We start from the raw sequence: 115,343 nt of genomic DNA, 5'->3' as shown, positions 1-115,343 counted from the left end.
GGCGTAGAGCTCTGCGGCGCAGCACCTGACCATCGTCTATCCAGCTCATCCAAAGGCTTTGCGCTGGACCATTCCACCTCAGCACCTGTGCGTTCTGGCCTGTCATACGGCGTCTCCGTTTCGCACTTTGAACCCGTTTTGTTCACACAACCCAAGGACGCTAGGAATTTTTTCTTGTGATCTTCTTTTTGCGATTTTTTCGGAAAAGGATTACTTCAAAACATAATATCGCCACCAACACCATGTTTTCATTGCATTAAGCTATGTGAGTTTCATTATGCAGTTTAACATACGAACACCGCAGCACAACCAAATACACAACCTTAAATAGAGATTGACGAATTAGGCGATGACGCTGGGCATTGTAGGGACAGCAACGTAATCAGCAAAACGCGGATTACGAATGAGAGAAACAGGCAATGTATCCAGACCGGCCACCCCCGAATGAACCTTCGTTTTTGCAATTGTTCCACATCGCGGCCAAATGTGATTGCCTTTATCTTTTGGACTTTTATTGTCAGTTGCTTTTCTCACACAATCGAACAAGCCACCTGTCGGAAGAACAACAGGCCTTTCTGGCAAAAGCAGCCCATGATGATATTGTTGCCGTTGCTGCTGAGCAGAACAGGCTTTTGCCTCCAAGAGATCAATTGCTGTTGTGCGGCAATGAACCTTATTTCATCAAGCCAATGCCAATCGAAGCCGTCGAAAGTGGCCTGGCCGGCGATGAGGAAAAGTATCTTTTCAATCTCTGGCACGAGAACAAAGGCGTCATTCAAAACGATGACCGTCTGACGAAACTTTCCTCAAAGTTCATTCTCACCTTGCCTGAAGCCGATGCAGGCAAAGTCCCTGAATTGACCTTTGCCGGGCGCGACAGCACGTTCCGCAGGATGTTTCCAGCCGCGATCGCAAACAACCGTCCGGTGGTGGATGTATTGCCGGAAAAATACGTGGCGGCTGCAACGGATGCCTATCATATAGCAATTGCGGGAGAGCCGTCCTTCGACATTCAAAGAACAGGACCGCTCCTTGGACCGAAGGTCCCGAATATCACCCAGCAGCGCCTTGTGCTGAAATTCAAGTCCTCATCCGGATTTGAAAGGGTTTTCAGCCTGATCCGGGTCCTTCAGATTCATGAAACTTCAGACCGCGTGAAAAGTTCAGCTCCGAAGCTAGGAAACTAGCTACTGCGGGGCGCAAAACCGTCCGCCCTTTAGAACCTTCTCCTTAAGCGGCTTGCGGTTTCACCTGTAAATCCCGCAAGACGGCGCCCGCAATTTCAAAGGACCGGAGACGCGCCTTGTGATCATGGAGCATGCCGGTGACCATCAACTCATCTGGCTTATACCGATCCAGCAGATGCCGAATCTGAACATGGACCGTCTCCGGTGACCCCGTGGCAGAACAAGACAGCGCATGCTTCACCTGCGCAAGAACGGGCGCCGGAATTTCTGAAGACAAATCCTCGACCGGATACGGGAGTTTGCCTGGCCGCCCGCTCCTTAGGCGTGCAAATGCAAGATATTGCGAGGACCGCAGATACTGCGCCTCTTCATCGCTTGCCGCCGCACACACACCAGCAGCCATCACCGCATAAGGCTGATCCAGATATCGCGACGGCTGGAACTGGGCCCGGTAGATCGAAAGCGCGTCATCGAGCATGTCTGGTGCGAAGTGTGAGGCGAACGCATAAGGCAAACCATAGTGCGCTGCCAGCTGAGCCCCATAAAGGCTAGAGCCGAGGATCCAGACCGGAACATGAGTGCCCGCGCCTGGAATGGCTCGGACAGGTCCACTTTCAGCCTCATCTGCGAAATAGGCCATCAGTTCCTGAACGTCCTGGGGAAAGGTGTCGTCCGGCGCCATATGCCGCCGCAAGGCGCGCGCCGTTGCCATATCCGTGCCAGGCGCCCTCCCCAAGCCCAGATCTATCCGGCCCGGATAAAGGCTTGCCAGCGTGCCGAACTGTTCTGCAACGACCAGCGGCGCATGATTGGGCAGCATAATCCCACCGGCACCAACCCGGATGGTGCTGGTCGCCCCCGCCACATGCCCGACCACAACAGCGGTCGCCGCACTGGCGATCCCAGGCATGTTGTGGTGCTCGGCCAGCCAGAACCTGTGATACCCTTTGGCCTCCGCCAGCTGGGCGAGCTCAACCGAATTGCGGAGCGCATCAGCTGCCGTTTTACCCTCCGGGATGGGCGACAGATCGAGCAGAGAAAACTTATGCATGAGCGGCTCCTTTGTCTGGCAGCTGTTCACTCAAACACACCCATACAAGCCTCACGACCGCATTTTTAGCTGACACCAGCTGATTTCTGCCGCACATAAATCCTGACCCAGCATGCAAGAGCTGTCGCATTTAAGTAAGGCGATTTGCCGCAACCGGGCATCAAAAAAGCACGTGAAAATGCGGACGAACGGCAGAACCCCGCTGTGCTAGCGTTACATCATCGAGTGACAGCGATGGGGGCAACTATGAACTTTCTGATTGTCTATGCAAGCACCGAGGGGCAAACAAACAAGATTGCCAAATTCATGGCCGGAATACTGACCAATGCTGGTCACCAGGTCCGGTTCCACAATGTCAGCGATGTTTCTGACGGGCTCGCAATCACAGACTATGACCACGTGATCGTCGCAGGGTCTGTACACTCTGGAAAGCACCAACCAGATCTTCAGCTTTTCGTTTACGCAAACCGGGAACGGTTAAACAAACTGCCAAGTCTACTTGTGTCCGTGAGCCTTGCAGCAGCATTTCCAGACACCCAGAGCGAAGCCCAAGGATATGTCGACGCCTTCCTGGAGGCCACAGAATGGCAGCCGACGCATACGCTCCTGACCGCCGGCGCAATCAAACCGGGGATCTACGACTGGTTTCAAAAATCGGCCTTGCTGGAAGGGGATCTGGCGGCTCATGTTGATGAAGATCTTCAAGACACGCGCGAATTCACAGACTGGGATGCATTGAAGCAAAAAACAGCTGAACTCACCGCCACTTGACGCGACAACAGGTTGAACCAACGCAATCTGTTTCAGCCATTATAGAAGGAAATTGGTGGGTGAGTGGGGGCTCGAACCCCAGACCCGCTGATTAAGAGTCAGCTGCTCTACCAACTGAGCTACACACCCAACGCTGTGGCGATGCCCAAGGGCCTTCGCCGATTGCGGGGATATATAGTCGCCACCATCCGGCTGCAATGGCTCTGTGACACTTTTTTGTCACGCCGCTCAGCCGTTTCCACAGCTTCGGTTCAGCCACGCGATACCCCAACTGCGCGCTGGCCTGACCACTGGATGTTGGAAATTTTCAAAAACATTGCCGATCTTATGCGCAACAAATGAATTTTTGGCTTGACCCCTCCCCCCGGTCTCACTAGGGTGCGGCGCATCAAATCGGGCCGGAAGAGCCGGTTTGTGCGTTAGCTGAATGTAGCTCAACTCGTGGGAACGCCGCACCTTCTTCCAAACGGTCTTGTTATCAAAGACCTGCAGCATCAAAGGACCGGAACGACATGATGATGTCGCTCATTCTAGTAGTGGTGGAAAAGCGCGCCCTGGCGGGATAACCCCGACCGGCATATTGGCGCGCGACCAAGGCTCCCTCAGGGGCCTTTTTTTGTATCCGCCGCCTGAAACGCTTCTTCTTCCGGACTTTGATGCCGCAGCAACAGGGCCAAAACCAAACTTGAGAGCCAATAGCCTGACCCATCAGGCGAACATGCAAGGACGTGAGACGAATGACACGGGAAATGACCGGCGCTGAAATGGTTATCCAGGCGCTGAAGGACCAGGGAGTTGACACAATCTTCGGCTACCCGGGTGGTGCTGTGCTTCCCATCTATGACGAGATCATTCAGCAGGACGGCCTTGAGCACATTCTGGTGCGCCATGAACAAGGGGCTGGCCATGCTGCGGAAGGTTATGCGCGCTCGACCGGCAAACCCGGCGTTGCCCTGGTCACATCCGGCCCCGGCGCGACCAACATGGTCACCGCCCTTACGGACGCCATGCTGGACAGCATTCCGCTGGTCTGCATCTCCGGCCAGGTTCCGACCCACTTGATCGGCAACGACGCTTTCCAGGAGTGCGATACGGTCGGCATCACCCGCCCCTGCACCAAGCACAACTGGCTGGTCCGCAATGTCGACGACCTGCCACGCATCCTGCATGAGGCCTTTTATGTCGCAACCTCCGGCCGTCCTGGCCCGGTCGTTGTCGACATTCCGAAAGACGTCCAGTTCGCAACCGGCACCTATCAGGGGCCGACCCCGAACCCGGCTGCAGCCCACAAGAGTTACCGGCCGCAGGTCAAGGGCGACGCAGCGTCGATCCGGATGGCAGCCGAAATGATGGCAGCGGCCAAGCGGCCGATCCTTTACACGGGCGGCGGTGTCATCAACTCCGGCCCGCAAGCCACACAGCTGTTGCGCGAGCTTGTGTCCCTGACCGGCTTCCCGATCACCTCAACCCTGATGGGTCTCGGCGCCTATCCGGCTTCCGGTGACAACTGGCTGGGCATGCTCGGAATGCATGGAACCTACGAAGCCAACATGGCGATGCATGATTGCGATCTGATGATCAACATCGGTGCTCGTTTTGACGACCGGATCACCGGCCGGACCGACGCGTTCTCGCCGGGCTCCAAGAAAATCCATATCGACATCGACCCGTCTTCCATCAACAAGACCATCAACGCCGACCTGCCGATCATTGGCGACGTCGGCCATGTTCTGGAGGATCTGGTCCGGATCTGGCGGTCTTCATCCATGAAGGCAGATGCGGCAGCGATGAAAGACTGGTGGTCGCAGATCGATACCTGGCGTGCACGCAATTCTCTTGCCTACAAGCCAAACAGCGATGTCATCATGCCGCAATACGCCATTCAGCGGCTGTATGAGCTGACCAAGCACCGTAAGACCTTCGTCTCAACGGAAGTCGGTCAGCACCAGATGTGGGCGGCGCAGTTCTATGGCTTTGAAGAGCCGAACCGCTGGCTGACGTCGGGCGGCCTCGGAACCATGGGCTATGGCTTGCCAGCTGCGATCGGCGCGCAAGTCGCACACCGCGACGCCTTGTGTGTCGATATCGCAGGTGATGCATCGATCCTGATGAATATCCAGGAGATGTCTACGGCTGTTCAATACCGGTTGCCGGTAAAGGTGTTCATCCTGAATAACCAGTACATGGGCATGGTCCGCCAGTGGCAGCAGCTCCTGCATGGCAATCGCCTGTCTCATTCCTATACGGAAAGCCTGCCGGATTTCGTCAAGCTGGCCGAGGCCTATGGCGGGGTTGGTTTCCGGGTGGAAAAACCGGGTGATCTGGACGGTGCCATCGAGGAGATGATCGCAGTCGACAGACCGGTTCTGTTTGACTGCCGGGTTGCGGCACTCGCCAACTGCTTCCCGATGATCCCGTCGGGCAAAGCTCACAACGAAATGCTGCTTCCGGACGAGGCCAATGACGAGGCCGTTGCCAACGCGATTTCCGCTGAAGGCAAATCCCTCGTTTAAGGCCAGGTCACAAGGATTTTTGAGAAGATGAACGCACAAAACGTCAATGCACCTTCCGCCTATTTCCTGGCCGAAGTCAGCAATGAAATCGAAACCCATACCCTATCGCTGATCGTTGACAACGAACCGGGCGTGCTTGCCCGCGTGATCGGCCTGTTTTCCGGGCGCGGTTACAACATCGACAGCCTGACCGTGTCAGAAACAGAGCACGAGAAACACTTGTCCCGGATCACGATCGTGACGACCGGTACACCGATGATTATCGAGCAAATCCGCCATCAGCTTGACCGCCTTGTGCCTGTGCACCGTGTCACCGACCTGACCGTTCGGGCCCGCCGGCTCAACCAGGACAAACCGCTGGAGCGCGAACTCGCACTGATCAAGGTTGTCGGCGACGGAGACAAGCGCTTGGAAGCTCTGCGTTTGGCAGATGCATTCAAGGCAACGGTCATTGATGCAACGACCGAACATTTCGTTTTTGAAATCACCGGCCGGACATCCAAGATCGAGCAGTTCATCTCGATCATGAAACCGCTTGGACTGGTCGAGGTCTCCCGCACCGGTGTCGCTGCTGTTCAGCGGGGATCAGAGGGCCTCTAAAAAGAGTTCTTCGGAAAAAAACATTGGCCCCGGTGACTGCGCCGGGGCCTTTTTATTTGGCTGCGTCTCATCCAAATCCGTCAGGCTGGTTCAAAACGCCAAGTTTCTCAGAAACTATCTCGCGACCGGAAGACCTGTCATGACATCCGGATCGTCTCGCTGCGCCTCAAGGAGAGCGACCAAGTCGGAAAACGGCATTGGTTTCGCAAAATAGTAGCCCTGAAGACGATCGCAGCCGAGCTTGGAGAGAAGATCTGCCTCTTCCTTGGTCTCGACACCTTCAGCAGTGACGCCAAGCTCCAGTGCCTGCGCAATCTCGATGATCGAGCGCAGCAAACGCAATCCACCGCTTCCGGCTGTCACCAGGGGCGCCAAACGGCGGTCAATCTTGAGCCGGTCCGGGTTGATCCGCTGCAGCGCGACCACCGATGCCCGGCCACTGCCAAAATCATCGACTTCTATTGAAATCCCCATGTTGCGAAGCTCATCCAGCCGCTGCAAGAACGCATCATCCTGTTCTTCCAAAAAGATCGTCTCAAGCAGCTCAAAACTTATCTGCCCTGGATAGGCCTGAATTCGCCGTCGAAGATCCTCAAGGTCTGTCAGATTGACCCTGTCTTCACTGACATTGAACGACAACCCGATGGAGCCTAACGCTGCAACGGGCAAACTGCGGCATTGATCAATCGCCTTCTCAAACATCTGCTGATCGATTTCGCCCGCGACACTGAGGTCTGTGGCAATGGGTAGGAAATCTCCCGGCGCAAGAATTCCCTTCTCAGGATGACGCCACCGGGCCAGAACTTCAATTCCGACGATCTGGCCGGATTTTGCTTCCACTTGCGGCTGGTAGTAAGGCTCGAATTCCTTCTCCTCGATCGCACGCAGAATATCATCTGCAAGCGCTTTCGCCTGGCGGACGTCCTCCAGATCCGAGCGGTCATAAATCTCAATACGCCCACGGCCACGATGTTTCGCCTTGTAAAGCGCCACATCAGAGTTGGTGAGGAGATTTTCAACGTCAGAAAGCGGTGTCTCGGCGATCCCGATCGAAGCTCCGACCCGGCACTCCTTGTCGTGGGTGCGTACAGGTCGCGACAAAGCCTTCAAAAGCGTTTTGGCGAGATCGCCCGGCCGGTCCAAGTTATTTGACAATGGAGCCAAGACGACAAACTCGTCTCCGCCGATCCGGGCAACAGCCTCGCCAGGTTCCAAAACAAGCCGGATACGGTTCGCCGCCTCGACCAGCACATCGTCACCAGCCCGATGGCCCATCGTATCGTTGATCTGTTTGAACCGGTCCAGATCGATATGAAGCGCCGCGATTTCGCCGCCAACAAACTGACGCCGCTCTATGAATTCCTCCAGCGTTTTCGCCAGGTATCTGCGATTGCCCAGGCCGGTCAGATCATCGTGAAGCGCCATGTGGGTAATTTCGGCATTGGCCTTCTTCAGTTCTTCAGAATTCCTCTCGAGCGCCCGGCGCTGACGGACCAGCTCGGTCGTATCGATCCGCAAGATGACCAAGTCACCGTTTTCAACCCGTGACCGCAACAAGCGATGATGCACATCACCCGGCAATTCCAAGTCCTGCACCGGTTTATCCATTTCCTGGTCCTGGTGCTTGTCGGACATCCACTCCTCTTCCCGGCCTATTGCGTTGGCGATCTTGCCTGCGCGGATCGCGACCCGGGCAACTTCGGTGCGATGCATTCCGGCTTTCAGGTCCGCCGGGTCATTCGACATCGATGCCCGGTACGCATCATTGCATACCACAAGGCAATCATCCGCATCGTAGATAACAAACGGTGCCGGATAAGCATTCAGTGCGGCAATCAACCGGGCTTGCGCCTCTTCGGCAGCCCTTTTTTCACGAACAAGTTCTGTCGAGTTCAATCGGATAACGACGTAGTCGCCGTTTGGCGCGCGTGATCGCAAAAGGCGATGGTGAACATCCCCATCCAGCTCCACGTCCTGCGCCGGCATCTCCAGCGTATTTGGAGACAGGATTTCATTGATCCATTCATCTTCCCGGCCAACCGCAACTGGATATCGTCCATGCTGTATTGCAAGGCGCAGCACCTCTTTGAGATGCATTCCCTCAATTAGCTCGTCCGGTGTATCGGTTACAGAGGCTGCATAGCCGTTGTTGCGGTAGACAAGCTTCAAATTAGAATCGTAGATGACGATCGGATCCGGATAGGCATTGAGCGCGCTCAAGATCCGCTGATGTGCATCTTTAAGCGCCGCCAGATCTTCATCCGGACTATCAATCGCAGGGCTGCGCTCCGTCGCTTTGTCCGCAACCAATGCGCCAGAGATGTCCCTGTAAGTCACACAGCTGTAAAGCTCACCTGTGGCTTCATCTTGATACGTAAAACCAGAGGCACTCACACAAATCCGGGAGCCATCCTCGTTAGCCAGCTCCGCCGTTTCTTGGACTTTTTCGGATGGGCACTGGAGAAGCTGCCTATGAACGCCTGCAAATGGAAATGTGTTCTCGAAAGTCCTGTCTCTCCGGGCTCCGAACAACACATCAAATGCATGATTGGTGTAGACGACTTGCAAGACCTTGCCGTCCGGCCCTGATTGGCAGGCAGCAACAGCATCGGCTGTCAGATCAAGAAACGATTTTTTGAGTAATTCCAATCCAGCACTCGCCTTTGGAAGCATCTCTTTTGTTTTATGAAACACCCGTTAGTCAAGAATGAATGGAAGTAAACAAAAATCCAGATCTTTCCAGAAAAATATACTTAATATTGTAAAATATAACCATACCGCAGGTGCAAAAAATCATAACATCCAACGAACGGCAATGACCAGGATCTCTTCTACGGAAGGTGCCGATCAAATTGAGAGACTGATTCATCTTCAAAACGCACAGCTCGAAGAGCGCTTGAGGACCCATTTGTGCCATCGCGACCTAGACGCGACACGGATCTGCGCGTATACGACACCGGCGTTTTTGCGGCGCACCTGCCGCAGCTGATACACCTGTCAAGAATAGAGGCTCTAGGCCCATGATCCACGGTCTGTCCCGGCCGAAGAACCAGATCCGCTGGCTGCTGCTGGAAGGCATCTCGCCGACCGCGCACGCGATTTTGGAAAAAAACGGTTACACGAATGTGGAAGTCCTGTCCGGCGCGCTGGAAAAGGACGCCCTGATCGAGAAGATGCAGGACGTGCAGATGCTCGGCATCCGCTCCCGTACACAAGTAACTGAAGAGGTTCTGGAAGCGGCAAAGTCGCTGGTCGCCGTCGGCTGTTTTTCTGTTGGCACCAACCAGGTCGATCTCGGTGGCACCCTGACCCGAGGCATCCCGGTCTTCAACGCACCGTTTTCCAACACACGGTCCGTGGCTGAGCTGACAATTGCCGAAATCGTCATGTTGATGCGCGGTGTCTTCCCGAAATCGAGCGGCGCTCACGAAGGCCGCTGGATGAAGACGGCTGCTGGCTCTCATGAGGTGCGCGGCAAGACCCTCGGCATCATCGGCTACGGCAACATCGGCACGCAGCTGTCCAATCTCGCAGAAGCGATGGGCCTGCGGGTGATCTATTACGATACCATCGACAAGCTGCAGCACGGCAACGTCATGCCGGCCGACAGCATGGACGCGCTCCTCGCTGAATCCGACGTCGTCTCACTGCACGTGCCCGACACGCCGGGCACCCGGGACATGTTCGGCGCAGATCAGATCGCCAAGATGAAAAAGGGCGCGTTCCTGATCAACAATGCCCGCGGCAAGGTCGTCGACATTGATGCGCTTGCAGCAGCCCTGAAATCCGGACACTTGGCCGGCGCTGCGGTGGATGTCTTCCCGGTTGAGCCGAAGTCCAACAAGGACGAGTTCATCTCGCCTCTGCGCGGTCTCGACAACGTGATCCTGACCCCGCATGTCGGCGGCTCAACCGAAGAGGCTCAGGCTCGCATCGGTGAGGAAGTCTCCAAGCGCCTGGTGGAATACTCCGACGTTGGCTCTACGATCGGCGCAGTGTCCTTTCCGCAGGTTCAGCTGCCAAAGGGCACGGATGCGACCCGCTTCATTCAGGTGCACCACAATGCGCCCGGCGCGATGCGCACATTGAACGATCTCTTCACGCGGCACGACCTCAACATCCATGCCCAGTACATGCAGTCGCATCTGGACATTGGTTATGTGGTGCTCGATGTCGACAGCCCGGTTCAGGATCCGGTCAAGATCCTGGAAGAAATCCGGGCCTTGCCAAACACCATCCGGGCCCGCCTGCTCAACCGGGTTTGAGCCGAAAGAGCATCTCACGCAGACATTAGAAGCCCCGCACTTGCGGGGCTTTGCATTCAAGCAACGGGATCGATGACCAGCAGCAATCGCGGACCATCTTCCGGTGTGACCTCCGGCGAGCGGTGCAGGATGCCGGTGGCCTCATCAGTATTCCAGAGCGCGCCGCGAAACAAAGCAGCAGCACCGCGTTTCACCCGCCGGATGCGCTTGGGGTCCGCTTTAAAGCCCAAGGGAACATATTCGGTCCCCGCTCCGCGATAGGTGCACAGCAAACGTGCTGGCACCCGGTCGATGTGAAACTTCGGACACATCACCTCATCGGCGACATCCAACCGCAGCCGGACGTGATCAACGTCAAGGATCTTGGCCATCATGACCGCAAGGGCGCCAATATCGCTCGCCAGAACATCACGGTTTGGAACTGCGTCGAGACCTGATGTTTCACACGCGGTGATCACGGCCGCTTCGGCCAGATGAACCGGAACAACGGTTCGAAGGTCCGGCAACCGGTCCATATCAAGATCATCCATCCACGACTGGAAACCCGGCTCCGGTGTGCGCTGCCAAATCGCAGCCGCAACACCTGGCGATGCAATTTCGGTCAGGATATCCGCATCCCGCCCCATGAAGACGTCGGCTGCAACTGGACCTGCTGAAGTTTCAAGTGCAAGGCTCATTCGGCAGCCTCCCGGCGTTGAAAGGGCGGGAATGGGTCGGCAAGGGATGCAAAAGCCGACAAGTCGTTCCCGGCCTCCGGCGGGATCAGGCACGCATCCATCCGCTCCCTCAATGCGGGCCAGTCGATACCTGCGCCGATAATCACGATTTCCTGCCGGCGGTCACCGAATGGCTCAGACCAGTGGGACCGGGCATAGGCCTGAACGCGCTCGTCCTGCGGCCATTGCGACGGCGGAACAGAGGCCCACCAGGTACCAAGCGGGCTGATGCTGGACAGCGCGCCAGCGAGCGAAAACTCCAGTACGTAATCCGGGCGGCTTGCGATCCAGAAATGTCCCTTGGCGCGGATAACACCCGGCAAAGATCCGTTCAATAGCGCGTGGATTTTGGCAGGATCAAATGGCCGGCGGGCGCGGTAGACATAAGAGGCAACCCCATACTCCTCCGTTTCCGGAACATGGTCCGCAAATCCGTAAAGCTCCTTGGCCCACATCGGGTGCTCATGAGCCTTTTCGAAATCGAACAGCCCCGTGTTCAGGATTTCGGAAGGCTCCACAACGGAATAGTCGGTCTCAATGATGCGCGCGTCCGCATTGAGACTGCGAATAATCTTGCGGGCGGCGTCCACTTGGCCTGCATTCGCTGCGCTCACTTTGTTGAGCACCACGACATCGGCAAACTCGATCTGATCGGTGAGGAGATGCACGAGGGTCCGCTCGTCTTCTTCTCCCAGCGTCTCGCCCCGGTCACTCAGGAAATCATGGCTGGAGAAGTCCTTCAGAAGGTTCACCGCATCGACAACAGTGACCATCGTGTCGATCCGCGCAACGTCGGAGAGGCTCTCCCCCTCCTCATCCCGGAAATCAAAGGTTGCCGCCACTGGCAACGGCTCCGAAATGCCGGTCGATTCAATCAGCAGATAATCGAACCGGCGCTCTTCGGCGATCCGGCGCACTTCCTTCAAGAGGTCGTCACGAAGGGTGCAGCAGATGCAGCCATTCGACATTTCGACCAGTGTCTCATCAGTATGGCTGAGTTCCGCACCGCCGGACCGCACCAAATCCGCGTCGATGTTCACTTCGGACATGTCGTTCACGATGACGGCGACCTTCAGACCGTCGCGGTTGTTGAGAACGCGGTTCAGCAAGGTTGTTTTGCCGGCGCCCAGAAAGCCGGACAGAATCGTTACGGGCAAACGGATGGCAGACATGGGCTCTCCATTATGTATCGCCAATATGTAATGTTATTACGTTACATACCTCATAACGACACTTGATCATTTCTGGCAAGTCAAAACTCGCAGGGAGCTCGTACTTCCTCTGGATAGTTGGAAAAGAGTGGTAAGGTTTAAACCGGCTTGTTGATCTGGGCCGTGTGGACGATAAGCAGATGGGCTGTTGATGATCAGAAATGACCTCCCATCTTACGCAAGTGCGGTTAAACACAGGCAAGATTTCCTGAATGTCACAGCCAAAATACATTCAAAATTCGCACAATTTATCGGCGAGGTCCGATTATTTTCAGCTGAATTATTGTTTTCCGCCTAAGGGAAGATACAATCCTTGTTAGGCGTCAATTTATAAAAAAACGCTGGCCGCTTAGACATGTTCTGGGAAGGACGATGACCCGTGACCCTTACTTCAGACGAAATCACGAAAATCCGTGAAGTAATCAGCAACGCCGACAAGACGCTGGAAGAAACGGACTCCGGTTCCCACTACCAAAACACATACACATACTTTTACGTCCCAAAGGACTTCGGTTCTGCGGCTACCACAACCGATGACACGGGATTAGGCGCCGTACTGAGACTTGGTGGATATTCGGATTTGGAGGAACCGGAGAATGTAAATCTGGGCAAAAGTCAGGGATCTTTGCACGCTGTCCAGTCCGAGGTTTATCCAGCCCAGCATATCTCCGACGAATCCAGCGACAAAGCCCACCAGAATGCACCAGGCAAACAGACGAGTGGCGAAAACAATGAAGTCATAAAGCGGCAAGGGATTTTGCTAGCCTGCGATGGGCGAGTGCTTCTGCGGTCTGGCGAAAAGATATACGTGCATGCAGCTGATCAAATCCATGTCCAGAGTGACGAGAACATTGCCCTTGTCACCGTGAATGGCTCTATCGACAGCACATCCGGAGACAAGTTCACTGTAAAGGCCACAAAAAAGGTCAGTGTGCGCTCCGGTGTTGGAGACCCTGATACCTACACCGCCAGAGGGGTCAACAATTCAGGAGACAAAGGCATTGAGATCATCGCGAACGATGGAAACTCCGATGTCTATATTGAGGGCAACTCGCTCTTCCTGCAGGTCAACGGAACAAGCACAGCCGACATCACTCAAAACAACTCGACCATCATGCGGGCCGACAACTTCGAGGACATCTGGGGCCACAACACATCGATTTTTCGTGGCACGTTCTTTGAGCTGTATTTTGGCGCAGGCCTTTCTTACAGAGCTGCAGCGTCGCTCAATGTTGCAACAGCACTCGATGTGAACATAGGACTGTTCGACGTTGGAATTACTGGAATCGAAATCACAAAAACCATCCTCGAAGTCAAATCGTCGATGTTCAAGTCCAAAAATGTTGCGGTCGAAGCGGAGACCACTGCAACACGGGCACGCTCTGATGCCGTTTGTGTGGGCAGCACGGCGACCAAAGCAGAGTCGGAAGTCGTCACCGCAAGCATTGGAAACGTGAAATCACTGATAGCTTTCTGGGAAGCTAAAATCGCCTCCACGGCACAGATATAACCTCCCGGATCGCGTCTACGGCTTGAGCTACCTCCCGAAATTAGGACACTGACGTAAGCTACGATTTGTTGTCTGCTGGTCTTCGAGAACAAGGAGATCAGAGATGTCGAAACGCAAGCAGCACTCGCCGGAGTTCAAGGCGAAAGTCGCCCTGGCAGCGTTGAAGGGCGAAGAGACGGTATCGGAACTGGCGAGCCGCTTCGGGGTTCATCCGACCATGATCCATCAATGGAAGCGTGCCCTGCTGGAAGGCGCCTCGGACGTGTTTGAACGTGGCGGCAAACGAAAGCCGGAGATTGACGAGGACCAGGTGAAGGAGCTGCACGCCAAGATCGGGGAGCTGGCCGTCGCCAACGATTTTTTGTCCAGAAAGCTCAAGCCTTGGGGCGTGAAGTGAGGCGCGGCATGATCGAGCTGGGACATCCCGAACTGTCGGTCGGCAAGCAGTGTTCTCTGCTGTCGATCTCGCGCTCGTCTTTCTATTACACGCCGAAGGGCGAGAGCGAGATGAACCTCGCGCTGATGCGCGAGATCGACGAGCAGTTCCTTGAGACGCCGTTTTTCGGCGTCCGTCAGATGACCTGGCACTTGAAGAACGAAGGCCATCCGGTGAACGAAAAGCGGATCCGGCGGCTGATGCGGCTTATGGGTCTGATGCCGATCTACCAGAAGCCCAATACAAGCAGGCCGGCCAAGGGACACAAGATCTGGCCATATCTGTTGAAGGGATTGCGGGTGGAGCGGCCGAACCAGGTTTGGGCGTCTGACATCACGTATTTGCCGATGCGCCGTGGGTTCTTGTATCTCGTGGCAATCATGGACTGGTTCACCCGCAAGGTGCTGGCCTGGCGGATCTCCAATACGCTGGAGGCCGATTTCTGCGTCGAGGCGTTGAACGAGGCGGTCCACAAATTCGGTGCACCGGAAATCATGAATACGGACCAGGGATCGCAGTTCACCTCGTTTGCATGGACAGACCGGCTGCGGAGGATCGGCGTGCGCATCTCGATGGACGGCAAAGGACGGTTCCTCGACAATATCTTCGTCGAGCGGCTGTGGCGCACGCTCAAATACGAGTGTGTTTATCTGCACGCTTGGGAAACCGGCTCACAGGCCCGGGACAGTGTCCGAAAATGGATGAATTTTTACAACCAGAAGCGTCCGCACACCGCCCTTGGCGGCAAACCGCCTGCCGTGATCTACTGGCAGCGCATTGAACAAAACCAACTCCCTCTCGGTGATGTGAACATCACCTGTCGGGCAATGGATCAGCAGGTGCAGAGAGTAGCTTAAATTACGCCAGATCCTGTCCAACGGATGGGGAGTAGCTCAGCTATCGTTCGGGTGGGCAAACAGACAGATGATCCTTGCCGGATTTCTAAACTATGTTTAATTTGTAGATGACCCCGCCAATGCACACCTTTCCAGTCAGACGGAGACAGTTCCGTTAAACAGGATACGGGAGAGCGTTATGTCCCTGGCAATGGATTGGCCACAGACAGAAGTGCACGAAGGTTCAGCCAACTCTGCAACCATACTGCCTTTTGAGACGGACGACCTCTCCCCGCAAAATCCGGCACAGTCACTCACACGATATCAGTACTTCTTTGTTCCTTCGCAACAGAAGGAAGAAGATGATGCGGAATGTGTGACCAAACCGGGAGCGTTTCTGAGGCTCGGGTCCTATTCGGACATCGAGGAAGAAAGCGCACAGTCGCATAACGGAGTGGCGGCGTATTACCCATCCCGTCACATTGCGGGCGAGACCGGTGATCGCGTCTATAAAAATGCAGCCGGCCCAAGGGCGGCACAAAGCTGCGGCATCACGATGGCCTGCGATGGCCGGGTTTTGATCAAATCCGAAGAGAAGTTTTTTGTCGAAACAACCGATCTGGTGGACATCCATTGCGGGAAAGAGATTGTCATCACCGCAGATACAGGCCCGATCACCGCGGAAACCGGCGATCAATTTTCCGTCTCTGCAAATAAGAAGGTGAGCCTTCAGTCGGGCGCTTCTACCAGTGACAACTATGTCCCGTCCGACAAAAACACCTCGGGCGAAAAAGGCGTCGAAATCGTAGCGAACAAGGGCAACTCAAACGCTTTCTAGAGGCCAAAGACATTGTCACACACGCGCATGGTGCCAAAACAACCCATGTCGATGGAACGCAAACCAATATCGTTCTGTCTGACACGCTGAACGACACGTGGGGCAACGCCAGATCGATCTTTCGCGGCAGCAACCTATCCCTTTATTTCGCAGGTGGCCTCAGCTACTGCGCGAGCGCGTCCCTTAATGTTTCGACGTCGATCGACCTGGACATATTTATGACGCACATCAAATTCGCGCTCAGCAAATTTGAAATGGTGAAATGGAACATTGATATGAACGAGGTGGTCTTTAAGACCGCGTCAGTTAAAACACACTTGGACTATTTGATGTTGGAAAGACATCGCCTTTCTGTAGAGAGCTGGGATCTTAAATTTAACACTGAAGAACTCGCGGTAAAATCGAAAAAAATAGAGACTGAATTGGCCAACCTCAAAACCTCGATCTCGACCAACGTACAGCTCTGAAGGCGAAACTGCCGTCAAGAGCTTATGCAGCCTCGACCGCTCTGCCACGCGCGAGAATAAACAGTCCAGAAAAGACGATCACGGCACAGCCAACCAGGGTCTGAGCATCCAGATGCTCGCCGAAAAAGACCACACCGAGGCCAACGCCGAACAAGAGGCGGGAATAGCGGAAGGGCGTGACGATCGAAACGTCTCCGGTGCGCATGGCCAGCATCAAACTGCTATACGCAAAGACACCAGAGAAAACCGCAAGAGCCACATAAACGCCGCTCAGCATATCCGGCCAAACAAGCCCCTCACCTGACCAGATTGTGTAGCACACACCGGCAATGATCAGCGTGATGAAACCATAAAACCCAAGAAGCGCTGTGCTTAGTGACTTAGGCGCTGCCCGGCTTGCAAGGTCCCGGCCTGCAAACCCCAGCATGCCGATAAATGCTAGCATCGACAGTGGCGTGAAACTTTCGGCGCCCGGCCGCAACACAATCAAGACACCAATCAGACCGATGATGATCGCGGCCCAGCGGCGCCAGCCAACCCGTTCCCCAAAGAAGATCATGGCCCCAAGCACGACAAAGATCGGCGTGGCCTGCAAAATCACCGTCGTGGACGACAATGGGGTCAGGGCCAGCGCCAGGATGTAAAACAAGCGCCCGGTCAGCTCAAAGACGAAGCGCACCCCCATGACCGGTGTGAAGACATCGCCCGGGACCAATGCCTCACCGCGTTTCACGGCCAAACCGCCAAAAACAACGGCACCGCCGAATCCGAACAGTATCAGGATCTCACCAACCGGCAGAACCACCGATGCGGCTTTCAGGAACATGTCCTCAACGGCAAACAATGCCATTGCAAGGATCATGAACAGACTGCCGCGCAAGTTGGCCGACGTGGGTGCGGAAAGACTGTTTGCCGACACGATCTGAAACCTTTGAATCTATGAAGCAAAAAATACCGGTAGGGCTTTTTTTTCTATCGGCTTTTCCAAGGACAAGCCAGACTCGCAGAATAGTTAGCCTGCGACATATTCCCCGGCGCAAACATTGTCCCTAGTGACAATATCTTGTTTGACTTCAATGACTTTTGGAACAATCTTTCGCAAAAGTCATAACGTGTTGACTCAATCTGCCAACTACCTCAACCAGGTTATCGTCTCATGAGTGCCGTCTCACGCCTGTCCGTCAATGTCAACGCTGTTGCCATGCTGCGTAACCGCCGGGATCTGCCTTGGCCCAGCGTCACCGGTTTGGCGGCCATCGCGATGGAAGCTGGAGCAAAAGGCATCACCGTGCACCCGCGCCCGGACGAGCGCCATATCCGCAAGACGGACGTCTTCGATCTCGCCGAACTGATCGAAGAGCGTTTTCCGAACAAGGAGTTGTGCCTGGAAGGGTATCCATCACCTGATTTCATGAAGCTCGTGGAGGAAGCCCGGCCGGAGCAAGTGCTGTTCGTGCCGGACGACCCAGACCAGACCACCTCGGATCATGGTTGGGACTTTTCAAAGGACATCGGTCTCCTGGAAACAGCTATTGCTGCATCCAAGGAATGGGCAGTAACAGTGTCCCTCTTCTGCAATCCAGATCCGGCAGATCCGGAACATGCTGCCCGCATCGGCGCAGAACGGATCGAGATTTACACCGGTCCTTATGGCGCCTGTTATGACACACCAGACTTGGCCGCCAAGGAACTGGACAAGATTGCTGCGACCGCCGAAGCAGCCCAGGCTGCCGGTCTTAGTGTCAACGCGGGACACGACCTGACAGTCGAGAACATTCCGGCGTTGTTGCAGCGGGCACCGTTCATCCGCGAGATGTCGATCGGTCACGGGTTTACCGCAGACGCCCTCGTCTACGGCTTTGCGGAGAGCGTCAGACGGTTCCGCTCGGCCATGGGCGAGCTTTGATGTCTTCGGATGATTTGGGACGGCAAGTTGCGTTCCTTCTGGAAACCGACAAGCTGAAAGATGTCATCCGCCTCAACCTGGTGTCGGATGGCAGCCGGCGCGAAAAGACCGCTGAGCATTGCTGGCACGTCATTCTGCAAACCTTGACCCTTGCAGAACACGCGGAACCCGGGACCGACATTCATCATGTGCTGAAGCTCTTGGCGGTTCATGATCTGGTTGAGATTGACGCTGGCGATCATTGGGTGACGGAAGACAACCACCAGGCGATCGCCATTCAGGAACAGGCCGCCGCAGAAAAGATCTTCGCCTTGCTGCCAAACAAGCAGTCGGACGACTTCAAAGCGCTGTGGCACGAGTTTGAAGCAGGCGAGACCAAAGAAGCCCGTTTCGCCAATGCGATGGATGTGCTGCATCCGATGCTGCTTGTCTTCGCTTCAGAGCAGGACACGCCCGTTCATGAGCCGATGTCCGTTGACGACATCCGGAAGAAAAAGGAAGCCAAACTCGCTCCCTTTCCTGCCCTTTGGGCTTATGCCCAGTCCCTCCTCGACCGCGCCGTTCAGGCAGGTCACCTGACACCCTGAACCCGTTCGCGTTTGGGCCCTGCCTCGATTAAAGAAAGAGATTTCAGATGCCATTTGAACTGTGGCTTATGTTCGTTGCCGTTTCTCTTTTGCCGGCAATCAGCCCCGGCCCCGCCGTCATGCTGGCGATTTCCAACACCCTGCGCTTTGGCCGCAACGCCACGCTCGCATCGGCGACCGGGAACATGATGGGGCTGATCGTAATCGGCTACGCGGTTGCCTTTGGTTTTGGTGCGCTGATGGCGGCCTCTGCCGTTGCCTTCGCAGTTCTGAAAATCATTGGCGCAGTCTATCTGGTTTACATCGGCATCAAGATCCTGCAAGACGGGTCCAGCTTTCAGGTTCAGGACGGCGCTCTCACGCCGCGCAAAAGCCCGATGAAGCTCTTTCTTGAGGCGTTTTTTGTCTCCGTCACCAACCCCAAGGCAATTTTGGTGATCACAGCGCTGTTCCCTCAATTCATGTCCAAGGGCGGCTTCAATCTCGCCGAGATCACCATTTTGTCGGTCACCTATGCGGCTCTGTGTTTTGCCAATCACGCGGCCATTGCCTTCGCTGGAGGTCACATGCGCCAGTTTCTGACATCAACCCGGCGCGTGCGTTGGGTCCGCCGGATCACCGGCGGCTTGTTTGTCGGGTTCGGAGCAGCACTCGCAACCGCCAGCAGATAGGGCCGTTAGGAGCGGCCTCCCTCACCTTTCATCAACTGCATAGAGGCGCTGCGCTGGTTTCAAGGCGTTTCTGTGTGTGCGGTCTGTTTCAGCCAATTGACAACCACGCCCGCCGTTTCCGCATTCTTGGATCTACTGGAAAGAACGGCGTAATAGGCATCCGGTGGCCGGTAGGCTGGAAGGCTAGCCGGCACCAAAAGGCCCTTGGCCACCTGATCCCCGGTGATCGACCGCCAGCCGAGCATGATACCGTGACCGGAGAGCGCCGACTGCGTCGCCTGGACATAGTTTGAAAACCTCAATCCCTTCGCAGATCCATTAGCCTTCTGACCCGTCCGCGAGAAATATTGCGGCCAGGAAATCCAGCGTTTGTCGGCCACCTCGACATGGATCAGAAAGGCGGACGCCAGGCTGCCTGCCTCTTCGCTGATCCGTGCTGCAAGTCCTGGCGCGCAGACGGGTTCCACGTGCTCTTCAAAAAGGAGATGCACGGCTCCGTCACGCCAATTGCCATCTCCATAACGCATGGCAATGTCCGTACCCGTGCCGAGAGACGGCACTTCATGCGCGATCGTCTGAACGTTCACGACAATGTCCGGATGGTCGAGGTAAAAAGCTTCCAGCCTGGGCATCAGCCAATAGGTGGCAAACCCCATGGTGCAGGCAATCGTCACGGTATTGGCTGCTGTTTCGAGAGCGTCAATGTCGCTCAGCGCTTCCATCAATCTTTCCCGATTGTCCGTAACGGCCTTGAGAAGGATCTCGCCAGCTGCCGTCAATCTGGCCGGGCGGGTGCTGCGATCAAACAAGGACGTGCCGATGTGATGCTCAAGGTGGCGCAGCGCCTGACTGACGGCGGGCAGAGAGACATTGAGCTCCTGCGCAGCATGTTTGACACCGCCCATTCGATCAACGGTTTCAAACACACGGAGAAGACGGGGTGGCGGCAATCGATCCATTCGGCTTCAAGTTAATCCATCAGTTAACTCAAGTTCGTTTTTTATGATCTTTTCAAATCAGTTCCGCAAGCGCAATTTCAATCCAAGAAACTGGATTAAAACGGAAGTTTTGATCCCGCGACATGCAACCTCCAACGCAAAGCGCGATTAAGTTACAGGACAATCACATGCTCGGGACCGGTGAAGAAGGCGTACTCTTGCGCGAAAAGGGGCTGGATGTACCGTTGCCGGACGGACGCCTCGCTTATTTCAACTACTATTGGCTGAAGGACAATGAACCGGCGTCCTTCGATCCCGAAACGCGGGAACGGGTCAACGATATCTTCGCGCTTGCCGAAGAGCCGAAAGCACAGACCGCTGCCATTGCTGGCGATCACCTTGAAATCCAGTGGCAGGGCACAGAGCATCGCTCGGCGATCCCGATGGCGCAGCTGGTGCAATATGCCCAAGCCCAACAGCGCCCGGATCCAGCCAATCTGCCGAGGAAATCGTGGTTTGCCGATCACTATGTAAACATGGCCCGGTTTGATTACGGCTCAGTCGCATCTGACGCTGATGCGCGCAAGAATTGGGCTGGAGCGATGCTGACCGATGGCGTTTCGCTGATCACCGGCATGCCGAATACGGATGAGGGGCTGACTGATCTCGCCGGCCTGCTTGGATATGTGCGGCCCAGCTACTTCGGCCATACGTTCGAGGTGAAAACCCACATCAAACCGACAAATCTTGCCTTCACGTCCAAGGCCCTGCCGCTGCACACGGATCTTCCGTCCGAAGAATTCGCACCGGGCATCCAGTATCTGCACTGCCGCGCGAATTCGGTTGAGGGCGGTGACAGCATTTTTGTCGACGGTCTGGCGGTTGCCGAGGATTTTCGAATCACCTATCCGGGCGACTTCAAGTTGCTGGTGGAAACCGATATTCCCTATTACTGCGAGCACGACACGTTCGACATGCGCGCGCGCCAGCATGTGATTGAGCTCGACGACTATGGAAACATCTCGGGCGTCACGATCAGCCAGCACCACGAGGACATATTCGACTTGCCTCAAGAGGCGTTGGACTCCTATTACCCGGCCTTCTGCCGGTTTGGGCAGATGATGCGCAACGAGAAATACGTGATGCGGTTCCGTTTGAATGCCGGTGAATGTATCGTCTTTGACAATCACCGGATCGTTCACGGACGTGTTGCTTACTCGGCGACCAGCGGTGAGCGTCATTTGCGGGGGTGCTACACCGACCGGGGAGAGCTGCGGTCTACCTACAGGATCCTATCCGGAGAAGGACGGTTCAAATGAGCGTCGTGACACCGCTGACCCCAAGCGCCGATCAACAATCGGAACAAAGACTGCGGGAAGACCTGGCGGCGGCCTTCCGGCTGGCGGTTGAATTCGGCTGGCACGAAGGCGTCGGCAACCACTTCAGCGCCGCAGTCTCCGAAGACGGGGCGAGGTTCCTGATGAACCGCAAATGGCGGCACTTTTCCGAAGTGACAGCCAGCAATCTCCAGCTTCTGGATGCCAATGACGACAGCATCATGGACACGCCGGACGCACCGGACCCGAGCGCCTGGTGCATTCACGGGACAGTGCACCGGCTCAACCCGGCGGTGAAGGTGCTGTTTCATGTCCATCCACCCAACGCGACAGCGCTGGCGACGCTTCAAGATCCGACTTTGAAGCCGATCGATCTCAACACGGCCCGCTTTTTCGGCAAGGTTGCCGTCGATCTCGGTTTTGGCGGCATGGCGGATGAGGCTGAAGAAGGACGGCGGATTGCCGAGACGCTCGGCACCAAACCGATCCTTATCATGGGCAATCACGGTGTTTCGGTCGCTGCCGAAACGGTCGCGGAGGCCTTTGATCATCTCTATTACTTCGAGCGGGCAGCCGGAACCTTGCTAACAGCATATGCCACCGGCCAGCCGCTCGCGGTGATGTCGGACAATCTGGCCGCCAAGACGGCCGCCGAGTGGGAGCCCTACAAGGGCATGGGACACGCGCATTTTGACTATTTAAAGCGCCAGCTCGAAAAAAATCAGCCGGACTATCGCGATTAAAATCAAGTCTTTAGCAGGCCGGATCCTTGAAATCCGGCCTGTAGTAGTCGCCTAGTACCCGCTGCATCGCTTTGCAGGCTAGCCTTTGTCCATCCGCAATTCTTCAACGGGAGGACGAAGCATGAGCGCACAGAAAATCCTGATGATCACCGGTGATTTCACCGAAGACTATGAAACCATGGTGCCCTTCCAGGCGCTTTTGGCGATGGGCTATGAAGTGGACGCCGTTTGTCCGGGCAAAAAAGCTGGTGAGAGCGTTGCCACCTGCATCCATGATTTTGAGGGCGACCAAACCTACACGGAAAAACGCGGCCACAATTTCACGCTGAACGCGACTTTCGCGGACATCAATCCGGCCGACTACGACGCTCTTGTGATCCCGGGCGGTCGGGCACCAGAATATCTGCGGCTGGACGGTGCGGTCCTTGAGGCTGTATCTCATTTCATGGGTGAAGCCAAGCCGGTCGCCGCGATTTGTCATGGTGCCCAGATCCTTACAGCGGCGAAGGTCATCGAAGGTCGGACAGTGTCGGCCTACCCGGCCTGCCGCCCGGAAGTTGAGCTTGCTGGCGCGACTTATGCGGACATTGCTGTTGATGCAGCGGTCACCGACGGCAATCTCGTCACCGCGCCCGCCTGGCCAGCACATCCGGCTTGGATTGCGCAATTCCACAAGGTGTTGAGCACCACTCAGCAAGGCTCACTCGCAGCCTGATGATGAAAACAACCGGTCCGGGCCGCCCGGGCCGGTATCATGACCGAGCAGACCAAACAGTGGCGAAGGGCTCTTGAATTGACCTTCTGAGCGGGTAATTTGGCGGGATGGAGGAAACACCGAGATGTGCAAGCTGTTTATCGATGCCGATGTAAATCTCTGGCAAAGCACGACAAAATCACTGCGCATCGACGGCATGGTCACATCCGTGCGGTTGGAAATTTTCTTCTGGAACGTTCTTGATGAAATCGCAGCGCGCGACGGTATGAATGTTGTGCAGTTGATCACCAAACTGCATCACGAAAGCATTGATGCCGGTCACGACCTTGGCAACTTCACCTCTTTCCTCAGGGTTTGCTGTGGCCGTTACCTGGCGCTGCAGCTCGCCGGAGACGTGCCCACAGACACACGCGTTCCGATTGCAGGCCTTGACGCCGATGGCATTCTGGAGGCAGAGGAACGCCGGGTTCATTAAGGTCCAAGCGCAGTTTCGATTCAGGCAGTTGTCGTAATGCGTGACCGCTTGAAGGCTTGGACCACAGGATTTTAGGTCTGCGGCCATGGAACCGAAGACCCAAACCCACCAAAGCGGGCCACTTGCGTGTGTAGTATTCTGTTACTACCCGCAGCCCCTAATCCCCTGATAGGACAATGCATTCATTGTTGACGTTAGGTCTCCTACCGATTCTTGCCGGTGATGACGCCTGGCGGCAATTCAAGAACCTTGCCGATCCTGTCTTCCTTTCTTTACCCACCAAACAAGAAGTTGGCAGGTTTCCGGTTCCCTGCCCGGGGCAATTATTTCGAACCCGGGCAGGGTTTTCTTGGTCTGCAGTTGTCTGGGGGGACACATGTGCAAGTTGTTTGTCGAGGCGGCAACTGAGCTTTGGCAATGCCGTGCCCGGTCGCTCCGTATCGACGGAATGGTGACATCCGTTCGCCTTGAAAACTTCTTTTGGAAAGTTCTGGAGGAGCTGGCCGAGCGCGATGGCATGAACGTTGTGCAACTGATCACCCGGCTTCACAACGAAAGCATTGCGGCGGGCCACGACCTCGGCAATTTCACTTCTTTCCTGAGGGTCTGCTGCGGCCGGTATCTCGCCTTGCAGCTCTCCGGCGATGTCCCGACCGACAAGTCTCAGCCAATCGGCAGTCTGAACGTGGATGAAATCCTGAAATCCGAGGCCCGTCAGATACCGGATTGGAATTGACAGAATTACTGTCCGCCTAATCAGCCCCGACAAGACCTGCCACATGATCAGCAATCGCGAGTGCGGACGTGAGGCCCGGCGATTCAATCCCGTAGAGCGCCACAAGACCGGCTTGGCCGTGCACCGCAGGGCCGTCAATCCTGAAATCCGCAGCGGGCTCACCCGGCCCTACGATTTTGGGGCGGATGCCGGAATAGTCCGGCACGAGGGCACCGTCGGCCAAATCCGGCCAGTAACTCCGGATCGCGGCATAGAATTTATCCCCGCGGGCCGGGTCAACCGGGTAGTGGAAGTCGTCAACCCACTCCACATCCGGGCCGAAGCGCGCCTGGTGCTGAAGATCCAGCGTCAGATGAACACCAAGGCCACCGGGCTCCGGCACCGGATAAATCAGCTTCGAAAACGACGCCCTGCCCTGCAGTTTGAAATAGCTGCCCTTGGCGAGATAGGCCTTGGGCGGTTTCGTACCATCTAACCCGCCAGCCAGCGCCGGGGCCATATGACCGGCGGACAGGATCAACTCCTTGCAGGTGATCGCATAGGCTTCGCCGTCTTCGGTCGACACGTGAACTCCAAAGCCGCCTGCAAGCAACGGCTCTAAGCGGTCCACCTTGGTGTTCAGAACCACTTGGCCGCCATGGGCTTCCAAACCGCCCTGCAGCGCCAGCATGAAACCGTGACTATCAAGTATCCCAGTGGAGGGCGACCACAGCGCGCCCGCGGCATTAAGTGCCGGTTCCTTTCGGCGGAGCTCATCTTTGGACACGAACTCGAGATCGGTCACACCATTTGCGGCAGCCTTCGCCTTGATGGTGTCCAGTTCCTGAAGCTGCGGGTCATTGGTGGCGACGATCAGCTTGCCGATCTGCTCGTGTCCAACCCCGTTTTCCCGGCAAAACGCGTAAAGCTGCTTCTTGCCCTGGACGCAGAGCCGCGCTTTCAGACTGCCTTGCGGATAGTAGATACCGGCATGAATGACCTCCGAATTGCGGGCACTTGTTTCCGAGCCAATCAGATCATGCTGCTCCAAAACCATCACTTCGCGCCCGGACAGGGCCAAGGCGCGTGCGCAGGCAAGCCCCACGGCCCCGGCACCAATCACGATGGTTTCGATGTCATGCATGATTTAACTCAATCCTGCAGTTGTTTGCCCGATCACCAGCTAGTGCACGTTTTCCAGTGTGTGGCTTTCTAAAACTTCTCAAGTGTCGTCCCAGCGTCGGCTGGGACCCAGTATTACCTGTGGAGGCGTTTAGAAAACACGCCTTTCCGATGGTTACTAGGCCCCAGCCTTCGCTGGGGCGACAAAGTCCTGGAAAGGTATAAATTCTAAGACCCAGCAGAACTTTTTCCGTCCCGGCCTTGAGCCGGGACCATAAGGGCTGAAAAGCGGCCCCGGATCAGGTCCGGGGCGGCCTTAACAGGCGGCGGGTTTTAGCCCCACCACTTCTCCGGCTCGAAAGAGCCAGCGGCGTCTTCGATGACCTGACCGACCTGGAAGAGCGTCGACTCATCGAACGGTTTGCCGATCAGCTGTAGGCCAAGCGGCAGGCCTTCAGACGACAGACCAGCAGGTACAGAGATGCCCGGCAGACCGGCCATGTTCACGGTCACGGTGAAAATGTCGTTTAGGTACATTTTCACCGGATCGGAGTGAAGGTCCTGATCCGCCACACCAAAGGCCGCAGAAGGTGTTGCCGGGGTCAGGATGGCATCGACACCGTTTTGCCACGCCAGATCAAAGTCGCGCTTGATCAGCGTGCGGACCTTCTGGGCTTTCAGGTAATAGGCATCGTAGTAACCGGCGGACAGCACATAGGTGCCGATCAGGATCCGGCGCTTGACCTCATCACCAAAGCCCTCCGCACGGGTGTTTTCGTACATCTCCACGATGTCCTTGCCCGGAACACGCAGGCCGTAGCGAACGCCGTCATAACGAGCGAGGTTCGAAGAGGCTTCCGCAGGCGCAACGATGTAATAGGCCGGAAGGGCGTATTTGGTGTGCGGCATGGCTATGTCGACGATTTCCGCGCCCGCATCCTTCAGCCACGCAATGCCCTGTTGCCACAACTCATCGATTTCGCCCGGCATGCCGTCCAGCCGGTACTCGGCCGGAATGCCGATTTTCAGGCCCTTCACGGACTTGCCGATAGCCGCTTCATAATCCGGGACCTCGATGTCGACGGACGTGGTGTCTTTTGGGTCGACGGAGGCCATGGACTTCAAAAGGATCGCACTGTCGCGCACCGTGTGGGCAATCGGACCAGCCTGGTCGAGTGAAGAAGCGAAGGCAACAACGCCCCAACGCGAGCAGCGGCCGTAGGTCGGCTTGATACCGACTGTACCGGTGAAGGCAGCCGGCTGGCGGATGGAGCCGCCGGTGTCCGTAGCCGTCGCGCCCATGCACATGCGCGCGGCAACGGCGGCTGCAGACCCGCCGGACGAGCCGCCTGGAACGAGATCCTGGTTGGAGCCTTTTTTCCGCCAAGGGTTGATGACGTCGCCGTAGTAGGAGGTCTCGTTCGACGAGCCCATGGCGAACTCGTCCATGTTCAGCTTGCCGAGCATGACCGCACCATCGGCCCACAGATTGGCCGTCACAGTGGACTCATAGGCTGGCTTGAAACCGTCCAGAATGTGCGAGCAGGCCTGCGTGTGAACGCCTTCGGTGCCGAAAAGATCCTTGATACCGAGCGGAATACCTTCCAGCGCACCGCCCTTGCCCTTGGCGAGCTTTTCGTCAGAGGCCTTTGCCATCTGACGGGCCTTGTCGGCGGTAACGGCAACATAAGCATTCAGCGCGCCGTTGGCCTGTTCGATGTTGCCGAGAAACGCCTCGGTGAGTTCGGTGGACGTGTAGTCCTTGTTCTTCAAGCCTTCGCGGGCTTCGGCAATGGTCAGTTTAGTAAGTTCTGTCATGGGTCCAGGTCTTTCAGGCTGCCGTCAGGCGCCGGGAATAGAAAAGGGATTCAGGATGTTCGGGATAGTCCAGGATCGGGCCGCACACTTTGAAGCCGCTGGTCTCGTAAAGGCGCTTGGCCGCGTCATAATTGACACCGGTTTCCAATACGGCCTCGGAGAAGCCTTCCTCGATGGCGAGCGCCAGGATCCGGTCCAGCAGTTTGCGTCCAAGGCCGAGGCCCTGATGACCGGGACGGGTGTACATGCGTTTGACTTCGGCAATGCCGCCATCGTGACGGTAGAGCGATCCGCAGGCCGCCACTTTGCCATCGACGCGGGCGACGAAGACGGTGGTCCGCGCATCGGCCATCTGTTCAACCGTCAGATGGTGGCAGGCGTCTTCTGATGTCAGGCTCAACAACAGATCATTCAATTCACCGACCATCGCACGCATCTCATCACTGAGCGGCGTTTCAACGGCGATTGAAATGGCTGGCGCGGACGACATCCCGGTTACTCCTGCTTATTCGACGACTTTCGGCACCATGAAGAAGTTGTCTTCAGAGGCCGGAGCGTTCTTGGTGATGTCGGCAGCCTTGTTGCCGTCGGTCACGCCGTCTGCGCGCTTTTTCATGGTTGTTTCGACCACGGAGGTCATCGGCTCAACGCCGTCAATGTTCACTTCGTCGAGCTGTTCGACAAAACCGAGGATGGCATTCAGTTCGCCGGTCATGCGGGTGGCTTCGTCTTCGCTCACCTTGATGCGGGCAAGACGCGCAACGCGCTTTACCGTTGCAGTATCTACGGACATGTTTTTTCCTTCGACCGTTGGAAATCTGGTTTGGAGGTTGATTACCGCCCCAAGCACTCATTTTCCAATGAATGTCCTTGCTGAACGCATCAAGACATGAAATACGGTCCTGATGGGGACCGAATTATGAGTGATGGTTCAACACGCCGGGGGCGGAAAGACGACCCCAACCTGACCGGCCGGCTGCAATCCGCGATGGTAACGGCTCTGGCGCATCACGGGTACGAGCCTGTTCGTTTAGACGATCTCGCGAACAACGCGGGCACCAGCAAACAGGCAATCTATCGCCGATGGCCTGGCAAACAGGACTTTGCGCTTGCCGCGCTTCAAACTGCTCTGTTTCAGATCCCCGCACCCAGACCCGAGCGCACAAATACCGCGCGAGACCTCTACCGTTTGATCGCCGGCTATCGGGGAGCCTTGAACAGTGACCTTGGCAAGGCACTGCTGCAGGTGCGGGCTTTCCCAGAGTTCCGATCATTAATCTTCGAATTTGCGGATGAGATCCGGTTTCACATCCGCCAGTGTTTGATCGCGACACCGTTTGAGCAGGACCTTCAGGCGAAAACCACGCTAATCCTGGGACTCATTTGGCAAGACCTGTTTGATCTGCATTTCGGGCGCGGCGGGCTGGATGACACTGGATTGGAAAGCGCGATCTATTTGCTTTTGGGGCTGACTGCCCCCCGATCCTCTGCGGAACAGTCGCCGCTCCCCGGATTGTGAGCCACGGCAGAGTGCCAAGGCGTTCACGGATTCTGGCGGTGTGCTTTCGTCTCTGTGAACAAGGGTGATTGGTGTTTGGCAGCGGTCATGGCCATTCTCCAGACACCGGGCGCGAATATGTGCCTCAACTCAAAAACCTTCCGGAGTTCTCGATGCCGCTTTACACCTCGAAATCCGTGCTTCTTGGCCTCACAGCTCTTTTTTCCGTCACCGGCTTTGCCGTGTCGGCTGACGAAATCACCACCTTTACCAAGAACGGCGCCGCTATCGGCGGCACCGATCCGGTTGCCTACTTCACCCAAGGCAAGCCGGTCGCCGGTTCTGATGAGTACACGTTCCAATATGACGATGTGACCTGGAAGTTTTCGTCCGCTGAAAACCGGGATAAGTTCGCCGCCGATCCGGTGAAATACGCGCCGCAATACGGCGGTTTCTGCGCCTTCGGCCTGAGCAAGGGCTTCAAAGTGCCGGTCATCCCGGAGGCCTGGAAAATTGTCGATGGCAAGCTCTACCTCAACAACAGCGTTGCCGTTCAAGAGCGGTTTGAAGGCAACACCGCGGAATACATCAATGACGCTGACCTGAACTGGGACATCGTGAAAGACACGAAACCGGAAGACCTGAAAGAACCGATCATCCGGTAACTTCAAGTGCCATTCTCAAGATCGAGCCCGCCAATTCGGCGGGCTTATACATTATGAGGCCGGAGCATGGTTTGATGCTCCGGCCTCTTTGTCATTGAGGTATGGCCTTACCTTTATGACGGTGTGTGAAGTGGTTGAGCCCTTGCGGGCATGAACCTTGCGTTCGCAAAAAAGCAGAACCCTTCACACACTTGAGGCTTCGTCGAACCGTTGAGAGAGCTTCGCGCTCGCGTATAAGGGAGACCAAGCCATGCCTTATGCTAGCCGTTTTGTCGGCATCGACATATCAAAATCCACGTTTGACGTTTGCGTTCTGCCCGATGAGCAGCGTGCGAGTTTCACCAACACGGAGGAAGGGATCGATGCATTCCTGACCTTTCTCATGCGGTTCAACTCGATAGAACGGCTGATCCTGGAGCCGACCGGCGGCTATGAGCGTGCCGTTGAGGCTGCCCTTCTGGCGGTTGGCCGGCCAGTTGCCAAGGTGAACGCCAAGCAAGTCCGGCAATTTGCCCGGGCCTGTGGCCAGCTCTCCAAGACCGACAAGATTGATGCCTTCATTCTGGCCGACTATGGCCAACGCCTGGAGACACGCCTCCTCACTCCCAGCTCCGCGGCCCAGACCCTGCTCAAGGAGCTGGTTCAAAGATACCGGCAACTGAGCCATATGATCGTTCAAGAAAAGAACCGCAGGGAAAAGCAGACCGGCAGGACGATAGCCTGGATCGAAGAAAGTCTGCGCTTTTTGACCAATCAGCGCCAGGCTGTTATCGACGACATGGAGCTTTGCATCAGGTCGGACCCGGCACTTGCCCAAAGGGCCAATGTTCTCATGTCCCTCAAAGGCATCGGTCTAAGAACAGCTTGCTTCCTGCTGGCCGACTTGCCGGAGCTGGGGAGCTTGTCCAAAGGACAGGTCGCCAAGCTCGTCGGCGTGGCCCCGCTCAACAAGGATAGCGGCCTCATGCGGGGCAAACGCATGATCTCCGGTGGACGGCGGCAAATCCGAGATGCTCTCTACGTCGCAGCTCTGCCAGCCATCCGCTTTGATCCGGTCATGAAGGCCTTCTACAAACGCCTCAAAACAAATGGAAAACCGTCAAAGGTCGCCCTCGTCGCCGTCATGCGAAAAATGATCATCATTCTCAATGCAAGGCTAAAAGAAACGATGATGGTCTCCGCTTGACTACCAACACCGTTGCTTTTTCATATGCCGTCTGACACGCTGTTTCCTCTCACGAAACAATGACGCCTTTAAAAACCCGTCGGGCAATGCTAAATGCTGAGTATTGAAGTCAGCATTTAAAGGTTCCTCATGGCCGCCCTGCCGAAACGCAAGCCCCGCTTTCTGACCGTCAAGTCGGCCGTGTATTTAAGCCCGCACATGATCCGTGTGACCTTTGCCGGACCCGAACTAGAAGGGTTTCCGCTTCATCAGGAAGGGGCAAATTGCAAGCTGGTGCTGCCGTGTGACGGTGAAAGCCGGGAAGACTTCGAAGCATATTTTGGTCCCGATGGACCTGAAGAGAAGGTCCACCCGGTCAGGACCTATACCGTGCGCGCCTACCGGCCGGACAGTCTGGAACTCGACATCGATTTTGTCGCCCATGGCGACAACGGACCGGCAACCCGCTGGGCCCAATCCGCCAAACCCGGATCGTTCCTCGGCTTCTTCGGGCCAAGTCAGAAGAAGATCAAGGAATTCTACGCCGATTGGTATCTGGTGGCCGCGGACCTCTCAGCCATGCCGGTTGCCGAAGCCGTTCTGGAGCAGATGCCGCAGGACACGAAAGGCGTGGCCCTTTTTGAAGTGCCGTCCAAAGACGATATCCGGGAGATTGTGGTCCCAAGCAACATCGAAATCCACTGGCTGATCCATGAGGATCCGCATGTCGCGTCCACCGCACAGCTCGACTTCATAAGGTCGATGGCGTGGCCGGACGGCGTCGTGCAAACCTGCATTGCCGGGGAAAGCTCGGTCATCCGGTCGATCCGCGATCATCTGCACAACACCCGGCAGGTACCGCGAAAAGACACCTACATCTCCGGCTATTGGAAAATCGGCCTTGTTGAAGACGAGCACCAGAAAATGAAACGGGCGGAAGCCGCCTGACACCCCTTTCGATCTGGCAGGCTGCTGAGCGCGTAGTCTCTTCAGGTGACGGAGAGGTGCGATGGCCCGGTATTACGTGTCAGTGACCGGTTTGCGGTTGAAGAGGTGGTTTCATGCCCTGCGCTTCTGGCGGCACGCGATCCCGAGCTTCAATCAGGCAACAGCCGCTGATGGCAACGTTTTGACCGACACACGGACCGTGCGCGGCGTCCATCACACCTTGACCGTCTGGACGAGTGAAACGGCGATGAAACGCTATCTTTATCGCGGAGCGCACCGCAAGGCGATCAAGGCGTTTTCAACAATCGCAACTGGAACGACATGCGGCTTCCACACTGACGACATTCCATCCTGGGAGGTCGCTCTTGAATACTGGGAGCGCCATGGACGGGACTACGAGACGCCGACAATGGACAGCTCGCGTAGCCCCTTGTCCAAACTTATCGCTCTGGCCAAGCTGGAACCCGGCAACAGCTATTCCCGCGGCCCGAGATACTCCACCCGCAGATCTTCAACTTTTCCAGCTTCCTTGGCCGCGAGCAGCTCAATGTTGATCGTGCGGGTGTAAGGGCTGCGCAGCGACAGGGCAAACCCGTATTTGTTCGGATCAAAGAGCGGCCCAACCACCTCCACATCCGCGTTGGGATTGGTGTGATCGTAGTACTCCAGTGTCGGTGCATCGCCGACAAACGCGTCAATTTCGCCATCGCTCAATGCTTCAACAGCCTCAACGAGGCCATCAAAAGCAATCACCGACCATCCCTGCTCGCGTGAATAGTCTTCGCCGACACTGCCGTCGAACACACCGACGACCTTGCCCGGCAAGTCGGCGACACTCTGGATCTGATTGTTGAGCGACAAGGTGGTCATGACGCTTGTGACGGAAGACGTAATGAACGCCATCACCGCTAAACCGCACACCAGCCAGATCGCTTGCCACACACGCCCGATCCAACCAAAAAGGTTCTTGCGCGATGGCGCCTTGCCGGAGGTCACGACAGACATCACCGAGTAAAAACTGTCCGCCAGTCCATCCGGCCATTTTTGCGAGAAGGACTTGTCGAACCGGCGGTCAAAAAGGGTCATCAAAAGCGTGGCCACCACAATTACAAACGCGAGCCAGCCGTAGGCCTTCAGGAAACCTGCCTCCTGAAGCCCGTTGACCACTTCCCAGAAGCTGGTCGAGCCCGCAGAGCCGACCATGATGCGCAGACCTGAATCGAACCAGGGCTGGGTGAAATCCATTTTCTCCAAACGCGCCTTGGTGATGGTCAGGTTCGAGATCGCAGCATCTGTTTGCCCCTCCGCAGTCGCGTCGATCAAGGCCCGCACATTGGGGTAAGGCTCGTACTGATATTCAAGGCCGGCAGCAGCTGCGAGCTCTTCCCAAAGCTCGATCGCCATGCCGGTATATCCGTCAGCCGTTTGCATCACGAACGGCGGGCTCACCCGAACGCCAACCGTCAGCGGCGCTTCGCCGCTCGCCGCTTCAGGTGCTTGGCCTGCCTCCTGCGCGGCACCGGGCGATACAACCAGTATCATTGCACTGATCAGCGCTATGATCGGGAACACGGAACGCAAAAAGACACGATAATTCAGCAGCATGGTTCCCCCAAGACAAGGACGCAAAGACGAATGCGTCCAGACGTTACAACCTAAAGGGTAAAACAGTCGCAAACGCCTTTGTGATGCCTTTGCAATCGAGTAGTTTGGCTACTGGGTCCCGGCCTGCGCCGGGATGGCTGAAAACTGTCGGGGTTCACGAGAACTATCCCCACCAAATCCGCCTATCGCGTCTCGCCAGCGCCGCATTTGTTGCTATATTGTTCTCCAAAGCGCTTTTAACCGGACCGATAAACCATGACCGACCCGGACGGGTATGACGATCCCTTTGACGATCCTTTTCAACCCATCGGGACGCGGGCGGAAGCTCCACCTGTTGCGCCACCACCTGGCGGCGGCATTGCAGCACGGGCCATGGCGGCCCGCCGGGCGCCCGACTATCTGACTGGTCTCAATCCCGAACAGCGCCTTGCCGTGGAAACGACCGAGGGGCCCGTGCTGGTTCTAGCGGGTGCCGGCACCGGCAAGACCCGGGTTTTGACCACCCGGATCGCGCATATCCTGGCGTCCGGCCTGGCACGTCCACATGAAATTCTGGCCGTGACCTTCACCAACAAGGCCGCTCGGGAAATGAAGGACCGCATTGCCGGGTTTGTCGGCGGCAATGTGGAGGGCATGGCCTGGCTCGGCACATTCCACTCCATCTGCGTCAAAATCCTTCGAAAACATGCCGAACTGGTGGGTTTGAAATCCGGCTTTTCCATTCTGGATACCGACGACCAGATCCGCCTGATCAAACAGATCATTCAAGCTGAAGGGCTCGACGACAAGCGCTGGACCGCCCGCGCCTTTGCCAACATGCTCGACGGCTGGAAGAACCGGGCCCTGACGCCGGACCAGGTACCGGAGGGAGAAGCGCGCGCCTTCGCGAACGGCAAGGGCCGCAAGCTCTATCAGGAGTATCAGGAACGTCTGTCGATCCTAAACGCCGCCGATTTTGGCGATCTCTTGCTCCACGTCATCACGCTGTTCAAGACCCGCCCGGATGTGCTTGCCGATTATCAGCGCCGCTTCCGCTACATGCTGGTGGACGAGTATCAGGACACCAACATTGCCCAGTATTTGTGGCTGCGCCTCCTGGCCCAGGGCAATCCGAATGTCTGCTGTGTAGGTGATGACGATCAGTCGATTTATGGCTGGCGCGGGGCAGAGGTCGACAACATCCTGCGTTTCGAGCACGACTTCAAGGGCGCGGAAGTGATCCGTCTGGAGCGCAATTACCGCTCCACAAGCCATATTCTGGCCGCCGCTTCGCATCTGATCTCCTTCAACGAAGGCCGCCTCGGCAAGACGCTTTTTACCGACTTTCACGAACCGGATCATGACCTTGTGTCCGTTGCCTCGGTATGGGATTCAGAAGAAGAAGCCAGGACGATTGGTGATGAAATCGAGGCGCTGCAGACCAAAGGTCACGCGCTCAACGAGATGGCCGTTCTGGTCCGCGCCTCCTTCCAGATGCGCGAGTTCGAGGATCGATTTGTCACGCTCGGCCTCAACTACCGTGTCATTGGCGGTCCGCGCTTTTATGAGCGTATGGAAATCCGCGATGCCATGGCGTATTTCCGCTGTGTCATGCAGCCGGCGGACGATCTGGCGTTCGAGCGGATCGTCAACACGCCGAAACGCGGCCTTGGGGATGCCACGCTAAAGCTTGTGCATGAACTGGCGCGAGCCAAACGTATCCCATTGATGCAGGCCGCCAGTCAGCTGATCGATTCCGAAGAGCTGAAACCCAAGCCGCGCAATTCGTTGAAAACTGTGCTCGACAATTTCGAGCGCTGGCGGCGCCAGCTCGACAGCATGAAGCACACGGACCTCGCCGAGATCATTCTGGATGAAAGCGGCTACACGGAAATGTGGCGGCAGGACCGCTCAGCCGAAGCCCCGGGCCGTCTGGACAACCTGAAAGAACTCATCCGCTCCATGGAAGAGTTTGAATCCATGGCCGGGTTCCTGGAACACATCTCCCTCGTTATGGACCGCGACAGCGCAGATGCACAGGACGCCGTCTCGATCATGACGCTGCACTCCGCAAAGGGCCTGGAGTTTGACACGGTTTTCCTGCCCGGCTGGGAAGAAGGCCTTTTCCCGCATCAGCGGGCGCTGGATGAGAGTGGCCGGGCGGGACTGGAAGAGGAACGCCGCCTCGCCTATGTCGGCATCACCCGCGCCAAGAAACGGGCGAAGCTCTACTTTGCCTCCAACCGGCGCATTCACGGCCAATGGCAGTCGAGCATTCCATCAAGGTTCCTCGATGAACTGCCAACTGAACACGTTGAAATCGCGGAAGCCTCATCAAACTACGGCGGGTATGGCGGTGGCGGCTATGGTCCGTCGCGCTTCGACCGTCAGGATGCCTTTGAGACCGGCAGCTATTCGACGCCCGGCTGGCAACGCGCGCAGCGCGCGCGCCAATCCTCGAACGGGTTTTCAGACGGCGGCGGACGGGGCTACCAATCCGCGCGTCAAAAACGCCAGGGACCGCTCACGATTGAAGGGGAACTGGTTGCCAAGTCTGTCAGCGACACGCCCTCGGAGTATTCGGTCGGCGAACGAGTGTTCCACATCAAGTTCGGCTATGGCGCGATCAAGTCGATCGAAGGCAACAAGCTGACCATCGATTTTGAAAAGGCCGGTCAGAAAAAGGTCATCGACAGCTTCGTCGAGCGGCACTGATTTTAAGATATTGATATTTATATCAGTATCAGATTGAAGAAAACGAAATTTACCTTATGTTAATCATAAAACTACTAGTGTGATGGAATGGTTAGATTAACCCGCATCTTGTCTCTGCGTCGCGGGTATCGCGGAGGCGAGTTATGCACTTTTCCAACACGACAGCCCTTTGCCGCCGTTTTGCCGGGACCACTCTCCTTGCAATTGTCGTTCAGACCACGGCACTCATCGGCTCTTCCGAACAGTCCCATGCCGATTGCGCCCCACTTGGTGCAAACACGGTGATTGTAAATGGGTCCGCAACGCTTGATCCTTCCTCGGTATCGTCATCTACTCAGGTCTGTTTACGAGGTCGGAGCAGAATATCGATTGGTCATGGGACTGTCGGGGCCAGTGATTATCTTAACCTCTATGCACCAACTATCTTTCTAAATGCCGGTCCCGGAATTAGCGTCAACTCGGTGACGTTCTTCAATACTACAGTTGCTGCTGCCCCGACTGCCGGTACTGATTTTTTGCGCATGAGTCCCATGCCAACGAGCCCAAATCTTGGCGCGACGCGCATTAGTCTTGTCGATGTTACCATTGGGGCCAACAGGGCGATTACGCTTACGCCGAGTGGAGGGGATGTTCAGAACCAAGATATCTATTTCGCCAGCACAAAAAATGCCTCGTATATTTATGATCGTCTGACAATTTCAAACCCAAACCTGCTGGTCATTGGGCAATACAATCTCACCGGACAGGACTTCCCAGCAGCAGTGTCCCTTACCCTCAAGGACAGCACAGTTTCCAATGCAACCATAACGTCGGTTCAAAGCGGATCGCGGCTGACACTTGACAACACCACGATCAATTCGCGGTTTCTTTTTGTTGACGGAGAACTCGGTGGCAACGGCACCGTAAACGGGGCGTCAGGTGCTGCGGATACAATTCTTGCAACACGAGCAGGCTCTACCTTAAACCCGGGTAATTCGATCGGGACGTTAACTATCAACGGCAATCTGGCTTTTCAGGGAGCGACTGGTCTTACGGCTGAGCTTGATCCAACCGCCAGTCAAAACGCTGACCTTTTGGATGTGTCCGGCGACATAACCGGTGCGGACAACTTGACCGCGACACTGGAAAAAGACAGTGGATATTCGGGGTCGGGCGCAACCGAAATCAGTGATTTCATCAACTCCACCTTTGTCATCGCGCGCGCCGGATCTATTGACAGTAACAGCGTAACCCTGGTCGAAGGCAATTCGTTGAATGCACACCTGAGTGCAAGTCTCGCAGGACCGCCGACACAGACTTCACAGATTGAGGTCAAATTCTCTGACAACTCGGCAACACCAACCTTCCTGCCAACCAAGGTGAAGACCATCCAGTCGACCGGTGGCGGCAAGCAGGTCATTCCTCCGCCAGTGACAACGACCACGACGACACCAACGGCGACGGTCACAACCACCACCACGACCACACCGACGGTCACAACAACGACGACGACCACCACGACGACCAACACGACCACGCCCACCACGACGACGACCACATCAACAGTCCCGACGCAAACCGCGAAACCGCCTGTCTCGACGCCATGGGTGGATTTGGTGACGGCCGTATCAGCAACGCACAATGAAACACCCATCGACGGCGTGTCAGGCGGAAGCGGTGGCGGCAACCAAATTCTCGCTGGCGGGAACACGGTGAGTGACGGCTATTTGTCCCTGACCAACGGCGACCTGATCACCTTCAACGAAGTTCACGCTGAACCCTATTCCTCCAACCTGACCGTCGGCCTGGAACATCTCGATCACATTGCCACTTCGGTGATGAACCGGATTTCCGGCAGCCACGATGTCCTCGACAAGGCCAATAAGGTTCGCGATGCTCAAGGACGGGTCATCTGGCTGGATGCGTCCGGGCTGAAGGGAAACGTGGACGGCAAAGACGGTCTTGGAAGTTTCAATTATTCAATTGCCAGCGTAATTGGCGGAGCTGATCTGCTCGCAAGTGATCAGGGAAGCGTCGGGGCGTTTGCGGGCTACGGCTATCAACAGATGGACGAGCATGACACCGTCGATCAGTCCTTCTCGGCGCAGTCCGGCTTTGCCGGATTGTATGGAACACTCTACCGCGACAGTTGGCGGCTGGCTGCCTCCGGCGGATACTCTTACAGCGCGAACAAAGGCAAGCGAAACAACCCGAATGTCGGCTTGTTCACCGGTGGGCGCGCGGAATCCGATTTCGATTCCCATGCCGCCTTTGTCGCGGCAAAAGCAGGTTATGAACTGCCGCTAACGCCCCAGTTCAAAGTGACGCCGTTTGCTGCAGCTTCCTACGCTCATATTTGGCAGGGCGAGGCACGGGAAACAGGAGGCGGTGACTTCAACTACACCGTCCATGCTGCGACTGCAGACGCCGTTTTGACCGGTCTTGGATTCGACTGGGCAGCGGACGTTTGGAAAACGGACAGCGGGACAGCGAAGCTGGTCGGATTTGCGCGCTACGATCATGACTGGAGCGCGTCGGCAGATTCAGCCCATGATATCACTGTCACGTCCGACTTGTTCGGGACCTTCAATCAGACGGGCCAAAACCGCGGCGCCCATTCCGTAACAGCCGGATTGGGCTTTGTCGGCTCCGTCGGCAGCGCGGGCGCATGGCGATTGGGTGTTGCAGGTGCACTCAATGAACACGGTGAAGAAATCGGCGCGGGCGCCCACTTTTCCTGGCGGTTTTAGAAGAAGGTACTTTGCGGGCCTCTGGCGGCAACCGGGTTCCGGCGTTCACCTTTAAAGATCAATTCCTTTTTCCTCTTGCTCCCTGATCAGCAGGAAGCGTTCGGGTATGAAGGGATGCAGGGCAACCGCCTCCCGCAAGGCCTGCTGGCCGAGCCGGACCCTGCCCTGCTCCATCAGGATCCGGCCCTTGCCGGAAAGCGCCCCGAAATGCCGGGGTTCAAGCTCCAGCACCCGTTCGATGTCTTCCAGTGAACGATCAGGTTTGCCCTGGAGGTAATGGATGAACGCCCGCTGGTTCCACGCCTCGGCATAATCGGGCGCCGTTTCCAAGGCACTGTTCAACTCCATAAGTGCCCCTTCATAGTCGGCGACCCGCCGTTTGCTCATTGCTGAGCGAACCTTTGCCTCCAGATCTGCGGATGGGGCGGCCGCAATCCAACTCTCCCAGATTTCCGCTTCGACTATCCGGGCCTCCATTTCGCTCTTCGAGGAAAGCAATGCATCGAACAGCCGTTGATCCGGGAGATCACCCGCCTGTACCGGCCTCGCTGTGCCAAAAAAGACAAGACAAAGCAGCAATGCGGCTGTCGGCAAGATACGGCGGGACTGAAGGATTGCGCTTGCCTGCATGGTGGATCTCCCTTGGTACCGTCGGGCACTTTAGTAAAAACCTATGGCAGGCGGACTGTTTCGCCAGATCCAGCGGGTTTTATCGCAAAAACAAAAAAGAGACTGGCAGGGGTTTTTCGCTCCGGCTATACCGCTGAGCCAAGCTAACAAGCCAACAGACACCTCAACCGAAGGCGTGCCTTTATGAAAACCATCCGGGTCAAGATCACGGCGGAAGAACTGGAAGCCAAACGGATCTCCGAAATCCTGGAACGGGCCTTTGAAGACGAGGGCAATCCAGTCACGATCTACGAAGATTCCAAGGACGGGAAGATCTGGTCTGCCGAGATCCTGCTTTTCGGCATGGAACCGGACGAAGCAGCCGCACTGGTGCGCGACCGGGTCGGCGCCGATGCATTCGCCGCACCGCTGAAAGCCGAAGAACTGCCGGATATCAACTGGGTGGAGAAAAGCCTTGAAGGTTTGAAGCCGGTCCGCGCCGGGCGTTTTCTCGTCCACGGCAGTCACGATCGCGACAAGGTGCCGGGCGGCGCGATTGGCCTGGAAATCGAGGCTGCGCTTGCCTTTGGAACCGGCCACCACGGAACCACCGCCGGATGCCTGGAGGAAATCGACCGGCTGTTGTCCATGCGCGAGTATGACAGCATTCTGGATCTCGGAACGGGAACAGGTGTTTTGGCAATTGCTGCCGCCTTGAAAGCCCGCCAGCAGGTGTTGGCGACCGACATTGATCCGATCGCAACGCAGACTGCGTTGGAAAACGCGCGGCTTAACGGTGCCCGCCATCTCGTGACCGGTTTCACCGCCAATGGCGTGGAAGACCGGCGATTCAATTTGTACGGCCCGTTCGATCTGGTCATCGCCAATATCCTGGCGCGGCCCTTGATGAAGATGTCGAAGTCCATCTGCGCGCGGATGACGCCAACGGCAACGCTGGTCCTGTCAGGTCTGCGGATCGAGGATGGAGCGCGGATCCTGTTTGCTTATGGATGTCAGGGATTTGTCCTGGACCGCCGCCGGGAAAAGGACGGCTGGCTCACGCTCACGCTGGTCCGCGGCCGCAAACACGCGTAAGGCTATTTCCTAGGAGAAACGAAAAGACCCCGCCGGTTGATCCAGCGGGGTCTTTTATCGTGCACAGTTGTTCTTTCAGCGGCTTAGAACGCGCTGGTCGCAGAGCCTTCGCGTTCCAGCTGCTCACGATCGTAACCGTGGGCAGAAAGGGTCGCGTCGTCGAGTGACAGGAGGTAACCGTTGACATAGCGGCGGGCCTGTACGGAGCGGGCTTCGATCATCCGGTCGAAAGCGCGGCGCATGAAGCCGCCAGAAGCGCGTGTCGATGTAGTCGTTGCGATGGTCATTGTCTTTAATCCCATTCGAAGTTGAAGAGCTTCCCTAGGGAGAAACGTCTTTATTAGCTTGTTGGCAGTTAATATGATTGTGGATGCGCGGTTTAGGTAGGGGGCGATCTGCATGCCAGCCCTGCGCATTTCGCATATGCGAAATGATTTGTGCATTGCACATTTTCGAAACGAAAATTCCCATATCCAATCTTTTCAAGAAATAATTATCCGACTTGATTGCGTCATGGACCCCTTTTAGTTTTGCCGCCATGTTTCAGAATTTTGACGATCTCAGTGATCCTTCCTGCGGGGCGCCGCATGCAGCGCTTCTCAGAGCCGAACTCAAGCGTCTGGGCCTTGATGGTTTCTTGATTCCCCGCGCCGATGCGCACCAGGGGGAATATGTCCCGCCGCATGACTGCCGTTTGCAGTGGTTGACGGGCTTCACCGGATCCGCCGGTATGGCCGCGGTTTTGGGCGAAGAAGCTGCCGTTTTCGTCGATGGCCGCTACACCATCCAGGTGCGCGAACAGGTCGACATGGACGTGTTTCCGGCCCAGCATCTGATCACCGAGCCGGTGACGGAGTGGCTTGCCGCACGCCTCAAGCCGGGCCAAAAACTCGGTATCGACGCCATGCTGCACACCGTGCGGGAAGTCCGCCGGTTGCGGGAGATCTGTAAAGAGGCCGGGGCTGAACTGATCACCTTGGAAGCCAACCCGGTTGATGCAGTTTGGGCGGATCGCCCGGAGCCACCGATCGGTCAGGTCATGCTGTATCCGACGGAGCTTGCAGGCCGTGGGTCGGAAGACAAGATCGCCGAGATCCAGAAAGCCATTCAGGACAAGAAAGCCGACGCGTGTGTCCTCACACAGCCGGATTCCATTGCCTGGCTGTTCAACATCCGCGGCTCGGATGTCACGCACACACCACTGCCGCTGTCGTTTGCGACCATTCCGGCAGAGGGCAAACCGTCGCTTTACATTGATGGCCGGAAGCTCTCCAACTCCGTGCGCGATGCCCTCGCCGATTTGACCGATATTTCCGAGCCGGCCGATTTTCAAGGTGGGTTGAAAACACTCGGCACGGACGGGAAGAAGGTCATCATCGACCCGTCTCTTGCCGGGATCGGAATTGCAGAAGCCATCACAGATGCCGGTGGAACACTCGTTGAGGCCTCTGATCCTGTTCTCCTACCGAAAGCCGTCAAGAACGACGTCGAGCTGAAAGGCGCCCGGAAAGCGCATGTCCGCGATGCGGCGGCTTACATCTCCTTCCTCTGCTGGTTCGATGAAGAAGTCGCCAAGGGTGAGCTGGATGAAATCAGGGCTGCGGAAAAACTGGAAGAGTTCCGCGCGGCAACGGGAGAGCTCAAGGACATTTCCTTCGACACGATTTCCGGGGCCGGCCCGAACGGGGCGATCTGCCACTACCGGGTCAGCCGCACCAGCAATCTGAAGATCCCGCAAGACAAGCCCTTCCTGATTGATTCCGGAGCGCAATATATCGACGGCACCACCGACATCACCCGGACGCTCGCCGTTGGCACTGTGAGCGAAGAGATGAAGAAGCACTACACGCTGGTGCTAAAGGGCCATATTGCCATCTCGACCGCGAAGTTTCCGGAAGGCACGACCGGTGCCCAGCTGGATACCCTTGCGCGCATTGATCTTTGGAAAGCGGGCCTCGATTTCGACCACGGGACCGGCCACGGCGTCGGCACGTACCTCGGTGTCCACGAAGGTCCGCAGCGCATCGCCAAGACCGGCCATGTGCCGCTGAAGCCGGGCATGATCCTGTCCAACGAGCCAGGCTACTATCCCGCCGGTGAATACGGCATTCGCCTGGAGAACCTCGAGATCGTCACCGCACCGAAGGACATTCCAGGCGGCGAACGGCCAATGCTCGGGTTTGAGACAATCACACTGGTCCCGTTTGATCGGCGCTTGATCGTCGCCGGTATGCTCACGAGCAACGAACGTTCCTGGCTTAACCGGTACCATCAGCGGGTCCGCTCCGAAATCGGACCATTGCTGGCCGCCAAGGACAGGATCTGGCTGGAACAGGCGACCGAAGAGATCTGAACAAAAGCCTTCCATCACAAACAAAAACCGCCCGGACACTGTCCGGGCGGTTTTTCCATAAACTCCAAAAAGGCGAGCGGGTTATGCTGCCTCGTCTTCCTTTTGCACCTGCTCCAGGAAGTGGCTGACCGCACCCGAAAGACTGTTGGCAACCTTGCCGAGTTGATCGGCAGATTGGCTCATCGTCTGGGATTGCTCGCGGGTCTGATCGATCGAGCCGGACACACCAGCAACGTTGGACGCTGCAGCCGATGCGCCATCTGAAGCCAGTGTAATGCTTTGCGTGATCTCGCTTGTCGCAATGTTCTGTTCTTCCACGGACGCCGCGATGGTGCTGGTCACCGACTGCACTTGCTCAATCTGCTCGACAATGGACCGGATGGCCGCGACAGACTTTTGGGTCGAGCCCTGAATGCCGGTGATTTGGCTGGCAATCTCGTCCGTCGCCTTGGCCGTTTGTGTTGACAATTCCTTCACTTCAGCCGCAACCACGGCGAAGCCTTTGCCAGCCTCCCCTGCCCGCGCAGCCTCAATTGTGGCGTTCAAAGCCAAAAGATTGGTCTGTTCTGCGATGGCTCGGATGATCTCGACAACCTCACCTATTTTGTCAGCAGTTTCCGCCAGAATGGAAACATCTTTGTCAGCTGAAACCGCAGTCGATGATGCCGTTTCAGAGATTTCCATGGCCGTATTGGCCTGGCGGGAAATCTCACTGATGGAGGCGGACAGTTCGGCAGCAGCGGACGCTACAGTCTGGACGTTGGTCGTCGCTTCTTCGGTCGCTGCATTGGCAGCACTCGCGCTTTCTGAAGCATGACCTGCAATCTGAACCATTTGGCCGGCAGATTGACTGACTTCGTGCGTTTCGTTCTTGAGTTGCTGCTGAACCGCGGAGACCTCATCTTCAAACTGTTTGATGGCAGCTTCCAGATGAGCGTTCCGTTTGCGCCGCTGAATACGGCCCTTTTCCGCTTCTTCTTCCAGCGTGCGTTGTTTGATCAGATTGTCCCGGAAGACTTCCGCAGATCGGGCAATGTCGCCGATCTCATCCGGACGGTCTGTGTAGGATACTTTTATGTCGATATCACCTTCCGCAAGGCTGGCGATGGTATCGCGCTGGCGCTGCAGCAGTTTTGAGATTGACAACACTTCGAAAGCTGCAAGGCCTCCGCTTGCCAAAACGACAATCAAAGCCAGCAGAGACACATAGAATAGCTGGGAAGCAAGCGCTGCAGTGTCTGCATCAGCAGCAGCTTCTGCGCGGTGTATCAACTCATCGGAAACTGACTTGATCAGATTCAAACGCTGAGTGGCCGTCGCAAACCAATCGCTGCCCGAAACACCCTTTGCGTCTCCGCTCTGAGGAAGTCCTTGAAGAATAGGCCGCCACTTTTCGACTGTGTCTATTGCGGGCCCTTTTACGGTCGCGGCAAATAGTTCCTTTTGATCTGGCAGCGCGATCGCTTTAAACTCCGACAGGAAGGCTTGTTCAGCTCCGTACTTAGCCATGAACCTTTTGTAGACATCAAAGTTTACTTCACCTGTTAGCGCGAACTCATTCAACATGCCTGCGCCCAGGGCGCGTTCAAGCCCACCTGCTTCCTTTGCTTCAACAAGAGCAATGAAGGGGAACAGCTCTGCCGTGATTTCAGGTGACGGGCTTGCTTCGATGGCAAGGCCGATCAAATGAACAAGCGCATGGATCTCTTTGGTATATGAGGCGACCACTTCGGGCGCTGACTTGGAACGGTTATCAACCTTTATCCTGAAGCCGTCGACCTCATGCACCGCTTTACCGACCCTGCGCAATTCTTCGAGCGTATAGGCATCGTTGAGTTCAATGGCGGCAAGATGATCGTCAAAGATCTTGATCGCCGCGTCCGTCAGGGGGCGCTGTTTTTGTAACTTAGACAGATTTTCAGCAGCATAATCGGACCGGATCATGCCGACTGTCATGCCGCGCTCTTTTTGCAGTTCATGGATGACGTTTCCGGCGTCTTCGGCGATCCGTGTCAAAGGTCGCATATGTTCGTGATGCGACAGTAAGACTTTGGTTTCGTAGACAGAGAAACCCGCAAAACCGACCACTGCAAGCATTGGCACCAAAGCCAATACCATGATTTGTACTTTAATCCGTTTCATTAAGCCTACCCCTCCTAGGCGTTCGTGCCCGGAAGAGTGGGTTTTTCAGCTTACTCATACCTTAACGTAAGGCAGAAATTTGGCATTTTACGACAGCGAAAAAACAATAAATCAATAGAAACAATTTAAGGTGGTGCAATTAAGAATTTCACTATTGATAATTATACGGGTGCCGATCGCCTATATTTAATTTCGATAATATTTTCAGATATTTAGAACTATAGAAAATGCTGTTCATTTGATTCGAGCAGACAAAAACCATAAGGCGAGCATCCGAATTTTCACAACCTGAACAACTTCTAGCGTCAACCTAAAGATCAGAAGTGTCGCCAGATGCAAATTACGTAACGTCAACCAACTCGAACCAATCGTCCTCGGAAATGACCTCGATCTCGAGCTCTGATGCCTTCTTGAGCTTGGATCCGGCCCCCGGACCGGCAACGACCAAATCGGTCTTCTTGGACACCGACCCCGACACCTTCGCCCCGAACCGCTCGGCCATTGCCTTGGCCTCGTCACGGGTCATGCGCTCAAGGGAGCCGGTAAAGACCACCGTCTTGCCGGCAACCGGCGAGCCGGACGCCTCAATCTTTTCCGCATCCTTCGGCGTCACCTCTTGCAGCAGCGCATCCAACTGCTCGCGATTGTGGCTTTCGGCAAAGAATTCCACCAACGCATCGGCAACGATATGCCCGATGCCATCAATGTCATTGAGCTCGGCCCAAGCCTCACTTCCATGATCGCTGGCCTCCGTCATCGCCTTGTAAAAGGCCGCCCAGGACCCGTAGGCCCGTGCCAACAGTTTGGCATTGCCCTCGCCGACATGCCGGATGCCGAGCGCGAAAATGAACCGGTGAAGATCAATCTCCCGACGTGCGTCGATCGCCTCAAACAGGTTCTTTGCGGAAACGGCGCCCCAGCCCTCGCGGTTGCGCAGCTTGGTCAGGGATTGTTTGTCGCGTTCAGCAAGTGTGAAGATGTCAGCCGCGGTCTTCACCAGGTCATCCTGATAGAACGCATCGACCTGCTTATCGCCGAACCCTTCAATATCGAAGGCGTTGCGGGAGACAAAGTGCTTGAGCTTTTCCGTTGCTTGCGCCGGGCAGATCAGACCGCCCGTGCACCGGCGCACCGCGTCCTTGCGGCCGGTCTTTTCATTTTCCTCGCGCACTGCGTGGCTGTTGCAGCGCGGGCAGCGGGTCGGAAATTCATAAGGCTCCGCATCGTCTGGACGCTTGTCGAGGTCCACATCGACGATCTGGGGAATAACGTCGCCGGCCCGCTGGATCTTGACCGTATCGCCCTTGCGCAGGTCCTTGCCGTCCCGGATCGGCTCTCCATCCTGGCCAATACCCTTGATGTAGTCTTCATTGTGCAAGGTCGCATTGGAAACCACCACGCCGCCGACCGTGATCGGTTCGAGTTTGGCAACCGGGGTCAGCGCACCCGTTCGGCCCACCTGAATTTCAATGTCATTGAGCACGGTCCAGGCCTGCTCGGCCGGAAACTTGTGCGCAATCGCCCAACGCGGAGACCGGGAGACAAAACCAAGCCGTTCCTGCAGATCCAGCCGGTCGACTTTGTAGACAACACCGTCAATGTCGTAGTCGAGCTGCGCCCGGTTTTCCTCAATGCCATGATAGACTGCGAGCAGCTCTTCCACCGTCTCACAGCGTTTCATCAGTGGATTGATCTGGAACCCCCACGCTGCCAACTGCGCAACCATGCCGTCTTGCGTGTCCTTTGGCAGCGCACTCATTTCCCCCCAGGCATAGGCAAAGAACCGAAGCGGCCGGGACGCAGTGATTTCGGACTTTAGCTGGCGCAAGGAGCCCGCAGCCGCATTCCTCGGATTGGCAAACACCTTGCCGCCATTGGCCACCATGCGCGCATTCAGGGCCTCAAAGTCCTTGTGGGCCATGTAGACCTCGCCGCGGATCTCCAACACGTCCGGCACGGTGCCAATGAGCGTTTGCGGGATATCCTTGATGGTCTTGGCATTGGCGGTGACGTTCTCGCCCGTCGTGCCGTCGCCCCGCGTTGCGGCATAGACAAGCGTGCCGTCCTCATACCGCAAGGAGAGGGACAGGCCGTCAATCTTCGGCTCGGCAGTGACAGCCAACGCTCCCATCAGCGGATCGAACTTCAGGAACCGGCGCACCCGGCCAACAAAATCACGGACATCATCATCGCTAAATGCATTGTCCAGCGACAGCATCGGCACCCGGTGCGTGATCTTTCCGAACCCAGAGGCTGGCGCCGCGCCGACCTGTGCAGACGGGCCGTCGGCCAGCATCAACTCCGGGAAACGGGCCTCAATCGTTGAATTCCGTCGGCGCAGCGCGTCATAGTCCGCATCCGATATCGTCGGCGCATCTTCCTGGTGATACCGCCGGTCATGTTCAGCGATCTCCGATGCCAACCGCTCAAGCTCGGCCTTGGCAGCTTCCGGGCTCAACTGCTCGATTTCGGTCAAAGAGTTATCGGTCATGCGCGCTACCAGCCCCGGGATTTTCCAATTTGTCGCCTGTCTTGCGTTGTCCGGGAACCATTCCCGAAGACCAGCGTTCTAGACTTATATGTCCGGCGTTTTTCAATGCAAAGGAGAGCAAGATGTCAAACACCAAAGCCAACTTCGATCTTTCACAATCCGGCAAAGGGTCCGGCCCGGTTTGGTTCATCGCAGGAGCTTTGGTCACCGCAATCGCTGCCGGGATCTTCTTTTATACGCAGTGGTATGCGCAGGACGATGAGGTGAGTATCGAGCTCACTGTCCCGAGCATTTCTGTCGAATAAAAACCTGCAAAAATTGCCGTTTCCTCCCCCGCCAACTGCGCAAAGGCCCGTCTCTCCAGCGGGCCTTCCTTTTAGCCTGCCCTCTGTAATAAAAGCCGGGACGCTGCCGCCCGCGCTTCGTCCGTAATGACGCTTCCCGCCAGCATCCGGGCCACTTCCTCACGGCGATGGTCCTCATCGATCCGCTTTACACGCGTTGCCACCCGGTCCGGGTCTGTCGCCTCCTTGGCGATCAGGAAGTGCCCCTCAGCCCTTGCCGCGACCTGAGGCGCATGGGTCACGGTCAAAACCTGCACATTGCTTGCAAGCCGGGCCAGCCGCAATCCAATCGCTTCGGCGACCGCACCGCCGACACCGGTGTCAATCTCATCAAAAACCAGCGTCGGCGCCGATCCTTTGTCGGCGAGACACACTTTCAGAGCCAGCAAAAACCGGGAAAGTTCGCCGCCGGAGGCCACTTTCATCATCGAGCCCGGCTTGGTGCCAGGGTTGGTCTGAACGTAGAATTCCAGCTGATCGATGCCGGACCGGCCGCGCTGCTCCGGATCGCTCGCGGTCTCGACAATGAATTTCGCACGTTCCAACTTCAGATCCGGCAATTCCGTCTCAACAGCCTTTTCAAGGCGCGCCGCGGCTTTGCGCCGTTTCTCTGAGAGGTTTGCGGCCTTCCGGTCATAGTCGGCCCGCGCCTTTTGAGCCGCATCGGCCAAAGCGGCCAGTTTGTCCTCACCGGCGTCCAGATCGGAAAGATCAGCGGCCATGCGCTCGGCAAGAGCACTCAGTTCGTCAACTGGCAAGGAATACTTCCGTGACGCAGCACGGAGCGCAAACAACCGTTCCTCTACAGCCTCGAGCTCGCGGGGATCGTACTCGGTCTCCCGAAGGGCCGCTTCCAGCCCGGAGCGGCACTCTTCCAGGAGATCCAGGGCGCCTGCCAAATGCTGGACCGGTTGGCCGAGCAAGTTCGGAACCTGATCGGCCTTCCGCTCCAACCTCCGTAAAAGACTGGCGAGCTCAGGGATCGGGGATGCGGATCCGTTCAGGGTTTCGTAGGCCTCGCTCAGATCCCCAGCAATCTTCTCGACCGCCATCATGTCCGTGCGCCGTGCCGCCATCTGATCTTCTTCACCAAATTCCGGCTTCAATTGGCTGAGTTCCTCGACAGAGGATCTCAAATAATCCGCTTCGTTGCGGGCCGCTTCAATGCGGGCTTCATGATCTGCAACAGCCTTTTCGGCGGACCGATAGCCTTGGTAGGCTTTTGCCACGGCGTCCACGTCGGTGGTCAATCCGCCAAAGACGTCGATCAAAGCCCGGTGGCTCTCCGGATCAACCAAGGCCCGGTCATCATGCTGACCATGGATTTCCACCAGCAGAGCACCAGCCTGCCGCAAAAGCCCTGCACTGACCGGCTGATCATTGATGAAAGCGCGCGTGCGCCCGTCTGCGGCCTGAACCCGGCGCAAAATGACGTCCCCGTCATCGTCGATGCTGTTGTCTTTTAGAAAAGCGCGGATCGGGTGCGCCATCTCGACATCGAAAACGGCGGTCACTTGTCCCTGCCCCTCTCCGTGACGGACAAGATCAGCATCGCCCCTTGCGCCAAGCGCCAGAGACAGGGAATCCAGCAAAATGGATTTTCCGGCGCCGGTCTCGCCTGTCAGTACAGACATTCCGGCGGCGAACTCAAGATCCAGACGGTCGATCAGAACAATGTCACGGATAGACAACGTGACCAGCATGAACAGAGCGCTCCTTAGAATTCGGCTCGGGCGGGCACCATTTAGATAGGCGCCAATCCGAGTCGGTCTAGTTTAGGGTCAGGCCCTATTAAATTGGACGAAATGGTAGGAATGAATTTGTTCGGATACAAGGCGCAAAGCTGCAGGAAACCGTCCGGTTTCCAAAGGTTTGCAACGATGTTGCCGGGCAAATGCATCCTATCCCGAAGGCACGCAAAAACGGCGTCGATCTGCTTCGTCAAACCGCTCAACCGGGCAGCCAGCCCGCTTTTCGCGCTTTTCCTTGCAGCTCATTGCCGTTTCTTGCGCCAGTTCATCAAATTTAATGGGTCCTGACCCTAGAGCTTGATACTCTTGAATGCGCGGCTAATCCAGCTGCCACTGTCTTCAGAAGGCTCATATCCGCCGCTGTTCAAGAGAGTATAGGCGTCTTTGTACCACTGCGTGTCCGGGAAGTTGTGCCCGAGAACCGCAGCAGCGGTCTGGGCTTCGCTGATCACCCCAAGCGCATAGTAGGCTTCGGTCAAACGAAAGAGCGCTTCTTCCACGTGACGGGTGGTCTGATAGTTGTTCACAACGGTCTTGAAGCGGTTCACGGCTGCAACGTAATTCCGGCGTTCCAGATAGTACCGGCCCACCTGCATTTCCTTGCCGCCAAGCTGGTCCTGAACGATCAGAAGCTTGCGTTGGGCATCCGGTACATATTCTGATTCAGGGAAGCGCTGGATCAGCTCGCCGTACGCAGACGCCGCGCGCTCTGTCGTGGCCTGATCCCGTGTGATGTCCGGCATCTGGCGGTAGTAGCTCTGACCCACGAGGTAAAGCATGTAGGCAGAATCCGGATCGCCCGGGTAAAGCGTTACAAACCGATTGGCGGATGTCACAGTCTCCGTGTATTTGCCCCGCGTGTAGTTGAGATAGGCAAGGTTCACGAGGGACTTCTTGGAATATTCCGAGTACGGGTAGAGCTTGTCGAGTTCCTCGAATTTGGCAGTCGAATCTCTCAGTTTGCCCTGTGCCCGCAGTGCAAGGCCTTCGTTGAACAGAACTTCCGCAGGAGTGTCGTTCAGCGCAAGCTCATCGAACTCGTCCTTGCTGCTGCACGCTGACAATGCCAAGGGCGCAGCCAAAACCGCAAGAGCCAAAAAACGCTTGAGATGTGGAGCCGCCCACGCCGAAAAGCCGAGTTGTCTTCCGTTCACACCCTATCTCCCGAGCTGCACATATCAGCCCAAACACAGCCCTGCACCGAGCGGCACAGAAATTCCTGATTTCAATAACACGAGTGTTTAGCGGAAACGAACCGCCCCCGTCACGCTTTCAAACGCGATCTGCCGGATTTTTTAAGCTTTTTTGTGGCAACCCGCCACAAACGGCAGCTTCACCTAAAATAAAAATGGGAGGCGTTCGAGCCTCCCTTGAAAGAAAAGTATCAGGAAACGTCCGGACCAAAAGCTGCTGCAGCAGCCAAACCGCCTTTGTCGACCTGGCCAACCTGGCGGAAGGCCGGAGATTCGACGATCTCAAATGCAGACGGATCTTCGAACAGCTTGACCAGAATGGAGTGGTTCATCTTGTGACCACCCTTGAAGGAGCGGTAAAGCCCCAGGATCGGCAGACCGGCTAGCGCCAGATCACCAACCGCGTCAAGTGCCTTGTGGCGGGCGAACTCATCCGGCCAGCGCGTGCCTTCCGGGTTCAGAACCTTGTCGTCGGAGATAGCAACGGAGTTTTCCAGCGAAGAACCGAGCGCGAAGCCCATCTTCCAGAGCTGCTCAACATCCTTCACGTAACCGAAGGTCCGTGCACGGCAGAGTTCGTTGCGGAACACGTCCGGTGTCATGTCGGACACAAATTTCTGGTTGCCGATCGCAGGCGTATCAAAGTCAATCGTGATGTCGAACTTCGTGCCGTCATAGGGATGCAGCTCACACCAGGCGCTTCCGTTGTCGACACGAACGGTTTTCTTGACTTTCAGATACCGGCGGCCCCGGTCCAACTTCTTGATGCCAACCTGCTCGATCGCCTCGACAAACGCGTGGCTGGAACCATCCATGATCGGCATTTCAGGGCCGTCGATTTCAACGATGACGTTGTCGATGCCCATTCCAAACAGCGCAGCCATCAGGTGCTCAACGGTCGAGATGCCATCCTTGGACGGATCATCGAGAACGGTGCACAACGCGGTTGCGGACACTTTGTCCCAAAGCGCCGGAATTTCCTTGGAAGAATCGCTGTCAGTACGCGAGAACACAACCCCCACACAAGCTTCAGCAGGCACCAATGTGATTGACGCAGGTTTACCCGAATGAACACCGATACCTGTCAGCGTCACCTGATCGGCGAGCGTTGTCTGTCGGTCTACATATGCGGTCATATTCCCCTACCCTTCCGGTTTGGCGCCGGTAATGGTCAGTCATTTGCACGTGCAAAGTTACGGACTTTTAACGATCGCCAGCTGCGGGCAACATAGTCGGTAATTACGGTAGGGCGAAATAAAGCTTTATTACGGTTTGTAACGATTCACAGGTTGGCAAGCCATTGAATTATAAAATCATTTGACTCAGTGTAACAAAAGCGGCCCGAAGTCGTGACTTCGGGCCGTTGCGATCAGGGAAGAAGATCGCGGGTCGAATCAGTTGGCCTGCCGGCGCAGGAACGCCGGGATCTCCAACTGATCGTCTTCTGACTGGCTCATCGGCGTTGGTGCCGAACGGCCAGTGCTATCAAGTTGTCCGGTTGCCCCTTCGCTGTGAGACCGCGGCTGCGGTGCACGCGGTGCCGGACGAAGTTGCGCTGCCGGGCGAACAGTCTCTACGGGAGCCTCTTCGTGGTGCTCTTCTTCGTCTTCCTTGCGGCCAAGACCACTGGCAAGACGCCGCAGTAGACCCATTGGGCGCCGTTCGTCTTCAACATCATGCTCCAGATCCGCAGCCGGATCGGCCGGAGCTTGCGCCTCTGGTGCTGCCGGAGCGCTAGCCGGGGCAGAGCTGGCGAGAATTTCACGCTGAGCAATCGGCGGGAAATCTTCAACGCGTGGCATCCGCGGGGCCGTGGCATGCTCTTCAGCTGCCGGCGGAATGTATGGCTGCGCCATCGGCGCTACATCGGCAACCGGTGCCGGTGTGTCGTTTTCCAGATCCATCATCGAAGATGTTTCTGCGACCGGGGCCCGCGAAGGCTGCACCTTCTTGATTTCAACATCCGGATCGCTGGCAACGGAAACCGCGGCTGGTTCCGGGATCGCCAGTTCTTTTTCCAGGCTGGCCATCGCCTTTGCTGCAGCGTCCTGAACCTTCGGCATTTCTGCAGTCGGTGCAGGCTTTGTCTGGATTTCCGGTGTACGTGGCGCGATGGTCTCGGATTTCAGAGCTGGAGCTGTGATTCCGGGAAACGTGCCAGCCATTTGGCCCTCCTCCCGGTCAATTCCAGTTGCAACCACCGACACGCGGATGATGCCATCCAGCGTTTCGTCAAAGGTCGCGCCGAGAATGATGTTTGCATCCGCGTCGACTTCTTCCCGAATCCGGGTTGCTGCTTCATCCACTTCAAAAAGCGTCAAATCATTGCCGCCAGTGATGGAAATGAGCAGACCTTTTGCACCCTTCATGGAGGATTCGTCGAGCAACGGATTGGCGATAGCGGCTTCAGCAGCTTGCTGAGCACGCTTTTCGCCAGAAGCTTCGCCGGTGCCCATCATCGCTTTGCCCATGCCGCGCATGACAGAGCGGACGTCGGCAAAGTCGAGGTTGATCAGACCTTCCTTGACCATCAGGTCGGTGATGCAGGCAACACCAGAGTAAAGAACCTGGTCGGCCATGGCAAACGCATCAGCGAACGTCGTCTGTGCGTTGGCGATCCGGAAAAGGTTCTGGTTCGGGATGACAATCAGAGTGTCAACGTTGCGCTGAAGCTCTTCGATGCCGCTATCGGCAATGCGCATCCGGCGCGCACCTTCGAACTGGAACGGCTTGGTAACAACACCAACGGTCAGGATGCCCTGCTCGCGCGCTGCACGGGCAATCACAGGAGCTGCACCGGTGCCGGTACCACCGCCCATACCGGCCGTGATGAACACCATGTGCGATCCAGACAGATGATCGTTGATCTCATCGATCACTTCTTCGGCCGCTGCCCCGCCAACTTCTGGCTGGGAACCGGCTCCGAGACCTTCCGTAACGGCCACGCCCATCTGGACGAGACGGTCGGACTGGTTCATTGCCAGTGCCTGTGCATCCGTGTTGGCCACGACAAAGTCGCACCCCTGGAGGCCTGCTGTAATCATGTTATTGACGGCGTTTCCGCCCGCGCCGCCGACACCGAAGACCGTGATACGCGGCTTCAGTTCCTGAATGTCGGGCATCTTCAGGTTTATGGTCATGTTATCCTCGCGACCCGCTGGTGCCCCCGATACGGGAGAACCCTCTTCTTCCCTAATTTCCTCTGCCACTCCTGGCAGCTCCAACTCTAGGCTCTTGTCGTCTGTCATTTGCTCAAAAGCTTTCCCTGATCCATTGGCCCACACGAGCCAAATAGCCAGATTGCCCGCCCCACCCGGATCTGCGGTTCTTGTGTTCGAACTGCTCGATCTGCGCGACTTGCGGATAAATCAGGAGGCCAACGGCCGCGGCGAATGCCGGACCTTTTGCTGCCTCGGGAAGACCGGCGACGCCTAGAGGCCGGCCAAGACGGACGTTGCGGCCAAGGATATGACGCGCAACCTCACCAAGACCTGTGAGCTGACTGGCACCCCCCGTCAAAACGATCTGCTTGCCGACCCGCCCGGCAAAGCCGGACGCCGTCAAACGATCTCTCACAAGTTCAAGGATTTCTTCCACGCGCGGACGAATGACACGTGTCAACGCCGAGCGCGGGATCTGGTTTGGCAAATCGCTGTCGCTCTCCAGCGGTGGAACGGTCAGCATATCCCGTTCGTCCGAGCTGGAAGCCAGCGGTGAGCCATAAAGTGTTTTCAGCCGTTCAGCGTCCTGTAGCCGCGTCGCAAATGCCCGAGCGATATCCATGGTGACGTGGTTGCCACCAACAGCGATCGCATCGAGGTGGACCATATGACCGTCTACGAAGACGGACAGCGTTGTGGTACCGCCGCCCATGTCAATGCAGGCAACGCCGAGTTCAGCTTCGTCATCCACGATTGTCGACAGGCCGCTGGCAAACGGGGTTGCCACCATGGTCTCAACGTGCAGATGACCGCGGTTGATGCAGAGTTCCAAGTTCCGGACCGGCGGCACTTCTGCCGTAACAACCTGCATATCGACGCCGAGCTTGTGGCCCATCATGCCACGCGGATCCCGGATGCCCCGGCTGCCATCCAGTGTGTAGGAAATCGGCAGAGCGTGCGTTACTGCCCGGCCATCGGTCACGGAGTGACTCGAACCAGCAGACAGGACCCGTTGGATATCCGCTTCGCAGACGCTTTCGCCGGACAGCGGAACACTGGCGCTGTAAATCTCGCTCTGCAAGCGGCCGCAGCTGATATTCGTGATCAGCGATTCAACGGTCACTCCAGCCATACGCTCGGCACTGTCGACCGCAAGGCGAATGGCGTGCTCAGCCGCATCCATGTCAACAACGACACCGGACTTGATGCCGCGGGACCGCTGATAACCGTAGCCGAGGACCTCGACCTTGTGGGACCGGCTGGACAGGATAGTGTTATCGTCCTGAGGGATCAGTTTGGCAATCAGGCAGCAGATCTTGGTTGATCCTACATCGAGGACCGACATAACGACCGAACGCCGGCTCGGCAGCGGGCGCATCTTTGGCAAATACAAGGGCTGATCAGACCGGCTCATGTGTCCCGCCCTCCATTGCCCGAGCGTCCACGACCACCGGTCATGATCTTGCGTTGTTCCGCGGCCTCTTCGCTCAAGCGAACCGTGATCCGGTCCTCCAGGCGCATGTCGATGGCCATGATATCGCGGGCAAGCAACCCGTCTTCCTTGTCCATTCTCACCAATTCAGCCAAAGCGGCTTCCATATTCTCTTCCGGCAAGCGGACAAAAATCCCGTTTTCTAACTTTAGATCCCAGCGGCGGTCACTGATCAGGAACGCCGCACGCACCCGCGGACGAAGATCCGGCACTGTCGCAAGCGCCGCGCTGATCTCACCGGCCCGGCGCTGCGCGCCATGATTGACCACCAGCAGGAGATTGGCGTACCGGCCATCCACCTCATCGGTGATGACCTCACCGGCCTCGTTCACGATCGAAACCAGATCACCCCGCTGCCAAAGCGCGTAAGGCACTTTCTCCTCGATCCGGATCTGTAAAGTGCTTGGGTAGAACTTCATCACTGAAGCATTCTTGACCCAGGCCATGTCGTTCAGCCGTTCGCGGGCGCCATCGGCATCGAACAGGATCAGGGACGATCCATCGTGAATTTCGAGCGCTTCCAGGATCTGGAATTCGTTGATTTCCCGCTGGCCGGAAAGCTTGACGGCCTCAATCCCGAAACCGACCGCTGACAGCAGCGCATCGCTCACGATACGCCCGTGCCCACCTATGACTATTGCGTAGGAAATCGTTAAGGTTAAGAAACCGATGGCAGCTGCAGAACCCGTCCAGCGTGGCAAGTCCGCCAATCGGCCCGCCGCGCGCCAAACAGGCTGCCGGTGCAAACGCGCAACGCCGCGCCCGCGCGGAGCCAGCTCGGCTTCCAGCGGCGCATATGCGTCCCGTTTATGTTTGCGACCTAACGACAGCAACTCGCGTCCTCAACCATCCAACTCACCAGGTCCTTGAAGCTCATTCCCTTGTAGGCGGCCATTTCGGGCACCAAAGAGGTCGGCGTCATGCCTGGTTGCGTGTTCACTTCAAGGCAGATCAGGTCCCCGGTTCCATCTTCGCGCTCGTCGAATCGGAAATCGGCCCGGGATACCCCACGGCACCCCAAGGCCTGATGCGCCTTAACCGCTAGTGTCTCCGCTGTTTGGTAAACAAGTGGTGAAATTTTTGCAGGAAGAATGTGTTTTGAACCGCCTTCTGCATATTTTGCGTCGAAATCGTAGAACTCCTGCCCCTGGGTCACGATGTCGATCACGCCAAGTGCCTGATCGTCCTTGACTGCGCAGGTCAGTTCGCGGCCTCGGATGAACTTCTCGCACATCAAAACATCCGGGTAAGGCCAATCTTCCCGGTGCAGCTCCTGGGGCGGAAACTCTTGATCTTCCTTGACAATCAGGACACCGAAGCTGGACCCCTCGTTGATGGGTTTGAGCACGTAGGGCGGGTCCATCGGATGCTCCCGGCCGATCTCATGACGGTTCACAACCTTATGCTCCGTGACCGGAATTCCGGCCGCCGCCATAACCGCTTTTGCCTTCACTTTGTTCATTGCAAGGCTCGAAGCCATCACGCCAGAGTGCGTATAGGGAATGTTAAGAAACTCTAATATTCCCTGAACGCAGCCATCCTCACCAAAGGGTCCGTGCAAGGCGTTAAAGGCGACATCAGGCTTCAACTCAGCCAAAACGGCCGACACGTTCCGGTCAACGTCCACCCGTGAAACACGATATCCGGCTTCTTCCAGTGCGAGTGCGCATTCCTTGCCACTTGAAAGGCTGACTGGCCTTTCATTGACCCAACCACCCATCAGGACAGCAACATGTTTCTTGGTCATGGATGGGTTCTCCCTTGATAAGACCGTTTCCCGGACTTGAATCCGGGAAAGCGGCACAAATAAAACGCAACTAATGGAAACTGTGGACAGAGACCGGCTGTCCGATCACGCCTGCCCCAAGAATGGCTCAATCGCGCCTTTCGGCCCGAATTCTCCAAGACGCTTGATTTCCCACTCCAGCCGAATACCGGTGGCCTCAAGCGCTTTCGCGCGGACGGTTTCACCGAGCAGCTCCAGATCGTGGCCGGTCGCATCACCAGTGTTGATCATGAAATTGCAATGCATCTCGGACATTTGCGCACCGCCGACCATCAATCCGCGGCACCCAGCAGCATCTACCACTTTCCAAGCCGAATTGCCGTCCGGGTTCTTGAAGGTTGACCCGCCCGTCTTTTCACGGATCGGCTGGGCGTTTTCCCGGTGCTCGACAACCGCGGCCATTTCCTCGCGGATCGCCGCCTCATCCTGGGGGACGCCTTCAAACACGGCCGATGTGAAGATCAGATCCGAACTGGCGCCGGACTGCCGATAGCTGTATCCCATGTCGGAATTGCTCAGAATATGCCTGTTGCCATCCCGGTCGATCGCCGTGAGTTCAACCATCCGGTCCCGTGTTTCCGTGCCATGGGCACCGGCATTCATGCGGAGCGCCCCACCGAGCCCGCCTGGAATACCGGTGTAAAACGCAAAACCTCCGAGACCCGCCTTGGCCGCAGCTTCCGCAAGCCGCTTGTCCGGAACGGCGGCACCAGCGCGGAGACGATTGTTGCCAAGCTCTTCGATCTGGCCAAATCCCTTTGCGCTGAGGCGGACAACAACCCCTTTCAACCCGCCATCGCGGATCAGGAGATTGGAACCGAGCCCCACCGGCAGGACGGGAATATCTTTGGGAAGTTTCTTGAGAAATGCCGCGAGATCGTCTTCATCCGCAGGCTGAAACATCAATTGTGCCGGTCCACCCGTGCGGAACCAGGTCACGGCAGAAAGCGGCTGATTTGGCGTCAGTTTACCTCGTATACCATCAGCAAGATCTGGAATTTCTTCCAGAAGGTTGGGAAAGCTCATGCCCCCTCCTTCTGCAGAGCGTCCAGCTGATCCGGCAGCGCGTAGGCCCACTGGGTAATGTTGCCCGCACCGAGACAGATGACGAAGTCTCCAGGTTCCGCCAATTCCTTGACCACAGAGGCCAACTCTTCCGGGCCGTTAATGGCCTGGACCTGCCGGTGTCCACGGGTTTTCAAACCGGAAACCAGATCGGTGTGGCGCGCCCCCTCGATCGGCTGCTCTCCTGCCTCGTAAACCGGCGTGATGACGACCGCGTCTGCATCGTTGAAGCAGTTTGAGAAATCATCGAACAAACTGTGCAGGCGGGTGTATCTGTGCGGCTGCATAACCGCGATCACCTTGCCATCGGTGGATTCCCGGGCTGCATGCAGCACCGCCTTGATCTCGACCGGGTGGTGGCCGTAATCATCGAAAACCTGAACACCGCTGGCTTCGCCGGTGAACGTAAAGCGCCGCTTCACGCCGCCGAAGGACGAAATGCCCTTTTCAATGTCTTGCGGCGACACACCAAGCTGGGAGGCAACAGCAATCGCCGCGGTGGCATTGGAAACGTTGTGCAGACCCGGCATAGGCAGGACCAAATTGCTGAGTTCGGTCTCTTCCCCGCTGCGGCGATCCCGGATGGTCACCGAGAACGTCGATTTGCCACCATCCATCGAAACATCTGTGAACCGCACATCGGCCTGCGGATTGGTGCCGTAAGTCACAATCCGGCGATCCTCAATGTTGCCGATCATGGTCTGGACCTCAGGGTGGTCGAGGCACATGACGGCAAAACCATAAAACGGCACGTTGTCGATGAACTGACGGAAAGCCTTTTGAACGCCCGAAAAATCTCCGTAGTGATCGAGGTGCTCAGGGTCGATGTTCGTCACAATGGCCACGTCGGCCGGGAGCTTGACGAATGTCCCGTCACTCTCATCGGCTTCCACGACCATCCAGTCGCCCTCGCCCATCCGGGCGTTGGTGCCGTAGGCATTGATGATGCCGCCGTTGATCACGGTTGGATCGAGATGGCCGGCATCAAGGAGCGCAGCAACCATGGATGTGGTGGTGGTTTTGCCGTGCGTTCCGCCGACTGCGATCGCCTGCTTGAACCGCATCAGTTCGGCCAGCATCTCGGCGCGGCGCACGACCGGGATCAGCTTTTCGCGGGCTGCTACCAATTCCGGATTGTCTTTCTTGATGGCAGAGGAGACGACAAGGACTTCCGCCTCGCCGAGGTTTTCGGCGGCATGGCCCACAGTGACAGGAATGCCGTTTGCACGAAGACGCTGAACATTGGCGTTTTCAGCCATGTCAGATCCTTGAACCTGATATCCAAGCGTTTTCAGCACTTCCGCGATGCCGCTCATGCCGATGCCGCCGATCCCAACGAAGTGAACCGGCCCAATATCCTGCGGCATCTTCATGGCCGTACTCCCTTGTTTTGCGCGACGCTTTCAACAAGGTCGGCGAGCCGTTTGACGGCATCTGGTTTTGCAACTGTCTTGGCGGCCTTCGCGGCTGCCTCCAGCATCTCCGGCGCATCCATGAAACGGATCATTTCCTTGGCAAGGCGTGATGGGTGCAGATCCACCTGCCGGATCGGCCATGCGCCGCCGACTTTCTCAAGAACCTTGGCGTTGGCAGCTTGGTCTTGGTCAATCGCCCCCGGCAACGGCACCAGGATGGACGGCCGGCCGAGCACGCTCAGCTCCGAAACCGAGCTTGCACCTGAGCGGCAAACCACCAAATGCGCCTGCGCGATCCGCTGAGGAAGGTCTGTAAAGAACGGCGCACACTCCGCCTCAACCCCAAGATCCTGATAGGCTTTCTGGACCCGCTCCATATCTTCCGGGCGGCACTGCTGCACGATTTTGATCCGTTTGCGCTGTTCATCGGACAGCTCCGCGACGGCGGGAGGAACGAGATCTGAAAAGAACCGCGCGCCCTGAGAGCCGCCAAAAACCAACAACTTCAAAGGGCCACCAGAGCCCGGAGGAGTGAAATTCAGTTCGGCTGCATCCAAAACTGCATCGCGGACCGGATTGCCCGTCTCGACCAATTTGCTCGACAAATCGAATGGAAGATCTTCGATCGGGACGCTGGTTGCGATTGCCGACACACCTTTGGCCAAGAGTTTGTTTGCCCGCCCCATCACGGCATTGGCTTCATGCAGGATCGACGGCGTGTTTGTGAGACGTGCCGCGTACATGGGCGGAAAGGTTGGATACCCACCAAAACCGGCCACGACATCCGGCTGCAATGCCTTGATCACCTTACGTGCCTGCAGTGTGCCAAACAGCAACTGAAATGCGGTTTTCGCCAGAGCAATCGGATTGCGTCCGCGGATAGTGGCGGAGGCAATGATGTGAACCTTGCGGGCTGGAAACTCAGTGCCGTATTTGTCGGCCCGCTCATCCGTTGCCAGCTCGACGGTCCAGCCGCGGCGGCTCAGCTCACTTGCAAGTGCTTGTGCGGGAAACAGGTGACCGCCGGTTCCGCCGGCTGTGAGTAAAACGGTTTTGCTCATAAATCCGGGCCAACAATTACATCAAGGAGGACGGAGACAGACGGCTGACCGTGACCGTGTCATTCGACATGGGCCGCGGCCGCTTGCGGGTCAGCGCGAGAATGGCCCCGGCAGACATGGCGGACGCCAAAAGAGAGGACCCCCCATAGGAAATGAACGGCAGCGTCATGCCCTTCGACGGTACCAGGTGCAGGTTCACCGACAGATTGATGGTTGCCTGAAGCCCAAACAGGACAACAAGACCGGCGGTCGCCAACCGGCCAAAGGCATCCTGGTCCCGGCTCGCGTGCTGCAATCCTCGGATCACGATGAAGGCAAAAACAATAACCAGCAGAAGGCAGGCGATCACCCCAAATTCCTCGCCTACAACGGCGAAGATGAAGTCAGCATGGCTGTCCGGCAGGATCCGCTTCACTGTGCCCTCGCCCGGCCCCCGTCCGAACCATCCACCCGACATGAAAGCTTCGAGCGCGGTATCAACCTGAAAGGTATCACCCGTGCTTGGATCCAGGAACCGGTCGACCCGGCTGGTTACGTGCGGCAGGAAAGCATAAGCGGCGAACAGACCGGCAATCCCGATGATCCCCAGCGCAACGATGATCACCCACGAAATCCCGTTCAGAAAGAACAATGCCGCCCAGACCATACCGATCAGCATGGTCTGCCCAAAGTCCGGCTGGGCCACAAGCAGGGTCGCGCAGACAGCGAACAGAATGAAGGCGAACAAGACGCCCGGCACTTCCCGGCGGCGTCCACTTTCAGACAACAAAAACGCGATCAGCACAACAAAGGCCGGTTTGAGGTATTCCGACGCCTGAACGGACACACCGGCAATATAGATCCAACGGCGGGCACCCTTGGTTTCAAACCCCATGAACAGGGTCGCAATGAGCAAGACCACGGAGATCGTGAACAACACGAGAGCAGCTCTGCGAACCATCCGCGGCGTCATAAGCGACGCTGCAAGCATGATCCCGAGTGCCGGGATCGTGAACATGGCCTGCCGTTTCACGAAATAGAAGGTATCAACGCCAATGCGTTCAGCGACCGGCGGGCTCGCGGCAAAGGCAAACACCACGCCGGAAACAAGCAGAATACTGAAGGCCGCCAGCAGATAGTGATCCACTGTCCAAAACCATTCGGCAAACCGGCTGCGATCGGCGCGTGAGACCATTTATGCGACCTCCTGAGTGTTTCCACCACCAGGCAAGGCACGCACCGCATCTACAAAAGCAGCGCCCCGCAGTTCGAAATTGGCATATTGATCGAAAGATGCACAGGCCGGAGATAGAAGAATTGCAATTTCTTCAGCACCATCTTCCGCCGCCTCGGCTGCCGCATCCCGGACGGCCTGCGCGAGTGTACCGCTTACTGCGTACGGCACATGTCCATCCAGCGTCTTGGCAAACTCTTCTGCAGCTTCCCCGATCAAAAAGGCCTTCGCGATATTCGGGAAATACTCGTCCAGGGAAGAGATACCACCGGCCTTGGCGCGCCCGCCGGCGATCCAATAGATCCGGTCGAAACTCGCCAGCGCCCGGGCCGCAGCATCTGCGTTGGTCGCCTTGCTGTCATTGATGAAGAGCATCCGGCCAGTCCGGGCAACAATCTCCATGCGGTGATGGAGCCCAGGAAAGCTTTTCATTGCCGCAGCGATCTTCTCCGCCGGTATCTCCAGCGCCCGCAGACAAGCAAAAGCAGCGGCGGCGTTTTGACCATTGTGGTCGCCGCGCAAGCTGTCGATCCCCGTCAGCAGGGCGACTTCGGTCTGCGCGCCATCATGGGCCTCAATCAGCCGGCCATGATGCGCGTAGATGCCGTCCGTCAACTCCCGTTCGCCCGCGATGCGGCAGACCGGTTTGCGGGCCAGCTCCAAACGGTCGGCGATCATGGACGACAGGCGATCATCGACGCCGACGATCGCGACTTTCGCACCGGCCACCAGCCGCTCCTTGATTGCGGCATAGTTTTCCAGTGTACCGTGCCGGTCCAAGTGATCCGGCGACAGGTTCATGTGAAGTCCGACCGTCGGGTCCAGCGTCGGGGCAAGGTCAATCTGGTAGGATGAACACTCAACCACATAGTGGCGGCCAGGACGCGGCGGTTCCAGCTCCAGTACCGGTGTCCCAATGTTTCCGCCCATCTGAGCATCCAGCCCCAGTTCGCGCAGCAGATGCGCAATCAGAGCGGTGGTGGTCGATTTGCCGTTTGTTCCGGTGATCGCAATGAACGGTGCTTCAGGACAGAGCTTGCGATGCTCGCGGCAGAAAAGTTCGACATCGCCGATCACCTCAACCCCGGCAGTTCGTGCCAGATCGACGGACCAATGGGGAACCGGGTGTGTCAGCGGAACGCCCGGCGCCAGCACAAGGGCGGACACGCCCGACCAGTCGAGGGTCTTCAGGTCTTGGGTTTTGAGGCCAGCAGCCGCCGCCTCGGCAACTCGCGTTTCATTGTCGTCAAAGCACACCACATTGGCCCCGCCCGCCTGCAACGCCTTTGCAGTGGCAAGTCCGGACCCGCCGAGCCCGAAAAGCGCAACGGTTTGACCTTCAAATGTGGTGACTTCGATCATCGCCTTACCTCAGCTTCAGTGTGGCAAGGCCGATCAGGGCCAGGACGACCGATATGATCCAGAACCGGATGACCACCTGGCTTTCGGTCCAGCCCTGAATTTCGAAATGGTGGTGGATCGGCGCCATTCGAAACACACGCTTTCCGGTGAGTTTGAAGGACATCACCTGAACGATCACCGAGACCGCTTCCAGAACGAACAGGCCACCGATGATTGCCAGAACAATCTCGTGCTTGGTCGCAACCGCAATCGCGCCAATCATTCCGCCGAGCGCCAGAGATCCGGTGTCACCCATGAAGATGGCCGCAGGAGGTGCGTTGAACCACAGGAAGCCAAGACCAGCACCGATCACCGCACCGCAGATGACGGCGAGTTCACCGGTACCGGCCACATGGTGGATCTGCAGATAATTTGCAAACACCGCGTTGCCGGAGAGGTAAGCGATCAATCCGAAAGAAGCGCAAGCGATCATAACCGGTACGATGGCCAAACCGTCGAGGCCATCAGTCAGGTTCACCGCATTGCCTGCTCCAACCATGACGAAGGCCGCAAACGGAATGAAAATAAGGCCGAGATTGAGCGTGAAGTCTTTGAAGAACGGGAATGTCAGCGCTCCGGAGAACGATGTCGTGTCGAGCACTGTAACGGTAAAGGCCGCAGTTGCGGCAATCAGGAACTCAAGGCCCAAACGCGCCTTGCCACCGAACCCCTTGTGCGAGGACTTCGTGACCTTCAGGTAGTCGTCGTAAAACCCGATCATCCCGAAGCCGACGGTCACACCGATCACGACCCAGACATACGGATTGCTCAAGTCAGCCCATAGGAGCGCAGCCACCAAAGCACCGGACAGGATCATCAGTCCACCCATAGTGGGCGTTCCTTTTTTGGACAGGTGGCTTTCCGGGCCATCGGCACGGATCGGCTGACCATGTCCCTGCCGGATCCGAAGGCTCGCGATAATCTTTGGCCCAAACAGAAAGACAAAGAACAGGGCCGTCATGATCGCCCCGCCTGTCCGGAATGTGATGTACCGGAAAACGTTCAGAGCAGAGATTTGGTCGGCGAACTGGCCGAGAAAATAAAACATCAGCTATCCTTCACGCCGCTTCGATGTCGTCTGCAGGCGGATATTCTTTTTTCAAGGCTTCGACAAGCGGGCCCATGCGGGTTCCCAAAGAACCTTTGATCATCACGACATCACCGGGCTGCACGTCTTTCAGTAACAGCTCGATCAGGTCTTTGGCTTCTTCGCGGTGATGGGCCTTTGCATCGTCCGGCAATTTATCCCAGAGTGCAGCCATGTGCGGGCCGGCGCAGAAGACCCTGTCAATCGCAGCATCACGGATCGGGCCGGCGAGCTCTGCATGAAGCTGGTCGGCATCGGTACCGAGTTCGCGCATATCGCCAATAACCGCAATCCGCCGCCCGGAGCCGCCAGGTGTGGCTTGCGCCAAAACCGAAAAAGCCGCGCGCATCGACGCCGGGTTGGCGTTGTAGCTCTCGTCAATCAGCTGCACTTCGCCGCCACCAACGGACAAACGGCATTGCTCACCGCGGCCCTTGGGTGCAGTCATACCGCCGAGCGCGGCAGCGCCTTCCTGCAGATCCGCGCCCAGATCGGCCACCGCGGTTAAAACCGCCAGGCTGTTCTGCACATGGTGCGCACCCGGGGCACCAATTCCGTAAGACACGTCCTGCCCGAGGATCGAGGCTTCCACACTCGTGCCGTCGTCCGTTGCCACAGCCATTTTCAGGTGACTGTCTTCTGAACCGCTTTGCCCAAATGTCTGAACATTGCGCACGGCAGCGGTTGCCGCCAAAAACCGGAGAAGATCGTATTGCTTGTTGTCCCGATTGAGGATCGCAACGCCATCCGGCTCCAGACCATTGAAGATTTCCGCCTTCGCCTGGGCGATCTTCTCAACAGATTCGAAGAACTCGATATGAACCGCTTCGACGGTGGTGATGATCGCGACATGCGGCCGAACCATCTGTACCAGCGGCGTGATTTCACCTGCGTGGTTCATGCCGATTTCAAAGACGCCAAAATCCGTATCGGCGGGCATTCGCGCCAGCGTGAGCGGGACGCCCCAGTGGTTGTTGAACGAGGCAACCGATGCATGAACCTTGCCGGAGGGCGCAAGCGCCAGACGAAGGGCTTCCTTCGTCCCTGTTTTGCCAACCGATCCGGTAACCGCGACAATGCGGGCATTGGTGCGGGCTCGCGCGGCAACACCAAGTGCGCGCATGGCTTCGAGCGGATCATCAACAACGACATAACGCCCGTCATCGGGCAAATCACCGAGGCTGTCTTCGGCAACAAGCGCCAACGACGCTCCTGCCTCTAGCGCGGCCGCAACATAATCATGGCCATCGAGCCGATCACCTTTGATGGCGATGAACGCATCACCCGGCTCAAGAGTTCGGCTGTCGATGGAAATACCGGTTATGTGCGCGCCCACGTCCCCTTTGGCGGTTCCGCCACAGGCATCGATAAAGGCCTCAGATGTCCAAAGCGGGTCGCTCATTTTTCTCCCAGTTGATTTATAGCGTGGCGCACAGAGTCGTGATCAGAGAAAGGAATCACTGTGTCGCCAACAATCTGGCCGGTTTCGTGACCTTTTCCGGCAACGCACAGGATATCGCCTGATTTCAGGCGCCGGATGCCTTCGGCAATTGCTTCTGCGCGATCTCCGATCTCAGTGCCACCCGGCGCACCTGCAAGAACGGCCTTGCGAATGGTCGCCGGGTCTTCCGATCTCGGGTTGTCATCGGTCACTATGACCAAATCTGCGTGACGCGCTGCCGCTTCGCCCATCAGGGGACGCTTGCCGGGATCCCGGTCACCACCGGCGCCCACCACAACAGAGAGGATCCCTTCGGCAAACGGCTTTAGTGCCGCCAACGCTTTGTCGAGAGCGTCCGGCTTGTGGGCGTAATCAACGAAGACCATGCCACCAGCCGGAGTTGTCCCGGCCAGCTCCAAGCGGCCTGGAGCACCTTTCAGGTTCTCAAGAGCGCGTAGTGCAGCGCCGGTATCTATTCCGGCAGTAATCGCAAGACCTGCAGCAATCAAAGCGTTCGAAACCTGAAACCGGCCAATGAGTGGAAGGGTCACCTTGTACTCGCCGCGCGAGGTCTCGACGGTCAAAAGCTGCCCGGCACCGCTCGGCCTCAAGCCGGTCAGCTTGAGATCCTTGCCCGCCTCGCCAACCGTGAAAACCGGCAATCCACGCTCTTCGGCAATGGCCAATACGCGATCTGTATACTTTTCACCCGGATCTACAACAACATGACCGCCGGCCGGGAGAAGCTCACTGAAGAGACGCAGCTTGGCTTGCAGGTAATCCTCGATGGTCGGGTGATAATCCATGTGATCCCGTCCAAGGTTAGTGAAGGCTGCTGCTGTCAGCCGGACACCATCAAGGCGATACTGATCAAGGCCGTGGGACGAGGCTTCCAAAGCGGCATAGCGAATACCTTCAGTCGCAAGGTCTGCCAGATCCTTTTGAAGCTGCACCGGGTCCGGCGTTGTCAGCCCGCCGTAACTTTCGCCATCCGGCTTAATGATGCCCAAGGTGCCAAGACTGGCCGCCGGATGGCCTGCAGCTTGAAAGATCTGACGCACGAAATGGGCGACCGATGTCTTTCCCGCGGTACCCGTGACGGCAACAATCGTATCCGGCTGACGGCCATAGAAACGCGCAGCCATCTTCGCAAAGGTCAGGCGCGGCTCATCGGCACTGAGTACTGCGGTTGTTTGCGGAACTAGCGCACGAACAGCCTCGGCAGCATCGGTTGCGCACAGAACAGCGACTGCACCCGCTTCGACAGCTTTGGGAACGAACTGAACGCCATCAACCGTGGAGCCCTTGAAGGCAGCAAAGAGAAAACCTGGCTGGACCATACGGCTGTCCGCCGTCAGTCCTTCTATGGAAAGGCCATTTGCCGTGTCCGGCAAATCCATGCCGTCGGCTAAATGCTCAAGGTGCATAACATCCGATCATCCGGTTCGTGCATCGTCATTCTCGTGAAGCTTAAAACCGGACCGGATTTCGGCTGCGACCCCGCCGGACCAGTTCGCTTCTTTTATGTCTCCTTAATAGGAAATCTCGATCGGTTCATCCCCTTTGCCAAAGCGCGGCATCACACCGAGCATCGGTGCTGCGCGGCGAATGATCGCCCCGGTCGTGGGAGCTGTGTTCAAACCGGCGGTCGCGCCAATGCCTTCCCGCTCCGATTTCGGCTCATCAAGAACAACCAGAACCACGTATCTCGGATCGTCCATCGGGAAGGCCGAAAGGAAGGAGTTGCGCCGCTTGTTCGACACATAAACACCATTTTCGATCTTCTCCGCTGTCCCGGTCTTGCCGCCGACGGTGTAGCCTGGAACATCGGCCCGGCGCCCGGAACCGGACAAAACATTGAGGCGGAAGAGATACCGCATCATGCGGCTGACTTCCGGTGAAATCACTTGCTTCTTCAGCGTCTTAACTTCTTCCTGTGTCCGAGGCACAAAGGTCGGTGGCAACAAGGAGCCACCGTTGACCATAGCCGCGGCGGCCACTGCTGTTTGCATCGGCGTTACCGACAAGCCGTGACCGAAGGAGATGGTCATCGCGGCCAATTCATTCCATTTCGGCGGCAACAGGGGAGCTGCGTTTTCGGGCAATTCCGTCTGCAATCGCTTCGTCAGATGCAACCGCTCCATGAATTCCTTCTGGCGCGCGACCCCGGTCGCCAGCATCATTTTTGCGGTGCCGATGTTGGAAGAATAAATGAAGATTTCCGGCACGGACAGGATGCGGTTTTTCCCGTGGAAATCGGTGATCGTCCGGCCTGCAGCGCGCAGAGGGCGGGTCGCATCGAAGCTGTCATTGATCGTAACAGCCCCCGAATCCAATGCCATGGCAGTCGTGAACGCCTTGAACACGGAGCCCATTTCAAAGACACCGCCGGTCGCCCGGTTCAACCGGTCCTTTTCCAGAGCTTCGGATCTGTCGTTCGGATCGTAGTCCGGCAGGGACGACATTGCGACGACTTCGCCAGTCTTTGCATCCAGCACGATCCCGGCGGCCGCGATGGCCCGATAGCGCTCCATTGCCTTGACCAATTCATCGCGTACGACGTGCTGGACCCTGAGATCTACGGACAGGCGCACCGGCTCCATGGTGCGGCCAGAGGCAAACCCGATCGACTGAAGATCACGCAACCATTGATCGTCGACATATTTTTCAATCCCGCTAAGACCCTGATTGTCGACATTCACTGCGCCGACGATGTGGCCCGCGGTCGGGCCGCCTGGGTAAAAGCGCTGGTTTTCAGACAGGAAACCGATACCGGGCAAACCAAGGTCATGCACCTGCTCTGCCTTATCCGGTGTCATTTCCCGCTTCAACCAGACAAATCCGGCGCCGCTCTCAAGGCGGCGGCGAACAAGCGCCTCATCCAGATCGGGCAAGATACGGGTGAGCCCTTCGACTGCTTCGTCAACGTCGAGAATACGGCGCGGCTCAGCATAAAGGGACGCGGTCTTGATGTCGGTGGCAAGGATCTCACCATTGCGGTCGATGAGATCTGGACGGGAGGCGGCCACAGAATCCTGGGCGGAAATCCAGGCCCGGGACGGCGCCTCATCCATCTGGGCAAGATAGATCAACCGGCCACCGATGGCCGCATAAACACAGGCAAAAGCAAGCATGGCAAGATAAACGCGCGACTTGACCGCACTCGACGAAACCGAGCTGCGCGCCGCCCTCGGCTGGGTTCGCCGAACCTGGAGAAAGCTCGCTGGTTCTGTTGCCAATGTCATTGCCCCTAAGCCCCTACCTGATCATCGCCGAAGAACCGGCATATCCGCCCATCTGGTCAGCCCCGCCAATCGGCTCCAGAGTCACCGGCCTTGCCGGAAGTTCATCCGGCATGACGATCTGCCGGACTTCCAATGCTTCGAGTTGAAGATACTCGTTGTAGCGCTCGACAAGGTTCTGCAGCCGTTCCGGCTTGTTCAGAACACTCCACTCGGCGCGCAAGTGGCGGATTGCATTCCGCTCTTCGTCGATTTGCCGCTGCAGCTCCGCAACCTTCGCAGCGGACCTCGTTGCCGCCATCTTCAGGTCGTAAACGGTTGCCGCACCGATCACGACGGCCACGATGAAAAGGATGTTGAGCACCCGAACCATGTCAGCCCCCTAGTCCATGAAACGCAGCAAGGCGCGGCACACCGGCGGCATGAATGTCGAGCTCGCGCGCCGGAGCCTCTGTCCGCCGCCCTGCCCTCAGCTTCGCAGAGCGCGCCCGCGGGTTTGCATCCGTTTCCATGTCGCGCGCCTCGACCGCCTTGCGCGTGAGATTTTCAAAAGTTGCCGGCGGAACCTCTTCCTCCGGCATATGACGTGACCCGCCACCCCGTGTTTTTGTCCGGTCCTGGAAGAACCGTTTGACGATGCGGTCCTCAAGCGAGTGAAAACTCACCAAAACCAGGCGGCCACCCGGCTTCAGGATGCGTTCAGCAGCGCCCAGCGCCTGAGCGGCCTGATGCAATTCACCGTTCACATAGATCCGCAGCGCCTGAAATGTCCGTGTCGCCGGATGGATCTGCGCTTTTTTTGGAGAGCGCCCGAGGACTTTCTCGATCAGATTTGCAAGCTCAAGTGTGCGGCTGAACGGCTTTTCCTTGCGCGCATTGTCGATCGCATGCGCGACGGACGGCGCCCGCTTTTCTTCGCCCAAAAGCCCGATGATGCGGATTAGGTCCCGGACGGGCAACTCGTTGACCACGTCAGCAGCAGACGGCCCGGCTTGCTCCATGCGCATATCCAAAGGACCGTCACGCAGGAACGAAAACCCGCGTTCGGCCTGATCCAGCTGCATGGAGGAAACGCCGAGGTCGAGAACCACACCATCAACGCCTTGAAATCCGCTCGCGCGCGCATGAATTTCCAGATCCGCGAACTGACCCGGCACCAGGATCAGCCGGCCACCGGACTGGGCAACGAGTTCCTGACCACCGGCAATTGCATCGGGATCACGGTCGATCCCGACCACCGTTGCGCCGCGTTCCAAAAGCTTGCGCGAGTAACCACCAGCCCCAAACGTGCCGTCAACCATGACCTCGCCCGGCTGAGGGTCGAGCCATTCCAGAACCTCGTTAAGAAGAACCGGCACATGACGCTCTGGTCCGCCAGCAGCAAGATCATCCGTCTTGTCGCCGAGCGCCATCATACCGGCTCTCCTTGCGAGGGTGCCGGGAGTTGCCCCGACAGCATTGCGAGTGCGCGCTTCTGGGCCTCTGCGCGATACTCGCGGAACTGCTCTGGTTCCCAGATCTGAAACTTGTAATCCATACCGACAAACGTGACGGTGTCGGAGAGGCCGGCATGGTCGCGGATCATGTCGGAGAGGGTCATACGGCCATCTCCATCGATCTTGATGATTTCGCTGGCACCGAACAGCGCTGCTGCGAGCATGTCATGATCGGGTGTGAGCTTGGCAAACTGCTGGGCGCGGTTCTGAATTTCAGCCACGAGCTGATTGCCTCCGGCGTCGACCGCCGCGCAATGCGCAGATGAAATACAGTAAAGCCCTTCAAACCCATCTCTCGCCAATACCGCGCGGAAGGGTGCCGGGATCGACACGCGACCCTTGGCATCCAGCCGGTTGGTAAAATGCGAAACAAAGCCGGCCATACATCCCCGCTACGGACCCCCGTCCGCGCAATCCCCGAAACAACCCAAAAAAGAAGGAAACGGCCCTACCTGTCAGAACATGCAAATTGCAACGGCAGCTCTTGCCAGCTCGTTAAGTCATGTCCTGAGCCCGTCGAACATGGGCCCGCGCTCCCCATTCTGGGTAAATATGGGATACCATGGGAAATCATGGGCGGTCAATGGAATCTCATGGATTCCTGCAGGATTTGATCGCACACGACCCCGTCGAGCGAAGGTAACGCCAACATGCTTAATGAAGCCTTGACAGAATAGTAGAATCGGAGTCGCAGAAATACGGAGGGTCCGCGCTCCAGCCGTCGGTGCGTGATGTCACCATCCCCAGTTTTCAAAGACTTGTGGATACAAAAAACGCCGCGGAAAATCCGCGGCGTAAGTTTGAGCATGCGCTCTTTGCGGCGCTCAAACCGCTGAGGGTCAGGAACCAGCTATTTCACAGCAGAAAGTCTGTGTTGCCGAGGGCCTGCAGCTGATCGGCCACGCCGCCCGCATCTGTGACGACCGTATTCCAGTCTGCAGCGGTCAGGTTGGCAAGAGACAGATCTTCAGCCTGGATATCTTCCAGCACATAGGTGTGCCCACCATTGTTCTGAACGGTGATTGTCAGATCGGTTCCGACCTCCTGGAGCGAGATGTCATTGACTGACAAGCTGCTGAAATCCAAAAGATCTTCAGAGGCATCAAAGTTAAGCACGGAGACTTCCCGCCCCCAATCCCACGTGATTGCCACCGTATCGGTACCCGATCCAAGGTTGATCGTATCCGAAGTGGACGGAATGACCGTTGTGGCGGGCGGCGCCGGAACCTCCGAAGTGTCTGATGTATCGGGCGCGTCCGGTGTATCCGGGGTTTCGGTTCCTGATACGGCACCCACACCTTCACGGACCTGGAACCCGTCTGTGCCTTGGCCTGCCGGCGCTTCCGGCGTCAGCAACGCTTCCCGCGACACCAACGACACATCGTTCTGATCAATCCCGAACGGGGCTTCCAGATTGTCTTCCATCACCTGATCGAAATGGAACTCCAGATTGCCCGGAATGAGATCTGCTTTTTGAACGCCAGTGAAGGTGAAGCTTTGACCACTCGGCAGAACACTGATGACCATTCCATTCGGTGTATCCTCAACGCTCAAGCGTTCACGCGTGCCGAAATGGAGGAAACTGATCTTCTGTGTTGCTGGATCAAACCCGTTGATCACTTCGGCCTGCCCATATTCATGAGAGCGGATGTAGACCGTGTCGCCATCCCGCGGGCCGATGCCCTTTTCCCAGGAAAGAACGCCGCCGAGGTCCTGACGCAGGTGCTCGTTGCCGACCACGCCAAAGTTCTCAATGGTGAGATCCGCGAGTTGCACCCCCTGCAGGATCTGCATGTCCGGCCCCCACGGATTGTCGACGATCGGCTCACCGTTCGGGGTCATGTTCAAGATCAGGCCATGAACCGAAGCATTGCCGAAATCGAGCTGATCCGCGGCCGGGTTAAAGCCGACGATATCATCCTTGCCAAACTCCGCGGCCCATTTGACGCCGCCGAGATCACTCGCTCCGGTCGGAACCGGTGTGTTGGACCCGTCAGCATCGTAGATCACATCGAACCCGCCGGTGTCCGGCGTTTCGATGGATTGGCCTAAAAGGCTTGCAACCTCATTGAGCGCAGATTCTTCGGCAACCATGAAATTGTTCATCGTCATCTCAGATAGAGACACGCCCGTCAGCACCGTTGTGTTGGCAACCTCGCCGGTAGCCGTGTAGACGACGACTGTCAGACCGTTTGCCGTGTCCTGAATCTCAAGGCGTTCCGCGATGACACCGGCTTCAAGATGAAGCATGTCCCCACCCCCCGGATCAAAATCCGTGATGACACGGGACGGGCTGTTCGGCATGATCATGATCATCTGTGCCCCGTCCGGCATGTCAGGCATATCCGGCATGTCAGGCATATCCGGCATGTCAGGCATATCAGGATTGTCAGGCATATCAGGATTGTCCGGCGTATCCGGTGTACCTGGTCCGGAAACCGTTCCAACTTGCGACAGGATTTCCTGACCGGTTTCCGTGCTTTGAATTGTGAAGTTCGACGCTGACAGATCGCTCAAGGTTACGCCTTGGAGTGTCACGGTCTGATTGTTCGATGCCATCGTGAAAATCACGTTGCCATTGACTTCCGTGACATCGATCGCTTCCGGCCCAAACCAGTCGATGAAAATGGTGTCACTTTGTGGGTTGAAGTTGGACACGACACGATCCGTGCCCCACGCCCATGTGATCACAACCGATGCATTGGCCGCAGTGACCCCCGCGGTTCCGTTCCAGCTGCCCGGCTCGATGGGCGGGGCCGGTGTGGGATCAACCGGGGCCGGGTCAACGGGATCTGGATCGACCGGATCAGGGTCGACCGGGACCTCGGGATCCGGATCAACAGGATCTGGATCCACCGGCACTTCGGGATCGGGCGCTTCGCTATCCTGACCGATCAAACCGAAAATCTTGCTGGCTGTCCCAGAATCCAGAACAGTAAAATTGGACGGGCTGAGATCAGACAACTGCACCCCTTGAAGGGTTGTGGTCTGATTGTTTGACGGGACAGCAAACACAACACCATTTGCCGTTTGGGTAATTGTGAGATCGGCCGCACCGATCCAATCAACGAAGATGGTGCCAGTTGCCGGATCGAAGATCGACACAACCGCATCCTGTCCCCAAGACCATGTGATCACGACATCCGCAGAGTCCTCGTCGACGTCAGCCGATCCGTTGTCTCCGTTTCCAGGCGTCCCCGGGGTGCCTGGTGTTCCAGGCGTGCCACCGTCTGGCGTTCCAAGTCCTTCGTCCCCGGTTAGGCGGCTCTCATAGAAAGCGATTGCCTCGGCAACGGTCGGAGCATCGAAGCCACCGAACTGCTCCATATATTGCAGAATGGACGTACCGTATTCATCGGTGCTGACCGCCCCGCTCTGCAGAAGGGACGCCGTCCCCCAAGCACCGCGCAAATGCGCTGCAGCCATGATCCCGGTCAATGTCAGTTCAACCGTTACAGTCTGGCCGTTCTGCGAGTAAGTCGCGGTCTGGCCAATATAGTCGCTCAGCGATTGGCCACTGTTTGCGAGCTGGTTTTCGATGACCTGCAGATTGTACCCAAAGGCTTCCTGGATCGCGACATCCTGGGCGGCCTTGGTTGTGAAGTCCGTAAAGGAGTTCACACCGTTCTTGCCGGTCCAGGTCCCATCCCAGGTGTTGGTGGCCGCACCGTTCCCATAAAACACCGTGTCGTCGTAGTAGCCGAGATCGATGAGCAGCGCTTCACCGAACTGGAAGCCAACAAACCCAAGCGAGTTTTGAGACTGGTAGGCCATCGCCTCCCATTCGGCATCTGTCAGCTGAGACCAGCTCGAATACTGCGGAAACCGGTCTTGCACCGGGCCGCCAGCCCATTGATCAAGCTGCCAATCCTGAATGACACCAGAGTCGTAACGCTCTCGGTCCCATCCCGATTCAAATGCCAGCAATGCGGACAAGAAGTCTTGATATGTTCCGGCCATTTGTTCCCTGCCTTGTGAGTACATAACGATCTCAAACTAGGCAGCAAATTGGCGTGAATCATGGGCGTAAAATTAAATAGTAGAGGTATTATTGTGGCGAATATTTCATTATTTGGCAATTTTGGGGCAATGATTACTTGGTAAAACTGATCATAACACTTGAGAACAGATTTCATTCCCGAGAAGTTCGAAATTTATTTGGCTATCGGCTGCATCAGCAGAACACACGGCTGCGAGCGGTTGCCTTTGGGGACTCTCCGAAGCGCTTCTTATAGGCAACGGAGAACCGCCCAAGATGACGGTGCCCTGATAGTTCGGCGACGTCGCTGACAGGGAGGTCGCCATTTCGGGCAAGCAACAAATGACGGGCCAGGTTCAGGCGGCACTTCTGCAAATATTGAACAGGTGTCAGGCCCATTTCGCGTTTGAAGACCAGCTGCAAGTTGCGCGGAGTGGTTCCGGCATGATTGCTAAGCTCTATCAGACTGATATCTTCCCTCATCCGGTCATGGATCATATCAACGGCCCGCTTCAGGATGGCAGGTCCGGACTTTTGCGTTTCATGGGAGAGCAAGACGGAAGCCGTGTTCTCTTGCACCTCAAGCAGAGAAACGATCAGTTCTTCTTCGAGATACAGTTGGGACGTGCGGTGTTCTGATCCAAACAGCTCTCCATTTTCCGCAGCATGAACCAGCCCCCACAGTTTGCGCATCCATTGGTGTGCTTCCGGTCGTCTCAGACGAAATTCCGGCGCAAATCGCAAACGGGCGCCCAAGTCCATACCCGTGATCCTTGAGGCCACGTCGTCCACAAACTGCCGATCAATCTGAACCAGCAACTGCTCGCAACCCGAATGCCAGCGCATCACCGTATGGCGGTCAGGATTGAGGATGGAAGCTGTCTGCGGGTTTGACGCCACGGCCTGGCAGCCGTTGGTGATTTCGGCAGCACCGCTAAGCGGGATCTGGATCAGAAAAAACCGGGTCAGCTCGCCAGGCTCAATCGTCACGTCGCCGCCATAGCGAAGGTAATTGAGCGAGACATGCTCTCCGGAAACCCGGTGCTGGCAGGCATCAAACCTGTCATCGGAGGATTGCCGCTCCAGCTTGTGACTGCAGAAATGACGCGCAACGATGTCCCGGGCCGCATCAACATCGAAGGTCTGAAAGCGGCGGAAGTCACTCAGCGGTGGGGGCCTTTGCGGTTGAGCCATCATCTTCGAATGATGCCTCCGGCTTTACCGCAGGATCAAGCGTTCTCGCTGCTGCAATGCGGCATTTCGCAGCTCTTATCAAACTAATTTCGCAATCTGGATAAAATGTCCGGGACTTTCAGCGTTAGCCTGATCCTGTCTTGAAAGAGAGGGGACACAAAATGCAAAACGGAGCCGGGATCACCGCATCCAAAGACGGGCTCGACGGCGTCAGCTGGAACGTTGTTGGCCACACTTACACACCCAAGGTCCATAGCACCAACGCCTTCATCTGGCACGCTGTGGTGCCGTCGGACACGTTCGTACCGCCGCACATTCACCCGACCCAGGACGAATGGATCGTGATGCTGGAGGGGGAACTGGAGGTCGAAATGGGTGGCAACGTCCATACGGCAGGTCCAGGCGACACGGTGCGCATGCCCATGGGCGAAGCCCACGGCATCTTCAATCGGTCCGGCAAGACCGCGACCTGCGTCTTCGGTGTCGCGCCAGCGCGAAAGCTCTTCGATTTGTTTGATGCCTTGAACGGTGTCACGGATCCAGAAGAACTCGTGCGCCTGTCTGCCCTGCACGAAGTCGATTTCCTTCCCCCGCCCGATCAGGCCTGATCGCCGCGCATTCTGGAGGGGAAGACATGACAAAACGGAAAACAGTCGCCGTCATTGGTGGCGGCGTGAGCGGTCTTGCGGCTGCCAAAGCCTTCGACGAACGCGGTCATCGTGTTCTCGGGTTTGAACGAAGCCACGATTTCGGCGGCGTTTGGGAACTGTCCAGGTCCTATCCGGATGTGCAGACCCAGTCGCCTAAGGATCTTTACCGGTTCACCGATTTGCCAATGCCGGACGACTACCCGGAATGGCCGAAAGGTCCTCAGGTTCATGCCTATGTCCAAGCCTATGCGAAGAAGCACAATCTGGCGCGTTTGTTCCGGCTGAACACGACAGTTCTGTCGATGGACCGGCGCACAGACGGGCAGTCCGGCTGGACGCTGACCCTGGCGGCGGCGGACAAGACCTGGACCCAGGATTTTGACTTTGTCGCTGTGTGCACGGGGCAGTTCTCAGACAAAAACATCATCTCCCATCCGGGACAGGATGTGTTTGTTCAGACTGGCGGACAGGTCATGCACAGCTCTGACTACACCGACAGCAACTTAGCGGCCGGCAAAAACGTTGTCGTGCTAGGCGGTTCAAAATCAGCCACGGACATTGCGGTCAATGCGGCCAAGAATGGCGCAAAGTCCGTCACGCTTGTTTACCGCGACCCGGTTTGGCGTGTGCCGTATTTCATCGGCGGCATCAACTTCAAGCGGCTGTTGTACATGCGGGCGCAGGAGCTGCAGTTTAACGGCTGGAACCCATCGATCACCGGCAAGATCCTGTCGGCGCTGTTCAAGCCGCTCATCTGGGCCAACTTCCGCGGCTTGGAAATGATGCTCAAAACCCAGCTGAAGCTAAAGAAGTGGGACATGGTGCCGAAAGTCCCAATCGAGAAGGACGCGTCCTGTTCCCTGCCGATCGTAACGCCCGGTCTGTTCGAGGGCTTTGAAAGTGGGGCCATCAAGCCGGTCCGGGGAACCATCGACCACTACGAAAACGGCCATGCTGTTTTGACCACCGGGGACCGGGTGCCCTGTGATGTTTCGGTTCTTGCTGTTGGCTGGAAACTGGGCGTGCCTTATCTCACAAAAGAGTATCAGGACAAGCTGATCGAGCCGGATGGGCAATACCGTGTCTATCGCCTGTCGGTGAACCCGGATCTGCCTGACATGGGCTTTGTCGGTTTCAATTCCAGCTTCTGTACGATCCTGTCGGCGGAAATGATTGCAAACTGGCTGGTGCGCTTCGCAGACGGCCAGCTGGCAAATCAGCCAACTGATCAGGAGATGCGGCAAAACATCGACATGATGCTCGATTGGCGGCGCAAGGAGCGGCCCGCCGCACAGGTCTATGGCGGCCTGTGTTCGGCCCCCTTCCACTTCCGCCACTTTGATGAGCTGCTGGCGGATATGGGCGCCACAAAGACCAAACGATCCAATCCGCTTGCCGAACAGTTCTCCTATCCAAATGCGGATGCTTATGGCGGGTATCTCGCCAGCACGCCGCAATACATGGCTGGATAGGGTAAAGGAATAATGCCAGCCGGCCTATAAGCCGGGTTCTGTATGGCCCACGCCAATCCGAAGATCTGCGCGGACGTGACAGCCATTCATCTGGGACGCCTGTTGCCAGACGCCTCACGCAACCAACCCGGACAACTGGCCTGGAAACCGGCCTGGGCCCTGGATTGCTCCAGGGTCCGCGTTGTCCCTATTCGGTCTTGCTCCCGGTGGGGTTTACCGTGCCGCCGCTGTTACCAGAGGCGCGGTGGGCTCTTACCCCACCCTTTCACCCTTACCCCGGCAAAGCCGGAGCGGTTTGCTTTCTGTGGCACTTTCCCTAAGGTCGCCCTCGCCGGGCGTTACCCGGCACCGTGTCTCCATGGAGCCCGGACTTTCCTCCCCCGCGGCCTTTCGGCACTTGCGGCAGCGGCTGTCCGGCCGACTGGCGCTCCGGGACTTAAGTTGCTTTTAGAACAAGGTCAAGCAACCCCTCACGCAATCCCCGCCTCTCCATCAAACCGTATCGAACAACCTGCAGATACGAGGCATGAACAAGCCGTATTAGTGCACAAAGTCGAAGACCGTTCTACCGAATGACCGTAAGAGCATTCATCATCACGGCCTCTCACCAGACCAACACGTTTTCTTGACCCAATCCGAAATTGGCCGAATTTAGCCATTCAGAGCAACAAATCTATTTTTGACTACTGAGTACAGAATACCTATCTGTGGTCTGGCAATCGCGCCACTTGATGGAGAATTCAATGACTGACTTTCAATTGCACACCAAAGAAACAGCCCCGGAAGGCGGCGCTGAACTTCTGGAAAGATCTGAAAAGGCATTTGGCCGGATTCCGGGCTTGCACGCCGTGATGTCTGAATCGCCGCAACACCTTGAGGCCTATCAAAAGCTTCATGAGCTGTTCCAGCAGACCAGCCTCTCAACGGTCGAACAAAACGTCGTCTGGTTGACCATCAACGTCGAGCACGAGTGCCACTACTGTGTTCCGGCTCACACTGGAATTGCACACATGCAAAAAGTGCCGCAGGACGTGATTGATGCGCTGCGCGACAACACACCGCTGGCGGATCCGCGTCTGGAAGCCCTTCGCGACTTCACGCTGAAGGTTGTGCGTCAACGCGGGCATGTCAGTGACGCCGATGTTCAAACCTTCCTTGATGCCGGCTTCACCAAACGCAATGTGCTCGATATCATTCTTGGGCTGGCCCAGAAGGTCATGTCGAACTATGTCAATCACTTGGCAGAAACGCCGGTCGACAAGGTGTTCGAAAAATTTGCATGGACACCACCGGCCCGCGAAGCTGCAGAATAATCCCGTGCCCGGCCGGTATTTTGTCGGCCGGGCCGCAACCTGATGATTGGGTATGGCAGGAAGACCGAAGAGTTTTGATGAAGATGCCGCAATGAACGCGTTTGTCGACGTGTTCTGGACAAAGGGCTATGGCGGAACATCTGTAGACGACCTTCAGTCGGCTGTCGGCATCAAGCGCGGCAGTTTCTATGCGTCGTTCGGCAGCAAGGACGACGTCTTCCAAACCGTGATGGACCGATACTGGAGTGGTGTCACGGAACCGGGCCTGTCCAATCTGGAACGAGCAGCAACAGCGCTTGAGGGCGTTGCAAGTTTTTTGCGGCACGTCGGGCGTTTCATGTCGGAAAACCCGTTCCGCGGGTGTTTACTGCTGTCATCCGCAGGCACAAGTACGTCCAAGATTGAAGCGTCTGAAGCCGTTTCGGAGCGTATGGCACAGTTGGAAGCCCGGCTCACCGAACGCCTGCTTACCGATCCAGACCTCTCTTTGGACCGTTCACGCGAGTTGGCAGCTTATGTTCTGACCATACTACTTGGTCTCAATGCCATGGCGCGTACGGGACACGATGGCAGTTCGATCCAGTCTGCGGCCGAATGTGCGGCCCAGTCTCTGAATGCTCTGTCCCAGAAGCCTTGACCACTCCAAGCCCAGACTTGTCATATCATTCAGGCCAGTAGCGCTGGTGCGTCGCACAATCTTCATTTGCAAGGCCGGACGAAACCGGTAACCTTCGAGCAACCAAACAAGCTCGCGGGGACGCATTTATGAAACATGCGGTCAAGGCGGCGGAAGCTGCCGAAATGATACCGGACGGCTCTTCATTGCTGATCGGCGGCTTTATGGGTGTCGGAACGCCGCATCGGCTGATAGATGCACTGGTCGCACGCGGTGCCAAAGACATGATCGTGATCGCCAACGACACGGCCATGCCGGGCAAAGGCATCGGCAAGCTGGTCACCTCCGGCTGTGTGTCCAAAGTGATCGCTTCGCATATCGGCCTCAATCCTGAAACACAGCAGAAGATGATTTCCGGAGAGATCGAGGTGGATCTCGTTCCTCAAGGCACGCTGGTGGAGCGGATCCGTGCTGCCGGTGTTGGACTTGGCGGTATTCTGACCCCCACTGGCATCGGAACATTGGTAGAAGACGGCAAGCAAACCGTTACGGTCAACGGCAAGGACTATCTCCTGGAAGAACCGCTTGGCGGGGATTTTGCGCTGATTGCCGCGCATCAGGCCGATTATGTCGGCAACCTCGAATATTCGCTGACCGCGCATAACTTCAACCCAATCATGGCCATGGCCGGTGCGACCGTGATTGCCGAACCCCAAACGATCGTCCCGGTCGGCGTCATTTCGCCGGATTCCGTCAAGACCCCGGGAATTCTGGTGGATCACCTGTTGGAGAGGGCTCACTGATGGATGCCAAGGAAATCATCGCCCGCCGGGTTGCGCAGGAAATCCAGCCGGACACGCTGGTCAATCTCGGGATCGGCCTGCCCTCAATGGTCGCCAACTATCTGCCGAAAGAAGTGCACGTCTTCTTCCAGGCGGAAAATGGTGTGATCGGGCTAGGAGCACGGCCACCCGAAGGCATGGAGGATCCCGACCTCACAGATGCAGGCGGTGGGTTCGTCACCGCGGTTCCGGGCGCAGCCTCCATTGACAGCGCCATGAGTTTCGGCCTGATCCGCGGAGGCCATCTCGACACGACTGTACTCGGCGGTCTTCAGGTCGATGAACGGGGTTTTCTGGCAAACTGGATGATCCCGGGAAAGATGGTGCCGGGCATGGGCGGCGCAATGGACCTGGTCGCCGGTGCAAAGAACGTGATCGTTGCCATGGTTCATACCGCGAAGGGCAAACCGAAGATCCTTCACGAATGCCAGTTGCCGCTGACAGCCCAGCGCCGGGTCAGCCTGATCGTCACGGAAATGGCCGTGATTGAACCAACAGAAGATGGACTTCTCCTGAAAGAAGTCGGGCCAGGTGCCAGCGTCGATGATGTCATTTCGGCAACAGAAGCCAGCCTGATCATTCGGGGCGACGTGCCGCAAATGAAGCTCGCCTGAACAACCAACTGCCGCCCTGGACGGCAACACGACTAGACATCGGCGGCGTTGCAGTCCAGGTCAGGGTTATAGGTATATCTTCAGATGCGAGGCGGCTCGGAACACCCCTAAATTCGGGGCATGATTCAATCCGTGATAACCGTCCTTGGCGGGCTCGGCCTGTTTCTTATGGGCATGCACCTCATGACCCGGGGATTGCGCCAGCTCGCGGGAAACCGGCTCCGCCAGTACATTCAAAACTCAACAAGTACGCCCGCAACCGGCGCCCTCTCCGGCGCACTGGCAACAGCCTTGTTGCAGTCTTCAAGTGCGACCACCGTCGCGACCGTTGGTTTCGTCAGTGCAGGGCTGATGACGTTTCCGCAGGCCCTTGGCGTCATCTTCGGGGCAAACATCGGCACCACGATTACGGGCTGGATGGTCGCCCTCCTCGGCTTCAAGCTCAAGATCGGCCTGCTCGCGCAGCCTTTGATCTTTTTCGGTGTTCTTTTGCAGCTTTTCGGCCGTGGCCGCTGGCAACCATTCGGGTTGGCCATTGCCGGGTTTGGCCTTCTGTTCGTCGGCATTGATACATTGACCCAGGGCTTTTCCATTCTGGAAGGCCGGATCACTCCGGATGATTTTCCCGGCGACACCTTTCTTGGACGCGTTCAACTGGTCCTGATCGGAGTGGTGATTACGCTCATCACCCAATCCTCAAGCGCAGGTGTTGCAACAGCACTGGCAGCCCTGACGATTGGAGCAATTTCCTTCCCGCAGGCTGCCGCCCTTGTCATTGGGATGGACGTTGGAACCACAGCGACCGCAGCGCTCGCAACCGTCGGCGGATCGGTCGCATCCCGCCGCACAGGATTTGCGCACGTCGTTTATAATCTGATGACCGGTTTGATCGCGTTTTGCCTCCTTGTTCCGCTTGGCTGGCTCTACGCGGCCGCAGGGCCGCACATAGACCCCCAGATTGCGCTGGTCGGTTTCCATACAGTGTTTAATCTCATCGGTGTCTTGGCTGTCGTTGGCGTGACAAAGCACTTCGCGCGGTTGATAATCTGGCTAATCCCGTCCAAGGGAGAAGACCCGGCCGAGCGGTTGGATGATCGCCTCTTGAAAGACCCGGAAGCCGCTTTGGATGCCGCGCGCGCAGCCCTGCAAGACCAGGCGAAACTGCTATTAGAAGCGGTCTCAGATGTGCTTGGGTCGGAGCCAAGGGAAATACCGCCGGTTTCTATTGATGCCTTTGAACAGACGAACACATCGATGCGGTCCTATTTGGATCGCATTAAGACCGGGCCGGAAGATCCGGCCGCCAATACAGACCACATTCACCTCCTGCACGCACTGGATCATATGGACCGGCTGACCGACCGGCTCCGCCAGAGCGACCGGATCGAGACGATCCGAACAACAGAGCACCTCTCCCGTTTCGGACATCAGCTTTCCGGCCTCTCGGGACGTTTCAATGACGCTAACGTGGACCCTGCCCTTCCCGCCGAATTTGATGCGCTTCGGCAGGCATTTCGAGAAGAACGCCGGCTCACCCGGGAAAACACCTTGAACCAGGCCGCCAACGATCAGATTGGTCTGGAAGAGGCCATCGCCCGTGTCGACAGTATCCGCTGGCTGCATCGGTCCACCTATCATCTATGGCGGATCTCGGTGCATCTCGTGGATGGAAGGAACGGCGAGGCTCCCAAGACCGACGCGCGTCTTGAGATGGAGTTGGATAAAACCTGACCACATATCCGATCTGGCTTCAGCCTCGGCGCACGCTCAATTGGTCGGACAACGCCCGAACGCCGCCACGAATTTGATCCTCCGTTGCCCCGGCAAATCCGATAATCAATCCAGGCTCAGGTGCTGCATCCAGATAACAGACGGACAATGGTGAGACGGAAAAACCGCGGGCTTGCATGCCGCGCGCGACCTTCCGATCATCCAAGTCTTCGTTAAAGCGGACAGTCACCTGCACGTTGCCGAGCGGCGGCTCGACAGACACGGCATTGCCCAGTTCTTCTTTGAGCGCCACGACGAGGTCGTTGCCCCGTTGTTGGTAGACGGACCGGATACGTTTCAGGTGCGCCCGGTAATGCCCGCTGTCGATGAAGTCGGCGAGCGCGATCTGGGCATGCACATTGGCCAGCTGCCCCATGTTCCGGAAAACACCCGCCAAAGGACCACTCAGGTCCTCCGGCACAACGGCATAAGACACCCGAAGCCCCGGCAACAGGCTCTTTGAAAAGGTGCCGAGATAGATCACCTCTCCCCCCCCTGCGAGCCCTTGAAGAGCGGCAACCGGGCGGCCTTCGAACAGAAACTCGCTGTCGTAATCATCTTCGAGAATTGTCGCGCCCATGCGGGACGCATTCTCGATCAAGGCGAGCCGCCGGGCGAGCGGCAACCGGGCCCCGAACGGATACTGATGAGAGGGGGTGACATAGATCAGCCGTGGGTGTGGGCTTTCATTCTCGAGGCCATCCGGCAGAACCCCATACTCATCCACCGGCAAACCCCGGATGTTCAATCCTGCCCCATGAAAGGCTGTCCGCGCACCCATATAGCCCGGGTCCTCAATCCAGGCCGTATCGCCAGGATCTGAGAGAGCCTGGGAAATGCCCGCAAGCGCCGCCTGCATTGAGGGAACGATCAGGATCTGGACCGCTGTTGCCCGGACGCCGCGCTCACTTGCGAGATAGTCCGCAAGGATCGCTTTCAAAGCCGGATAACCCGATGGATGCTGATAGAGCAGATCGGACGACCGAACTGTTCGCACAGCTCTGCGCAAACAGCGTGCCCAGTTTTCATAGGGAAAGATATCCAATGCAGGCGCACCCGGCTGCAGCGCTTCATGGCGCTGACCCCAGCTGTCGCCACGCAGGTTCCTCGCGAGCTGGTTCCCCCGTTTGGAAAGCCCGCGCAGAGGCACAGTGTTGCCGCTTTGTATTTTGGCGCCTTCAGGTAAGGTGCCGCCAACAATTACTGGCGCAACGCCTACGCTCACCTCTACGATCCCTTCTGCCTTTAACAGCTCATAGGCCGTGTTGACCGTGTTCCGCGAGATACCTTGCTGCTGCGCAAAACTGCGGGACGATGGCAAACGCATGCCCGCTTTCAAGCGCCCCTGCCCGACCGCCTCGCGCAACGCTCTGTAAATCTGCTGGCTTAGTGGAACAGACGATGACCGGTCCAGGTCACAGACACCTTCGAGCAGTTCTGGTACTTTCATTTTTTCAAAACCGGACCTTTCTATGGAGCCAGATTATCGATCATAACCGGCATACACAAGAACGCGATCCGAGAAGAACACGATGAAACACGAAAAACCCGATCTGCCCCCCTACGCCAAAATCCGGCAAATGAACCGGGGCGGGTACGACAAGGATCTGGCAAACGAAATTCTGGATGCCGGTCTCGTCGGGCACTGCGGCTTCATCCATGAAGGCCGCCCAATGGTCATCCCGATGGTCTACGCACGCATCGACGACAAGCTCTACATTCATGGGGCCAGCACCACCCGGATTATCAAGGATAACAAGGCCGGTGTCCCTGCAAGCCTTGAGGTAACCCTGTTGGACGGTCTGGTGTTTGGCCGATCCGCTTTCCATCACTCCATGAACTTCCGGTGCGTGATCGTTCATGGCACCGCGCGTCTCGTCGAAGATCTTGAGGAAAAGAATATCGCCCTTGCGGCCATTACAGATCACATGGCTCCGGGCCGGTGGGCGGAATGCCGCGAGATGTTGCAAAAGGAACTGAAAGCCACCGGTGTGTTGGTTCTCGATGTGGAGCACGTGAGTACCAAGGTACGGACAGGCCCTCCGGTCGACGATCCGATTGATGTCGGCACGGACATCTGGGCCGGAATAGTTCCAGTCGCGACAGGTTTCGGCCAGCCCTATGCCGCAGCGGATGTGCCGGACGACATAGAGCCTCCCGCCTCCATACGGGCAGCACGGCAGAAATTCGCCTGATCTACAGGCCAAAAAAGAAAAACCCCGCTGCGCCTGCAACGGGGTTTTAAATGCCCACGAGTGACCGCCCTGTCACAAGTTAGCTGGACGCTAGGATCCGCTGCACTTTCTTGCAATAACGGCGGCTGATCGGGTTCATCCGCTTAGCATAGTGACCAGCGTTGTAGCGCAGAATGGTTCCGCACAGATCGCCGTTGGCCCGATCATGTGCGCCTGCGAGGTATTTCATTCCCCATTCGAGATTGGTTTCTGGGTGGTAGAGCGCCTTTGTAGATCCGCGATAGCCCATACCGCGCGCTGTCGCCGGCTTGATTTGCATCAGGCCGACTTCGCCGGCAGCCCCGCGTGCCCGTGAATTGAAGTTGCTCTCAACCTCGACAACCGCCTTTGCGATCTTGATCGGCACGCCGTGCTTTTTGGCTGCCTTGCGGATGAGAGACGCATATTTGTCTTTGCGGGGACTTCCCGTCTTAGTGGCTTTGGCGCCTGAGGAAAGCGATGCAACACTGCGGTTGCCACCGTATTCATTGAGCACAGTCCGCGGATCAGCAGCGATGGCTTGCGCCGGGATCATGAGAGTTTGGGCGAAAACACACAGCGCCCCAGTAGCTATTTTAATCGACCGTAACATTCGTCCAGCCCGTTTGGTTATTGGTGAAAGATTTTCGGAGCGGAGGAATGACCGAGCTATGGGACGAAATTTTGCACTGCAAAATCACGAATTATTACAATATATTTCAGAATTTTACTGATTTGTGCATCGCAACATCAGAAGAGTCTGCAGTTTGTGTCAGAGCTGTGACACATCGCAGACCAAACCGGGGCACAGTTGTGCAAATTGTGCCCGGCACTTTCATCAAGGATTAACGGACGGAAATGGGCCTCATCCGAACTACACAAAACTTGTTTCAGCCAGACCTATTTCAACGACGGTAGCTTGGATAGAAGGTTGTGAAGCGTTTCGATGGTTGAAGCGTCCACCACGCCGTCAACTTTCTCGGGCCGGAAGTGGCGCTGAAAGGCCGTCACCACCTCGCGCGTGCGGCAGTCAAAACGGCCATTGATGTCGACTTCGTATCCATAAAGCGCCAGCATGGACTGCAACGCTTCAACGGGCTGGCCTTCTTCACCCTCCTGCATGAAGAGCCCGGAACCAATAGGTTCTGGCGCCACATAATGACCAACGCCGGCAGCAGCCAGCTTGTCCCACGGGAACAATTCACCTGGATCTTCTTTGCGGCTTGGAGCGATGTCGGAATGGGCCAGCACCATCCACGGATGGATTTGATGCCGGGCACACACGTCAGCACAAAGCGCAATGACCGCTTCTATTTGAGGCTCGGCGAAGGACCGATAACCGAATTCATGTCCAGGATTGACCATTTCAACGCCGATCGACCTGGAATTGATGTCCCGCTCGCCCTTCCAAAAACTCTTCCCGGCATGCCAGGCGCGCCGGGCTTCCGGGACGCATTGCAAAATGGAGCCGTCTTCCTGAACGACATAATGTGCGGAGACCTCAGAACGCGGATCACACAATCGTTGTAGAGCCTCTTCCCCGGTCTGCATGCCAGTGTAGTGCAGGATCAGCATATCAATCGGCGCATCCGCCGCACGGTCTCCATGGTTGGGAGAAGGACGAACTCGTGCTTTGACGCCGGTATCAGTCGCAACGCTCATATGCCCCTTTCCGCGCAAATCTGCGCCCATGCCTCATTCAATGCGGCCAGGCGGTCATTGGCGATCCGGACAAATTCCTCCGGGACTCCACGGGCGATAAGCCGGTCAGGATGGGTTTCTTGAACTTCCCGCCGGTAGTGAGCTTTCAATTCAGCATCACTGGCCTGCGCACCTATCCCCAACACTTCATACGGATCACCGTCTTTACGGACATGGCGGGCAAGAACTTTGGAAAACTCTCGCTCATCCAGCCCAAAAACCTTAGCCACTTCCGAAAGGTAGCTTATTTCGCTCTGGTGCACGACGCCGTCAGCTTTGGCAATGTGAAAAAGGCCATCCAGAATATCGAGCAGGGTTTTGCGATCATAGGGAAAAAGGTCGGCGAGCTTCTTCGCGTAAACATCGAAACCGGCAACATCTTCTTGGGCAAGATTGAACAGCCGTGCGACGTTTTTTTCCTCGTTCGACGGAACATCGAAGAGTTCTCGAAAAGCAATAACTTCATCGGCCGTTACAACACCGTCAGCCTTGGCCATCTTTGCCGAAAGCGCGATCATCGCGACTGTAAAACCGACTGTATTTGCTCCCTCTGGCCGTGCCAAAACGAGCTGCACAAGCCTGTCGACAATCTGCGCACCGCCAGATCCAATTGCACCGACAATGCTCCCGATGCTGCTCCAGACGCTCACACGTAAACTCCCTTGAGGGTTCGATTGCCGATCATTCAGCTCCAACCCGGAGCAGCAGGAATCGCCGGGGTCGGGTACAAAAAGTCTTCTAACTGCACATGATGGTTTTGGCTAGCTGGGCCCTGAAGCCTATCCATTCTGCGGACTCCAGTCTCATCGCTTCCTGCTTTGTTTGGCGCGGCCTTTGGAACGATTGGAAAACAACACTGATTCATGATGGTTAAAGACTTTTGCCCTACTTTGGTGCAACCGTTTATCCGAAATGGTGCCGAGCTGGATGGCCACGTCATTTGTCAGAAGTAACATTGTTATATTTTTGATATCCATGTCGCTGGTAATCCTTCTGGCTGCAGGCGTCTACGCGAGCAATCGGCTATTGACCCATTGGCTCCTGGTTAAGGGCCTGGAACAGACCTATGCTGCGTGGGCAGATACGGTCTACGACACGTTACAACCGCGTGAAGTCCGGGACACAGCAGTCCTGCCGCAGACCCTCGATGGCCTGCGTATGACGTTGACAAGTGATGGGCGATCAAACGCGTATCACGAACAAGTCGATACGTTACAGAATTCGTTGAAATCCGGTCATGCGCCCGCCGGGGTCCTTCACTTTTCCATATTGCCATCTGCCATGGAAACCCGCGAAGGGCCGCAATCTGCTGCCTGGGCATCACCCGATTGGGAAGAGAAAAACCTCTTCCTGGCGCCGCAGACACTGACGGATGCAAAGGTCGCGGCTTTGAGTTCACCTCGAATTCTGGCCATTCCCGACATGAATACAGTCGGGCAATTCGGGAACAAAGCGGTCATCGTGTATCCGGCCAAGGATGCGAATTCACGCAGTCTGATTGCCTTGGTGAGCACAGCGACCATCATGAAAAGCCTTGCCCCCCCTGCTCTTTTCAGTGAGTGCGGCGATCGGAGGCTTGTGTCTCATATCCTTTTTGTTCGCCGGCATTCTGCTCTGGATGCGCTTTCGCGAACAATTGCAGACCAGCAAAAACATTCAGTACCTTGCCCATCATGACACGTTAACCGGGCTGCCAAACCGGGCCGTATTCAATGCACGTTTGAGTGAAGCGCTCCGTTTTGCCCAGGCGAAGGCATCGAACATCGGTGTCATGATCATCGACGTGGACAAGTTCAAGGAAATCAACGACACCCATGGACACGGGATTGGGGATGTTTTTCTGCAGATCATTGCGGACCGTTTGAAATCGGTCTTCAGCGGGCATCTGGTTGCCCGTCTGTCAGGGGACGAGTTCGCCGTAATGCTCACCTCGGTCTCGGATACAGGCCGCATGACACGTTTGGCAGCTGACATGATCAGTGCGACGGATCCGCCCTGCAATATCGACGGCCGGGAAATCAAAATATCCTTGTCCATCGGACTGGCGCGGGCCACCGATGGATCTTGGCGCTCCTCACGTTTGCTTCACTGCGCAGATCTGGCTCTTTACCGCGCGAAACACGAAGGTCGATCCACGTTCTGCTGGTACACACAGGACCTGGACGCGGAAGCTCAGAAACGAAAGGAGATCGAACAGGGTCTGGTCAAAGCTCTCAAGTTCGATCAGTTGAAACTCAAGTATCAGCCTCAATATGCGCTCAGTGATGGCTCATTGAAGGGATATGAAGCACTGATCCGCTGGGAGCATCCCACCAAGGGCATGATGCGCCCGGATTCATTTATTCCGATTGCAGAAGACACAGGCCTGATCGAAGACATAGGCAATTGGGTCTTGGAGCAAGCTTGCAGGGAAGCTGCGCTGTGGCCCAACTCCAATCGGCGGGTAGCAATCAACATGTCACCTGCCCAGTTCGCAGCCGGCGACATACAAAAGCGCGTGGCGCGCGCCCTTCAGACCTCAGGCCTGGACCCGAAACGCCTTGAAATTGAAATCACCGAGAGTTTGCTCATTTCCAATACTGATTCCGTCGTCCACACGCTCCGGCAAATCCGGGATATGGGCGTTTCAATCGCCATGGACGACTTCGGGACCGGTTACTCATCGCTCAGCTATCTGAGCCTGTTCCCGTTCGACAAGATCAAGATCGACAAGGCCTTCATCCAAGATCTTGGCAAGGACGCGAGCACCGATGCAATTGTTACGTCAATCGTCGGTCTTGGCAGGTCTTTGAATGTCACCATCACCGCAGAAGGTGTTGAAACAGAAGAGCAAGCCATTTTGCTTCGCGCCGCCGGTTGCGATCTGATCCAAGGGTATCTTTACGGCAAACCTGATGATGTAAAGGTTCATGAAACCGTTCAAGCCGATATGACAGCCAAGATTCGCTCAGTGAAAAAGACATGGGCAAGGCAATCTGCAAAACCGGGTCCAGACCCTGCCACAAATTCGAGCGAACCGCGGAAAGCCGTCGTAAAACCTGAGAAATCTGACGTGGAAAGCAGTAACAGTTTACCGACCGACGCTTCCTTTGAAGCACCGGTCGCTGTTCAAGGTTCCTGATACAGTTTGGTCAGGCTGCTCCCTGTTTCTGCCGATCAGACTTACGTTCAGAATATCGATCCACCAAATAGTCAGACCGCCCGCGCACCAATAGTGTGAACTTCATCAGCTCTTCCATGACGTCCACAACACGGTCGTAGAGTGGTGATGGCAGCATGCGTCCGTCATCATCAAACTGGGTATACGCCTTCGGAACCGAGGATTGGTTCGGTATCGTGACCATGCGCATCCAGCGGCCAAGGATCCGCATCTGGTTGACAGCGTTGAAAGACTGGGACCCACCCGAGACTTGCATCAAAGCTAGTGTTTTGCCTTGTGTTGGACGGACGGCACCGGTGCTCAACGGGATCCAGTCGATTTGAGTTTTCAAGATGCCCGTCATCGCTCCGTGGCGTTCGGGCGAACACCAAACGTGAGCCTCCGACCAAATGCTCAGATCCCGCAGTTCAGCCACTTTTGGATGGCTTGCATCGGCATCATCTGGCAACGGCAATCCTGAAGGGTTGAAGATCCGGGTTTCTGCCCCGAAAGCCGTCAACAGGCGGGCAGCTTCTTCAACCAGCAATCGGCTATATGACCGCTCCCGCAAAGATCCATAGAGAAGCAGTATGCGCGGCGGGTGATCGAATGCTGCCGCCTGATCCACTTTTCCAGCGGTAACGGGCATGATGTCCGCAAAGCTCACATTCGGGAGGTCCTCAGGTTTGCCGTCAAACATTTGTGCTCTCAGCGTTGACCACTTGCCCATCTTCCTTTGTGAATGCGCCGATATCGGCCGGAAGCAAATCGACGACCCTTTCAGAGGGCCTGCAGAGCCGGACACCCTTGTCGCTCACGACGATAGGCCGGTTGATCAGAATCGGGTGCTCCATCATGAAGTCGATTAATTGGTCATCAGTCCATTTCTCATCGCCAAGCCCCAGTTCATCAAAAGGTGTCCCCTTCTGACGGAGCAAATCGCGGGCTGAAATCTCCATTCTTGCGATCAAATTCACCAGCTCTTCGCGGGATGGCGGCGTTTTCAAATATTCGATCACGACCGGGTCAACGCCAGCCTTGCGGATCATCTCCAGCGTGTTCCGGGACGTCCCACATTTCGGATTGTGGTAAATGGTGATGGTCATATTAGTGTGTTTCCTGATTGGGGGCGCTGATCGGAAAGCAGCAGATATCGGGATTGTTGCCGCAACAGTCTTCGATGAGAAATCCAAGCAAGGATCGCATCCTCAGATAGTCGACGGAGTAATGGACATGCCGCCCTTCCCGGCGCGTGTTCAAAAGCCCGGCTTTTTCCAAAGTTGCCAGATGGAAGGACATCCTGGTGGGCGCAACATCAAGGCGCTCGGCTATTGCGCCGGACGGAAGACCTTGGTCTCCCTCCATCATCAACAGCCGAAAAGCTGCCAGCCGATCTTCCTGGGCAAGAGCCCCAAGCGCCATGATTGCGTCATCTGATTTCATTATTCGATACTACAAGAATTATTGTAGTATGAAAACAGAAATTTTGCGTCCTGCCCGCAGAACCTTTTTTACATGGCAGCTGCGGCGCGGGCGGCTTGGTCGTAGTTTCCGGAAACAAGGCGGAGGGTTGCGGCAAGCCGGGAGAGTTCACTCTCATCCAACCCAAGCGCTTTCATGGGCTCGACCAGAAGCGCTTCCCGCAGCCGTCTATACTCCATACAGGCAGTCTCGCCTTCAGGTGTGATCTCAGCGGTTTTTTCCTTGCCGCGCCGACCAGAGGTAATCAGTCCGGCTTTCTCAAGTTTTTTGAGCGCGTAGGTCACCGTATGCGTGTCTTCGATATTCAGGACCAAGCAGATATCGGACAGTGTCTTGGCCCGCCCACGGTGATTGACCGAGTGTAGAACAAGGACATCAAGCGGACCAAGGCCCTCCGAGCCACTGGCAGCCATGCACCGGACCATCCAGCGATGATAGGCGTTGACCATCATGGTCACGGCAAACTCGATTTCCGACAGGGCCGGCATAGCGCCGGATGCAAGATGAGCGGCCGAAACCACTGGACCAATTTGGGCATCGGTGTTGGGTTTCGGCCGCTCAGTCATTTATCGTTCTCTCAAGTTGTTCTGAAATGCCCTTTTAATTGCTCAACATCGTCTGAGGCAACCACAGGGCCAATCCCGGGAATGCGACAATCAGAACCAGGGCCAAAATCATCAACAAGAAGAACGGCAAGGCCATACGCGCAACGGAGAAGATATTCCGACCCGTCATGCCTTGAAGAACAAACAGGTTGAAGCCGACCGGTGGCGTGATCTGGCTCATCTCAACGACAAGCACCAGATAGATCCCGAACCAGATCAGATCGAGGCCCGCCTGCTCCACCATGGGCAGGATCACGGATGTTGTCAGAACAACAACGGAAATCCCGTCCAGGAAGCAGCCAAGGACCACGAAAAAGAGGGTCAACGCGATCAGAAGCACGTAAGGCGACATGTCCATTCCGCCGATCCAGGAGGCCAGCTCACGCGGGATGCCTGTATACCCCATCGCAACGGTTAAAAACGCGGCCCCTGCCAGGATGAAAGCGATCATGCAAGATGTGCGTGTTGCGCCCAACAAACCATCGGCAAAGCTCTTTCGGCTCAAAGTCCCGGACACCCAGGACAACAAAAGTGCCAGCACAACGCCAATTGCCGCGGCTTCCGTCGGAGAGGCAAGGCCCGCATAAATCGAACCGATCACACCAACGATCAGGCCGACGACCGGGAAGAGACGGCGCGTTGCCTTAATTTGCGTCCAAAGCGGAAGTTTTTCCTCCTTGGCCGGCATCTTGTCACGGTTCAGCAGCGCCCAAAGTGCCACATACCCCATGAACAATAAGCACAACATGGCGCCTGGCAGCACGCCCGCCATGAAAAGGCGAGCGATCGACTGCTCTGTGGCCGCGCCATAAACGATCAGGATGATCGATGGCGGGATAAGCAATCCAAGCGTCCCAGAGCCTGCAAGGGTACCAATCGCGATACGCTCGTCATAGCCGCGTGCTTTCAACTCCGGCAGTGACATACGCCCTACTGTAGCCGTGGTGGCGGCAGACGATCCGGATACTGCTGCGAAGATTCCACAGCCCAGGATATTCACGTGCAAAAGACGGCCGGGCAGGTTCCGCATCCAGGGTGAAAGCCCGGCAAACATGTCCTCCGACAACCGCGACCTGAACAGAATTTCTCCCATCCAGATAAACATCGGCAAGGCGGTGAGATCCCAATGGTGCGAGGCGCCCCAAACCGTCGTTGCCATCACTGGCCCGGCAGGCACAGACACCAGTGCCATCATTGTTGCAAGTGCGACGGCAAACAGCGCAACGGCCACCCAAATGCCCGTCGCCAAGGCTGCCAGCATGCCCAGACCAAGCAGGAAGGAAAGCAAAGAGAGATCCATCATTCGCTCCCTTCAATCGGGTCGTCGCGAACGACGGTTTCGAAACTTGGCGCCTGTCCGCGCAAGGACGTGACAAGATCATCGAAGAGCGCAATCGCAAGGACGAAGAGTCCAAGTGTCATGACGGCCTGCGGATACATGAGCGGAATCGGAATGATACCGAAAGACACTTCGTTGTAGCGGTAGCTGTCCAGAACCAGGGCCAAGGCGTGCCAGGTAAAAAACGCGGCGAGAGCGAAAGCAACGGCCAAGGCCCAGATATTGAGGAGACGGGCAACGGTAGGGCCAACACCCTGCAAAAGAATGGACACACGAATGTGGTCACCATTGCGTAGTGTTCCGGCAAGCGCCAGGAAAGATGCACCGACAAGAAAGAACCCGGCGATTTCAGCAAGCGACGGAACCAACAGTCCCAGAGGCTCTAGGCCGACCAGGCCGCGGGCACCGTCCAGCAACCGTCCCATAACCTGAAGAGTTACAAGTAGAGCGATTGTCACAAGGCAGCAGGCAGCCAAAACCGTTGCCGTCTTGTACAATCCATTGAGCGCATTTCGCATCCGCTCTCCCCCAAATTTTCAGCAGCAGAAAGAAAAACGCCGGGCAGTTGAGGCCCGGCGCTTCCCAGTCTTAGTTGGCCTTGTAGGCTTCCAGGATGGCAGCGCCATCTTCCCCAGCCTGCTCTTGCCATTCTGCGGCCATCATCTCACCGATTGCAGCAAGATCGGAAATCAGCTCGCTGCTCGGTTGAACGACAGTGATGCCGTTTTCCTGAAGAACTGTCGTTTTAGTCTTCGTTTCAACCTTGGAGGATTCCCAACCGCGGGTTTCAGCCGTTGCTGCAGCTTCCAGAACCGCAGTCTTTTCGGCGTCGCTCAGTGCGTCGAATGCAGACTTGTTGACGATCACCATGTTCTTCGGCAACCAGGCTTGAGTATCATGATAATGGGTCAGGAAGTCCCAGGCCTTGGAATTGGCACCGGTGGACGGGGATGTGATCATGGCCTCGACACGACCGGTCGAAAAGGCAGTCGGAATGTCCGGCACTTCAACCTGCGTCGGAACGGCATCGGCCAAAAGTGCAAGACGCTCGGTGGCTGCGTTGTAAGCGCGGAACTTCAGACCGGACAGGTCAGAGCCCTTGGTGACTTCTTTTTTGGCGTAGATGCCCTGTGGCGGCCACGGCACCGTGTAAAGAAGCTGCAAACCTTGTTCGGCGAGCTTTTCTTCGAGAGCTGGCTTCGACGCCTGATAAAGCTTCCAGGCTTGGTCATAGGACGGTGCGAGGAACGGAACAGAATCTACCCCGAAAACAGCATCTTCGTTGGCAAGACGAGACACCAGAACTTCACCGATCGGTGCGAGGCCTTTGCGAACAGCGTTCTTGATTTCCGGGTGCTTAAAAAGCGATCCAGCCGAGTGAAGCTGAATTGTCAGTGAACCGCCGGTCTTGTCGGCAACTTCATCGGCGAATGCTGCGATGTTCTGGGTGTGGAAATTGCCATCACCATAGGGGGTCGGCATATCCCACTTGGTTTCAGCAACAGCGGCAGTAAGGCCAGCCATGCCAAAAGCGGCAGCAGCGGCAAACGTCATCCCGGCCTTTGCCAGGGATCGTGACTTCAACATGATGTTCTCCTCTTAGAAGCAAAGGGGTTTCTTGAACCTGAGCAGGGCAGCATGGCGGCGCTTTCTGTGAACACTCATCCATAGCTCCCACTTAAACGCTAATCCGGGAAAGAGAAAACATCAACATTTTATCGATAAATTCTTTCTAAAAATCTCCTAGGCACTGAAAAACGATGGTTTCCGGGGAATAACTCAACTTCTAAGAGATACAATCAGGTGCATTAATGCAATCAATGAAAGATGAAACAAAGCCACTCCACTAGAGCGCGCATTCGTACTTCTTCTTTTCACCTCTGCAATTTCATCCGAGGCTTCGCGAATAACCGTCGTGGGATTGGTAAGGGGTGGTGCTGTGATTATCCAGCCCGGTAGATCGGTCGTAGACCTGAACATCGGCTATACAATGGTGGTCATACTCGGCAGATGATTTTGACTCATGCAGGACAGCTGGTTCGGCCAAAACCTGCCCGCTGCCCCACAACGGCGCGACGCAGAACGAGAGCAAACAAAACAATCGATGGCACCCCGATCGCAGTAACAGGCATTTGGACACCCCAAAGGCTCGTAAAAAGGAAGCTAAACACGGCGAGCGCAATGCTGAATTTCTCAAAACTCAGATATCCGGTCTCATTGCCCTGCTGAATAAGCAGCAACACAGGAATAACCAGAAGAGCCAGGTCATAGTCCAGCAAATAAGGAGTGGAGAGGCATGCCCCGATAACCAACAGACTGCCCTTGATAGTCATCGGCAGGTCCTGACGCCATGACCAGATAACGGCTCCGAAAGATGCCAAAGCAAAGCCAACCTGCACAATCATGCCAGCCGTGTTTCCGACCCCGAACTGGCGTAACCAACCAAGAATGGAAGCGTATTTGTTCGCCGGAGTATGGCCGCTTTCCAACCAGTCGCGGGCAAACGCTATGGTCTCAATAAACGCGCGCCAGACCTCTGTCCCGAAGACAACCCAGCTAGTGGCGGCAAATAGCAAGGCCGTTACGGCGGCTGATGCAAATGCGCGATATTCACGACCGGCCAAAAGTGCAAACGGAATCAAGATTCCCAATTGCGGCTTGTAGCTCAGCAATCCAATCAGGATACCGGCAAGAACCGGCCGATCTCGATCCAGTGCGCCGAGTGCACCGGCCAAAAGCGCGGTATTGAGCACAGCGTTTTGCCCGTGAATGACTCCGGAGATCACTGTTGGAAAAACAATCAGGATCCAGAGGATTGACCGATCACGCAGCAAATACCTGCAAGCCACCACCAACGCGATGACTTGAAGTGCCTCAAACAGAATCGCCGAGGGCCGATAGGGCAACATGGAAAATGGCGAGATAACCATCAACCATGTCGGCGGGTAGAGAAACGGTAGTTCTCCTTGGCCAAACTCTTCAAACTGAAATGAATTCAAAAGCTCATAATTGTAGGCCTCAACAGCAGTTCCCTGAATCGCAAAAAAACCCGCAGACCAGAAACAAACGAAGTCCGGAAACATCGGACGTTCCGCGAAGACCATCTTTATTATTTCAAATCCGAACCTCAGAACGAGCACAGCCCCAACAAAAGTCAGAGTGAACATAAGAACACTGTCTGCCACAGGATTACTCATGCGCAATCCATAGCGGAATGTGCCTGACTCGGTGTGCGGGTTTGAACCACCCGTACTCTTCATGTGCTTGTTGTCCCGCGTTTTGGATCCCTAAAAAACCGCATACAAAACAAGCCTTAAATTCCGAGTAAAAGAAAATCAGATTTTTTCATCGACATTTTATCGATAAAATGTCAGCATAAATCCATCGATCGCGGATAACGCGTCTGCCCGGCAGGTCTATCGCCGGCAGGGAAACATAAAGATGAGGGATAAAATGACAGCCAAGTGGGACTTTTGGATCGATCGCGGCGGCACATTCACCGACATCGTTGGCCGCGCGCCGGACGGAACCCTTTATCCGCACAAGGTGCTGTCAGAAAATCCGGAAGCGTATCGTGACGCCGCCATTCAAGGCATTCGCGAACTTCTCGGCGTTGAAAAGGGTCAACCGATCCCGTCCGACAAGGTCTCGACCGTGAAAATGGGCACCACCGTTGCCACCAATGCGCTGCTGGAGCGCAAGGGCGAGCGCACGGCCCTCTTCATCACACGCGGTTTCCGGGATGCGTTGGAAATCGGCTATCAGGCCCGCCCGCACATCTTTGCCAAGGAAATCATCAAGCCGGAACTGCTTTATGAGCGCGTCTATGAGATTTCTGAACGCGTTCAAGCTGACGGCACTCTCGAACAGGCTCTTGATGAAGCACAGGCCCGCACCGAAATGCAGGCCGCTTGGGACGCCGGGATCCGTTCCATCGCAATCGTCCTGATGCATGCTTACGCCTATCCGGCCCACGAGCAGGCTCTGAAGAAAATCGCTGAAGAAATAGGTTTCCCGCAGATTTCGGTCTCTCATGAAGTCTCGCCGCTGATGAAACTGGTCGGCCGCGGCGACACCACCATCGTTGATGCCTACCTGTCACCGATCCTGCGCCGCTATGTGAACCAGGTTCAGGAAGAGCTGGGTGAAGGCCCGCGGCTGATGTTCATGCAGTCCTCCGGCGGCCTGACAGCCGCAGATCTGTTCCAGGGCAAAGACGCCATCCTGTCCGGCCCGGCCGGCGGTGTTGTCGGCGCTGTCGAAACCTCGGCAATGGCCGGATACGACAAGATCATCGGCTTCGACATGGGCGGCACCTCAACGGACGTCTGCCACTATGACGGCGATTATGAGCGCGCCTTTGAAACCGAAGTTGCCGGTGTGCGCATGCGCGCGCCGATGATGATGATCCACACGGTCGCAGCTGGCGGTGGTTCGATCCTCCACTATGCGGACGGCCGGTTCCAGGTCGGTCCGGACAGTGCGGGCGCCAACCCGGGCCCGGCCTGTTACCGCCGCGGCGGTCCCTTGACGGTCACCGATGCGAACCTGATGACCGGCAAACTGGCGCCGGAATTCTTCCCGAAGATCTTCGGCCCGAACCAGGACCAGCCGCTGGATGGCGACGTGGTGCGCGAGAAGTTTGCCGCACTTGCCGAGCAAATTGGCGATGGCCGGACACCAGAAGAAGTTGCCGACGGCTTTCTCAAGATCGCTGTCGAAAACATGGCGAATGCCATCAAGAAGATCTCCGTTCAGCGCGGCTATGATGTCACCGAATATGCCCTCACGTGCTTCGGCGGCGCGGGTGGCCAGACAGGCTGCAAGGTGGCCGACAGCCTTGGCATGAAGACGGTCATTCTGCACCCATTCTCCGGCATCCTCTCGGCCTACGGCATGGGCCTCGCCGACATTCGCGCAGACCGTCAAAAGGCTGTTGTGAAAACAATGACGGAAGAGCTGCTTCCTGAGCTGGATGCGCTGCGCAAGGAGCTAAGCGCCCAGACAGAAGCTGAGCTCGACAAACAGGGCGTAACTGAAGACGCCCGGCGAACCGTTGCGACCGCACATCTACGCTATGACGGCACCGACACTCCCCTGCCTGTCCTTCTCGGCACGGTCGAGGAAATGCGCGCGGCCTTTGAGGACGCCCACAAAAAGCAGTTCGGCTTTGCCTATGACAACAAGCCGGTTGTGGTCGAAGCTCTTGAGGTGGAAACCGCTGGCGGCGGCGCAGGCCTGGTCGAGCCGGACCTCACTCTGGCCTCCGATGTCCCAGCCGCCGCAATAGGTACACGGATCTACTCCGAAGGCCAGTGGCATGATGCAGGCATTTTCAAGCGTGAGAACCTGAAGCCCGGCATGAAGGTGATGGGCCCGGCGGTGATCATCGAGCCGCATGCGACCATCGCCGTTGAAGACGGCTGGCAGGCGGAGATCAACGCCAAGGATCATGTCATCCTGCACCGGGTCGTCCCGCTGAAACGGGCGGACGCCATCGGCACCCACGCCGATCCCGTCATGCTGGAGGTGTTCAACAACCTTTTCATGTCCATCGCCGAACAGATGGGCGTGACCCTGCAGAACACGGCCTACTCGGTGAACATCAAGGAACGCCTGGACTTCTCCTGTGCCGTCTTTGATGCCAGTGGCGCGCTGGTCGCCAACGCACCGCACATGCCGGTGCACCTTGGATCCATGGACCGGTCCGTGGAAACGGTGATCAAGCTGAACAAGGGCAAGATCAAGCCGGGCGACGTGTTTGCCTTGAACGCACCCTATAATGGCGGCACGCACCTGCCGGACATCACCGTCGTCTCGCCCGTCTTCGACAATGCAGGCAAGGAGATCCTGTTCTGGGCAGCCTCCCGCGGTCACCACGCCGATGTCGGTGGTTCTGCGCCAGGTTCCATGACCCCGCTCGCGACCAAGGTGGACGAAGAAGGCGTGCTGTTCGACAACTTCAAGCTCGTCGATCAGGGCCGCTTCTGCGAGGCAGAACTCGTCAATCTCCTGACAGACCACGCCTATCCGGCCAGAAACCCGCATCAGAACGTTGCCGACCTCTCTGCACAGGTCGCAGCGAATGAAAAGGGCATACAAGAACTTCGGAAGATGGTGTCCCACTTCGGTCTGGACGTTGTTCAGGCCTATATGGGCCATGTTCAGGACAACGCCGAGGAAAGCGTCCGGCGGGTCATCGAAGCGCTGAAGGACTCCGAATACGAGTACCCGACCGACCAAGGCTCGGTTATCAAGGTCAAGATCACAGTCGACAAGGACAAGCGTGAAGCAACGGTCGATTTCACCGGCACCTCCGCCGTGAAACCGAACAACTTCAACGCGCCGGAACCCGTCACCCGCGCCGCGATCCTCTATTGCTTCCGCGTGATGGTCGACGGCGACATTCCGATGAATGCCGGCTGCCTGAAACCGATCAACATCATCATCCCGGATGACTGCATGTTGCGCCCGTCTTATCCGGCGGCCGTTGTTGCGGGCAACGTGGAGACGTCTCAGCACGTCACCAACGCCGTCTTTGCAGCGCTTGGCGCAATGGCAAACAGCCAAGGCTCGATGAACAATCTGACCTTCGGCAACGACACCTATCAGTACTATGAGACCATCTGCTCGGGCTCTCCGGCAGGCCCAGGTTTCAAGGGCACGGACGGTGTTCATGTGCACATGACCAACTCGCGCCTGACCGATCCGGAAGTCCTGGAGTTCCGATTCCCCGTCCTTCTGGAGGATTTCCATATCCGCAAAGGCTCCGGCGGCAAGGGTAAATGGTCGGCGGGTGACGGCACCAAGCGCACCCTGCGTTTCCTGGAGAAGATGGACTGCGCGATCCTCGGATCCCACCGCACCATCGAGCCAAAAGGCATGGAAGGCGGTGAGAACGGGGAACTCGGCCGCACCGAAGTCCGCCGTCTCGACGGCACCGTGCAACAGCTCAAAGGCTGCGATCAGACCATTCTGGAACCGGGTGAAGCCGTGACGGTCATCACCCCAACAGCCGGCGGCTGGGGCAAAGCGTAACAGTCTGCCAAAGCAGTGCATTCGAGGGCGGGGATCATCCCCGCCCTTTTTGTTACCGAGCTTGGCCACCGGTTCCACCAGCTGGAACTTACAGTTTCGCTGAGCACAAATATTCCCTGGCTAAGGCGCAAAAGTTTCGGCGTTGCCGCTGGCAATTGGTCACCGATTTCCTACATCTGCAGCACATGGCCAAAGTGGCCCTCAAGAGGAGACAAAAATGCCTGCTGCCGCCCGCCGTCTGCGCAAGACGACAGCCTTCATGATCGTTGCGATCGCCACGATGTTTGCCGCCACTGACTATGCCGAGGCCCGAAAGGGCGGGTTTGGTGGCTTTGGCAGCAGAGGCAGCAAAACTTATTCCGCGCCCCCCACGACCAAAACCGCACCGGATACGGCCGCTCCCGTTCAGCGTTCCATGACACCCCAGCCTGCACAGACCCAGCGGACCACTCCAGGCGCTGGCGGACAGGCAGCAAATGCGCAACGCCCTGGCCTCTTTGGCGGCTTCGGCGGCGCGCTTCTCGGCGGCTTGATGCTTGGCGGCCTCGTCGGAATGCTGTTTGGCGGTGGCCTCGGCGGTTTCGCCGGGTTTCTCGGCTTGATCCTGCAGGTCGGCCTTATCGTGTTGCTGATCAGCCTCGCCATGCGCTTCTTCCGCTCACGGCAACAACCGGCGACTGCCGGACCAAACCCGTTTGAAAGGGCGTCGGACCAGAACGCACCAAAAGCTGCTCCGTTCAGCTTCGGCGGCGGTGGCGCCAGTGGCACAGCCTCACAGGCTTTTGCCCACCCGGCAACGCAGCCTTACGAGGCAACGGCAGCAGACCTTGACCGGTTTGAGGAGATGCTCAGCGAAGTTCAGTCCGCCTACAGCCGCGAAGACTACGCCGCGCTGCGACAGCTGGCGACCCCGGAAGCCATGTCTTACTTGGCCGAAGAGCTGGGTGAACTTGCCTCGGCCGGCAAAAAGAACGTCGTTTCGGATCTCAAACTGCTTCAGGGCGATGTTGCCGAAGCCTGGCATGAAGACGGCAAGGACTATGTAACAGTCGCCTTGCGCTACAGCGCAGTCGATTACATCGCCAAACGGGACAGCGATGATGTGATTTCCGGAGATCCTGACGCGCCTTCCGAAAGCACGGAAGTGTGGACCTTTGTCCGCAGCTCCGGCGGTGACTGGCTGCTGTCTGCCATCCAGGGCACCGGTTAAGGCACAAACAGCCAGCTCTCCGTTTAAGAGGCAAGACACTGCCAGCCGTTTCCCGGTTGGCGTATGGCGCGGGTGAACCGCAAGCGTCGAAGGCCGCCCCTCACGGGCGGCCTTGTTCTTTCATATACCCTTGCAGACACCTTTCAGAATCCGAGACTTAGCCTGTTGGCTTGCTGCACCCCGCGAACAAGGCATCAATCAAGGCACGGTCCTCGGTGTTGATCATTAACTCCAGATACGGCGGCAAGGCTTTGCGAAACGTGTTCCGGGACCCTCCAGAGGCCATGAGCTCGCCATTTGTGACAAGACGTTTGATGTTCCGTCTCGGCAGGCCCAACCCGTTGGATAAGACACGGTCCAGACGAACCGGCACCCTGCCCGGATTTCGAATGCACAAAACAGCTGCTCTCCCGTCGGCCTGAGCTCTACTCGGAACCACCCGCCTCTGCAGCTCGAAGTCAGACGGTTTGCTTGGGCCGCTTGGGTGACCTCCAAGATTGGCCGCCAATGTTTCCGCCAGCATCTGGTCGTTTGCCTGCAATGCTGACAAGAGGTCCGAAGGTACGGCGCAGACGGGTTTCCGTTTCATCACCTCGCGGTTCCAGCGATGGCCGCAGGACTGGCACGCATAAATAAGCCAGGCATCCAGACGGCTTCCATTAGCATTGAGCCGGAACTTATTTGTCGAGGCGAAGTGACGAAGTTGACCGCACCGCCCACAGGGACGTGCGACGGTCAACCGCGCCTTACAGACAAGGGTCCATTCAACCCTGATAAGAGACGACATGTTTGGGATCTTCCACTTCCGGAAGTTCGCAAACGGGGGTCAGGCATCGCGCGGCAGGCCGCGCCCGGTCATTTGGCTGGCAAAGTTGGAAGGATGGCGTATCGAAACATCAGATACGGTTTGGCCAAACCACACCGGTCCCGATCCGCCAGTTTGACGAACGTGTCAAAACAATCGTGTGCGGACGCACACGGCAAAAGGATCGAAGACCGGTTAACGTATTGGCAAAACAAATCGTCCCGAAGATGAAGGTTGAGGACGTCCTAAGTCATGAGAACGTGGCGCGCAAGCGTGAGTTGCCTTGCGCTTCACCACAGCACTCGATCGCGATTGCGGACCGGTGGATTTGGCGTTGGCACCGGAAGCGCAGGTGTTTTCATAGAAACTTCAACGCCAGCAACTCGCTCACCTTATTTTCACAGGATTGAATTTTTGTAGTTTCGTCACCGTGAATTCTATCATAAATTGTAAAACTTTTTCTTTGAACGGTAAAATTTACCCTTTCTTCAACTGATCAGCATCAATCTACGGAAACTTACGTAGCGTTTTAAGGAACTTCTTTTCAATTGGCGCAGGAGATTCTGCGATGGCACTTTCACGTCAGGTATCCGCAACGGTTGCAACCAAAATACTTGGACTGGTCGCTTTTCTTTGTTTTGGGCTCGTTGTGGTGGCAGCTGTATCTGTTTATCAAATGGCCATGATCGGCAAGGAACTTACAAATATCGCCGAAAAAGACATTCCGCTGACCACAGCGATCAGTCACGTTACCAACCATCAGCTGGAACAAGCTGCCCTCGTCGAACGTCTCATGCGGCTTTCCGGTCTGGAAGCTGGCGAAGAGAAACACGCAATTGGCGATGTCAAAGCTGCAATCTTGAAACTTGAGGTCCAGGTCGCTGACGAAATCCTGAAGGCTGAGGATCTGGCTAAATATGCCCTGGACAATGCCGCTTCGGAGATTGAAAGGACAGAGTTTGAAAGTGCCCTCAATCAACTCAAACGGATCGAAGCCGAATACGCCCAATACAAGTCACACGTTGACGAAGTCCTGCATTACATAGATGCAGAAGACTTGGCCGCGGCAGCTGCGATCGTCCTCACCCTGGAGGAAGAACAGGAACGTCTTGACCGGGAGTTGATCGCCCTACTTCAGGAAATCGAGCAATTTACTCTGGCAGCAGCCAAGGCTGCAGAAACCCATGAAAAACAGGCCTTTCAGCAGATCATCTGGACAGCCATCATCTCTCTTGGTCTCTGTGTGACCGGCTCGGTCCTTTATGCGCGTTTCGGTATTGCTGTGCCGTTGAAGGAGGTCTCTAACGGCCTGAAAAGCCTGGCCAATGGCGACACGGACGTTTCAGTCAAAGTCAGGTCGCGCGACGAGATTGGCGCGGTTGCCGAGGCTTTTGAAGTCTTCCGGCAAAACACCATTGAAATGCAACGGCTACAGGCTCAAGCACGCGAAGAAGAAGAGCGCGCTGTTGAGGAACGGCGGGAAACGCGCTTGCGTTTGGCGGACGAACTGGAGCGGGTGATGATGACCAGCTGCTCGGAGGTTCAATCGGCCTTACAAAAACTATCGGTGCACGCGGATGATCTTGCTCAAATGAGTTCCGATACGATCAATCGCTCGCATACAGTCGCCGCAGCCGCTGAACAATCCACGGCCAGCGTCCAGTCTGTCGCATCAGCCGCCGAAGAACTTGCCGCTTCAATTCAGGAGATTGCCCGGCAGGTGACCTTAGCGAACACGTCAACTGACCAGACCTCCAAACAAGCTGAAACCTCGGAAGAAACCGTCTCGTCCCTGTCGGCTGCAGCAAGTGAGATCAATGATGTGCTTAAGCTCATCACGGACATTGCCGGTCAAACCAACCTGCTGGCCTTGAATGCCACGATCGAAGCGGCCCGTGCCGGAGAAGCCGGAAAAGGGTTCGCGGTCGTTGCGTCGGAAGTCAAAGCCCTGGCCACCCAAACCGGCCAAGCGACCGAACAGATCGGCACGCAGCTGACCGGTGTCCAGTCCGGAGCGGCCTCCTGCTCGGTTTCCATCCAAGATGTGGTCCGGTCCATGACAGATGTCCGCGACAAGATCGCTGGAATTGCCTCAGCCATTGAAGAACAAGACGCGGTGACATCTGAGATTGCCAAGAACGCCTCGGAAGTGGCCCATGGCAGCACGGAGATTTCGGAAAACATTACCCAGGTGAACCGCTCGGCCGAGGCTTCCGGTGAAAAACTGAAAGATGTCGTGGGTGGTGTTGAGCTCGTCGCAACTCAGATCAACACGGTCCAAACAAGCCTTGAGGATTTTCTTGGGCATCTCCGGGCGGCTTGAGACCGCCCGACCGCCTGCTCAATCCTGATTGCGTGCCTGAAGTGCCAGCGCAACCAGGGCTTCCCGAAGCTGCGCGGGATCTGCGAGCCGCTCCTGAAACCACAAACGCACAATTCGGTCACCCGCCACGATGTCGAGCCCCTCGGGGTCGAGGCATGCCAGCCGCCAATTGGCGTCTTCGGCGTTCAGGAGAACTTCGGCATAGAGTTTAATGGCGTCGCGGTGGTCCTCGTTCATGTGATCGACCGCGCCACTTTCCATCGCCGACCAGGCCAGCACGTCGGCAACATCGGTCAGAAGATCATCCTTGCCGAGTTCAAACGCCTTGCCAAAGCCACCGTTGAGGCTTGCCCGCTGTAGATCCAGGGCAAAGAACGAGAAATCTCCGAAGTCGACATAAAGCTCGGCCTTGGGGTGACGGGAGAGGTAGCGCCGGCGCAAACGAGCATGTTCATCAGTTTCCCGCTCTACACGGCGCGCTTTGCAGAACAGCGAAATCCTCGGGTGGGCCAGCGGGTCGCCTTTCCCCGGTTCACCAACCAGCAACGAACAGGCGGGGTTGGCGAGGATCGCACTTGTGTGACCGGACAAAGTGCTGATGAGGATCACGGGCGTTCCATCAAGATCTGTTGCAACGGCAACCCGGCTCGCCAGGGGATATCCGGTCTCAGGTTCCAAGGCTGCCAAAGCGCCGAAGCGGGCCGTCCGGATCAATTCTTTGGCCAATTTTCTAGCCTCGTCATCCGTATCCCGGATCACCGATTTTTCGTTATTTGATTGATTTTCCTGACTATCTGCCATGTGGCCTCCTGCTTGGGACACACAACCTGAGAAATCTGAACACAAGATGAACGGCTATCTCAGGACCGGTTCAGCGCGCTTTTGGCAATGTTGCATCATCAGATCACGGGAGCGCAAATGGCGCGCCCCAAACGGAGAGTAAATCGATGCAAACCTTCGCTAAACGCATCATGGCCGTTGCCCTCACCGGCGCCCTAATGTTGCCGGCGGCATCTGCCGCAGAAGCAGGTCCGCGCGATGGCTGGCGCCACGGTGGCGGCTGGCATGAGGGCCACCGCCCGCACCGCGGACACAATCGGCATTATCACAAGCACAAACATATCCATAAGCACAAGAACAACAATAACGTTGGCGCGGCCATCGCTGCCGGTGTCATTGGACTTGCTGCCGGTGCAATCATTTTGGGAGCAACCAACAAGCCGTCTTATGCAGGTCCGCCGCGTGGCCCGGCATATCCCTACCCGCGCGCCCCTTATCCGGGTCACGTCAGCGGGCCGGTCGGATTTCAGCCCTGGAGCCCAGCTTGGTACGACTATTGTTCGTCGAAATACCGGTCTTTCAATCCATCGACCGGAACGTTCACCACCTACAGCGGTGTTCAGAAATTCTGCCAGTGAATGGCAGACACTTGGAGGGTGGAAATACCATCCCTCGAGACCTCAACGACCTGAGGCGGACAGCGACAGGCCAGCCGAACTGGCCACTCGCTGCCGCCGCTTTTTGTCTGGATCCTTTTGCGTGTGCTCTAGTCAGCCATGGTCTCGATCGAGGCAAATCCTTCCGGTTCTTCGCCTGCATCAAACGGAGTGTCCACCTCAATCACCGTATCTGGGTAGAAGCCGTTAAACCGGGTCCTCAAAGATAGGCTATAAGCGCCGATATGGCCGATTTCGATCCAATCCCCGGTGTCGACCGTCTCGGGAAGCCAGAACGGCCGGGAGAGAATATCAACGCTGTCACAGGTTGCCCCGCAGACCTTGAACGGCACGATGTTATCGGCCTTGCCGGAGCGTGTGCGCCGCGCCGGGTCCGGGATAAAGCGAGCCGGCAAGGTGATTTTGCCGGTCCAGCTGTCCGAGAGAGACGCCCAAATCCCATCATTGATGTAGAGCCGGCGGCCTTTCTTCAAAAGCACCCGGACGATCAGCGATATGGACCTTGCCACAACGACCCGGCCCGGCTCCGCCACCAGCGGCATATCGTCAAAGGCCCATTCGGTAATGTCTGAGCGGATTTGTCCCATCAACTCTTCCAGGGACGGCAGATCAGGTACCTTGCGTCTCGGATCATGGCCGTAAACGGCCGGGAACCCGCCGCCGACATCAAGCTCTACAATTGGAACGCCAGCGCGGGAGCGGATCCAATCGGCGGAGGCCAGTGCCCGCTCATAGGTTTCCGGCTCCTCAATCTGACTGCCGACGTGGAAACAGAGACCGCATTTGAATCCAATCCTGTGAATGCGTTGCAATAGTTCAACCGCATGTCCCGGCGCGGCGCCAAATTTCTTCGACAGCTCATACGCTGCATGCCCCTTGGTCGCGATACGCACAAAGAGTGTGATTTTCGCAGGATCAATGTCCAAAGCCCGGACAATCCGGAGGATCTTTGCCACCTCATCTTCATGGTCGAGCGACATCACCCGGATACCGTAATGCTCCAGGGCGAGACGAATGTCGGATTGCGCCTTGATCGGGTGCATGTAGAGCATTTCCGCCTTTGGCGCTGCTTCACGCACGGCGGCAAACTCTGCTGGTGACGCCACATCAAAACAGTCATACCCCGCCGCCGCCAATTCCTTCAGGACAAAGGGTTCGCCATTGGTCTTCACGGCATAGGCCGTTTTCCCGGGGAACAGCTTTTTGAAGTTCTGCGCATCCGCGCGGAGCACAGACGGCCGGAAACAGTAAATTGGGTGATCCGGACGCAAGTCCAAGGCAACTTCAGCAGCAGTTTTGTAACGCTCCATAGGCGTCTCCGATCGTTTCGTCATGACCATGAGAGGAACAAGCTATGGCTAAAATTGCAAGCTGTGACCGAAATTTACTGGCAAATGAGGTACGTACAGTCTTTGCCGTGACAGCCGGTATCCAGATGAAAATGAGCCTCATGATTGGGATCGGCATCCGGACCCAGCACGGTTGTAAAGCGCTTGCAAGCTGCCGCATGGACCGCTCTTAGGAACTTGCCCGGGGCCGTCTCCGGTTTTGGCCAGTCTTTCATGACCGAAATGATTTCCCCATTCGCCAACCGGAAACCAGATACGTCGACCGCTTTACCGAGTGCGTGTTCGGAAAGTTTCCCATCCGGAAGATTGTTGCGGCGCCGGCACTGATATCCCGGTCCTGTCAGGAGCCCTGTGACGTCCATTCCCAGCTCATTGCGGGCAGACGGGAGAACATCTTGCCGGATCCAATCCGCCACCACCTGTGCAAACTCGCATGTGATCATGACAGGTCCTGGAAAGGAGATTTCATCTCCGCTTTTCAGACCGACTTTCGTCACGGCGACAACATTTTCAAATCCGCAACCGTTGTCGGTCTCGATCGCCGGACGTTGAACAAATGTTACCCTCGGCAGGTCGCAGAGTTGCTCAGTCACCTTCCGGACCGATGGGGCTACAGGCTTACCAGGTTCGGCGTCTGGCTTCTTCCTCGGCAGGTCGACACCTTCAACAAACCGGTCTTGAGTGCCCGGCGTGAGCGGCTTTGAAGATGGCGCTGGAGGAGAAGTTTCCTGACCAAAGGCTGGTGCACCGACAGCAAGCAGGCAAAAACAAAACAAAAAAACCAAAGCCTGCATTTCGTCCGATCCGGCTGCGACGATCACACCGATATCATTGTCGATTTCGCTCCAGAGGTCTATGGTCGCGAACCAGATAGAAGATTGGTACCAGAATGACTCTTGAACTTTATCTTGCTTATGTCGCTGCAACCCTAATCGTTTTGGCCATTCCCGGGCCAACGATCATGCTGGTGGTAAGCTACGCTTTGACGCAAGGACGGAAATCCGCGGCGGCTAGCGTGATGGGTGTGGGCCTTGGAGACGCCACGGCCGCCGCGGCTTCGCTTCTGGGCCTGGGCGCATTGCTGGCCGCATCTGCGACGGCATTCACAGTGCTCAAATGGGTCGGCGCCGCTTATCTTGTCTGGCTGGGTCTGAAGATGTGGCGCAGCCGCCCGTCGGCTCTCGGGCCCCATACCGTTGACGACATTCCGGCCGGCAAGATCTTCTGGCACGCTTACGTGGTGACGGCGTTGAACCCGAAGGGAATTGTCTTCTTCATGGCCTTTCTGCCGCACTTCATCGCACCGCAGGCCCCCGTCGTCCCGCAGCTGTTTCTGCTCGGCATCACCTTCGTCGTGCTTGGGATCGTGAATGCCGCTGTTTATGCCTTTGCCGCAGCAGCCGTCGGCCAGAAACTGCGCAGCCCGTCGTTGCTGAGGCTGATCAACCGAGTCGGTGGAGGATTTTTGATCTCAGCGGCGGCGATGACGGCCACCTTGCAAAGATCAAGCAGCTGAGCTCACAGCAACCCTAAGGCCTTAGTGACTCTTGATCGACATATCAAAGATCTGCAAAGCGTCGCGGCATAACCCGTGATAACGTCTCATCGGTGCGCGGCAAAAGGCACTTTCTTTGGCGGCGGTGACGATGGCTCGCCTGCCGTCCCTGTCGGCTTGGCCCCCGCAGCCTGAGATGTTTGCCGCAGGACTTCCAGCGATCTCTTGGCGCCTTCAACGCTCATAAGTCCAAAGCGCTGGATCGCTTCGTTCAGTTCCATTCCACCAATATTCAGCCGCTGCGCCCGCATCATCAGGATGTCCTTATAGGCTTCGGCCCTGACATTATTGGCCTTGCAGAGGATGATAAGCGGTTTGTCGTTCGGGCTGAACAGCAATTGGGACACAGCTGCGGGCGGCAGATCACTCAATCCAGCCAGCAGTAGAGCAAGTTCCGTCGCCTGGCCTGCCTTTGCAAACTTCCGGACAGCCTCATCGACCATTTGACGGCCGCTTTTGATGTCCTTGACAAGCGCATTCACCTGGAGCTTTGCCCGCTCAATCGTCTCAAGCTGGTTTTTCTTCTTTTCCTTGGAGGCCTGCGCCAGCATTTGGGCCAGATAATTGTCTTTGCCCAATGCAAGCACTTGTTTTTGAAGCTCTTCGGTCAAGAGCGGCAGAAGAACCTGGCCGACCTCAAGAGGCAGATCCGGGCGACCGATCAATGCGGCTTGCACCGCCTCATCCCGGCCAACCTTGTCGACGATCGTCATGAAAGAGTTGTCGGCGATTTCCGCGCCCTCATTGGCAGCAACCTTGGACAACACGGACGGATCACCCCGATCGACAAGGACAGAAGTCACAGCCTCTTCAATCGGAACCCTGACCGCGATCGCTTCAAGATGGTCCATGGACGCGGAGGAAGCGATCTCAACCAAGTCCTCAGACTTCAAAACAGGCGAGTTCGTAAGGACGGGTTCGGCGACAGCAAGGGTATCCTTCGCCAATTCGAGCATGAGTTGATGCGGTGCAAAATCGTCTTTCGCGACCCGTGCGGCGAGCTCTGCCCGGGTGTCTTCCTCCAGATCGCCCAACAATTTGAGAGCGATATCCCCAAACAAAAAAGCCGTGTTCTCGCCGCGGGCATCACCAGCAGCCAGAAACATCTCGGTCAGCGTTGCAATAAGGCTTTTGCGGCCTGCTGTGCTTGAATCCTTTGCAAGATCAGCAAGCTTTGCCAATTCGGTCATTCTCTCTCCGCAGCGCGCTACGCGTTGTTCCGTATAGAGTACCGCGACCGGCTTAATAGACCACTACTTCGGATGCCGAGTTTTTAGGTGCCTCATTCACGAAATTGCTTCGCTTGCAACCTGCGGGACCTGAGAGCGCTGCGATGCAGCATCTTTTTTCCTTCGCTTCTCGTTAAGACTGCATTAATGTGAGCGGCTGTGACCGATGTGACGGGAGGAATACAGATGACTCTTGTACGTAACCTGAACATGATCGCATTCTTTGCAGCCTTTGCGTTTTTGGCTGCAATTGTTCTGGGACTGATCTGATATCTCGAGGTTGGTCCGGCAGGGAAATAGAATTGTAGCGCCTGCTAAAGCGCTTCAATAATAGGCTGGACCGGAATTTTTATCTGCAACGAGGAAAGAAAAAACAACCAAAGCAACACCAAGCGGCTGCACATAAGAGCAACACGAAATGTAAAGTGCAGGGGCGCGAGGGACTGCGTTGCAGACAACGTGAAAAGAGATTCACGGGGGCGTACAACATGGAAAACCGGCGTGGGCTCAAGAAGCCGCGCCGGTTTTTTCATTCTCTCTCGGGTTTGGGAGCGGGACGCTGCGCGTCTTAGGCTGCCAGTTGCTCTGCAAGCGATATCGCATCCGCGCGCTTGTCCGGATTGACCATCAGCTGATCCGCTGCGATCACGGTCACATCAGTGATGCCTAGGAAACCAAGGAAGTGCTTTAGGTAGGTCGTCGCGAAGTCGATTTCAGACCCGGCCTGTGTACCACCGGACGCCACTGCTATGATCGCTTTTTTGTCTTTCAAAAGACCAACAGGACCGTTCTCGGTGTACTGGAACGTCTCCCGAGCGCGCGCAACCTGGTCGATCCAAGCTTTCAAAGCTGCAGGCACCGAAAAATTGTAAATCGGTGTACCAATGACAACCACGTCCGCCGCCTTCAGCTCTGAAACAAGCGTATCGGACACGGCGAGTTTCAAGCGCTGCTCCGGCGTGCGCTCAGCTGGATCTGTAAAAGTCGCTCCGACCCAGGTCTCATCAATAAATGGCAGACCTTGAGACACGTCGCGGGTCAGGATCTTCGCATCCCTGTTCGCCGTCGCAAGCGACTTGACCAGCGTCTCAGTCAGCTCTCGCGTTACGGAGCCGGTTTTGCGTGCGGATGCGTCAATATGCAGGATCGTCTTAACATCAGAGCTCATCGGTCTCTCCAGAGTCATGTCGCCAGCGGACATCGCCGGTTTGTTCATGAATAAGAGGTAATAGACTCAACCTTGATCGACTATATATGAAATTGTGAACGGTATATTCGAGGACGCGTAACAATCGATCCGATCAGGCCGACACGAAAAATCCCCGGCGTTCAGCCGGGGATCCTGATCGTTGGCCAAGACAGAACGCAGCTTATCGGTACGGCGCCTTGCCGAATGCATTGATCGTCTCGAGGCGCTCCAGATTGATGATCGCTGACAACATCAAGCGATCCTGGCTCCAGTCCGCAGGCTTTTGAATAGCAAGCCCGGTAAAGAACACCACCGCTGCCATTGGAACAATCAGCATGGCCACCAGCCCGATATGCGGCTTAGCGCGGTCTTGTTCCATCAACGCCTCAACACGGCTGCGGAGCTTTTGCGATGGCGAGCGCCGCAGCAAGCGGTCCTGCACCTCGATCAGCGCGACGGCTGCAACGCTGGATCGGTTTTGGTTCAAAAAGGCTTCGCGCTTTTGGATCCCGGCTTTCGCGGCGCGCAACAGGCACATGCAATAGGACTTCAGATCCACTTGCGCGTTCTCCGCGACCTTTTGATCGCAAGCCAGTTCACGCAGGCGCTCGACTTCCGACTTCCAGATGTAGAAGAACGGATTCCAGAAAAACAACGGGCGCAGGAGTTCCAGACCGATCTCCCACGTCACATCCCCTTGCCGCAGATGCTCAAACTCATGTTTCAAGACGAGCTTGAGGTCTTCGCTCTGGGTCAGAAGCTCGCTTGGCAGCACCACGTAATTCCGGGTCAGTCCGCGGGCCGAATACGGAACAACGGCTGTGTCAGAGAGCAAAAGCCGGAGCCTGCCGTGGTCCCGCCAGACATGACAAGAGGCCAAAGCCCGGTTCAGCTGAATGAAGCCCTTGGCGAGTTTCAGCCCGAAAAACGTGACCCCTGCAAGGAACACCGCCACGATCCCTGCGCCAAGCACAGAGGTCAGGGACAGGATTTCCGTAGAAAGCTGTGCACGCAGGCCCAAAAGAGACTGGAAATCCTGCGCCGGAATGGCAATACCGCCCCGCAAATACTGCGAGACGACCATGTCGGACAAGTTCACGGACATGGCGCCTGGAACAACACCGGCATCCAGAAGGTGACGATAAAGGGCAACGGCTCCCGGAGAGAGTGCGGTGATGACAAACAAGCCATTCAACAGACCGAGCTGAACGGAATAGGCCAGTTTGATGCCCAATCGCTCCAGGACCAATTTCGCGACCAGCCAAACCACCGCCGTGATGGCGAAGGTTATGTTGAGGTCGATGTAGATATCGAAAATCTGGTTAGGTAGCGTCATCTGTCCTCCTCCTGTCCAGTAACGCTCTTATTTCCTCCAGATCGTTCTCCGAAAGATCGTAGTCGTCGACGAGACGCGCCACCAATGAGGCGGGCGTCCCGTCGAACAACTTGTCTGACAAGTTTCGCAAGGAACGGGACTGGTAGGAATCTTTGGAGAGCCGCGGGGAATAGATCAGTGTCTTCCCATCTTTTCGGCTGTCCACGAAGCCCTTTTCATCCAGAATCCGCATGATCGTTGCACAGGACGTATAGGCAAGTTTTCTCTCCGGCGGCAAACATGCGAGGATATCCCGCACGGAACCTTCGCCGATCTTCCAAAGTTCAGTCATGAACTCCAGTTCGACTTCGGTGAGCAACTCGTTGCTTTTACGCTTTCTCATTCTCGTCCTGCAATCATGCGGTTCGGATGGAACTTAACATTCCTATTTTTGCACCATCTCTTGTGAAACTTCTACGTCTAATCTTTGCGTCCAGCCGGCACTAAACCTTCCAGAAGCAGAAGACACCCCAGCCAATACTGATTGCCAACGGCCACCACAGCGGCATGCCGACCAGACCCAGCCAGGCCAGGAAGATATAGGCCGTTCCGAGCAGCGTGATGAAGAGGCGATCACCGCGGGTCGTGGTCAGGCGCAAAATACCGACGCGTTCTGCCCCGCCAGGGAATTTCAGCTCAAGCACCGTCAGGAACCCAATTGCGCTGAAAATGCCGACAAACAAAAGGGCCGTCGGCCAGGTCCAGGCCATCCATCCCAGCATTACACCCTCCCCAGGGCAAAGCCCTTGGCAATGTAGTTACGGACAAAGTAGATCACGATCGCGCCCGGGATGATTGTCAGCGTCCCGGCGGCCGCCAAAAGCCCGAGTTCATATCCGGCTGACGACGCCGTCCGTGTCATGACGGCGGCAATCGGCTTTGCCTCAACCGCTGTCAGTGTCTTGGACAGAAGCATTTCCACCCAGGAGAACATGAAGCAGAAGAAAGCTGCGACACCCACACCGGACTTGATGGCCGGCAGGAAGATCGTCATGAAGAACCTCGGGAAGGAATATCCGTCGACGTAAGCGGTCTCGTCCAGTTCCTTCGGCACACCGCTCATGAACCCTTCCAGGATCCAGACCGCCAGCGGCACATTGAACAGGCAGTGCGCAAGTGCAACAGCCAAGTGCGTGTCGAACAAGCCAACGGCGGAATAGAGCTGGAAAAACGGCAGTGCGAAGACGGCGGCCGGCGCCATCCGGTTGGTGAGCAACCAGAAGAACAGATGCTTGTCGCCCACGAAAGAGTAGCGGGAGAAGGCATATGCTGCCGGCAGAGCCACAGACACCGAGATCACCGTGTTGAGTGTCACGTAGATGATCGAGTTGATGTAGCCCCAGTACCAAGTCGGATCGGTGAAGATCGCGATGTAGTTCTCGAACGTCCAGGTCTGCGGGAACAAGGAGAACCCGGAAAGGATCTCGTTGGTGGTTTTGAAACTCATCGCGACGAGCCAATAAATCGGCAACATCAAGAAGAGGATGTACAGGACGGGAACCAGATTTCTCATTCTCATGATGGTTCTCCTCAAGCTTTGTTGTCGTCTTTCGTCATCAGCGTGTAGAACAACCAGGAGGTCAGCAGCGTGATGGCGAAATAGATGAGGGACATGGCGGCAGCCGGACCAAGGTCGAACTGACCAAGGGCGATTTTCACCAGATCGATGGACAAAAGCGTGGTCGAGTTGCCAGGACCACCACCGGTCAAGACGAACGGTTCGGTGTAGATGTTGAAGCTGTCCATAAAGCGGAGCAGGATCGCGATCGTCAGAACCGTTTTCATTTTCGGCAACTGAATGAAGCGGAACACGGCCCAGTTGGACGCACCATCAATCTCAGCGGCCTGATAGTAGGCGTTCGGAATGGACACCAGACCGGCATAACTCAGGAGCACGACCAGAGACGTCCAGTGCCAGACATCCATGACGATGATCGTTACCCAGGCGGCAACCGGATCCTGGGTCATGTCGTAGGAAATGCCCAGAGTGTGGTTCAGGAAGTACCCGAGAAGGCCGATATCCGGCAGGGTGAAGATGTTCCACATCGCACCGACCACGTTCCACGGGATCAGCATCGGCAGAGCCATCAGAACCAGGCAGACCGGAACCCAAGGCCCCTTCTTCGGCATGGAAAGCGCGATCGCAATGCCAAGAGGGATCTCGATGATCAGGATCATGAAGGTGAAAAAAAACTGGCGGCCAAGCGCATTATGAAAGCGTTCGGACTGCAGAACTTCCTGGAACCAGCGAAGGCCTTCCCAGAAGAACAGGTTGTCGCCAAAGGTCTCCTGAACAGAGTAGTTCACCACGGTC

General features: G+C 56.7%; 102 protein-coding genes, 1 tRNA gene and 1 other RNA gene (2 of these 104 cut by a window edge). 42 read left to right on the top strand and 62 right to left on the bottom strand.

The window, feature by feature from the left end; translation table 11 throughout:
• On the bottom strand, positions 1–106 hold the 5' portion of the coding sequence (locus tag AC0J4F_RS12475) for an RNA polymerase sigma factor (protein WP_209002121.1). It extends 500 nt beyond the left edge of the window; 106 of the gene's 606 nt are visible here — the first part of the coding sequence; its start codon is at positions 104–106; its stop codon lies off the left edge, out of view.
• 415 nt (positions 107–521) lie between these two features.
• Here AC0J4F_RS12475 and AC0J4F_RS12470 point away from each other — a divergent pair, with 415 nt between their 5' ends.
• Complete coding sequence (locus tag AC0J4F_RS12470; RefSeq protein WP_133946386.1) at positions 522–1,187, top strand: hypothetical protein; 666 nt, start codon at positions 522–524, stop codon at positions 1,185–1,187.
• A gap of 43 nt (positions 1,188–1,230) precedes the next feature.
• Here AC0J4F_RS12470 and AC0J4F_RS12465 read toward each other — a convergent pair whose 3' ends face one another.
• Positions 1,231–2,238 (bottom strand): LLM class flavin-dependent oxidoreductase, encoded by a 1,008-nt coding sequence (locus tag AC0J4F_RS12465; RefSeq protein WP_473023627.1) that lies wholly within the window; start codon positions 2,236–2,238, stop codon positions 1,231–1,233.
• 246 nt (positions 2,239–2,484) lie between these two features.
• Between AC0J4F_RS12465 and AC0J4F_RS12460 the strand changes: the two genes are divergently transcribed.
• On the top strand, positions 2,485–3,009 hold the full coding sequence (locus AC0J4F_RS12460; RefSeq protein ID WP_166672604.1) for a flavodoxin domain-containing protein: 525 nt from the start codon (positions 2,485–2,487) through the stop codon (positions 3,007–3,009).
• A gap of 53 nt (positions 3,010–3,062) precedes the next feature.
• Here AC0J4F_RS12460 and AC0J4F_RS12455 read toward each other — a convergent pair.
• A tRNA-Lys gene (locus tag AC0J4F_RS12455) sits at positions 3,063–3,138 on the bottom strand.
• Positions 3,139–3,746: 608 nt separating this feature from the next.
• Between AC0J4F_RS12455 and AC0J4F_RS12450 the strand changes: the two genes are divergently transcribed.
• Positions 3,747–5,522, top strand: coding sequence for an acetolactate synthase 3 large subunit (locus tag AC0J4F_RS12450; protein WP_055672229.1), 1,776 nt, complete (start codon positions 3,747–3,749; stop codon positions 5,520–5,522).
• Positions 5,523–5,549: 27 nt separating this feature from the next.
• A complete protein-coding gene (ilvN, locus tag AC0J4F_RS12445; protein WP_008189543.1) occupies positions 5,550–6,122 on the top strand; it encodes an acetolactate synthase small subunit in 573 nt (190 codons plus the stop codon).
• A gap of 114 nt (positions 6,123–6,236) precedes the next feature.
• Here the strand turns inward: ilvN and AC0J4F_RS12440 are convergent, their stop codons facing one another.
• Positions 6,237–8,771, bottom strand: coding sequence for an EAL domain-containing protein (locus AC0J4F_RS12440; RefSeq protein ID WP_209002112.1), 2,535 nt, complete (start codon positions 8,769–8,771; stop codon positions 6,237–6,239).
• A gap of 371 nt (positions 8,772–9,142) precedes the next feature.
• Here AC0J4F_RS12440 and serA point away from each other — a divergent pair, with 371 nt between their 5' ends.
• Positions 9,143–10,387 (top strand): phosphoglycerate dehydrogenase, encoded by a 1,245-nt coding sequence (gene serA / locus AC0J4F_RS12435; RefSeq protein WP_306149037.1) that lies wholly within the window; start codon positions 9,143–9,145, stop codon positions 10,385–10,387.
• A gap of 56 nt (positions 10,388–10,443) precedes the next feature.
• Here serA and AC0J4F_RS12430 read toward each other — a convergent pair whose 3' ends face one another.
• Positions 10,444–11,064 carry a DUF1826 domain-containing protein gene (locus AC0J4F_RS12430; RefSeq protein WP_133946378.1) on the bottom strand — a complete coding sequence of 207 codons (621 nt, stop codon included), beginning with the start codon at positions 11,062–11,064 and terminating at the stop codon, positions 10,444–10,446.
• Entirely contained in the window at positions 11,061–12,275 is a 1,215-nt protein-coding gene (locus AC0J4F_RS12425) for a GTP-binding protein (RefSeq protein WP_133946376.1), read from the bottom strand. The genes AC0J4F_RS12430 and AC0J4F_RS12425 overlap by 4 nt, the downstream gene beginning before the upstream one ends.
• A 418-nt stretch (positions 12,276–12,693) precedes the next feature.
• Between AC0J4F_RS12425 and AC0J4F_RS12420 the strand changes: the two genes are divergently transcribed.
• The 4 genes from AC0J4F_RS12420 to AC0J4F_RS12405 all read left to right on the top strand — a co-directional run bounded on the left by AC0J4F_RS12420 (position 12,694) and on the right by AC0J4F_RS12405 (position 16,401).
• On the top strand, positions 12,694–13,824 hold the full coding sequence (locus AC0J4F_RS12420; protein WP_133946374.1) for a hypothetical protein: 1,131 nt from the start codon (positions 12,694–12,696) through the stop codon (positions 13,822–13,824).
• Between the two features lie 103 nt (positions 13,825–13,927).
• Positions 13,928–15,117 (top strand): IS3 family transposase gene (locus AC0J4F_RS12415; RefSeq protein WP_473023626.1). Its coding sequence is split into 2 segments (ribosomal slippage): positions 13,928–14,219 and positions 14,219–15,117, totalling 1,191 coding nucleotides; the frame shifts between segments, so codons are not numbered across the junction.
• 178 nt (positions 15,118–15,295) lie between these two features.
• Positions 15,296–15,934 carry a hypothetical protein gene (locus AC0J4F_RS12410; RefSeq protein WP_473023625.1) on the top strand — a complete coding sequence of 213 codons (639 nt, stop codon included), beginning with the start codon at positions 15,296–15,298 and terminating at the stop codon, positions 15,932–15,934.
• A gap of 218 nt (positions 15,935–16,152) precedes the next feature.
• Entirely contained in the window at positions 16,153–16,401 is a 249-nt protein-coding gene (locus AC0J4F_RS12405; RefSeq protein ID WP_473023624.1) for a hypothetical protein, read from the top strand.
• Between the two features lie 22 nt (positions 16,402–16,423).
• Here the strand turns inward: AC0J4F_RS12405 and AC0J4F_RS12400 are convergent, their stop codons facing one another.
• Positions 16,424–17,320, bottom strand: a complete 897-nt coding sequence (locus AC0J4F_RS12400) for a DMT family transporter (protein ID WP_473023623.1) — start codon at positions 17,318–17,320, stop codon at positions 16,424–16,426.
• Positions 17,321–17,557: 237 nt separating this feature from the next.
• Here AC0J4F_RS12400 and AC0J4F_RS12395 point away from each other — a divergent pair, with 237 nt between their 5' ends.
• Genes AC0J4F_RS12395 through AC0J4F_RS12385 form a run of 3 tightly spaced genes read left to right on the top strand, consistent with a single transcriptional unit; the run spans position 17,558 to position 19,565 of the window.
• The gene (locus AC0J4F_RS12395) at positions 17,558–18,307 is read left to right on the top strand and encodes a pyridoxine 5'-phosphate synthase (protein ID WP_473023622.1); all 750 of its coding nucleotides are present in this window, start codon (positions 17,558–17,560) and stop codon (positions 18,305–18,307) included.
• Complete coding sequence (locus AC0J4F_RS12390) at positions 18,307–18,894, top strand: HD domain-containing protein (protein ID WP_473023621.1); 588 nt, start codon at positions 18,307–18,309, stop codon at positions 18,892–18,894. The genes AC0J4F_RS12395 and AC0J4F_RS12390 overlap by 1 nt, the downstream gene beginning before the upstream one ends.
• A 47-nt stretch (positions 18,895–18,941) precedes the next feature.
• On the top strand, positions 18,942–19,565 hold the full coding sequence (locus AC0J4F_RS12385) for a LysE family translocator (RefSeq protein WP_473023620.1): 624 nt from the start codon (positions 18,942–18,944) through the stop codon (positions 19,563–19,565).
• Positions 19,566–19,624: 59 nt separating this feature from the next.
• Here AC0J4F_RS12385 and AC0J4F_RS12380 read toward each other — a convergent pair whose 3' ends face one another.
• Positions 19,625–20,524 (bottom strand): LysR substrate-binding domain-containing protein, encoded by a 900-nt coding sequence (locus tag AC0J4F_RS12380; protein WP_473023619.1) that lies wholly within the window; start codon positions 20,522–20,524, stop codon positions 19,625–19,627.
• 167 nt (positions 20,525–20,691) lie between these two features.
• On the opposite strand from AC0J4F_RS12380, the gene AC0J4F_RS12375 reads away from it, so the two are divergent.
• The 5 genes from AC0J4F_RS12375 to AC0J4F_RS12355 all read left to right on the top strand — a co-directional run bounded on the left by AC0J4F_RS12375 (position 20,692) and on the right by AC0J4F_RS12355 (position 24,509).
• A complete protein-coding gene (locus AC0J4F_RS12375; RefSeq protein WP_473023618.1) occupies positions 20,692–21,822 on the top strand; it encodes a TauD/TfdA family dioxygenase in 1,131 nt (376 codons plus the stop codon).
• Positions 21,819–22,583, top strand: coding sequence for a class II aldolase/adducin family protein (locus AC0J4F_RS12370; RefSeq protein WP_133946358.1), 765 nt, complete (start codon positions 21,819–21,821; stop codon positions 22,581–22,583). Before AC0J4F_RS12375 ends, AC0J4F_RS12370 begins: the two co-directional genes overlap by 4 nt.
• A 121-nt stretch (positions 22,584–22,704) precedes the next feature.
• The gene (locus AC0J4F_RS12365; RefSeq protein ID WP_133946356.1) at positions 22,705–23,298 is read left to right on the top strand and encodes a DJ-1/PfpI family protein; all 594 of its coding nucleotides are present in this window, start codon (positions 22,705–22,707) and stop codon (positions 23,296–23,298) included.
• A gap of 124 nt (positions 23,299–23,422) precedes the next feature.
• Entirely contained in the window at positions 23,423–23,773 is a 351-nt protein-coding gene (locus tag AC0J4F_RS12360; RefSeq protein ID WP_473023617.1) for a ribbon-helix-helix domain-containing protein, read from the top strand.
• Positions 23,774–24,149: 376 nt separating this feature from the next.
• The gene (locus AC0J4F_RS12355) at positions 24,150–24,509 is read left to right on the top strand and encodes a ribbon-helix-helix domain-containing protein (protein WP_133946352.1); all 360 of its coding nucleotides are present in this window, start codon (positions 24,150–24,152) and stop codon (positions 24,507–24,509) included.
• A 16-nt stretch (positions 24,510–24,525) separates the two neighbouring features.
• Here the strand turns inward: AC0J4F_RS12355 and AC0J4F_RS12350 are convergent, their stop codons facing one another.
• The 4 genes from AC0J4F_RS12350 to gatC form a co-directional block, all read right to left on the bottom strand.
• Positions 24,526–25,632: an NAD(P)/FAD-dependent oxidoreductase gene (locus AC0J4F_RS12350; RefSeq protein ID WP_473023616.1), complete on the bottom strand. Its 1,107-nt coding sequence runs from the start codon at positions 25,630–25,632 to the stop codon at positions 24,526–24,528.
• Positions 25,633–25,943: 311 nt separating this feature from the next.
• On the bottom strand, positions 25,944–27,428 hold the full coding sequence (gene gatA / locus AC0J4F_RS12345) for an Asp-tRNA(Asn)/Glu-tRNA(Gln) amidotransferase subunit GatA (RefSeq protein ID WP_473023615.1): 1,485 nt from the start codon (positions 27,426–27,428) through the stop codon (positions 25,944–25,946).
• 13 nt (positions 27,429–27,441) lie between these two features.
• Complete coding sequence (locus AC0J4F_RS12340) at positions 27,442–27,918, bottom strand: GNAT family N-acetyltransferase (RefSeq protein ID WP_473023614.1); 477 nt, start codon at positions 27,916–27,918, stop codon at positions 27,442–27,444.
• A gap of 15 nt (positions 27,919–27,933) precedes the next feature.
• Positions 27,934–28,221, bottom strand: a complete 288-nt coding sequence (gene gatC / locus AC0J4F_RS12335) for an Asp-tRNA(Asn)/Glu-tRNA(Gln) amidotransferase subunit GatC (RefSeq protein ID WP_133946343.1) — start codon at positions 28,219–28,221, stop codon at positions 27,934–27,936.
• 126 nt (positions 28,222–28,347) lie between these two features.
• On the opposite strand from gatC, the gene AC0J4F_RS12330 reads away from it, so the two are divergent.
• The 5 genes from AC0J4F_RS12330 to AC0J4F_RS12310 all read left to right on the top strand — a co-directional run bounded on the left by AC0J4F_RS12330 (position 28,348) and on the right by AC0J4F_RS12310 (position 32,272).
• The gene (locus AC0J4F_RS12330) at positions 28,348–28,947 is read left to right on the top strand and encodes a TetR/AcrR family transcriptional regulator (protein WP_473023613.1); all 600 of its coding nucleotides are present in this window, start codon (positions 28,348–28,350) and stop codon (positions 28,945–28,947) included.
• A gap of 152 nt (positions 28,948–29,099) precedes the next feature.
• Entirely contained in the window at positions 29,100–29,591 is a 492-nt protein-coding gene (locus AC0J4F_RS12325; RefSeq protein ID WP_473023612.1) for a YHS domain-containing (seleno)protein, read from the top strand.
• Positions 29,592–29,841: 250 nt separating this feature from the next.
• Complete coding sequence (locus AC0J4F_RS12320; protein ID WP_473023611.1) at positions 29,842–30,777, top strand: IS110 family RNA-guided transposase; 936 nt, start codon at positions 29,842–29,844, stop codon at positions 30,775–30,777.
• Between the two features lie 129 nt (positions 30,778–30,906).
• Positions 30,907–31,704, top strand: a complete 798-nt coding sequence (locus AC0J4F_RS12315) for a siderophore-interacting protein (protein ID WP_473023610.1) — start codon at positions 30,907–30,909, stop codon at positions 31,702–31,704.
• A 61-nt stretch (positions 31,705–31,765) separates the two neighbouring features.
• Entirely contained in the window at positions 31,766–32,272 is a 507-nt protein-coding gene (locus AC0J4F_RS12310; RefSeq protein ID WP_473023609.1) for a hypothetical protein, read from the top strand.
• On the opposite strand, the gene AC0J4F_RS12305 is transcribed toward AC0J4F_RS12310, so the two are convergent.
• Positions 32,179–33,309, bottom strand: coding sequence for a transporter substrate-binding domain-containing protein (locus AC0J4F_RS12305; protein WP_473023608.1), 1,131 nt, complete (start codon positions 33,307–33,309; stop codon positions 32,179–32,181). The genes AC0J4F_RS12310 and AC0J4F_RS12305 overlap by 94 nt on opposite strands.
• A 255-nt stretch (positions 33,310–33,564) precedes the next feature.
• Here AC0J4F_RS12305 and AC0J4F_RS12300 point away from each other — a divergent pair, with 255 nt between their 5' ends.
• Together AC0J4F_RS12300 and AC0J4F_RS12295 are read left to right on the top strand one after the other, a co-directional pair.
• The gene (locus AC0J4F_RS12300; RefSeq protein WP_473023607.1) at positions 33,565–36,003 is read left to right on the top strand and encodes an ATP-dependent helicase; all 2,439 of its coding nucleotides are present in this window, start codon (positions 33,565–33,567) and stop codon (positions 36,001–36,003) included.
• 530 nt (positions 36,004–36,533) lie between these two features.
• Positions 36,534–38,732 carry an autotransporter outer membrane beta-barrel domain-containing protein gene (locus AC0J4F_RS12295; RefSeq protein WP_208326654.1) on the top strand — a complete coding sequence of 733 codons (2,199 nt, stop codon included), beginning with the start codon at positions 36,534–36,536 and terminating at the stop codon, positions 38,730–38,732.
• Between the two features lie 51 nt (positions 38,733–38,783).
• Here AC0J4F_RS12295 and AC0J4F_RS12290 read toward each other — a convergent pair whose 3' ends face one another.
• The gene (locus tag AC0J4F_RS12290; RefSeq protein WP_133946322.1) at positions 38,784–39,362 is read right to left on the bottom strand and encodes a tetratricopeptide repeat protein; all 579 of its coding nucleotides are present in this window, start codon (positions 39,360–39,362) and stop codon (positions 38,784–38,786) included.
• 183 nt (positions 39,363–39,545) lie between these two features.
• On the opposite strand from AC0J4F_RS12290, the gene AC0J4F_RS12285 reads away from it, so the two are divergent.
• Entirely contained in the window at positions 39,546–40,436 is an 891-nt protein-coding gene (locus AC0J4F_RS12285; protein ID WP_133946320.1) for a 50S ribosomal protein L11 methyltransferase, read from the top strand.
• An 83-nt stretch (positions 40,437–40,519) separates the two neighbouring features.
• Here the strand turns inward: AC0J4F_RS12285 and AC0J4F_RS12280 are convergent, their stop codons facing one another.
• Complete coding sequence (locus AC0J4F_RS12280) at positions 40,520–40,723, bottom strand: hypothetical protein (RefSeq protein ID WP_040452352.1); 204 nt, start codon at positions 40,721–40,723, stop codon at positions 40,520–40,522.
• Positions 40,724–40,974: 251 nt separating this feature from the next.
• On the opposite strand from AC0J4F_RS12280, the gene AC0J4F_RS12275 reads away from it, so the two are divergent.
• Complete coding sequence (locus tag AC0J4F_RS12275; RefSeq protein ID WP_133946317.1) at positions 40,975–42,789, top strand: aminopeptidase P family protein; 1,815 nt, start codon at positions 40,975–40,977, stop codon at positions 42,787–42,789.
• An 81-nt stretch (positions 42,790–42,870) separates the two neighbouring features.
• Here the strand turns inward: AC0J4F_RS12275 and AC0J4F_RS12270 are convergent, their stop codons facing one another.
• Together AC0J4F_RS12270 and ligA are read right to left on the bottom strand one after the other, a co-directional pair.
• Positions 42,871–44,931, bottom strand: coding sequence for a nitrate- and nitrite sensing domain-containing protein (locus tag AC0J4F_RS12270; RefSeq protein ID WP_209002107.1), 2,061 nt, complete (start codon positions 44,929–44,931; stop codon positions 42,871–42,873).
• Between the two features lie 340 nt (positions 44,932–45,271).
• On the bottom strand, positions 45,272–47,422 hold the full coding sequence (ligA, locus tag AC0J4F_RS12265; protein ID WP_133946315.1) for an NAD-dependent DNA ligase LigA: 2,151 nt from the start codon (positions 47,420–47,422) through the stop codon (positions 45,272–45,274).
• A 122-nt stretch (positions 47,423–47,544) separates the two neighbouring features.
• Here ligA and AC0J4F_RS12260 point away from each other — a divergent pair, with 122 nt between their 5' ends.
• Positions 47,545–47,727, top strand: a complete 183-nt coding sequence (locus tag AC0J4F_RS12260; protein WP_133946312.1) for a hypothetical protein — start codon at positions 47,545–47,547, stop codon at positions 47,725–47,727.
• A gap of 71 nt (positions 47,728–47,798) precedes the next feature.
• Here the strand turns inward: AC0J4F_RS12260 and recN are convergent, their stop codons facing one another.
• The 21 genes from recN to AC0J4F_RS12155 form a co-directional block, all read right to left on the bottom strand.
• Entirely contained in the window at positions 47,799–49,469 is a 1,671-nt protein-coding gene (gene recN, locus AC0J4F_RS12255; protein ID WP_133946310.1) for a DNA repair protein RecN, read from the bottom strand.
• A 338-nt stretch (positions 49,470–49,807) separates the two neighbouring features.
• Entirely contained in the window at positions 49,808–50,614 is an 807-nt protein-coding gene (locus AC0J4F_RS12250; protein WP_133947586.1) for an outer membrane protein assembly factor BamD, read from the bottom strand.
• 287 nt (positions 50,615–50,901) lie between these two features.
• Positions 50,902–51,846, bottom strand: a complete 945-nt coding sequence (gene lpxC / locus AC0J4F_RS12245; protein ID WP_306149005.1) for a UDP-3-O-acyl-N-acetylglucosamine deacetylase — start codon at positions 51,844–51,846, stop codon at positions 50,902–50,904.
• A 258-nt stretch (positions 51,847–52,104) separates the two neighbouring features.
• Positions 52,105–53,850, bottom strand: a complete 1,746-nt coding sequence (ftsZ, locus tag AC0J4F_RS12240; RefSeq protein ID WP_473023606.1) for a cell division protein FtsZ — start codon at positions 53,848–53,850, stop codon at positions 52,105–52,107.
• A 112-nt stretch (positions 53,851–53,962) separates the two neighbouring features.
• On the bottom strand, positions 53,963–55,285 hold the full coding sequence (gene ftsA, locus AC0J4F_RS12235; RefSeq protein ID WP_133946301.1) for a cell division protein FtsA: 1,323 nt from the start codon (positions 55,283–55,285) through the stop codon (positions 53,963–53,965).
• Entirely contained in the window at positions 55,282–56,196 is a 915-nt protein-coding gene (locus AC0J4F_RS12230; protein WP_473026391.1) for a cell division protein FtsQ/DivIB, read from the bottom strand. The genes ftsA and AC0J4F_RS12230 overlap by 4 nt, the downstream gene beginning before the upstream one ends.
• Positions 56,184–57,110, bottom strand: coding sequence for a D-alanine--D-alanine ligase (locus AC0J4F_RS12225; protein WP_133946299.1), 927 nt, complete (start codon positions 57,108–57,110; stop codon positions 56,184–56,186). The genes AC0J4F_RS12230 and AC0J4F_RS12225 overlap by 13 nt, the downstream gene beginning before the upstream one ends.
• A gap of 105 nt (positions 57,111–57,215) precedes the next feature.
• Complete coding sequence (gene murB, locus AC0J4F_RS12220; RefSeq protein WP_473026390.1) at positions 57,216–58,175, bottom strand: UDP-N-acetylmuramate dehydrogenase; 960 nt, start codon at positions 58,173–58,175, stop codon at positions 57,216–57,218.
• Entirely contained in the window at positions 58,172–59,587 is a 1,416-nt protein-coding gene (murC, locus tag AC0J4F_RS12215) for a UDP-N-acetylmuramate--L-alanine ligase (RefSeq protein ID WP_473026389.1), read from the bottom strand. The genes murB and murC overlap by 4 nt, the downstream gene beginning before the upstream one ends.
• On the bottom strand, positions 59,584–60,690 hold the full coding sequence (murG, locus tag AC0J4F_RS12210) for an undecaprenyldiphospho-muramoylpentapeptide beta-N-acetylglucosaminyltransferase (protein ID WP_473026388.1): 1,107 nt from the start codon (positions 60,688–60,690) through the stop codon (positions 59,584–59,586). Before murG ends, murC begins: the two co-directional genes overlap by 4 nt.
• Positions 60,691–60,706: 16 nt before the next feature.
• Positions 60,707–61,864, bottom strand: a complete 1,158-nt coding sequence (locus tag AC0J4F_RS12205; RefSeq protein WP_133946290.1) for an FtsW/RodA/SpoVE family cell cycle protein — start codon at positions 61,862–61,864, stop codon at positions 60,707–60,709.
• Positions 61,865–63,265, bottom strand: a complete 1,401-nt coding sequence (murD, locus tag AC0J4F_RS12200) for a UDP-N-acetylmuramoyl-L-alanine--D-glutamate ligase (RefSeq protein ID WP_473026387.1) — start codon at positions 63,263–63,265, stop codon at positions 61,865–61,867. It lies immediately after the preceding gene.
• Between the two features lie 4 nt (positions 63,266–63,269).
• Positions 63,270–64,352: a phospho-N-acetylmuramoyl-pentapeptide-transferase gene (gene mraY, locus AC0J4F_RS12195; RefSeq protein WP_008189210.1), complete on the bottom strand. Its 1,083-nt coding sequence runs from the start codon at positions 64,350–64,352 to the stop codon at positions 63,270–63,272.
• Positions 64,353–64,362: 10 nt separating this feature from the next.
• The gene (locus AC0J4F_RS12190) at positions 64,363–65,793 is read right to left on the bottom strand and encodes a UDP-N-acetylmuramoylalanyl-D-glutamyl-2,6-diaminopimelate--D-alanyl-D-alanine ligase (RefSeq protein ID WP_473026386.1); all 1,431 of its coding nucleotides are present in this window, start codon (positions 65,791–65,793) and stop codon (positions 64,363–64,365) included.
• Complete coding sequence (locus AC0J4F_RS12185) at positions 65,790–67,259, bottom strand: UDP-N-acetylmuramoyl-L-alanyl-D-glutamate--2,6-diaminopimelate ligase (protein WP_473026385.1); 1,470 nt, start codon at positions 67,257–67,259, stop codon at positions 65,790–65,792. The genes AC0J4F_RS12190 and AC0J4F_RS12185 overlap by 4 nt, the downstream gene beginning before the upstream one ends.
• 105 nt (positions 67,260–67,364) lie before the next feature.
• A complete protein-coding gene (locus AC0J4F_RS12180) occupies positions 67,365–69,077 on the bottom strand; it encodes a peptidoglycan D,D-transpeptidase FtsI family protein (RefSeq protein WP_040450860.1) in 1,713 nt (570 codons plus the stop codon).
• A 13-nt stretch (positions 69,078–69,090) separates the two neighbouring features.
• Complete coding sequence (ftsL, locus tag AC0J4F_RS12175; protein ID WP_473026384.1) at positions 69,091–69,447, bottom strand: cell division protein FtsL; 357 nt, start codon at positions 69,445–69,447, stop codon at positions 69,091–69,093.
• A gap of 1 nt (position 69,448) precedes the next feature.
• Positions 69,449–70,489, bottom strand: a complete 1,041-nt coding sequence (gene rsmH / locus AC0J4F_RS12170; RefSeq protein ID WP_473026383.1) for a 16S rRNA (cytosine(1402)-N(4))-methyltransferase RsmH — start codon at positions 70,487–70,489, stop codon at positions 69,449–69,451.
• Positions 70,486–70,953, bottom strand: coding sequence for a division/cell wall cluster transcriptional repressor MraZ (locus AC0J4F_RS12165; RefSeq protein ID WP_306148994.1), 468 nt, complete (start codon positions 70,951–70,953; stop codon positions 70,486–70,488). Before AC0J4F_RS12165 ends, rsmH begins: the two co-directional genes overlap by 4 nt.
• Positions 70,954–71,425: 472 nt before the next feature.
• Positions 71,426–74,530: a hypothetical protein gene (locus AC0J4F_RS12160; RefSeq protein WP_473026382.1), complete on the bottom strand. Its 3,105-nt coding sequence runs from the start codon at positions 74,528–74,530 to the stop codon at positions 71,426–71,428.
• A gap of 214 nt (positions 74,531–74,744) precedes the next feature.
• Complete coding sequence (locus AC0J4F_RS12155) at positions 74,745–75,746, bottom strand: AraC family transcriptional regulator (protein WP_208326652.1); 1,002 nt, start codon at positions 75,744–75,746, stop codon at positions 74,745–74,747.
• 158 nt (positions 75,747–75,904) lie between these two features.
• Between AC0J4F_RS12155 and AC0J4F_RS12150 the strand changes: the two genes are divergently transcribed.
• Positions 75,905–76,351 (top strand): cupin domain-containing protein, encoded by a 447-nt coding sequence (locus AC0J4F_RS12150; RefSeq protein WP_133946271.1) that lies wholly within the window; start codon positions 75,905–75,907, stop codon positions 76,349–76,351.
• Positions 76,352–76,377: 26 nt separating this feature from the next.
• Entirely contained in the window at positions 76,378–77,865 is a 1,488-nt protein-coding gene (locus tag AC0J4F_RS12145; protein ID WP_133946269.1) for a flavin-containing monooxygenase, read from the top strand.
• Between the two features lie 11 nt (positions 77,866–77,876).
• Here AC0J4F_RS12145 and rnpB read toward each other — a convergent pair.
• Positions 77,877–78,290: RNase P RNA component class A (rnpB, locus tag AC0J4F_RS12140), an RNA gene on the bottom strand.
• A gap of 318 nt (positions 78,291–78,608) precedes the next feature.
• On the opposite strand from rnpB, the gene AC0J4F_RS12135 reads away from it, so the two are divergent.
• The 5 genes from AC0J4F_RS12135 to AC0J4F_RS12115 all read left to right on the top strand — a co-directional run bounded on the left by AC0J4F_RS12135 (position 78,609) and on the right by AC0J4F_RS12115 (position 82,981).
• A complete protein-coding gene (locus AC0J4F_RS12135) occupies positions 78,609–79,178 on the top strand; it encodes a carboxymuconolactone decarboxylase family protein (protein ID WP_409692986.1) in 570 nt (189 codons plus the stop codon).
• A gap of 52 nt (positions 79,179–79,230) precedes the next feature.
• Entirely contained in the window at positions 79,231–79,815 is a 585-nt protein-coding gene (locus AC0J4F_RS12130; protein WP_473026381.1) for a TetR/AcrR family transcriptional regulator, read from the top strand.
• Between the two features lie 128 nt (positions 79,816–79,943).
• Entirely contained in the window at positions 79,944–80,597 is a 654-nt protein-coding gene (locus AC0J4F_RS12125) for a CoA transferase subunit A (protein ID WP_209174268.1), read from the top strand.
• Entirely contained in the window at positions 80,597–81,250 is a 654-nt protein-coding gene (locus AC0J4F_RS12120) for a 3-oxoacid CoA-transferase subunit B (protein ID WP_473026380.1), read from the top strand. Before AC0J4F_RS12125 ends, AC0J4F_RS12120 begins: the two co-directional genes overlap by 1 nt.
• Positions 81,251–81,382: 132 nt before the next feature.
• A complete protein-coding gene (locus AC0J4F_RS12115; protein ID WP_473026379.1) occupies positions 81,383–82,981 on the top strand; it encodes a Na/Pi cotransporter family protein in 1,599 nt (532 codons plus the stop codon).
• Positions 82,982–83,000: 19 nt separating this feature from the next.
• On the opposite strand, the gene pdxR is transcribed toward AC0J4F_RS12115, so the two are convergent.
• Positions 83,001–84,470, bottom strand: coding sequence for a MocR-like pyridoxine biosynthesis transcription factor PdxR (gene pdxR / locus AC0J4F_RS12110; RefSeq protein WP_473026378.1), 1,470 nt, complete (start codon positions 84,468–84,470; stop codon positions 83,001–83,003).
• Positions 84,471–84,552: 82 nt separating this feature from the next.
• On the opposite strand from pdxR, the gene AC0J4F_RS12105 reads away from it, so the two are divergent.
• Complete coding sequence (locus tag AC0J4F_RS12105) at positions 84,553–85,215, top strand: pyridoxamine 5'-phosphate oxidase family protein (protein WP_473026377.1); 663 nt, start codon at positions 84,553–84,555, stop codon at positions 85,213–85,215.
• Positions 85,216–85,294: 79 nt separating this feature from the next.
• Here the strand turns inward: AC0J4F_RS12105 and AC0J4F_RS12100 are convergent, their stop codons facing one another.
• From AC0J4F_RS12100 to AC0J4F_RS12090, 3 genes are all read right to left on the bottom strand, one after another.
• Positions 85,295–85,789 (bottom strand): lytic transglycosylase domain-containing protein, encoded by a 495-nt coding sequence (locus tag AC0J4F_RS12100; RefSeq protein WP_055672177.1) that lies wholly within the window; start codon positions 85,787–85,789, stop codon positions 85,295–85,297.
• 344 nt (positions 85,790–86,133) lie between these two features.
• Complete coding sequence (locus AC0J4F_RS12095) at positions 86,134–86,895, bottom strand: N-acetylmuramoyl-L-alanine amidase (RefSeq protein WP_473026376.1); 762 nt, start codon at positions 86,893–86,895, stop codon at positions 86,134–86,136.
• Positions 86,892–87,584: a J domain-containing protein gene (locus tag AC0J4F_RS12090; protein WP_133946246.1), complete on the bottom strand. Its 693-nt coding sequence runs from the start codon at positions 87,582–87,584 to the stop codon at positions 86,892–86,894. Before AC0J4F_RS12090 ends, AC0J4F_RS12095 begins: the two co-directional genes overlap by 4 nt.
• A 325-nt stretch (positions 87,585–87,909) precedes the next feature.
• Here AC0J4F_RS12090 and AC0J4F_RS12085 point away from each other — a divergent pair, with 325 nt between their 5' ends.
• Together AC0J4F_RS12085 and AC0J4F_RS12080 are read left to right on the top strand one after the other, a co-directional pair.
• The gene (locus AC0J4F_RS12085; RefSeq protein WP_473026375.1) at positions 87,910–88,611 is read left to right on the top strand and encodes a hypothetical protein; all 702 of its coding nucleotides are present in this window, start codon (positions 87,910–87,912) and stop codon (positions 88,609–88,611) included.
• Positions 88,553–90,055: a putative bifunctional diguanylate cyclase/phosphodiesterase gene (locus AC0J4F_RS12080; RefSeq protein ID WP_473026374.1), complete on the top strand. Its 1,503-nt coding sequence runs from the start codon at positions 88,553–88,555 to the stop codon at positions 90,053–90,055. Before AC0J4F_RS12085 ends, AC0J4F_RS12080 begins: the two co-directional genes overlap by 59 nt.
• A gap of 10 nt (positions 90,056–90,065) precedes the next feature.
• On the opposite strand, the gene arsH is transcribed toward AC0J4F_RS12080, so the two are convergent.
• The 8 genes from arsH to AC0J4F_RS12040 form a co-directional block, all read right to left on the bottom strand.
• Positions 90,066–90,773 (bottom strand): arsenical resistance protein ArsH, encoded by a 708-nt coding sequence (gene arsH, locus AC0J4F_RS12075; protein ID WP_133946244.1) that lies wholly within the window; start codon positions 90,771–90,773, stop codon positions 90,066–90,068.
• Positions 90,766–91,179 (bottom strand): arsenate reductase (glutaredoxin), encoded by a 414-nt coding sequence (gene arsC, locus AC0J4F_RS12070; protein ID WP_133946242.1) that lies wholly within the window; start codon positions 91,177–91,179, stop codon positions 90,766–90,768. The genes arsH and arsC overlap by 8 nt, the downstream gene beginning before the upstream one ends.
• 1 nt (position 91,180) lies before the next feature.
• Positions 91,181–91,516 carry a metalloregulator ArsR/SmtB family transcription factor gene (locus AC0J4F_RS12065; protein WP_133946240.1) on the bottom strand — a complete coding sequence of 112 codons (336 nt, stop codon included), beginning with the start codon at positions 91,514–91,516 and terminating at the stop codon, positions 91,181–91,183.
• A 68-nt stretch (positions 91,517–91,584) separates the two neighbouring features.
• Positions 91,585–92,121 (bottom strand): winged helix DNA-binding protein, encoded by a 537-nt coding sequence (locus tag AC0J4F_RS12060; protein WP_133946237.1) that lies wholly within the window; start codon positions 92,119–92,121, stop codon positions 91,585–91,587.
• Positions 92,122–92,155: 34 nt separating this feature from the next.
• Entirely contained in the window at positions 92,156–93,460 is a 1,305-nt protein-coding gene (locus AC0J4F_RS12055) for a TRAP transporter large permease (RefSeq protein ID WP_133947574.1), read from the bottom strand.
• Positions 93,460–94,017, bottom strand: coding sequence for a TRAP transporter small permease (locus tag AC0J4F_RS12050; protein WP_133946235.1), 558 nt, complete (start codon positions 94,015–94,017; stop codon positions 93,460–93,462). Before AC0J4F_RS12050 ends, AC0J4F_RS12055 begins: the two co-directional genes overlap by 1 nt.
• Before the next feature lie 70 nt (positions 94,018–94,087).
• On the bottom strand, positions 94,088–95,086 hold the full coding sequence (locus AC0J4F_RS12045; protein WP_473026373.1) for a TRAP transporter substrate-binding protein: 999 nt from the start codon (positions 95,084–95,086) through the stop codon (positions 94,088–94,090).
• 434 nt (positions 95,087–95,520) lie between these two features.
• Positions 95,521–96,696 carry a glycosyltransferase family 87 protein gene (locus AC0J4F_RS12040; RefSeq protein WP_473026372.1) on the bottom strand — a complete coding sequence of 392 codons (1,176 nt, stop codon included), beginning with the start codon at positions 96,694–96,696 and terminating at the stop codon, positions 95,521–95,523.
• Between the two features lie 256 nt (positions 96,697–96,952).
• Between AC0J4F_RS12040 and AC0J4F_RS12035 the strand changes: the two genes are divergently transcribed.
• Together AC0J4F_RS12035 and AC0J4F_RS12030 are read left to right on the top strand one after the other, a co-directional pair.
• Positions 96,953–100,537 carry a hydantoinase B/oxoprolinase family protein gene (locus AC0J4F_RS12035; protein WP_473026371.1) on the top strand — a complete coding sequence of 1,195 codons (3,585 nt, stop codon included), beginning with the start codon at positions 96,953–96,955 and terminating at the stop codon, positions 100,535–100,537.
• 217 nt (positions 100,538–100,754) lie between these two features.
• Positions 100,755–101,747 (top strand): Tim44 domain-containing protein, encoded by a 993-nt coding sequence (locus tag AC0J4F_RS12030; RefSeq protein WP_473026370.1) that lies wholly within the window; start codon positions 100,755–100,757, stop codon positions 101,745–101,747.
• A 157-nt stretch (positions 101,748–101,904) separates the two neighbouring features.
• On the opposite strand, the gene AC0J4F_RS12025 is transcribed toward AC0J4F_RS12030, so the two are convergent.
• On the bottom strand, positions 101,905–102,534 hold the full coding sequence (locus AC0J4F_RS12025; RefSeq protein ID WP_473026369.1) for a DUF1062 domain-containing protein: 630 nt from the start codon (positions 102,532–102,534) through the stop codon (positions 101,905–101,907).
• Positions 102,535–103,120: 586 nt separating this feature from the next.
• Between AC0J4F_RS12025 and AC0J4F_RS12020 the strand changes: the two genes are divergently transcribed.
• On the top strand, positions 103,121–104,875 hold the full coding sequence (locus AC0J4F_RS12020; RefSeq protein ID WP_473026368.1) for a methyl-accepting chemotaxis protein: 1,755 nt from the start codon (positions 103,121–103,123) through the stop codon (positions 104,873–104,875).
• An 18-nt stretch (positions 104,876–104,893) separates the two neighbouring features.
• Here AC0J4F_RS12020 and AC0J4F_RS12015 read toward each other — a convergent pair whose 3' ends face one another.
• Positions 104,894–105,676: a HugZ family pyridoxamine 5'-phosphate oxidase gene (locus AC0J4F_RS12015; RefSeq protein WP_133946220.1), complete on the bottom strand. Its 783-nt coding sequence runs from the start codon at positions 105,674–105,676 to the stop codon at positions 104,894–104,896.
• A 146-nt stretch (positions 105,677–105,822) separates the two neighbouring features.
• Between AC0J4F_RS12015 and AC0J4F_RS12010 the strand changes: the two genes are divergently transcribed.
• On the top strand, positions 105,823–106,293 hold the full coding sequence (locus AC0J4F_RS12010; RefSeq protein ID WP_166672597.1) for a BA14K family protein: 471 nt from the start codon (positions 105,823–105,825) through the stop codon (positions 106,291–106,293).
• Between the two features lie 128 nt (positions 106,294–106,421).
• Here the strand turns inward: AC0J4F_RS12010 and AC0J4F_RS12005 are convergent, their stop codons facing one another.
• Entirely contained in the window at positions 106,422–107,642 is a 1,221-nt protein-coding gene (locus AC0J4F_RS12005) for an alanine racemase (RefSeq protein WP_209178730.1), read from the bottom strand.
• Between the two features lie 74 nt (positions 107,643–107,716).
• The gene (locus tag AC0J4F_RS12000) at positions 107,717–108,502 is read right to left on the bottom strand and encodes an extensin-like domain-containing protein (protein ID WP_473026367.1); all 786 of its coding nucleotides are present in this window, start codon (positions 108,500–108,502) and stop codon (positions 107,717–107,719) included.
• 68 nt (positions 108,503–108,570) lie between these two features.
• On the opposite strand from AC0J4F_RS12000, the gene AC0J4F_RS11995 reads away from it, so the two are divergent.
• Positions 108,571–109,197 carry a LysE family translocator gene (locus AC0J4F_RS11995; protein ID WP_473026366.1) on the top strand — a complete coding sequence of 209 codons (627 nt, stop codon included), beginning with the start codon at positions 108,571–108,573 and terminating at the stop codon, positions 109,195–109,197.
• An 86-nt stretch (positions 109,198–109,283) separates the two neighbouring features.
• Here AC0J4F_RS11995 and AC0J4F_RS11990 read toward each other — a convergent pair whose 3' ends face one another.
• The 7 genes from AC0J4F_RS11990 to AC0J4F_RS11960 all read right to left on the bottom strand — a co-directional run.
• Positions 109,284–110,426 carry a DUF2336 domain-containing protein gene (locus AC0J4F_RS11990; protein WP_473026365.1) on the bottom strand — a complete coding sequence of 381 codons (1,143 nt, stop codon included), beginning with the start codon at positions 110,424–110,426 and terminating at the stop codon, positions 109,284–109,286.
• A gap of 607 nt (positions 110,427–111,033) precedes the next feature.
• The gene (locus AC0J4F_RS11985; protein WP_040452379.1) at positions 111,034–111,633 is read right to left on the bottom strand and encodes an FMN-dependent NADH-azoreductase; all 600 of its coding nucleotides are present in this window, start codon (positions 111,631–111,633) and stop codon (positions 111,034–111,036) included.
• Between the two features lie 202 nt (positions 111,634–111,835).
• The gene (locus AC0J4F_RS11980) at positions 111,836–112,990 is read right to left on the bottom strand and encodes a M56 family metallopeptidase (RefSeq protein WP_473026364.1); all 1,155 of its coding nucleotides are present in this window, start codon (positions 112,988–112,990) and stop codon (positions 111,836–111,838) included.
• Positions 112,977–113,372: a BlaI/MecI/CopY family transcriptional regulator gene (locus tag AC0J4F_RS11975; RefSeq protein ID WP_133946206.1), complete on the bottom strand. Its 396-nt coding sequence runs from the start codon at positions 113,370–113,372 to the stop codon at positions 112,977–112,979. The genes AC0J4F_RS11980 and AC0J4F_RS11975 overlap by 14 nt, the downstream gene beginning before the upstream one ends.
• Before the next feature lie 100 nt (positions 113,373–113,472).
• On the bottom strand, positions 113,473–113,751 hold the full coding sequence (locus AC0J4F_RS11970) for a DUF2160 domain-containing protein (protein ID WP_133946204.1): 279 nt from the start codon (positions 113,749–113,751) through the stop codon (positions 113,473–113,475).
• Positions 113,751–114,548 (bottom strand): carbohydrate ABC transporter permease, encoded by a 798-nt coding sequence (locus tag AC0J4F_RS11965; protein WP_473026363.1) that lies wholly within the window; start codon positions 114,546–114,548, stop codon positions 113,751–113,753. The genes AC0J4F_RS11970 and AC0J4F_RS11965 overlap by 1 nt, the downstream gene beginning before the upstream one ends.
• Positions 114,549–114,559: 11 nt before the next feature.
• A protein-coding gene (locus AC0J4F_RS11960) for a carbohydrate ABC transporter permease (protein ID WP_208981338.1) crosses the window boundary here: on the bottom strand, positions 114,560–115,343 show its 3' portion. 86 nt of this gene lie beyond the right edge of the window; only the last 784 of its 870 coding nucleotides appear in the window; its start codon lies beyond the right edge, outside the window; the stop codon is at positions 114,560–114,562.

Source organism: Roseibium sp. R5 (assembly GCF_055755305.1).
Note: the sequence above shows the minus strand (reverse complement) of the source record. Positions and strands in the feature narration are given on the sequence as shown.

Bases quoted from the DNA above. Each gene is read 5' to 3' on its own strand.
- AC0J4F_RS12390 (WP_473023621.1), top strand. From the start codon at position 18,307: ATGTCTTCGGATGATTTGGGACGGCAAGTTGCGTTCCTTCTGGAAACC.
- AC0J4F_RS12285 (WP_133946320.1), top strand. From the start codon at position 39,546: ATGAAAACCATCCGGGTCAAGATCACGGCGGAAGAACTGGAAGCCAAA.
- AC0J4F_RS12095 (WP_473026376.1), bottom strand. From the start codon at position 86,895: ATGAGCGTTGCGACTGATACCGGCGTCAAAGCACGAGTTCGTCCTTCT.
- gatC (WP_133946343.1), bottom strand. From the start codon at position 28,221: ATGTCCGTAGATACTGCAACGGTAAAGCGCGTTGCGCGTCTTGCCCGC.
- AC0J4F_RS12450 (WP_055672229.1), top strand. From the start codon at position 3,747: ATGACACGGGAAATGACCGGCGCTGAAATGGTTATCCAGGCGCTGAAG.
- AC0J4F_RS12295 (WP_208326654.1), top strand. From the start codon at position 36,534: ATGCCAACGAGCCCAAATCTTGGCGCGACGCGCATTAGTCTTGTCGAT.
- arsC (WP_133946242.1), bottom strand. From the start codon at position 91,179: ATGACCATCACCATTTACCACAATCCGAAATGTGGGACGTCCCGGAAC.
- AC0J4F_RS12370 (WP_133946358.1), top strand. From the start codon at position 21,819: ATGAGCGTCGTGACACCGCTGACCCCAAGCGCCGATCAACAATCGGAA.
- AC0J4F_RS12290 (WP_133946322.1), bottom strand. From the start codon at position 39,362: ATGCAGGCAAGCGCAATCCTTCAGTCCCGCCGTATCTTGCCGACAGCC.
- AC0J4F_RS12305 (WP_473023608.1), bottom strand. From the start codon at position 33,309: ATGCTGCTGAATTATCGTGTCTTTTTGCGTTCCGTGTTCCCGATCATA.
- AC0J4F_RS12355 (WP_133946352.1), top strand. From the start codon at position 24,150: ATGTGCAAGTTGTTTGTCGAGGCGGCAACTGAGCTTTGGCAATGCCGT.
- ligA (WP_133946315.1), bottom strand. From the start codon at position 47,422: ATGACCGATAACTCTTTGACCGAAATCGAGCAGTTGAGCCCGGAAGCT.
- AC0J4F_RS12280 (WP_040452352.1), bottom strand. From the start codon at position 40,723: ATGACCATCGCAACGACTACATCGACACGCGCTTCTGGCGGCTTCATG.
- AC0J4F_RS12030 (WP_473026370.1), top strand. From the start codon at position 100,755: ATGCCTGCTGCCGCCCGCCGTCTGCGCAAGACGACAGCCTTCATGATC.
- mraY (WP_008189210.1), bottom strand. From the start codon at position 64,352: ATGTTTTATTTTCTCGGCCAGTTCGCCGACCAAATCTCTGCTCTGAAC.
- murD (WP_473026387.1), bottom strand. From the start codon at position 63,265: ATGATCGAAGTCACCACATTTGAAGGTCAAACCGTTGCGCTTTTCGGG.
- AC0J4F_RS12125 (WP_209174268.1), top strand. From the start codon at position 79,944: ATGAAACATGCGGTCAAGGCGGCGGAAGCTGCCGAAATGATACCGGAC.
- AC0J4F_RS12155 (WP_208326652.1), bottom strand. From the start codon at position 75,746: ATGATGGCTCAACCGCAAAGGCCCCCACCGCTGAGTGACTTCCGCCGC.
- AC0J4F_RS12185 (WP_473026385.1), bottom strand. From the start codon at position 67,259: ATGCACCTTGAGCATTTAGCCGACGGCATGGATTTGCCGGACACGGCA.
- AC0J4F_RS12015 (WP_133946220.1), bottom strand. From the start codon at position 105,676: ATGGCAGATAGTCAGGAAAATCAATCAAATAACGAAAAATCGGTGATC.
- AC0J4F_RS12410 (WP_473023625.1), top strand. From the start codon at position 15,296: ATGTCCCTGGCAATGGATTGGCCACAGACAGAAGTGCACGAAGGTTCA.
- AC0J4F_RS12035 (WP_473026371.1), top strand. From the start codon at position 96,953: ATGACAGCCAAGTGGGACTTTTGGATCGATCGCGGCGGCACATTCACC.
- AC0J4F_RS12310 (WP_473023609.1), top strand. From the start codon at position 31,766: ATGGCCCGGTATTACGTGTCAGTGACCGGTTTGCGGTTGAAGAGGTGG.
- AC0J4F_RS12105 (WP_473026377.1), top strand. From the start codon at position 84,553: ATGAAACACGAAAAACCCGATCTGCCCCCCTACGCCAAAATCCGGCAA.
- AC0J4F_RS12150 (WP_133946271.1), top strand. From the start codon at position 75,905: ATGCAAAACGGAGCCGGGATCACCGCATCCAAAGACGGGCTCGACGGC.
- AC0J4F_RS12460 (WP_166672604.1), top strand. From the start codon at position 2,485: ATGAACTTTCTGATTGTCTATGCAAGCACCGAGGGGCAAACAAACAAG.
- AC0J4F_RS12350 (WP_473023616.1), bottom strand. From the start codon at position 25,632: ATGCATGACATCGAAACCATCGTGATTGGTGCCGGGGCCGTGGGGCTT.
- AC0J4F_RS12165 (WP_306148994.1), bottom strand. From the start codon at position 70,953: ATGGCCGGCTTTGTTTCGCATTTTACCAACCGGCTGGATGCCAAGGGT.
- AC0J4F_RS12430 (WP_133946378.1), bottom strand. From the start codon at position 11,064: ATGAGCCTTGCACTTGAAACTTCAGCAGGTCCAGTTGCAGCCGACGTC.
- AC0J4F_RS12320 (WP_473023611.1), top strand. From the start codon at position 29,842: ATGCCTTATGCTAGCCGTTTTGTCGGCATCGACATATCAAAATCCACG.
- gatA (WP_473023615.1), bottom strand. From the start codon at position 27,428: ATGACAGAACTTACTAAACTGACCATTGCCGAAGCCCGCGAAGGCTTG.
- ftsL (WP_473026384.1), bottom strand. From the start codon at position 69,447: ATGGTTCGGGTGCTCAACATCCTTTTCATCGTGGCCGTCGTGATCGGT.
- murC (WP_473026389.1), bottom strand. From the start codon at position 59,587: ATGAAGATGCCGCAGGATATTGGGCCGGTTCACTTCGTTGGGATCGGC.
- AC0J4F_RS11970 (WP_133946204.1), bottom strand. From the start codon at position 113,751: ATGCTGGGATGGATGGCCTGGACCTGGCCGACGGCCCTTTTGTTTGTC.
- AC0J4F_RS12365 (WP_133946356.1), top strand. From the start codon at position 22,705: ATGAGCGCACAGAAAATCCTGATGATCACCGGTGATTTCACCGAAGAC.
- AC0J4F_RS12085 (WP_473026375.1), top strand. From the start codon at position 87,910: ATGTCGCTGGTAATCCTTCTGGCTGCAGGCGTCTACGCGAGCAATCGG.
- ftsA (WP_133946301.1), bottom strand. From the start codon at position 55,285: ATGAGCCGGTCTGATCAGCCCTTGTATTTGCCAAAGATGCGCCCGCTG.
- AC0J4F_RS11965 (WP_473026363.1), bottom strand. From the start codon at position 114,548: ATGAGAATGAGAAATCTGGTTCCCGTCCTGTACATCCTCTTCTTGATG.
- AC0J4F_RS12010 (WP_166672597.1), top strand. From the start codon at position 105,823: ATGCAAACCTTCGCTAAACGCATCATGGCCGTTGCCCTCACCGGCGCC.
- serA (WP_306149037.1), top strand. From the start codon at position 9,143: ATGATCCACGGTCTGTCCCGGCCGAAGAACCAGATCCGCTGGCTGCTG.
- AC0J4F_RS12405 (WP_473023624.1), top strand. From the start codon at position 16,153: ATGACGCACATCAAATTCGCGCTCAGCAAATTTGAAATGGTGAAATGG.
- AC0J4F_RS12120 (WP_473026380.1), top strand. From the start codon at position 80,597: ATGGATGCCAAGGAAATCATCGCCCGCCGGGTTGCGCAGGAAATCCAG.
- AC0J4F_RS11980 (WP_473026364.1), bottom strand. From the start codon at position 112,990: ATGACGCTACCTAACCAGATTTTCGATATCTACATCGACCTCAACATA.
- murG (WP_473026388.1), bottom strand. From the start codon at position 60,690: ATGAGCAAAACCGTTTTACTCACAGCCGGCGGAACCGGCGGTCACCTG.
- AC0J4F_RS12005 (WP_209178730.1), bottom strand. From the start codon at position 107,642: ATGGAGCGTTACAAAACTGCTGCTGAAGTTGCCTTGGACTTGCGTCCG.
- AC0J4F_RS11995 (WP_473026366.1), top strand. From the start codon at position 108,571: ATGACTCTTGAACTTTATCTTGCTTATGTCGCTGCAACCCTAATCGTT.
- ilvN (WP_008189543.1), top strand. From the start codon at position 5,550: ATGAACGCACAAAACGTCAATGCACCTTCCGCCTATTTCCTGGCCGAA.
- AC0J4F_RS12325 (WP_473023612.1), top strand. From the start codon at position 29,100: ATGCCGCTTTACACCTCGAAATCCGTGCTTCTTGGCCTCACAGCTCTT.
- AC0J4F_RS12190 (WP_473026386.1), bottom strand. From the start codon at position 65,793: ATGAGCGACCCGCTTTGGACATCTGAGGCCTTTATCGATGCCTGTGGC.
- AC0J4F_RS12080 (WP_473026374.1), top strand. From the start codon at position 88,553: ATGCGCTTTCGCGAACAATTGCAGACCAGCAAAAACATTCAGTACCTT.
- arsH (WP_133946244.1), bottom strand. From the start codon at position 90,773: ATGTTTGACGGCAAACCTGAGGACCTCCCGAATGTGAGCTTTGCGGAC.
- AC0J4F_RS12060 (WP_133946237.1), bottom strand. From the start codon at position 92,121: ATGACTGAGCGGCCGAAACCCAACACCGATGCCCAAATTGGTCCAGTG.
- AC0J4F_RS12040 (WP_473026372.1), bottom strand. From the start codon at position 96,696: ATGAGTAATCCTGTGGCAGACAGTGTTCTTATGTTCACTCTGACTTTT.
- AC0J4F_RS12270 (WP_209002107.1), bottom strand. From the start codon at position 44,931: ATGAAACGGATTAAAGTACAAATCATGGTATTGGCTTTGGTGCCAATG.
- lpxC (WP_306149005.1), bottom strand. From the start codon at position 51,846: ATGACCGCATATGTAGACCGACAGACAACGCTCGCCGATCAGGTGACG.
- AC0J4F_RS12065 (WP_133946240.1), bottom strand. From the start codon at position 91,516: ATGAAATCAGATGACGCAATCATGGCGCTTGGGGCTCTTGCCCAGGAA.
- AC0J4F_RS12380 (WP_473023619.1), bottom strand. From the start codon at position 20,524: ATGGATCGATTGCCGCCACCCCGTCTTCTCCGTGTGTTTGAAACCGTT.
- AC0J4F_RS11985 (WP_040452379.1), bottom strand. From the start codon at position 111,633: ATGAGCTCTGATGTTAAGACGATCCTGCATATTGACGCATCCGCACGC.
- AC0J4F_RS12375 (WP_473023618.1), top strand. From the start codon at position 20,692: ATGCTCGGGACCGGTGAAGAAGGCGTACTCTTGCGCGAAAAGGGGCTG.
- ftsZ (WP_473023606.1), bottom strand. From the start codon at position 53,850: ATGACCATAAACCTGAAGATGCCCGACATTCAGGAACTGAAGCCGCGT.
- AC0J4F_RS12025 (WP_473026369.1), bottom strand. From the start codon at position 102,534: ATGTCGTCTCTTATCAGGGTTGAATGGACCCTTGTCTGTAAGGCGCGG.
- AC0J4F_RS12055 (WP_133947574.1), bottom strand. From the start codon at position 93,460: ATGGATCTCTCTTTGCTTTCCTTCCTGCTTGGTCTGGGCATGCTGGCA.
- AC0J4F_RS12180 (WP_040450860.1), bottom strand. From the start codon at position 69,077: ATGACATTGGCAACAGAACCAGCGAGCTTTCTCCAGGTTCGGCGAACC.
- AC0J4F_RS12160 (WP_473026382.1), bottom strand. From the start codon at position 74,530: ATGGCCGGAACATATCAAGACTTCTTGTCCGCATTGCTGGCATTTGAA.
- AC0J4F_RS11975 (WP_133946206.1), bottom strand. From the start codon at position 113,372: ATGAGAAAGCGTAAAAGCAACGAGTTGCTCACCGAAGTCGAACTGGAG.
- AC0J4F_RS12225 (WP_133946299.1), bottom strand. From the start codon at position 57,110: ATGACCAAGAAACATGTTGCTGTCCTGATGGGTGGTTGGGTCAATGAA.
- recN (WP_133946310.1), bottom strand. From the start codon at position 49,469: ATGCTGGTCACGTTGTCTATCCGTGACATTGTTCTGATCGACCGTCTG.
- AC0J4F_RS12340 (WP_473023614.1), bottom strand. From the start codon at position 27,918: ATGTCGTCCGCGCCAGCCATTTCAATCGCCGTTGAAACGCCGCTCAGT.
- AC0J4F_RS12275 (WP_133946317.1), top strand. From the start codon at position 40,975: ATGTTTCAGAATTTTGACGATCTCAGTGATCCTTCCTGCGGGGCGCCG.
- rsmH (WP_473026383.1), bottom strand. From the start codon at position 70,489: ATGATGGCGCTCGGCGACAAGACGGATGATCTTGCTGCTGGCGGACCA.
- AC0J4F_RS12260 (WP_133946312.1), top strand. From the start codon at position 47,545: ATGTCAAACACCAAAGCCAACTTCGATCTTTCACAATCCGGCAAAGGG.
- AC0J4F_RS12360 (WP_473023617.1), top strand. From the start codon at position 23,423: ATGTGCAAGCTGTTTATCGATGCCGATGTAAATCTCTGGCAAAGCACG.
- AC0J4F_RS12425 (WP_133946376.1), bottom strand. From the start codon at position 12,275: ATGTCTGCCATCCGTTTGCCCGTAACGATTCTGTCCGGCTTTCTGGGC.
- AC0J4F_RS12135 (WP_409692986.1), top strand. From the start codon at position 78,609: ATGACTGACTTTCAATTGCACACCAAAGAAACAGCCCCGGAAGGCGGC.
- AC0J4F_RS12020 (WP_473026368.1), top strand. From the start codon at position 103,121: ATGGCACTTTCACGTCAGGTATCCGCAACGGTTGCAACCAAAATACTT.
- AC0J4F_RS12330 (WP_473023613.1), top strand. From the start codon at position 28,348: ATGAGTGATGGTTCAACACGCCGGGGGCGGAAAGACGACCCCAACCTG.
- AC0J4F_RS12395 (WP_473023622.1), top strand. From the start codon at position 17,558: ATGAGTGCCGTCTCACGCCTGTCCGTCAATGTCAACGCTGTTGCCATG.
- pdxR (WP_473026378.1), bottom strand. From the start codon at position 84,470: ATGAAAGTACCAGAACTGCTCGAAGGTGTCTGTGACCTGGACCGGTCA.
- AC0J4F_RS12385 (WP_473023620.1), top strand. From the start codon at position 18,942: ATGCCATTTGAACTGTGGCTTATGTTCGTTGCCGTTTCTCTTTTGCCG.
- AC0J4F_RS12045 (WP_473026373.1), bottom strand. From the start codon at position 95,086: ATGTTGAAGTCACGATCCCTGGCAAAGGCCGGGATGACGTTTGCCGCT.
- AC0J4F_RS12465 (WP_473023627.1), bottom strand. From the start codon at position 2,238: ATGCATAAGTTTTCTCTGCTCGATCTGTCGCCCATCCCGGAGGGTAAA.
- AC0J4F_RS12145 (WP_133946269.1), top strand. From the start codon at position 76,378: ATGACAAAACGGAAAACAGTCGCCGTCATTGGTGGCGGCGTGAGCGGT.
- AC0J4F_RS11990 (WP_473026365.1), bottom strand. From the start codon at position 110,426: ATGACCGAATTGGCAAAGCTTGCTGATCTTGCAAAGGATTCAAGCACA.
- murB (WP_473026390.1), bottom strand. From the start codon at position 58,175: ATGAGCTTTCCCAACCTTCTGGAAGAAATTCCAGATCTTGCTGATGGT.
- AC0J4F_RS12050 (WP_133946235.1), bottom strand. From the start codon at position 94,017: ATGCGAAATGCGCTCAATGGATTGTACAAGACGGCAACGGTTTTGGCT.
- AC0J4F_RS12300 (WP_473023607.1), top strand. From the start codon at position 33,565: ATGACCGACCCGGACGGGTATGACGATCCCTTTGACGATCCTTTTCAA.
- AC0J4F_RS12130 (WP_473026381.1), top strand. From the start codon at position 79,231: ATGGCAGGAAGACCGAAGAGTTTTGATGAAGATGCCGCAATGAACGCG.
- AC0J4F_RS12100 (WP_055672177.1), bottom strand. From the start codon at position 85,789: ATGATCCCGGCGCAAGCCATCGCTGCTGATCCGCGGACTGTGCTCAAT.
- AC0J4F_RS12205 (WP_133946290.1), bottom strand. From the start codon at position 61,864: ATGGTCTCACGCGCCGATCGCAGCCGGTTTGCCGAATGGTTTTGGACA.
- AC0J4F_RS12315 (WP_473023610.1), top strand. From the start codon at position 30,907: ATGGCCGCCCTGCCGAAACGCAAGCCCCGCTTTCTGACCGTCAAGTCG.